A 111,782-nucleotide genomic window follows, 5' to 3' on the forward strand; every position below is an offset into this window, starting at 1 on the left:
GTGCATTTGTTGCCGCGCATTATAGGCCGTTAAATCTTTTTGTAAAGCACTTTTTCTAGTAACTTCAACAACTTACAGAAAAAGCCAGATTACAACGTACTAAGCAAATAATGGCGGAGAACGGGGGATTCGAACCCCCGACACCCTTTTGAGGTGTACTCCCTTAGCAGGGGAGCGCCTTCGGCCACTCGGCCAGCTCTCCGCAACACGGGGCGTATATTAACCAGCTTTCTCCCCGTTTGCAAACAAAAAAAACGATAAAAATTAATGGCTTGGTTCTTCGTCCTTCTCTTTCTTTATCCGCAGGTAAATTTCCTCACGGTGAACCGCCACTTCTTTGGGGGCGTTGACACCAATACGCACTTGATTACCTTTGACGCCGAGCACGGTCACAGTGATCTCGCCATCACCAATGATCAGGCTTTCTGCGCACCGACGAGTCAGAATCAGCATACCTATCTCCTCACGCATTACATTTTCAGGGACTACAGTCTGCAAAAAAAAGGGTGTCGGCCTACAACCTGGTCGGCTGCAGTCCTACACGCCTAAGTATTGACTAGCACGGGCAAAAGAACAGTTTTCTCCCGTGCCGATCAAAAACACAAAGGGCGCGGTCAGACCGCGCCCCTTTCAAACACTTATCACTCGCCCTGGCGGGCTGGAGCGTCAAGCTCGAACGCGGTGTGCAGCGCACGCACTGCCAGTTCCAGGTACTTCTCTTCGATCACTACCGAAACCTTGATTTCGGACGTGGAGATCATCTGGATGTTGATGCTTTCCTTGGCCAGGGCTTCAAACATGCGGCTGGCCACACCCGCGTGGGAGCGCATGCCGACACCCACGATCGAGACCTTGGCAATATTGGTATCACCGACCACTTCACGGGCACCGATCTCACGAGCGGTGTTTTCCAGCACCGTCTGAGCCGCCAGGTAGTCATTGCGGTGCACGGTGAAGGTGAAGTCGGTGGTGTTATCGTGCGAGACGTTCTGCACGATCATGTCGACTTCAATGTTCGCCGCACTGATTGGGCCGAGAATCTTGAAGGCCACGCCAGGATTGTCTGGCACGCCACGGATAGTCAGCTTGGCTTCATCGCGGTTAAAGGCGATGCCGGAAATGATCGGCTGTTCCATGGATTCCTCTTCATCAATAGTAATGAGGGTGCCCGGACCCTCCTGAAAGCTGTGCAACACGCGCAGCGGAACGTTGTACTTGCCAGCAAACTCGACCGCGCGGATCTGCAGCACCTTGGAACCGAGGCTGGCCATTTCCAGCATTTCTTCGAAGGTGATTTTGTCCAGACGCTGAGCCTTGGGTACCACACGTGGATCAGTGGTATAGACGCCATCTACGTCGGTATAGATCTGACACTCATCAGCCTTCAGGGCCGCTGCCAGCGCCACACCAGTAGTGTCGGAGCCGCCACGGCCCAGCGTGGTGATATTGCCGTGCTCGTCAACGCCCTGGAAACCGGCAACCACAACCACACGGCCGGCCTTCAGATCACCACGAATCTTCTGATCATCGATCTGCAGGATTCGCGCTTTGTTGTGAGCACTATCGGTAAGAATACGTACCTGGTTGCCGGTGTAGGACACCGCAGGAATACCACGCTTGATCAACGCCATGGCCAGCAACGCAATGGTCACTTGCTCGCCGGTGGAGACGATCACATCCAGCTCACGGGGAACCGGTTTAGCTTCGCCACTGATCTGCTTGGCCAGATCGATCAGGCGATTGGTTTCGCCACTCATCGCCGACAGCACAATCACCAGGTCATCGCCGGCTTCGCGGAACTTCTTCACCTTGTCGGCGACCTGCTCGATCCGCTCGACAGAGCCGACCGAAGTGCCTCCAAATTTCTGTACGATCAAAGCCATTTTCTAAGCCGCCTCAGCCCGTAAAGGGGCGCCCGTTAATCAATCAAACTGCACAGCGCATGGACCCGCCACTAGACGACGGGCCCGGCTCGGCGCCTTAAATACCCTGCTCGACAAATGGCACGGTCAGGGCCAGTGCCGCATCCAGCGCAGCAGCATCAACACCACCGCCTTGAGCCATGTCTGGACGACCACCACCCTTCCCGCCCACTGCCGCAGCGGCTTGTTTCATCAAATCACCGGCTTTGAGTTGGCCAGTCAGGTCCTTGGTTACACCTGCAACCAGTACGACCTTTTCCTCATGGACACTGCCGAGCAGGATCACTGCGCGGCCGAGTTTGTTTTTCAACTGATCCACCAGCGCCAACAGCGCCTTGCCGTCCTGGCCATCAAGACGCGCTGCCAGCACTTTCACGCCCTTGACGTCTGCCGCCTGGGCGGACAGATCGTCACCCGCAGCGCTGGCAGCCTTGGCCTGCAACTGCTCGATCTGCTTCTCCAGCAGACGATTGCGCTCCAGCACCGCCGACAGCTTGTCGATCAGGTTGTCGCGGCTGCCCTTGACCAGGGTCGCCGCTTCCTTGAGTTGTTCTTCCGCAGCGTTCAGGTACGCCAGGGCCGCAGCACCGGTGACCGCTTCAATACGCCGCACACCGGAAGCCACACCGCCTTCGCTGGTGATCTTCAGCAGGCCGATGTCGCCGGTACGGTTGGCGTGAATGCCACCGCACAGCTCCACCGAGAAATCACCGCCCATGCTCAGTACGCGCACGCTGTCGCCGTACTTCTCGCCGAACAGCGCCATGGCGCCCTTCTTCTTGGCGGTGTCGATGTCGGTTTCTTCGGTTTCCACCGCAGAGTTCTTGCGAATCTCGGCGTTTACGATGTCTTCTAGCGCCTTGATCTGCTCAGGCTTGATCGCTTCAAAGTGGCTGAAGTCGAAACGCAGACGCTGACTGTCCACCAGCGAGCCTTTCTGCTGTACGTGCTCGCCCAGTACCTGGCGCAGTGCAGCGTGCAGCAAGTGGGTGGCCGAATGGTTCAGCGAAGTGGCGTGACGCACGTCAGCATCGACCTGAGCATCAACCGCAGCCCCCACGATCAGACTGCCCGACGCCAGTACGCCGTGATGCAGGAACGCACCGCCGGTCTTGGTGGTGTCGCGCACATCAAAGCGCGCATTGCCGGCCTGCAGGTAACCGCAGTCACCGATCTGTCCGCCGGACTCGGCGTAGAACGGAGTCTGGTCGAGAACCACAACCCCCTCTTCGCCTTCATTCAGTACGTCGACCGATTGCCCTTCTTTATAGAGAGCGACCACTTTGGCCGAACCGCTGGTGGCGTGATAGCCGGTGAACTCGGTGGCCACATCGACCTTGACCAGGCTGTTGTAGTCCATGCCGAAAGAGCTGGCCGAACGGGCACGTACGCGTTGGGCTTCCATCTCGCGCTCGAAACCTTCCTCATCGAGGGTCAGGCTGCGCTCACGGGCGATGTCACCGGTCAGGTCCATGGGGAAACCGTAGGTGTCGTAGAGCTTGAACACCACGTCGCCCGGCACTACCGAGCCTTCGAGTGCCGCCAGATCCTGCTCGAGGATCTTCAGGCCCTGCTCCAGGGTCTTGGCGAACTGCTCTTCTTCAGCTTTCAGCACGCGCTCGATATGCGCCTGCTGGGATTTCAGCTCTGGGAAGGCTTCGCCCATTTCGGCCACCAGGGCCGCGACGATCTGGTAGAAGAAGCTGCCCTTGGCCCCCAGCTTGTTGCCGTGACGGCAAGCGCGACGAATGATCCGGCGCAGTACGTAGCCACGGCCTTCGTTGGATGGCAGTACGCCATCGGCAATCAGGAAGCCACAGGAACGGATGTGGTCAGCCACGACTTTAAGCGAGGCCTGGGCATCATTGGTGCAACCGATGGCCTTGGCCGCTGCGTCCAGCAGGCTCTGGAACAGGTCGATTTCATAGTTCGAATGCACATGCTGCAGCACCGCGCTGATCCGCTCCAGGCCCATGCCGGTATCCACCGACGGCGCTGGCAGCGGGTGCAGCACGCCATCGGCGGTGCGGTTGAACTGCATGAACACGTTGTTCCAGATTTCGATGTAACGGTCACCATCCTCTTCAGGCGAACCGGGTGGGCCGCCCCAGATATCGGCGCCGTGATCGTAGAAAATCTCGGTGCAAGGGCCGCAAGGGCCCGTATCGCCCATGGTCCAGAAGTTGTCGGAAGCGTAGGGCGCGCCCTTGTTGTCACCGATGCGCACCATGCGCTCGGCCGGCACCCCGACCTCTTTGGTCCAGATGTCGTAGGCCTCATCGTCGCTGGCGTAAACCGTGACCCAGAGCTTTTCCTTCGGCAGGTTCAGCCACTTGTCGGAGGTCAGGAAGGTCCAGGCGAACGTGATCGCATCACGCTTGAAGTAGTCGCCGAAGCTGAAGTTGCCCAGCATTTCGAAGAAGGTGTGGTGACGAGCGGTATAACCGACGTTTTCCAGGTCGTTGTGCTTGCCGCCGGCGCGGACGCACTTCTGGCTGCTCACAGCGCGGGTATAAGCGCGCTTTTCCTGGCCCAGGAAGCAATCCTTGAATTGGTTCATCCCCGCGTTGGTGAACAGCAGGGTTGGGTCGTTGCCTGGGATCAAGGAGCTGGAGGCTACACGGGTGTGGCCTTGCTCTTCGAAGAAGCGAAGGAAGGCTTCACGGATTTCTGCGCTTTTCATTAGGTTCTTCCACGGAGACTGCGGCCAAAGGCCTGTGCGCAACGTCAACAGACGAAACGACGGCAAAGGGCCGCATTATATCGGCGTTAATCACTTGGTACAGCGTGTTTGTACGATACAAACAGTCAATTGGACGGAGAACACTGTCAGTTACGGGAAAACTCGGCAAAAGTGCGCACCACTTGTTCGATTTGCCCGGAACTGACATCCATATGGGTCACCAGACGCAGCCGTGACGCGGCACTGAGACTGATCCCTCGCTCGGCGGCGAATGCCTTGAGGGCTTCGGCCCTATCCCCCATCTGCACATACACCATATTGGTCTGCACCGGCTCGACACTGAAGCCCGCCTGGCTCAGCCCCTGGGCCAGCAGCTGCGCATTGGCATGGTCATCCGCCAGACGCTGCACCTGATGCTCCAGGGCATACAGCCCCGCTGCCGCCAGCCCACCGGCCTGGCGCATGCCACCACCGACCATCTTGCGCAGGCGCCGCGCCTTGCCGATCAGTTCACGAGAGCCGCACAACACCGAGCCCACTGGCGCACCGAGTCCCTTGGACAGGCACACCGATACCGAATCGAAGTGTTCGGTGATCACCCGGGCATCCACCCCTAGCTTCACCGCCGCGTTATACAAGCGCGCACCATCCAAATGCAGGGCCAGCCCCCGCTCACGGGTAAAGGCCCGGGCCTGAGCCAGGTAAGCCAAGGGCAGCACCTTGCCCTGCATGGTGTTTTCCAGGGCCAGCAAGCGTGTGCGGGCAAAATGAAAGTCATCGGGCTTGATCGCGGCCGCCACCTGATCCAGGTCCAGGGAACCGTCGGCCTGGAGCTCCAGCGGCTGAGGCTGGATCGATCCCAGCACCGCGGCACCACCTCCTTCATATTTATAGGTGTGGGCCTGCTGGCCGACGATGTACTCATCGCCTCGCTCGCAGTGGGCCATCAAGGCCAGCAGATTGCTCATGGTGCCGGAAGGTACAAACAGTGCCGCGGCAAATCCCAGGCGTTGCGCCAGTTCCGCCTCCAACTGATTGACCGTCGGGTCTTCGCCGTAGACATCGTCTCCGGTACGGGCGCAAGCCATGGCCTCGAGCATGCCGGGAGTCGGCTGGGTCACGGTGTCACTACGAAGATCGATCACGCTCATCACATCTGGCTCCAACTACGAGGGACCGCAAGGTCCGCGCTGAACAGGGGGAATTCCCTTTCGAAACGAATTACTGCGGCCCCACGGCCGATTAATCAAGCAGCAACTGTAGAAAACCTTGTGCCACAGGGTGAAAAATCTGATGAACATTATCCAAAAGGCACAATGCTTCCCCGCCAAATCTGTGTTAAAAACTCACCGCCCGCGAAAAACTCACGGGCAATCGTTCTCAGGGCGGGGTGTAATTCCCCACCGGCGGTAATTGCGCGCAATGTGCATAGCCCGCGAGCGCTTGGCGATGCCCGTGGCAAATCCACAGGTGCCAACAAGGTCAGCAGACCCGGTGTGATTCCGGGGCCGACGGTCATAGTCCGGATGAAGAGAGAACGGGATTGGCGCCAAAGGGCCGCTGCCGGGTAGCTCGTGGGAAATCCACGGCCGTTCTGCGCGCACCCTTAAATCCCATTCGATTCATATACGCCCTGTTTTTCATACAAACAGGAGTCAGAACAGATGCAACCCACCGCAATCGATAGCAAAAGCAAACACCACCCCAACGAGCGCGTCGCCTTTATCCAGGCCTGCTGGCACAAGGAAATCGTCGATCAGAGCCGCCAGGGGTTCGTCGCGGAAATGCTCGCCCAGGGTTATCAGGAAAGCGATATCGACTTCTTCGAAGTCGGCGGCGCCTTCGAGATTCCTCTGCACGCCAAACTGCTGGCCAAGTCCGGTCGCTACACCGGGATCGTCGCTGCGGGGCTGGTGGTGGACGGCGGCATCTACCGCCATGAGTTCGTCGCCCAATCGGTGATCAGCGGCCTGATGCAGGTGCAGTTGGAAACCGAAGTGCCGGTATTCTCCGTGGTGCTGACCCCGCATCACTTCCACGCAGGCGAAGAGCATCAGAAGTTCTTCTTCGAGCACTTCGTGCACAAGGGCCAGGAAGCAGCAAAGACCTGTGCCGATACCCTGCAGAAAGTTCGCGCCCTGCGCCGCAATGAGCAGCGTGCGGTTGCCGTTTAAGCGATAAAAGCATCGCCGGTCACGCCGGCTCCTACAGGATCGTGTAGGAGCCGGCGTGCCGGCGAACCTCAGGCCAGGCCGTCAGCCGATGCCGGCACAATCAGAATCCCCGCACGCAGGCCGTTCTTGACCTTGGGGTTTGGAAAAATGATCCGCGCGCCCTCTTCCTCGATGACCCAACGGGTCTGGGCGATATCCTCGGCCAGCAGGTAACCCACTTCCAACTCGGAAAAGTTCTCGACGTCCGCCGGCAAATGCAGGTGGAAGCTGTCGCTGTGCTTGATGATTTCCCGCGCCACGCTGAACAGTTTCAAGCCATCGAGGGTGTCCTGTTCGGGCTCTGGCTCGGTGCCTTCGATGATGTGCTTGAGGCGGGTTTCCAGGCGCTCGACATTAACCCCCTGGTTCTGCCCGAACGGCCGTGCCTTGCCCAACTCCAGGGTGAAGGACTCGGCACCCAGCTGATCGTAGGTGTAGGCGCTGAAGACAATGGAAGGCTTGTTCTGCAGCAGCACCGCCTCCATGCCCGCCGCCCGCAGGCGCGCCAGTTCACGGCGCGAATGCTGGCGCCCATCCTTCCACGGATAGAGGGCAAACTGTTCGATCTTCGAGCCACGGATCGCCGTGTGCAGATCGTAGTGCAGGCGTTCGCGCCCCGGCAGGTTGAAGAAGCTCGCCGCCAGACGTTCCAGCTCGCAAGCCCGCAGGGCTTCGAAACCACTGCTCAATTCATGCCGGCCGTTGAACAGCCGGTTGACGTCCTGCTCGACGAATCGCTCGCCACGGCGCATGGCCTCGGGGTTGCCGAACAGGAACAGAATGCGTGCCCTGGGCTTCAAGTCGCCCCGGGCAATGTCATGCAACAAACGGTCGAGCAGCTCGATGGGGGCTGTCTCGTTGCCGTGGATACCGGCGGACAGCAACAGGTCCAGACCGTTATCCCGAGCTTCGGGCGGCCGTACTTCCAGGGCGCCCTCGCTCAGCCAGCGCATGCGCACGCCGTCGACAGTCAGTTGAGTCTTCTCTGCCGGCTCACGGCCGGCGAGGGTCAGTTCAAGCAGTTTGCCGAGGGCGAGCATAAAGCGGCTTCCTTAGTGAGCGTGACCGCAGTCAGGGCCATGCACGTGATCATCTTCACCAGCGTCGGCCGGTTCCATTTCCAGTTGCAGGCTGACCAGGTTGGTTGCCAGCGGACGCAGCAACAGGCTGGCGTATTCGGCATCGCCCTCTTCCACGTCCACGCCGATCAGCAATTGGCCACGGCCGTCCTGCTGGATCCACACTTCCTTGCCCTGCCACAGCACCGCGAAGCGGGTGCAGGAGGTTTGCAGTTGGGTGCCGTCGGTGTCTTCAAGGATCAGTTGCAGGGTATCGCTCATGGGGGTCGTTCTCATCTGGGGTGAAGCGGCGCGCCCGGGATCGCCGGGCGCGGGCTTTCAATTGATCTGGAAGGGATAAACCGCGCCCAGTTTAAGGATTTGCGTCAGTTCATCCAGTGCCGTCCGGCATTCAAGCAACAGCTGCGGGTCCGCCAGATCACTTTCACTGAGGCGGTCGCGGTAGTGCTTGCCGACCCATTGGGTCAGGGTGTCGTACAACGGCGCGGTCATGATAACCCCAGGATTGACTGCCGCCAGCTCGGTTTCATTCAGAGCCACTCGCAGACGCAGACAAGCCGGGCCACCGCCGTTCTGCATGCTCTGCTTGAGATCGAAAACCTTCACTTCGCGGATCAGGCCACCCGAGCTGGTGAGGCTTTGCAGGTACTGCCAGACTCGCTCGTTGCTGCGGCATTCTTCCGGCACGATCAGCAGCATCGAACCATCGGCACGGGACAGCAGTTGGCTGTTGAACAGGTAGGAGCGCACGGCATCTTCCACCGTCACCTGCGAGCGCGGCACACAAATCGACTGGAAGTTGCCGCCGCGCTTGCCCAGTTTGCCCTGCAGTTCGGCGAGCATCTTCTCGGTCTCGAGGAAGGCGTCCTCGTGATAGAACAGCACCTCGCCATTGCCCACGGCGATCACGTCGTTGTGGAACACGCCCTGGTCGATCACCGAGGGATTCTGCTGGGCATAGACCACACCCTCCTCGCTCAGGCCATGCAGACGCGCCACGGCTTGCGAGGCTTCCAGAGTCTGACGCGCCGGGTACTTCTGCGGCGCCGGGTAGCGGTTGTCGAACGCGCTGCGACCGAAGACGAAGAACTCGACACCGGCCTGACCGTAATCACGGCAGAAGCGAGTGTGGTTGGCCGCGCCTTCATCACCGAACTGCGCCACCGCCGGCAACGCAGCGTGATGGGCGAAGTGTTTCTGGTCGGCGAACATCGCCCCCAGCACGCGGCTGGTGGTCGGGTGCTCGATGCTGCGGTGGTATTTGCAGTTCAAGTTGGCGGCGGTGAAATGCACGCGGCCATCGGCAGTATCGGCACTCGGGCTGACGGTGGCGGCGTTGGCCACCCACATGCTCGATGCCGAGCAACTGGCGACCAGCAAGGGCATCGCCTGCTGGGCGGCTTGCTGGATGACTTGTGCATCAGTCCCGGCAAAACCCAGTTTGCGCAAGGCCGCAACATCAGGCCGCTCCTGCGGGGCGAGCACGCCTTGCTGGAAGCCCATTTCCATCAGCGCTTTCATTTTCGCCAGGCCCTGCAGCGCCGCTTCCTTGGGATTGGAGCCCTGCTGGCTGTTGCTCTGGGAGGCGACGTTGCCGTAGGACAAACCGCCGTAGTTATGGGTCGGCCCCACTAGACCGTCAAAATTGACTTCATAGGATTTCATCAGCGAGGCTCCACGAATCTGTTTGTTATAGGCATCGGTATCTACACAGGGCGCGCGTTTCGCGCTCGTTCGCCAGCCGGCCGGCTCCTACAGATCTGCAAGAGCCGGCTGGCCGGCGAAGAGACCATAAAGGCCTCTCGAATCAGGACAAGCGCACACCCGGCGTCAACGCGCTCGGCAGCACCAGGCTCGGGGTTTCCAGGGAAGCCACCGGATACGCGCAGTAATCCGCCGCGTAATAGGCACTGGCCCGATGGTTGCCCGAAGCCCCAACACCACCAAACGGCGCGCTGCTGGCGGCACCGGTCAACTGTTTGTTCCAGTTGACGATCCCGGCACGGCTCTGCAGCCAGAACTGCTGGTAACGCTCGGCAGAATCCGACAACAGACCGGCAGCCAGGCCGTACTGAGTGTTGTTGGCCTCGGCAATGGCCCCATCGAAATCAGCGTAGCGGATCACTTGCAGCAAAGGCCCGAACAGCTCTTCATCGGGACGCTCAGCCACTGCCGTCACATCCAGAATGCCTGGGGTCAGCAAGGCGGCCTGAGCCTGGGGCTGGGTCATTTCCAGCAAGGCCACGGCGCCATTGGCCAACAGTTGCTGCTGCGCATCCATCAGCGCGCGAGCGGCGCCCAGGGAAATCACCGAACCCATGAACGGCGCCGGCTGCTGGTCATACGCACCGACATCAATGCTTGCGCTGACCGCCACCAGGCGCGCCAGCAACGCATCCCCCCAGGCGCCTTGTGGCACCAGCAGGCGGCGGGCGCAAGTGCAGCGCTGGCCGGCCGAAATGAAGGCCGACTGGATGATGGTGTACACCGCCGCATCCAGATCAGCGACCTGATCCACCACCAGCGGGTTGTTGCCGCCCATTTCCAGCGCCAGGATCTTGTCCGGACGCCCGGCAAATTGCTGGTGCAGATGATTGCCGGTGCGGCTGGAACCGGTGAAGAACAAGCCATCGATACCCGGATTGGCAGCCAGGGCGATACCGGTTTCCCGGGCGCCTTGCAGCAGGTTGAGGACGCCTGCTGGCAAACCGGCTTCGATCCAGCACTGCACCGTCAGCTCGGCGACTTTCGGCGTCAGCTCGCTGGGTTTGAACAGCACGCTGTTGCCCGCCAGCAGCGCGGGAACGATGTGCCCGTTAGGCAAGTGCCCCGGGAAGTTGTAAGGGCCGAACACCGCCACCACGCCGTGGGGCTTGTGTCGCAGCACAGCGGTGGCGTCGCCCAAGGGGCCGCTCTTCTCGCCGGTGCGCTCGCGGTAGCTCTGCACCGAGATGGCGATCTTGTTGACCATGCTGGTGACTTCGGTGGCGGCTTCCCACAGCGGCTTGCCGGTTTCCTCACCGATGCAGCGGGCCAGTTCATCGGCCCGCGCCTTCAGGCTGGCGGCAAAGGCCTCGAGCACGCCGATGCGCTCTTCCAGAGAGCGCTTGGCCCAGGCCGGAAACGCCTGGCGGGCGGCCTGCACAGCGCTTTCCACTTGCGCGGCCGTGGCGCCGTTACCGGACCAGATAACCGCCTGGGTCACCGGATTGACCGAGGTGAAGGCTTCGCCCTGGCCGGCCAGCCATTGGCCTGCGATGTACAGCGTGCTCATTATTTCGACTCCCGAGAAGCAGACAGCGGAACCGCGCGGACCTGGTCGCCGGCGTTGAGTTGCAGGCGCTTGGCGGTCAGAGGATCAACCACCAGGGTGCCCGCGGCGAAGCGTGCAGGCGCCGCGGTGATGCGGCAGTCCTCGCGCTTGCGGTTGTGGATCAGGAACGGCGTGGCGTCGTCGCCCGGGGTGCCGATGGCCAGCACCAATGCCTGGCTGTCACGTACCGCGCGGATCTTGCTGGTCTCGCACTCCACCGCCGGGCCGGCGTCGAAGATGTCGACATAGCCCTGGTAGCTGAAACCTTCACTCTTGAGCATGGCCAGGGCCGGCTCGGTGTCGGTGTGGACCTTGCCGATCACGTTGCGTGCATCCTCGGACAGGAAGCAGGTGTACAGCGGAAACTTGGGCATCAGCTCGGCGATGAACGCCTTGTTGCCAACCCCGGTCAGGTAATCCGCCTGGCTGAACTCCATCTTGAAGAAGTGCCGGCCCAGGCTCTCCCAGAATGGCGAACGACCATTCTCATCGGACATGCCGCGCATCTCGGCAATGATCTTGTTGCCGAACAGTTGCGGGAATTCAGCGATGAACAGCATCCGCGCCTTGGCCAGCATGCGGCCATTGAGGCCGGTGCGGTAATCGGCGTGAAGGAACAGCGAGCACAGCTCGGAGTTGCCGGTCAGATCATTGGCCAGGAACAGCGTGGGGATCTCGCGGTAGATGTTCAGCTCTTGGGAGGCGCTGACCGTCAGGCCGACCCGGAAGTTGTACCAGGGCTCGCGCAAGCCGACGGCGCCAGCGATGGCGGAAATCCCCACCACCCGGCCATTGTCGTCTTCCAGTACGAACAGGTAGTCCGCATCGCCACGCTCGGCTTCGCCGCGAAAGGTCTTTTCCGCCCAGCCAACCCTGTGGGTCAGGCGCTCTTCGTTGGCCGGCAAGGTGGTGAGGCCGGTGCCGGTGCTGCGGGCCAGGTCGATCAGCGCGGGTAAATCGCTGCTGCGTACGGGACGAACGATCATGCTATCTCCTCAGACGCAGGCCGCTGATGGCCTGCGCGAAACTCGCTGCTTTCCAGGCATGCTTTCCAGGTAATGGAAGCAGGCTTTAAACCGCCACCAGACGCACGCTGGCACCTTCGCCGACGCCCAGGGCTTCGGCGGCTTGCAGATCCAGGGTGACCGGTTTGCCCGGGGCGTAATCCAGCTCCAGCAACACCGCGCGGTAATCCTGCAACTGACCGTTGGACACCAGGTACTGACGACCACCGCCCTTGAGCGCCTCGCCAATCTTCACTGGCACCACGCGGCTCTGGGCAATGGAGCGGATACCCGAAACCCGTGCATGCAAGGTCGGGCCGCCATCGAAAATGTCGATGTAGTGATCGGTTTCAAAACCTTCGCGCATCAGGATGTCAAAGGTGATCTGCGCCCGCGGATGCACCTGGCCCATGGCTTCCTGGGCGGCGTCCGGCAGCAGGGGCACGTAGATCGGGTAATGGGGCATCAGCTCGGCAAGGAAGGTCCGGCTCTTCAGGCCGCACAGGCGCTCGGCCTCAGCGTAGTTGAGGTCGAAGAAATTACGCCCGATGGCGTCCCAGAACGGCGAATCACCGTGCTCATCGCTGTAGCCGACGATCTCGGTCACCACCGAATCGGCGAAACGCTCCGGGTGGCTGGCAACGAACAGCAGGCGGCCCCGGGAGTTGAGTTCCGACCAGGGCGATCCCACCAGCTCCGGCACCACATAGAAACTGGTCAACAGACTGTTGCCGGTCAGGTCGTGGCACTGGGACAGGACGTGAATCTTGTTATGGATCTTCAGCTCGCGGGACGCATGGACGAAGGTTTCATTACGGAAGCTGTAGAACGGCTCGGAATAACCGGCGGACGCGACGATGGCCGAACACCCCACCAGCTTGCCGCTGTCGGTGTCTTCCAGGACGAAAAAGTAGCTTTCCTCGCCGTTGAAGCTCACTTCAGCAGCGAACGAAGCCTCGCTTGCAGCGATCTTGTCGCTCAAGCGGTCCACATCATCCGGCAAGGAGGTGACACCAATCGGGCTGTCTGCAGCCAGACGCTGTACCTCGCCCAGATCAGCCATTTGCGCGGGGCGCATCACCAGCATGGTGTCACTCCTTACTCTAAAACAGGTCGGAAACCGTCCGACTCAGGGAAAAAAATGCCGGGACAGCCCGGCACAGGAATTAGGCTCGACGCCGGCCACTAAAGCCGACGCCGAGAAGTACTGCTACCTGGATCAGGCTTGAGTCAGTTTCGCCACGGCACGCTCGAAGCGGTCCAGGCCGGCGTCGATATCGGCATCCTCGATCACCAGGCTCGGGGCAAAGCGCACCACGTCCGGACCTGCTTGCAGAATCATCAGGCCTTCTTTCTCGGCGGCGTTGAACACGTCCTTGGCCTTGCCTTTCCAGGCTTCGCTGAGCACGCAACCGAGCAACAGGCCCAGGCCGCGGACTTCAGTGAACAGGCCGTACTTCTCGCCGATCTGCAGCAGACGGGTCTTGAAGCGATCGTGCTTGGCCTTCACGCCATTGAGCACCTCGGGGGTGTTGATCACATCGATCACCGCCTCGGCCACGGCACACGCCAGCGGGTTGCCGCCGTAGGTGGTGCCGTGGGTGCCAACCACCAGGTGCTTGGCCAGCGCTTCGGTGGTCAGCATCGCCGCAATCGGGAAACCGCCGCCCAGGCTCTTGGCGCTGGTGAGGATGTCCGGGGTCACGCCGTAATACTGGTAGGCAAACAGCTCACCGCTGCGGCCCATGCCGGTTTGTACTTCGTCGAACACCAACAGCGCGTTGTGCTGATCGCACAGCTCGCGAGCGCCCTGCAGATAGGCCAGTTCGGCCGGCAGCACGCCGCCTTCGCCCTGGATCGGCTCCAGCACCACGGCGCAGGTCTTGTCGGAAACCGCGGCCTTCAGAGCAGCCAGGTCGTTGTACGGCACATGGGTGATGCCGGTGATTTTCGGACCGAAGCCATCGGAATACTTCGACTGGCCACCGACGTTCACAGTGAACAGGGTGCGCCCGTGGAAGCTGTTCAGCGCGGCGATGATTTCGTACTTCTCGGCACCGAAACGATCGTGAGCCACGCGACGGGCCAGCTTGAAGGCGGCCTCGTTGGCTTCTGCACCGGAGTTACAGAAGAACGCGCGCTCAGCGAAGGTGGCGTCGATCAGCTTATGGGCCAGACGCAGGGCCGGCTCGTTGGTGAACACGTTGGACACATGCCACAGTTTACTGGCCTGCTCGGTCAGAGCCCCCACCAGCGCCGGATGGGCGTGGCCCAGTACGTTGACCGCGATGCCGCCGGCGAAGTCGATCAGCTCCCGTCCCGACTGATCCCAGACTCGAGACCCCGCGCCGCGCACAGGAATGAAAGCCGCAGGTGCGTAGTTGGGAACCATCACCTGGTCGAAATCGGCGCGTTGCACCGGAGCTTGCTCAACGGACATCGGAGTCTCCTGAAGAGGAACACCCGCCTGAAACTGGCGAGCGATGGAGGGATTGTAAGGACAGTTTTGTGCCCGGCCTTGTCGCCAAGCGACAACTTCTTATAGCGCCAACCCAGGTTTTACGCGGGTTTATGGCAATGCGACAAATAGCGTCGCAAAGGCGCAGTTTAAACTGCGCAAGGCTCTAGCGGCAGATTCGCCGGGCAATTTGCCCAAGGTAATTACCCAGGTAGTTATCCAGGTTGCTATTCAGATAGTTACGTGGCGAGCGGACCCAAATCTCGAAAAGGTTATCGGCATTGCGACAACAAGGTGTCGAGCGGGATGTTGCGCGGTGAGCGGGTTGCCCGTGGGATTGGCCGGCAAGCCGACGCCTAACGGACGAGGTCAGCCGCGCTCGGCGGGTACGGAGGAGAGTTCGAACGGGCTGCTGCTGCGCCGTTGATTGCGATCTTCACGGGGAGTGGCGCCAAAGAAATTGCGGTAGGCACTGGAGAAGTGCGGACCGGAGGAGAAGCCGCAGGACAGGCCGATCTGAATGATCGACTTGCTGGTCTGCATCAGCATCTGTCGGGCCTTGTTCAGGCGCAGCTCCAGGTAATACTGGCTGGGCACCCGATTCAGGTATTGCTTGAAGATCCGCTCCAACTGACGTCGGGACACACAGACATGCTGGGCAATCTCGTCGGTGGTCAGCGGTTCTTCGATATTGGCCTCCATCAGCAGCACGGCCTGAGTCAGCTTCGGATGGCTGGAGCCCAGACGGTTCTGCAGCGGAATCCGCTGACGCTCGCCGCCCTCGCGGATGCGCTCCACCACCAGTTCTTCCGACACCGCACCGGCCAGCTCGGCACCGTGATCACGCGCCAGCACCGCCAGCAACAGATCCAGCACCGACATGCCGCCACAGGCCGTCAGGCGATCACGATCCCAATCGAACAGATGACTGGTGGCAATAACCTTGGGGAAGCGTTCGGCAAAATCGTCCTGCCAGCGCCAGTGCACCGCCGCCCGATAACCATCGAGCAGACCCAGTTGGGCCAGTGGGTAAACCCCGGCGGACAACCCCCCGATCACACAGCCGGCACGCACCAGCTGCTTGAGGGCGCTACTGAGGGTCGAACTCATCGGTGCCGGCGGCTCATCGGCCAGCAGGAACAACTTCTGACAACCTTCAAGCTTGCCCGCCCAAGGCTCCCCCGGCAGTTGCCAGGCGCCTTCGACTGGCGCTTCGGCCTGCAGGAATGCCAGCTCATAGACCACGTCCGGGTGCACCCGCTGGGCAACACGCAAGGCCTCCTCGGCCAGCGCCAGCGTCAAGGCTTTAGTGCTGGGCCAAATCAGGAAACCAATTCGATGGGCAGTCATGGCGGGCAATCCGAAACGAAAACAGTGTTAGAAACCAAGGGCGGCAGCACCAAGTTAGACCATCTGGCGCGCGGTGCGCAGCATGACCTAATTTGGTGCATAACGGCAGCTATTACTTGAGGCTGCCAGAGAGGAATTGTTGCAAACGTTCTGATTGCGGGTTCACCAGCACTTCCCGCGGGTTGCCGCTTTCTTCCACCACGCCTTTGTGCAGGAACACCAACTGGTTGGAGACTTCACGGGCAAAGCCCATCTCGTGAGTCACCACCACCATGGTCCGACCTTCCTGGGCCAGGGCCTGCATAACCTTCAACACGTCACCCACCAGCTCAGGGTCCAGGGCCGAGGTCGGCTCGTCGAACAGCATGACTTCCGGCTCCATGGCCAGAGCCCGGGCGATAGCCACGCGCTGCTGCTCACCGCCGGACATGTGCCCCGGGTAAGCATCCTTGCGGTGCGCCACACCCACCTTGGCCAGGTAATGCTCGGCCTTCTCGCGAGCCTCGGCCTTGGACACACCCAGCACATGCACCGGTGCTTCCATGATGTTTTCAATGGCGGTCATGTGCGACCACAGGTTGAAGTGCTGGAACACCATCGACAGGCGCGAACGCATGCGCTGCAACTGCTTGGGATCGGCGGCCTTCAGCGCGCCGTCCTTGTTGGCCACCAGCTTCAACTCTTCGTTGTTCAGCAGGATCTTGCCGGCATGGGGCTGCTCCAGCAGGTTGATGCAGCGCAAAAAGGTACTTTTGCCCGAGCCACTGGAGCCGATGATGCTGATCACATCGCCAGCTGCGGCCTTCAGGGACACACCCTTGAGCACTTCGTGACTGCCATAGCGCTTATGCAGGTCTTGGACTTCAAGTTTGTACATGCGGTCGGTTCTCACAAAAACAGTCAGTCGTTGAGCAAGCGCCCGTGACGCAGCGCTTCGCGCCCCGCCACCTTGGCCAGCCAGAAACCGGGTTGGGCATAACGCAGCCGCTCAACGGCGAACAACACGCCGCTGGTGCCAGCACACACCGTACTGACCCGATCGGATAGGGGATCAATCACTTCAAAAATCGGTTCGCCCACTTCTACCCAGCTACCGGCCGGACGCAGAAAGCTCACCACGCCGGGGTGCGGCGCATACAGCAATTCGGTGCCTTCAAACGGCATGGCTTCACAGGCTTCACGCCAGGGCGCCGGCCACTCACCGGCAATCAGCCCCTGCTCGGCGAGAAACGCCAGGATGCCAGCGGCATGCGCCTCGGCCTGAGGACGCCCGGTGTCGGCCTGACCGCCCAGTTCCAGAGTGGTGGCCAGGCAGGCCAGGGGGATCTGCGCCTCGGGAAACTGTTGCGACAGACGCAACCAAGGCAGCGAGCAGGCTTCATCGAACGAACTGCCACCGGAATCTTCCGCCAGCAACCCGACCCTCACATCCAGGTGCGCCGCCAGGGAGCGCCACTGCGGCCAATGCTGCGGCAAGGCGTACATATGCAGCGCCGCCTCGGTATCGCAATGCAGGTCCAGCACCACATCCGCCGTGCAGGCATGACTCAGGAGCACCCGCTGCATGCCCTGCAGCTGACTTGCAGCCGGTGGCAACTCGGACAGCACCTCGCTCATGGCCTGACGGATCAAGCGCACATTGGCGTGAGAATCATCCCCCAGGCGCCCTTCCAGGCGCTGGGCCACAGGCCCGCTCAACTCGACGAAGTCGCGGTTGAAGTTCTTGCCGCTGCCGGCCTCGAAACGCCCCTGGTGATTGCCTTGCAGCAACTGCCCCAACCCCAGCGGATTGGCCACTGGCACCAGTTCGATAACACCGTTGAGGGCACCCTCGGCTTCCAGTTCGGCCAGGCGCTTTTTCAGCTCCCAGGCGGTGCGCATGCCGGGCAACTCGTCGGCATGCAGACTGGCCTGGATATAGGCCTTGCGCTCGCCACTGCCGAAACGGAACACCGAGATGCTGCGTTCGCTGCCCAGGTGGCTCCAGGGCAATGGATGATCGATACGCTGCATATCAGTGCTTCCGCGGTGCCAGGTAGCGCAGCCAGCGGCCTTCGGCCAGCTTGAACAGGCGCACCAGGATGAACGTCAGGCACAGATAGAACACACCCGCAGTGATATAGGCCTCGAACGGCAGGTAGTACTGCGCGTTGACCGTGCGCGCCGCGCCGGTGATGTCGATCAGGGTCACGATGGAGGCCAGACTGGTGGTCTGCAGCATCATGATCACTTCGTTGCTGTACTGCGGCAGAGCCCGGCGCAGGGCCGATGGCAGGAGAATGCGGCGATACATCTTGTAGCGCGACATGCCCATGGCCTTGGCCGCTTCGATCTCACCGTTAGGCGTGGCCTTGAGGCTGCCGGCGATGATTTCTGCGGTGTAGGCGCTGGTGTTGACCGCAAAGGCCAGGCAGGCACAGAAGGTCGCGCTGGACAGCCAGGGCCAGAGGAAACTCTCACGCACCGCTTCAAACTGGGCCAGGCCGTAGTAGATCAGGAACAACTGCACCAGCATCGGCGTGCCACGGATTACATAGGTGTAGAGCCAGGCGCTCATGTTCACCAATGGCTGCTTGGACACCCGCATCAGCCCCAGGGGCAAGGCCACCAGCAAACCGAAGAACAGCGACAGTGCCAACAGCTTCAGAGTGGTCAGCAAGCCGCTGAAGTACAGCGGCAAGGCGTCATAGATGACGTTGTAGTCGAAGATCATAGATCAGCCGCCCTTACGCCTACCGAGTAGCGCTTCTCAAGGTGACGCAATGCCAGCAACGAAACACTGGTGATCACCAGGTACATGGCCGCCACTGCGAGGAAGAAGGTGAAAGGCTCGCGAGTGGCGTCTGCCGCCTGCTTGGCCTTGAACATCATGTCTTGCAGGCCCACCACCGAAATCAGCGCGGTAGCCTTGGTCAGCACCAGCCAGTTGTTGGTGAAGCCGGGAATCGCCAGGCGAATCATCTGCGGCACCATCACCCGGAAGAACACCTGGAAGCTGCTCATGCCGTAAGCCATGCCCGCTTCGGCCTGCCCCTTGGGAATCGCCATGAAGGCGCCACGGAACGTTTCCGACAGGTAGGCACCGAAGATAAAGCCCAGGGTGCCGATACCGGCGGCCAGCGGATTGAGGTCGATGTAATCGTCGTAGCCCAGCAGTGGCGCCACACGGTTCAGCAGGTCCTGGCCGCCGTAGAAGATCAGCAGGATCAGCACCAGATCGGGAATGCCACGGATCACCGTGGAATACAGATCGCCGAGCCAGGCCAGCCAGCGCACTGGCGAGAGGCGCAACGCGACCCCGATCAGACCCAGAACAATGGCCAGGGCCATGGACGACAAGGCGAGCTGAAGCGTCAGCCAAGCGCCATCGAGGATGACAGCCCCGTAGCCTTTCAACATGATTCAGGTCCTCGAAAATTGGGATGAAAAAATGGCGCAAACTTCAGAGATTCTGCTGCTTGCGCCATCTCGGACTGACTGTTTCGACGGTCTTACTTGCCGTAAATGTCGAAGTCGAAGTACTTGTCCTGGATTTGCTTGTACTTGCCATTCTCACGAATGGCAGCGATGGCGGCGTTGATCTTGTCCAGATCGGCCTTGTCACCCTTGCGTACAGCGATCCCTACGCCATCGCCGAAGTATTTGACGTCAGTGAAAGCCGGACCGACGAAGGCGAAGCCTTTGCCGGCGTCGGTTTTCAGGAAGCCGTCATTCAACAGCGTAGCGTCCGCCACGGTGCCGTCGAGGCGACCGGCCGCCACATCCAGGTAGATTTCGTTCTGCGAGCCGTAAGGCTTGATCTGTGCACCCAGCGGCGCCAGGACTTCACGAGCGAAACGCTCGTGGATCGAGCCACGCTGTACGCCGATATTCTTGCCTTTGAGCTCAGCCAGGCCATCGCTGACCTGGGTACCGGCCTTCATCACCAGACGGGCCGGAGTGTTGTAGTACTTGTTAGTGAAGTCCACGGACTTCTTGCGATCGTCAGTGATCGACATGGACGAGAGGATGGCGTCGATCTTGCGCACTTTCAGCGCCGGGATCAGGCCATCGAACTCTTGCTCGACCCATACGCACTTGACCTTCATCTCTTCGCACAGCGCATTGCCGATGTCGTAGTCGAAACCGACGATGCTGCCATCCGGCGCCTTGGAGGCAAACGGAGGGTAAGCCGCTTCGATACCAATTTTCAGCGGCTTTTCATCGGCGAAAGTCGGCAAGGACAGCACGGACAGTGCCAGGGCGCCAAGAAGCACGAGTTTCTTCATCTTAGAACTCCATCGGTAAAGGGCGAAAACGGCAGAGTGAGCGACAGCCCAATATGCGAATGGGTGAAACCTGAATTGCCGCGCTGCGTCCTGGGAACGCCGCAGAGGACTCACACACAGGCAGCGACGAGCGAGTGACCGGCATTCTAACGACAGGCTGGAAGCCGATATTTCCTCAATGCGACAACAAATTACAGAAGCATTGAGAATGCCGGGGCAGCACATTGACAGCTCTTCAAATCTATGCAAGAGCAAAAGACAGTAAACCGATCTATGTTGCAAATTGCGGGCCTATTATTCGCAAAGCCTTCTATTCCGGCAAGCGCAGCGTGATGACTTATTTTTTATAAGGGTATAAAAGGCCCCGAAATAGGGCCGGGCGTTTCCCATTGCCCCGAAAGTGAGCGCGGGGTTACATCTTCGGCAACGTCGGTAACATTCGTATGCGCTCGCCGGAAATATCCGATATTTATTCGCCCCTCTTCGCTGACAAGCCAACCCCCTGCAACAACCACGCAGCCCCGCAGCAATCAGCTTGCCGGCGCATCACACGGCCATAAAAAAGCCCCGCCCGGCACAAGGCCGGGCGGGGCTGGATGACTCGGAACCCGCCTCAGGCGACGTTCATGGTCTTGTGGGTATCAATCAGATGCTGCACCACACTTGGGTCGGCCAAGGTGGAGATATCGCCCAGACCGTCGTACTCGGCCGTGGCAATCTTGCGCAGGATTCGCCGCATGATCTTCCCGGAACGCGTTTTCGGCAGGCCCGGCGCCCATTGGATGACATCCGGCGAGGCGATCGGACCGATCTCCTTGCGCACCCAATTCTTCAGCTCCAGACGCAGGGCTTCGCTCGGTTCTTCGCCGCCATTGAGGGTCACATAGACATAGATGCCCTGGCCCTTGATGTCGTGAGGCACGCCCACCACCGCCGCTTCGGCAACTTTAGGGTGAGCGACCATGGCACTTTCGATCTCGGCGGTCCCCATGCGGTGCCCGGACACGTTGAGTACATCGTCCACGCGACCGGTGATCCAGTAGTAGCCGTCTTCATCGCGACGAGCGCCGTCACCAGTGAAGTACATGCCACGGAAGGTCTTGAAGTAGGTATCGACGAAACGATCATGATCGCGGTATAGGGTCCGCGCCTGGCCCGGCCAGGAGTCGAGGATCACCAGATTGCCCTCGGCCGCGCCTTCGATGATGTTGCCCAAGTTGTCTACCAGGGCCGGGACCACGCCGAAGAACGGACGTGCTGCAGAACCCGGCTTCAGGGCATGCGCCCCCGGCAGCGGGCTCATCAGGGTGGCGCCGGTTTCGGTCTGCCACCAGGTGTCGACAATCGGGCAACGGGATTGGCCGACGTTCTTGTAGTACCAATCCCAAGCTTCCGGGTTGATCGGCTCGCCCACCGACCCCAGCAGGCGCAGGCTGCTGCCGTCGGCGCCTTCGCAGGCGGCGGTGCCCGAAGCCATCATGGCGCGGATCGCGGTCGGAGCGGTGTAGAGGATATTGACCTTGTGCTTGTCGACGATCTTCGCCACCCGGGTCACGTCCGGGTAGTTGGGCACACCTTCGAACAGCACAGTGGTGGCGCCGTTGGCCAAGGGGCCATAGACAATATAGGTGTGGCCGGTGACCCAGCCGACGTCGGCGGTGCACCAGTAGACTTCGCCCGGACGGTAGTCGAACACCCGCTCATGGGTCAGCGACGCATAGAGCAAGTAACCGCCAGTGGTGTGCTGCACGCCCTTGGGCTTGCCGGTGGAGCCAGAGGTGTAAAGGATGAACAGCGCTTCTTCGGCACCCATCTCTTTCGGTGCACAGACGCTGCCGGCCACTTTCATCAGGTCTTCGTACCAGATGTCGCGGTGCTGGTTCCACTTGATGTCGCCACCGGTGCGCTTGCACACGATGACTTTCTGGATGCTGCTGGTTTCCGGATTGGTCAGGGCGTCGTCGACATTAGCCTTGAGCGGCACCTTCTTGCCCGCCCGGATGCCTTCGTCGGCAGTGATCACCACTTTCGAACGGCAGTCGATAATGCGACCGGCCAGCGCCTCAGGCGAGAAGCCACCGAACACCACCGAATGGATCGCGCCGATACGGGTACAGGCCAGCATGGCCACCACCGCTTCGGGGATCATCGGCATATAGATAGTCACCACGTCACCGCGGTGCACGTCCTGGCCGCGCAGGGCGTTGGCGAACTTGCAGACTTCTTCATGCAGTTCGCGGTAGGTGATGTTGCGGCTTTCGGAAGGATCGTCGCCTTCCCAAATGATCGCGATCTGATCGCCACGTTCGGCGAGATGGCGATCCAGACAGTTGTAGGAGACGTTCAAGGTGCCATCGGCGAACCACTTGATATCCACGTGGTGGTCGTCGAAGGAGGTCTGCTTCACCGTGGTAAAAGGCTTGATCCAGTCGAGACGCTTGGCCTGTTCGCGCCAGAAACCGTCCGGGTTCACGACCGACTGCTGGTACATGGCCTTGTAGGTCGCCTCGTCAGTCAGCGTATTGGCCAAAACCTCGGGACGAACGGGATACAGAGAAGCCGCACTCATCTTTCTTACCTCGGTGACATAGTTGTTTTTGTATGACCCCGTTGTAGCCGGGGGGCGCCTATAGAACCATTCGACGATGGTAGTAACAACCCCCTGCGAAATACCCTGATATTTGCCGCAACCCTTCAAGAACGCTGCTTACAGCGATATTCACCGCGGATAAAAATGTTCAAACAGACCTGCAGGCAGGCCTTTTTCGGGGATTGTTACAAAAACTGTCAAAGGTGTTTATCAAAAGTACGCCTATATGGCCGCCGGCCCCGGGCCTAAAATCCGTCTCGCCAAACAGGCAATCTGATTAACCAAGTTGCAGCCCCCACGAAGGCAGTTAATCAAACTTCTACTCAAGTTCCACACGCAGCCCCACAAAGGCTGCGTGACCCCACACGACCTTAGAAAGGTAAAACGCAAATGAAAGCTTTATTAGTTCTGGCCCTCAGCAGTCTGTGCGTTACCGCGATGGCTGATGAGATCCCGACTGATGTCGCCCAGCAGCAAGTACCGGTAGAGGAATACACTTACTCCACTGACCTGGATATCGCCAAAGTTATCTCCATGAGCGAAGTTCCAGAAGTATGCGAAGTTGTACCAGCGCGCATGGAATATGAAGACTCCCACGGTCAGCGGCATATTCTTCAATACCACGTAATGGGCAACGGTTGTTCTAACGGCTAATAGCCAAGTTCATTGCATAGACCTTGATGACTGCCGGCCGCAAGAAATCCCTCTTGCGGCAAAGATGCCCGACAACGACCCGCCCAAGGGCAGTGAAAGGCTTCACCTTGACGACGTGCGAGTACGGCAATCGCACGCACTTTTTGCTGCTGTGGTTGATGGCCTGCTCATGGCACTGCCAACGACCTTTTGAGCCTCTCGGCTGACGACTTCGACGAGGGCAATCCCGCCGACCTTGAAGACCTCTGCCAGGAGATTTTCAGCGACAAAACCGGACGATTCGAGTTGTGTTCAAAACCTGAAAAATGCTTGCAAAAACACAACATCTAGTAAAATTGGCTATTTTTTGGCCACTCGAGGATATTTTTTTCGAGCCTGAAAAAAAATCTTCAACGGCCAAAGCCTTGTAAACCCGCGCTTTGCTCTCAGTCCCCCTCCTTCTTGGGCCCGCCTGCGCCCATCGGTCGCCCCACGGCCCTGAAAATATCCTTATAATGCGTCCTCAAAACGGGCCCGCAACATTCCCTTACCGGATGAAAACGACCTGCTGAATCCCGCGCCGGAGCCGAGACCCTCAGTTCCGCCCGACAGCAGCTTCAAGGCACCCGAACACGTATTTCTGTTTATTGCCTGCGTTCACTGCTGCAACAAACGATTTCCAATGATTTAACGCGGCCAGTAGCGCCGTGTGAAAAGCCAACCCTTTTGTTTTCACACGGGCATCTGGCCCTCAAGCAGGAGACGACACGTCATGCTGAGCTGGGACGAATTCGACAAAGAAGAAGGCGAAGTTGCAGTCAAAGGCGCCAACGCCGGCCACGCTACCGAAGCCAACATGGACCGCCTCGACAGCGCCGGTGGTGCCGCCGCTCTTGAAGCACGCGCCGTGACTGCCAGCGACTCCGCTGCCGTGGCCCGCGCCAAGGCGTCCCTGGACCAGCTCGATATCGCCGAAGGCCTGGCTGAACTGGAAGGCTCTTCCGCTCGTGTCGCCGTTGACGAAAAGCGCATGATCAACTGCCGCGCCGACCTCAACCAGTTGGTACCGTTCAAGTACGACTGGGCCTGGCAGAAGTACCTCGACGGCTGCGCCAACCACTGGATGCCGCAAGAGGTCAACATGACCGCCGACATCGCCCTGTGGAAAAACCCGGAAGGCCTGACCGACGACGAGCGTCGCATCGTCATGCGCAACCTGGGCTTCTTCTCCACCGCCGACTCCCTGGTTGCCAACAACCTGGTATTGGCCGTGTACCGCCTGATCACCAACCCGGAATGCCGCCAGTACATCCTGCGCCAGGCGTTCGAAGAGGCGATCCACACCCACGCCTATCAGTACTGCATCGAATCGTTGGCCATGGATGAAGGCGAGATCTTCAACATGTACCACGAGATTCCTTCGGTCGCGAAGAAAGCTGCCTGGGGCCTGAAGTACACCCGTTCGATCTCCGATCCGAAGTTCGAAACCGGCACCGTCGACACCGACAAGGAATTGCTGCGCAACCTGATCGCCTACTACTGCGTTCTGGAAGGCATCTTCTTCTACTGCGGCTTCACCCAGATCCTGTCCATGGGCCGTCGCAACAAGATGACCGGTGTCGCCGAGCAGTTCCAATACATCCTGCGCGACGAATCCATGCACCTGAACTTCGGCATCGACGTGATCAACCAGATCAAGATCGAAAACCCGCACCTGTGGGATGCCGAGATGAAGGAAGAAGCCACCCAGATGATTCTCCAGGGCACCCAACTGGAAATCGAATACGCTCGCGATACCATGCCGCGCGGCGTACTGGGCATGAACGCGGCGATGATGGAGGACTACCTCAAGTTCATCGCCAACCGTCGCCTGTCGCAGATCGGTTTGAAGGAAGAGTACCCAGGTACCACCAACCCGTTCCCATGGATGAGCGAGATCATGGACTTGAAGAAAGAGAAGAACTTCTTCGAGACCCGCGTGATCGAGTATCAGACTGGCGGTGCATTGAGCTGGGATTGATTCCCGGCCGTAGGTCTTCACGCCCGTCTGAACTTTTTCAGATAAGTTTGAACCTACCAAACCTTAAAGACCAAAGCCATCTCAGTGAAAGCTGAGATGGCTTTTTTATCGCGGCAAGCTATGCAATGACTGTCGCCCCATATCGCGTGTGAATCACCAGGAGCTGGACGCCAGGTTCACCATTAGGTTCGACTACTGGGGCAACCTCATTTCCTACACTGGTAAGCTCATTGAGTTACCAAATCGGAGCTAGCTCACCAACTCAAAGGACTAGCCTTCGTGGCTTTTCACTTGGCCCAGGATTCTTTTCATCCAGATTGGCCTGACGCACCACAAACAAGCACAGAGCGCAGAACTAAGTAGAACCAATACTTAACAATGCGGCACCATACGTTCGCTCCCCTACGGCGCGACGGTTCATCAATGATTAACTTGAGTCTCATCAGATGAGCAGCTAAGGCAGCACGCATAACATATTGAATGTTTAGTAAGCATTAAGTGTTTGACGTCATCTCAATAAATTGACACTCAAACGATTCTGCCTGCGTGAAGTCAATGTGCTAAGGACAGGTCGTGGGCCATCGGCAGGGAGGCGCAGGGTTTTGAGTCACTTGCGGTCTATCACCGCTGCGATCCTACCAACACTCTGGACTGTAAAACATGCCTGTCAAGGCATGTAGCTATCGCTGCGGCAAGGCAGATTGCCATTACATAGCCGTAGCATTACGAAGGGAATCACCTCGCGCCGCTGAGAGCCCAAACATTCATCACATCAAACGCTCGATCACACAGCAGCTCCGCAGCGTTGCTACAGGCGTGCTCCAGCGTCATAGGCCCGGAAGTGATGGAAAACGCTGCGCAGATGCCGATCTCCCGCAGCTGCTGGTACCTGGTGAATTGCGTTCGTCTTTGCCCAGTAGGTTGACTGCTATGTCCGCATAAAAGCCCAGTGCCGAATCCAGTTCTCGGACCAGGGATGGCGCCGCCCCCTTCTCAGGGCCGAATACATGCGAGGCGCCTTTTTCGCCGATGAGCGGGTTGTCAACGTCACGTGCCACCTCAAACAGGACACCCTGCAGCCGTGAGTCCATGCCCGCCAGGTCGATGCTGGCCAACTGCTGATGAGCCAAGCCACCAGGCGGCAATTCGGCACCGGATTCGCAGAAGAACTGGACCCCAAGTGCCTGAAGCATCCCTCCCGCAACGTGGTGGGTTCAGGGTGAGGCGCCGGATTATGGCGCTGATTACGGCGCTCTCCGCGGCGTACACAGCCCTTACCTCATGGGTTTGTCGTAACCGGTGAGTGCCTCGAGTTCAATCGGTTACCTGGACTGACGTAAACCCCTTCGCCGTGCGCCGCCCGGTGCACGCGCGTCATCCTCATAGGGTCAACTAAGAATCACCGCGGGCGGGAGATCGCTAGGCCCATTCGTCTTGATATGGCAGCATCTACGCCAACCGGACTGAAGTAGTTTGCAACAACTCTCCAGCGCGGACATCACAGTTTCCCTGCATATTGCCAATTTCAAAAGAGTGATCACTTTGATGCCCTGGGTAAAACGTTCGCTTAGAATCCTCAGCTTGGTGCTGATTGCGGTAATCGCTTTGTGCTTCCACTTCTACTTGCCGCGCCATGAGGTCGTTCATGTGACTGGTGTCGAGGTGAAGCGCATGGATGCGGATGGCGTGATCAGTGCTGAAAATCCGGCTGATGGCCCAACCCGTGATGTATATTTCATCAACACTGTTTCTACCGACTCGAAACGTGAGGTGGCTGTCTATCGAAATGAAGATACAGGCTGGGGATTCCCGTGGTACTTCAAATTCGATAGCGCCGACCTGCAGGCGAAAGCTCAGGACTACTCGCGTGACGCAAACCAGCTCGCAGTCATCCGGTACTACGGCTGGCGTTTCCAGATATTCTCGATGTTCCCAAACATCACCGACATCAAAGCCACGACCAGCCGGGACGAACCGTTCCCACTCTTCAACGCTCTGTTCTTCGGCGTGCTGCTCATTCTAGTGCTTGCCATCACCCTGCTCGTCCGCCGGAAGCTTCGCGCCCGACATAGGCCAATGGTCCCGAACCAGTAGGCTTAACTTTCGCCGTTAACCCCCCCGGACGTTAAGCTGTGTGGGCACCGCCAGGACGCTGTCCTGGCTTCACAACCGCCGGACCTGACTTCTCAAGGACGCAGTATGCAAATCACACAGGGCCAGCGCCTGCCGCTGTCCAGCATAGGTATTTCTGACCACCTCACTGTTTCTGTCTCCATTCAGTCAAGCAATGTGATCGACGTAGCCTGTTTCGGGCTTGATCAGCAGTCCAAGCTGTCCGATGACCGCTTCATGGTGTTTTTCAACCAAACCACCGCCCCTGCTGATGCCATCCGGCTAATTGGACCAGGTCAGTTCGAGATCAACCTGAGCGCATTGCCGGCAACGATTGATCGATTGGTGTTCACCGCGGCGATCGACGGTTCGGGTGCCATGAAAGACATCTCATCCAGTCGCTTCGTTGTGAGTGGCCCTGGAGCGCCAAGCGCAGCGACGTGCGAATTTGCCGGGGGTACCTTCACCGTCGAGAAGGCGATCATGGTCGTCGACATTTACCGCAAGGGTGGCGAATGGCGCATGCTCGCAAACCTGCAGGGCTTCAAAGAAGGCTTGAGCGCGCTTGTGCGCCACTTCGGCGGTGAGGTGAGCGATGAGGCCCCAGCACCCGCTGCGCCGCCTCTTGTCCAGGCGTCGTTCTCTCTCGAGAAGAAGGTCGCAGCCCAAGCGCCAGCATTGCTCAGCCTGGCAAAGAAAGCTCAGATCAGCCTGGAGAAAAATAACCTCACCAAAGTGAGAGCGAAGCTGGCCTTCGTGCTCGATGTGAGTGGTTCTATGAATGGCCAGTACAGCCGAGGCAGAGTGCAAGAGGCCATGAACCGGCTGATGCCACTCGCCGTAGCCTTCGATGATGACGGCGAGCTGGATATGTTTGGGTTTGGGGCCAAACCAGTTCAGCTTTCGCCAGCGACTCTCTCCAACTACAGCGACTACATCGACACAGAGCAAGGTGGTTGGCGTAAGTGGGATGTGGGCCAACGCATCAACGACGAACCCAAAGCGATGCGCATGGTGATGGATTTCTATAACCGCTCGGGCGGGTCAGAACCGGTCTACATCATCTTCCTCAGCGACGGCGGCGTGCACAAGAACCGTGAGATCACCCAGCTGATGATGGAGGCTTCAGGCCGTCCGTTCTTCTGGCAATTTGTAGGCTTGGGCGGCCACGGCTACGGCATTCTGGAGCGACTTGATGATATGGCAGGCCGTGTTGTCGACAACTGCAGCTTCTTCGCCGTGGATGACCTCCATGATCTCACCGAAGACGCTCTGTACGACAAGCTTATGAAAGAGTTCCCGGGCTGGCTCAAAGAGGCCAAGGCTAAAGGGATCATCAGTTCGTAATTGCTGAAAGCTGCGGCACCACGGTGCCGCAGTTCCCTTCATCTCAGGCAATCAAGGTCAAACGGTTGGATTTCGCGGAACCTCGAAGCTCGGTCCAAGTCAACCCGCGCACCCAAGCTATTCAGGGCACCTACAGGATCTATGTGCTCAATTCGGGCAAAGTCCACAAGATCCAAGTCCTCCCGCCGCACGACAACAGACAAAATGTAGGGCTCCTCGAGGCGACCGGTCGCAGGGTCATTGCGTTGAACGTACCCTGACACCAGGCAGCGATTGATCGCCGGCAGGAGCGCGAACACCTCGCCAACGACTCTGAACAAAGAGCCATAACACAAACCCACAAAATCCCGTCGCATCTGGGCATCGCTCCGGGTTTTGAAGGAGAGTTTTCCATTCCCCTTTGCCTCGACTGTCCGCCGCGGAGTATCACCCTCGTCAGGCAGATCCACGTCCAAGGCAATGCCGGCTGCATCGCAAGTGAACTGATAGGCAACAATTGTTTCCTTGGGCCAGGCTATGCCGCTCAGCACGTAATCGAGCGCTTTCTCCATATGTGTGCGCACTGAATCCCTTCGCAGCCAGGCGGAAAATCTTCTCTGCCTCGGAGCGCTCACTGTCATGAGCGTCACGGGTTGCTTGCCACTCCGATAGATCCTGCTGATACACCTGCTCGTTGGTGAGGCGATCAGCCTCGAGCTTGCCAGACCCGAAGAGCCAATCAATGAGGCCAGGCTCAACTGACGTCGGCGCCGTCGGAATCGGCATCGAAAAAGGAGGTGGTAATGCCGGCAGACTCCCCCGGCCGGGGAGTGCCAACATGGACACCTAGGCAATCGGTGAGATATTGATTCAGCTTCTCAGCAGCCTTGGTCTTCACGTGCCTCGCGACTGCAGCAGAAATCGGGCTCCCAGTGTCATCGACAATGGACAGCGCTCCATCATCCTGCACGCTGATCCTAATCGGCCTTGAATAGTCTGATGAACCGGAGGAGCTGGACGCCGGCTGCCGGCCGCCATCTAACCGTTGGCGGTAGGACAAGCCCGTCCCGGGTGGGCCGGCATTCAGGAACGTACCGCTGCCCCCCATGGTCATGCTCAGCCCTCTCGGCCCGATTGACGCGCTGACGCCGTTGCACTCAGGTTCAGCCTAAAACCTGGCACGATCGTTATCCGCTTAGAGAAACGTTGGACCCATAGCCCTATCCTTGGCTCAAGATTTCCGAACTGGGGCGCTCTATCCACGAGTGATTACGCATACCTGGCGGCATTGCACGATGACACGGACGTGCGCCCCTCTGAGAACTATCGTTCAAGCACCTGGAAGCTCAATGAACTTGTCACCGCTCCACTGGAAGCGCTGAGGGTATGGCTGCGTTGGGCAGCAACGTGGATCCTCATCCCCCTGAACCAGCGCATCAATGAATATGGTGCGGCTGCCGATATCGCGCGCCTCACGAACGGCGCCACTGATCGCGGCATCGCCACCTTGAGCCTGCCAACCCTCTGGCGCATGGTAGAACGCAGAGAGCGTCTGGTAAGCCGTCTGTGAGCCACCTGAGCCTTCGATGGTATAGAGCACCGCGGCATCCAACTCACCGTCACCATTCAGATCCACCTGAATGATTTGGCGACCTTCCGGGTACTCTACACCGCCGTCGGTATCGAGCCCCGCGATGTAGGCATTGATTGCACCAGTCAGTTCAGGGAACGACTGTGCTGCAGCAGTCGAGTGAGCCTCCACCACCGAGGCTGAGGTAGCAACTGGGTTATTCAATTGCGGCTCGGCCGGACCTGTCGCCAGGGTATCAACACCGACATTCGGCTCCGGTTCACCTGAGCTGAAACCTCCCTTACCATTCAGGGCATCGGCGATCATCTGGTAACTCCGAAGTGCCTGATCGTCTGGCTTCAGTCCTGCCTTCTTAGCCCGAACAGAAAACTCCTTTTGGATATCGCTCAAAGCCCGGCCCATATCCTCCGGGTTGAAGGTCATCACAAACCCTTTTGGGGACATAGGTTGCGAATCACCGAGGAAAATTCGAGCGAAAATGTTCGGCCGCAAGTCCTCAAGCGCGTCGAGGCCGTCTTCTACAAACTCATCAGCGACATCCTGGTACAGCGACCACCCTTCATCTCCGAAGAGCTTCGTGATGTTTTCCTTTGCGGCGTCATTTTTGAAGTCAGTCAGTTCCAGAACTTTCTGGTTAAAATCCACCGTATCACTACGGCACCCGTACGTGTCGTTCCCAAAACAGTTCTGTCGTAGCTCATTAAGAGCCAGGGACAGACGTACATCATTTGCTGGCTGACCACAGCCGGCCAACATGGTGACCACAGCACTGGAAACCAAGATTCTTTTAATCACTGAAAACTCCGCAATCCATGCGCATCTTGTATGCGCGCAAAGCTAGATGCTCAAAACGAACCACCTGACAAAAAAAACCCCTGCCAAATAAGCAGGGGCTTTTACTACCGGCTCAAGTTAGCCGATGGCAACACCATGGGCTTCAGCCAACGGCTTCAGGCCGCCAGCGAAACCTTGGCCGATCGCCTTGAACTTGAACTCGTCGTTGTGACGGTACAGCTCACCGAAGATCATCGCGGTTTCAGTCGACGCATCTTCGCTCAGGTCGTAGCGCGCCAGCTCTTTGCCGTCCGCCTTGTTGACGACGCGGATGTAGGCGTTGCCAACTTGGCCGAAGCTCTGCTTGCGGCTTTCTGCATCGTGAATGGTGACCGCGAAGACCAGCTTTTTGACGTCTGCAGCCAGGTCGCTCAGCTTGACGTTGACCTGCTCGTCGTCGCCTTCACCCGCGCCGGAACGGTTGTCGCCCAGGTGTTCAACAGAACCGTCTTGCGAGGTTTTGTTGTTGTAGAAGATGAAGCTGGAGTCGTTCAGGACCTTGCCGTTTTCGCCGGTGATGAAGATCGAGGCATCGAGGTCGAACTCGGTGCCGTCAGTCACGCGAGGGTCCCAGCCCAAGCCTACGACTACTTCTGACAGGCCTGGTGCTTCTTTGGAAAGCGAGACGTTGGAACCCTTGGACAGAGAGACAGCCATTGGATAATCCCTTTTAAAATAGGTGGTTTGCTCGTTAGCAGCTTGTGCTGCTAACGAGGGAGCAAATATTAGAAGTTCATGCCATACGAGTTGGCGAGCGCCTTCAGACCGCCAGCATAGCCCTGGCCAACGGCGCGGAATTTCCACTCCCCGTTGTTACGGTACAGCTCAGCGAAGATCATCGCGGTTTCGGTCGATGCGTCTTCGGCCAGGTCGTAACGAACAACCTCGGCACCTGTTACGTCGTTGGCGATACGGATGAACGATCCGCCGACCTGACCAAAGTTCTGCTTGCGAGCATCGGCATCATGGATGGTAACGGTGAACGCGATTTTGTCGATGTCAGCTGGCACGCGGCTCAAGTCGACCTTCAGTACTTCGTCATCGCCTTCGCCAGCGCCGGTACGGTTGTCGCCGGCGTGCTCGATCGAGCCGTCTTGGCTTTTCAGCTGGTTGTAGAAGATGAAGTCTGCTTCACCGCGAACCTTGCCATTGGCAGCCAGCAGGAATGCACTGGCGTCGAGGTCGAACTCGGTGCCGTCGGTCGAACGCGGGTCCCAACCCAGGCCGACGATGATCTTGGTCAGCGACGGGTCAGTTTTGGTCAGGGACAGGTTGCCGCCTTTCTGCAGGGTCAAAGCCATTTCATAAACTCCTTGTTAGGGTACAAGTGATTCAGTTGGATTCTGCTTGAGTGTCTTCTTTTTCGGGAAAGATCACACTTGCAACGATGCCGATGACCAACACCACCATCACGATGAGGAGACTGGTGTTTGGATCGATCTTGAAGCCATGGTGGAACATATGGTCAGTGGCGTTGAGGCCCAGTTTTACCGCGATGAAGAACAGCAGCGCAATGACCGCTTTCTCCAGGTGCACCAGGTAGCGCTTCAGGGCCTCGAGAACGAAGTACATGGTACGCAGGCCCAGAATGGCGAACAGCATAGCGGAGTACACGATCAGAGGCTCACGGCTTACCGCGATCACCGCCGGCACGGAGTCGAAGGCAAACAGCACATCCGATACTTCCACCACTACCAAGCACAGGAACAGCGGGGTTGCAAACAAACCACCTTTGGCAGCCAGACTCATGCCTTTGTTCTCAGGCTTCAGCAGCTCGCCCTCAAGAACCTTGCGGCTAACGAAGAACTGGTTGCCGTGCAGCTTTGGCCATACCGGGAACAGTTTCTTGGCGAATCGATAGGCGATGTGCTTGGAGTAGTCTTCCTCCTCATCATCGTCACCGCCGCTACGGAGCATCATGACGGCGGTCCAGGCCACGATCAGTGCGAATACGATTTCCACCCAAGGTCCGAACGCCAGAAGGCCGGTACCGATCGCAACGAAAATGCCGCGGAAGACGATCGCGCCGATGATGCCCCAGTAGAGCACGCGGTGGCGCAGGCCATCAGGCACTTTGAACCAGGCAAAGATGGCCATGAACACGAACAGGTTGTCGACGCTGAGAACCTTCTCAAGGGCATAGCCGGTGACAAACAGACTGGCGACTTCAGGGCCGTGCTGAACGTACAAGAATCCTGCAAACGCGAGGGATATTGCAATCCAGAACACGGACCAGACAGACGCTTTTGCCAGCGAGACCGGCTTATCGCCGCGATGCGTAACCATGTCGAGCAGCAGAGCGCCTAGGGCGATGCCGACGAAAACCATCATCGTCAGCGGGGGGAAACCGATATGGGTAACTTCCACAGGTCAGTACCTTAAAGTTCGAACTCAGCTGGGGACAGACCCAGCTCCAGACAGATCAGACGGCAAGCCGCCTTTTCCTTTTCATCAAAGTCACCATCGGATGCGCCGACGGAGCAGGTAACGCGAACGAGAAGGCGTGCCGCCCCTTCGTTGTCTTTGATCCGGCCGATGACCCTCAACGCCTCGGCTTGACCGATCTGAGGGTCAAACTCGAATTTGCTCATCGCGTCGTTGAAGACTGCGAGTACGTCAGTCAGGCTGAACACCTTCAACTCGGGGGAGTTGTTGATGAAGCCGATCATCTTCTGCTTTTCTTCTGGACCAGCACCGTTGCTGGCCACAGCTACCATGGCGCAACCGTTGGCAGTGGCTTCCATGAACTTGCGATTCTTATGCTTACCGACCTCGGCAGTAAGAGTCTCGCGTGCTTGCGCACCTTTTGCTTTCAACCAACTGAGCATGTTCGTACCTCAAAAAAGGCGGAGCTTTAGGCCCCGCCAGGGGGGGGAATTACTTGGACCCTACGCTCCAGCGCATGCCCCAGCTGTAGGCCTTATCCATGGGCTCTTGGCTTCTATGGAAGTCAACCCTACGAGACACCTTAACGGCGCCGTTGTCGTTTTCAAGGAGAGCGATGGCGCAACAGCCTAGGCTTCCACCCTCCTCGTTCAACCGCACTTCAATCTCTGGCTGGCCAGGGATGAAGATGGTGACAACACCATCGGTCTGCCCCCAGTTCGGAGCCCCTCCGTAGATGAAGGCGTAAACAAGGATCCGCTTGATCTCGCCCCACTTCTTCCCATTGATGTGAATCCACTCGCCGCCAGAGACGGAACCAGTTCGGTCATCACCCATGAGTTGAATGTAGGGTTCGTCTTCAAGGTCGCCAAAGGCATTGCCCAATGCCTGGACTACGCCTTTGTGCCCATCCTGCAACTCAAACAAGCAACCGACGTCGAGGTCGATAGACTTGCTACGACTGAAGAAGCCGCCAGACTTTCCTTGGTTCCAGTTCAGGTTCACCCGAATCTCACCGAACCCGGCAGCTGTCTTCTCCAGGCTGATCGAGGAACGAGTCTTGTCGAGGGTCACCTTACTCAGGCTGATAGTCGACTTTGGAGCAGGGGCCGGTACTGGGGTAGGCGCTGGAGCCGGAGCCGGCGTAGCACTCGGAGCTGGCGTTGGAGTTGGGGCCGCAATGTCGACACCAAAGTGGGTTGCCAGTGGTGCAAGGCCACCGGCAAAGCCTTGAGCGACACAACGGAATTTCCACGCACCCTGGCGACGGTAGAATTCGCCAAGAATGAGCGCGGTTTCCTTCATCCCCGAAGTCGGGATCTGGGTCTCAATGCCATCAGACACAGTGACCACAAGCATGGGTACACGGTCGAAGCTGGCTTTGTTCTCGTAGATGGTAGCCGTCAGCGCGACCCTCTCGATAGCTGCGTCCAGCCGGCTGAGGTCAACGGTGAAGACGGCGCGGCCAGCAGCCGTGTCAACCAGCTGCACCGCCCCACCCAGTACACTGGGCTGGCCGTAAAAGCACATGTCATCATCGCCACGGACCTTACCCGTTGTGGTCAGTGCAAATGCAGACACATCAATGTCTGCACCGGGAATGGGCGAGTAACCCACCTCCACCCGCAGGCTCCCGGTCGCTACCGGTGCATTACCACCAGGGACCAAGGTTGTCATGCTCGCACCGCCTGAACTGCCAGGTTCACCAGATCATCAGCAGTACGGCCATGGGTTGTCTTACCGATAGCTTTGAACTCCCAGCCGCTAGCGTCGCGAGACAGGTTGGCCATGACCACACCAGTGTGCTCACCCTGGTCACTGAGGTTGAAACGCGCCAATTCCTGTTTATTGCCGTCATTGACGATGCGGCAGTACGCATTCTGGATGCGCGAGAAGTTCTGCCCAGTGAAACTGTTAGTGGTAAACACTAGGTGCTTAACCGATGCAGGAACGTTGCTCAGGTGTACGGTGATCGACTCATCATCACCCTCACCCTCACCAGTGCGGTTGTCACCAGAATGCTGGATCGAACCATCTTTGGATTTCAACTGGCGGAACCACACCAGGTCGACTGGTTTGAGGTCGCCATCCAGCATGATGCACGACGCGTCGAGGTCGATCTCACCACCGCCACCGAAAATCTTGCCGAAAAGACCAGTAGCTTTCACAGGATCCCAACCCAGACCCAGGGTTACCTTGGACAGACCCGAGCCCGCGGTCTTCTCCAGAGAAATGGACTGATTCTTCGAAAGGGTAAGTGCCATCGTTACGCTCCTTGTTGGTCATCGTGCTGTTGGGTGCCAGAGGAGGCACCTGTAACTGAATTTGTGGTCGCGACCGACGAATCGATTCGCGCACCAATTTTCTCGATCTTCATTCGACCTCGCTGCCAGCGCGGGTGGAAGTGCCGCCAGTGAGGCTCTTGTGCTGCAGCAAGCAGCTCTCGATCCCCGCGGGTGTCCCCCCAAGCTCGTAGCTTGTATTGGGCCAGCGGGCCATAAACAGCTTCCAGGCGAAGCACCTTTGTTTCGCAGCGGCAATTACTCCCGCTAAGCGCACCGGTGAGCTTACCTTCAACTACCTCGAGCTCGGTCCCAATCAAGCTGATGCCCAGCTCCTGAGCGAAAGGCATGAGCACTATCCGCGGAGAAGCTGAACAGATTGTTACCAGTGCACCGCTAGCAACTTCAGCCGCAACGGATTGGACGCCGGCCGGCCGCATGAGCCGTACCCAAAACGCCCTTCTGAATTCCGCAGCCTTCCGCTTTACCCAAGCCTCCTCAACACCGGTCAGGAAGGTAGCGACAAGCACAGCTTTAAGCTCGTCTCGACTCATTCCCTTGCCGAGGTAGCGAATGCATGCAGGAAGCATGCGGATCACCCGCGCGGAGAACTTCCGCTTACCGAACGCGAATAGCAGGAATGGGACGAAACTGTCGCGCCGCGTCAGGGTACCGTCGAAGTCAAATACCGACAGGACCTGGCCGGAGGCCGGGCCAGCTTCAATCATTACCTGGGTCATCGAACTGCCTCAGCTAGGCGAACTGGCTCCGCTATACGTGCTTCTGCGGGTTTCACACCGTGCCATTTCACCCGCTCAATGATGTTGATGGCCCAGTTGTAGTGTGTCGCTGGTTCAACCATCGCATCGTTGTGCTTGAAAACAGCAGGCGCAGAAGCATCGACGATGAGTTTGGCGCAGTTGTAGTCCTCAAGAGGAACCCGGTATCCGTCATGGATCTGCGCAATCTGAGTCGGGTGAATCGCTGTCTTACCAACCAACCCGTGGGCAATATCCAGTTCCAGTTCCTCAGCGAGTAGCTGAGGTGTTGCGAGTTGCTCGAAGACTGGGGCGGTAAGAGCAAAACCTTGAGCCCCGAGCACCCCACACAGCATCGGAATCACGTAACCCATGGGGGTCTGATACAACGTCGTGGCCGGGTTACGGCGCAGCCCCAGACAATTCATCAGATCGTTGCCACCGATGCGCAAAGCCAGGATTCGATCACCCAGCTCTGAGCGAAGCGCACAACCCAACTCACCCATGGCACCAGGGTTATATACGTCGTTGGTTTCCAGCGTGGGCATCAACAGCAGATCTGGATTGGGAACTGCACGAACCCACTCACCTAAGGTGGCAAGGGACAGCTTCGGCACTACAAACCCATGCGCTGCGGTAATCTCGGGCCATTCATTGAGTACAGCCGCCATCTTCGAGTCACGCGGTCGTACGAAAACCAGCGGACTTCTCGTAGAACGGCTCGCTCGTGGCCCGATAGCAGTCAAGATCGCCCGCAGTGACTGAAGTGCATGCTCAACATCGGTAGAGGCAACCGCATCCTCTAGGCAGATAACGAGCGAGCGAAGACCAGGCTGCTTATCAGCGCAAATCACCTCTACAATATCAGCTCGGGTTGCGGGCATGTAGAGCGTCGCGCCCAGGGCCCACGGGGAGATGCGGTCCATTAGCTCACCTCCCGGATGATGGTAACGGCACGGTATGGCCCCAAGTCTTCACCAGCTTCCTGTACCTGGATGCCAGCACGGTCGGTCAGATGAATCAGCAGTTGGACGTCTGCGTCGCTTCGGTTCCGCACCAGTACCTGATCTGGGACACGGCGCAGCACAGCGCGAGTCGCTTCGGCGATTCCAGGCTTGATGCGATTCAAATTGGTCACACCAAATCGCTCAGCAAGACGGCTGACGACGCCAAGTGCACCGTTCTGCAGGTTATCTGCCTCATCTGGTGTCCACGGCAGAGCCGGACTTACCTCGACGGCAGCGCGAGCTGCTTCGATCCGATCAATGAAAGCGCGGGTCACGTCGTGCTCTCGTAAGTGGTCGTATACGACGCAACCATGCAGCCCGCCATCACTCGGCCAGATCGAACGGGAAACCAAACCGGATACGGTCGCACCCAGAATACCGGATGGGATGATCCAGTCTTCAGCCGAGGCTGCGAGCCAGGCTCGGCCGCACGGATCTGCCAGTACGACCAATCGGGGGTCTTCAGGGAAACGGCTGTCACCTGCAAGGCTGCGCTTGATCTCACCGGAGATTGCGCCTTTGCCGGTCCACCCATCGACGAAAACGATGTTCTCAGCGCCGTGGGCAGCAATGATCGATTCGAGCGCAACCGTATCAATGCCTCGGTCGCGGACGATGCTGATGCCGTAGTGATGAGCGTCGCGGCCCAGGCCAATCAATGCTCGGCGCAATAGAACACCAAGCGGCAGCCCGGCGCGCACAAAGGACACGAGCGCAATTGTCGGACCCTGGTAGCGCTCTTTCAAGGCCAGAGCCAGGGATTGAACGTCCGCCGCCATGCGCAGGCCGTTCTGAGTCATGGCTCGCTCGAACAACTCCATGTGAGTCGCTGATGGCGCATCTTCCTGGCTGATCATTTCCGAATAGTGCTTTTGCTTGGACTGGATCAGCCGCTCCTTTTCCAGCACATCGGTCAGGCCGATGTTCACTGGCTGTAGCAGGAAACGAACATCCTCAGGCAAGTAGCTACCACTACCAACAGTCATCGAGGTCAGGATCGGGTTAAGCATGGATGCTATCCTCGACCAACGTGGCAAGCTGGCTCCGTGCCGGAGTCGACCAGAAATCGCAGAGGTTCATGTAGCCGAGATCGGTGATGCTGTCGCCGAAGCCGAGCACTGGACGCTCACCGTTCAACTCACGATCCTGCTTGAGGTAGTGCTCAACAGCGACGCGCTTGGACAGACCTGCAGGCAACAAGGCAAGGTTGTTGCCGTTGGAATGAGTGTGCATGCCTTCGATCAGGCCGGCTTCATGCAGCTTGTTGCGCACCCGTATCAGGTCTGCGTCTGAACCGTTGTTGTGCTTGACCACAACGTAGTGACGCTGATCCGCCTCCTCCACAACCCAGCCCCGAAGCGATACACCGTGCTCATCCCCGATGCGCAATGCCGCCTCACACAGCACGGGCAAGCGGTCCTGGAACTCCGAAAGAATTCCGTTCATCACGCCATGCCAGTCCATATTTACGGAGCGGTCAGGATTAAGAATCAGACCGCCGTGGGAGCAAATTGCAGCCCCAGTGAAATCCAGACGTACGCGGTTGAAAGCCTCGGCACTGCGCGCAGTTACGGGTATCACATCAGTCGTGGCCAGGAGCCATTCAAGGAACTGCTTCTGCACCTCGGTCTGGTAACCGCTCACTTCACCGGTAACGTCAAAGGAGGCCGGATAGCGCGAGGTACCCTCAGGCATCTTTCGAGCGGTTTGGAAAAGCGTGTCGTCCAGGTCGACCAGGGCCAGCGGGCGTTTATTGACCATCGACGATCACCTCCGCGTTCAAAGCCTCAATCAACGCAGACGGCACCGCCTGAGCCTCTGTCTCACTGCAGATCAGCACTCGATCGAACTGCCCGGGTGCGACGTTATAGAGGAAGTTGACGATGCCGAGACCGTAGTTGTCCGAGAAATTCAGCGCGTGCCCGATCGAATGACCAAGGGCAATTGGCGAGCGGGTAGTCGAGCCAAAGTGCACATCTGCGCCAGCGCGCTCAAGGCGCTCAGCCAGCAGGAATGGCTTCCAAACGAATTCTCCGGTGCCGAGGACAATGACCCTCTCACCTGGCTTGACAGCGATGTTGAGTCCCAAGGTATCTGCTACCCCGCAGGTTCCCAGTCGGCCCCAGTCGTTCTCGGGGTTCACAGCCCAATCCCCCACGGCCACGGTGCCGGTATCCGGCATTTCAGGAAGCGGAGCTTCAGGATCTTCGGTGAAGTTGTAAGCGCCACTCAGCAGGGATACCTGGACGGCCGCTTCGCCGATGCTGCTCGACACAGCGCCAGCAGACCAATCAGTTAGAACGCAAGTGACAACGCGCTCAATCTGATTGAGGCCTGCGTCCACGAGGGCGCGGTGGAGATTGATGAACGTGCGGCCGGTCGAGGCCTCATCGTCGACGAGCACCAGCGACTTGGCGCTACGCATCATTTCCGAAAGCTGAGGCTCGGACGGCTCATGAATCAAGTGAGCACTAGCGTGACTGTGCTCTTCTTCAAAACGAGCAAAGATCTGATCGCCCACCGGGTGGCGGGTGCTTACGATGTACATTGTGTCAGCTCGTGACTCGCTGAGGGCGCGATGAACACCGGCCCCCAGGCCGACGGCTGTCTCAGCCATACCGATAACCACGACAGGGCCTGGCAGGTCGGCTGGAATTTGTGCAGCCAAAGCTTTGTAGGACTGCTGCATCATTGATGGCTTGACGGGAATGTGCTTACCCAACACCCGAGAAACAAACAAAAATGCTCGTTTCGGATTGCGACGCTCAGCAAAACCAAAAAGCGACTCAGGCGAAATGGAAGCCTGATGCACATCAACTTCGAGCACGCCGCGCTTCAGGGTGGCGCTCAACTTTGTAGACACTTGATTCAATAAACTATGCTCCATGTTGGAGTTTCGCGGACGATAGTAGTGAACCTAACGTGCGCACTTTTAATTTCAATGGCATGCAGCATTTAATTTCGTGCTTCGATTTTCCAAAGCGACGGTTGAACACCCCTCGCTATATCGGTAGGTGTCTGCGCTGCATGAGAGTCATTGACTGTGATGTGGATATGGCATGCTTCTAAGAAGGCGCCGAGCAAATGGGACTTGACGGCAAAATTCATGTTCTGTGCATCTGGCACGGTTGAAGTAACCATGCCGACCACACTCCCCCGTGAGTCGAATAGTGGACTGCCACTTGACCCGGGCTGAATTGCTGCGGTGAACTGCAATAGGCTTGAATCGTTACGCAAGCCGAAAAGGGCTGAGACGCCGCCCTGGGTGACATGCGCACCACCGCCAGCAAATCCCGACATTGGGAAGCCAATCGCTGTCACGGAGTCGCCCAGGGAGCAGCCGCCGGTCGCCGAGAACTGGACAGGCTTCAATGGCGCACCATCTACTCGGAGCAATGCAATGTCATTTGAAGTGTCGACCATCACAGGTTCTGCTCGGTACCGGCCATTGAAGGAACTGATCTCGATCGAGGACATGCCCTCGATAACATGGGCGCAGGTCAGCAGGACGTTGCTGGACACAGCAAAGCCAGTGCCAGTCGCGGTTGTGGCACCGCCATTAGGGCGAGAGTCACCACTCCCGACATCTGGATGGTCAGGGTTGGCTTCGTCAATCTCCAGCCCGAGCCTGCGGCCAAACGCCGCCAGGCCATAGGCAGAGCCTTCTGCCATGGCCCGGAATTTCCATTGTTCAGCGCGGAAATAGAACTCGCCCAATACCAGCGCGCTCTCACCAAATGCGCCGGTATCCAGGTCGTATGTAATCGACTCATCCACCTTGAGCTTGAGGCCCCCAAGAGAGCTGACCGGCCCTAGGTTGGAATATCTGTAAACGATTAGGAGAACGCGATCACTGCCGGCAGGCAGGCTTCCGAGCTGAAGCGTGCAGCCGACCTGCTCCCGACTGCCACTCCACTGCATCCAAGCGGGCTGCTCAATATGAAAGAGCGCGGCAGCCCCCCTGGGGGATCGCTTGTCATCAACAGGGATCAGCGCGACAGCTGCGGTCGAGCCAAAAGCATTCTGTTGCGAAGACTCCAACGTCCACGATGCTTTTGGTGAAGAAAGTGCAACATTCGCGCCCGGCTTCAGCATGTCTCGCTCCCTGAGTAGACAGAAACGCCAATCGAAAATCTGGTCCACGCGATCCCAGAATGACGGTCATTCTATCACCCAGTTGGTGTCGTAACGGCAATAGTGATCGCCCGAATTCGCACCCCTTCATTCCAGGAGATCTCTGGCTCAGGGAGGCCAAGTCGGCGCGCAGCGAAGATACCCGCCAGGTTGACACCAGCTTCACGGGTGTAGCCAATACCACCTGAATAACGGGGGTTGATCTCAAGAAGCCTTGGCTTCCCATCGGCGCCATCGCGGGTTTGAACGTTGATGATGCCGTCACAGCCGAAATGCTGGGCCGCGGCAACAGCCAGATCGGTTGCCGGAGTGTCGCGCTCGAAAGTCTGGTGCGCTCCGGCTTTACGGCGACCAACGTAAGCCACAACCTTGCCACCTTCGCAAACCATATCTACCGAGCACTCGGGACCTGGGAGGTAAGGCATCACGAGCATCGGCTCTCGAACTAGTCCGGTAGCGTAAATTCGGTGGTAGGTCTCGAAGTCCACTTCTCGAGCATCTGGGTTCGAGAAGCACCGGAATGGGTCAACCCCTGCCTTGAACCGCCAGAAACCCTGGCCATAGATACCAACAACAGGCTTAATGCAAACCTCTGAAGTCGAACTCAGGTTGTCGTAGGCGGCGCGTAGCTGCTCTGGAGTCTCAACTGTGATAGCAGGAATGCAAGCCAACCCAGCGCGCTCAGCCTCGGCTGTGAAATTGGCCTTGTCGTCAACCAGCTCGAAGGTGCGAGAGTTCATCCCGCCGGTGACAAGCGTGATACCTGCGCGCTCGAAGTCAGCACGACGCTCTTCATATGCCCCACCAACGCGACCAACCAAAATCACCTTGATCGAGTTTTCGACTGCGGTGCGGAGCACCCAGTCAATACGCTCTTCACGGCCCTTGGGCTCATGGAAGCTTTCGTGAGCAAGCCCTGTGATCTCCGGCCGGTCCTCTCCATGGGAGGCGAATACGCGCACACGGGATGGGAGTGCCTCCAATACGCCCAAAATGATGTCGCGCTGAGAAGCCTGACCCTGTAGAAACCAGATCATTAAAACCACCCTGAATTAGTGCAATCGAATTTGGATCAAAGATCCGGACCTTGGGCGAGATGGTAACGGCTGAACCGACGGCTTCAAAAGGGCAGCATTATGGTCTCCGCCCCTGAAAAACGCTTCTAGTCGGCAGTAATTGTGCTACGAAAATTGTTGCGATTTATTAATAAGAATCGTCGGTAGAGATCCCTGCGGGCACGACGTCGAGAATGGCGCTTTTGACGCTTCCCGTCACCTGGGCACTTGCGTCGCTAATCCAGCTTTTTACAGTAGTACTGCTCCACACTTGGGGTGTTGAAACTCAGCTTATAGTCTGCGAAACACTGAACGACAGGCGCGTTTCTTTTTTGGCGACAAGAACTTACTGATAGACACCCATCTCCACTCTTTGTAGGTACGCTAAGGCGGCTAAGTCAGGGTGTCGGCCCCCATATAGGCCGCTTACCAGCAATTAGCGCCGCATTCTGTCAAACGGGGCATCCGAGTCGACGTAACGCATCGCCGACTGCACATCGCGCCATCCCACGTAATCCATCAGGGCCTTGACACTCCACTGATTAGCACTGACCCAAGTAGCAAAACCTCTGCGCAGTGAATGACCGCTGATGCCTTCTGCGTCCGGCCCGCTGCGCTGCAATATCCGCCGTAGGATTCGCGAGATACTGTAGCTATGTAACCTTCCCCAACGATCCACGTTACGCAGCAGAGGCCCTTCGCGTAAACAACTGCAGGCCAACCAGTCCCAAGATAGCGAATTCTTTTTCATGAAGATCAAGAGCGTCTTTCCCGGTAATCCGTGAAGAACCTTTTTATTGGCCACGCAAGTCCGCACCTGCTTCACCTACAAGGCCCGGCTCATTAAAGTGCGTGCAGGCTTCAAGACCTGCCGTTATAAAGTTCCCTCCCCCGCTTAAGGATCAAAGCGCTCATGAAATTCGATACCGCCTACTGCATCAGCCTCGACGAAAAGTTGTCGATCTATGACGTGCGGGATCTGAACTTCGATGAAACCCTGGTCTTCGACTCGACCAAGGAAAGCTTCCAGTGCCCCAACGATGACTGTCGCGCAGCGTTCGATGCCGCCAATCAACTGGGCACCTTCAATGCCAAGAACGTCAATTACATCCGCACTCCGCATTTCAAGAACCTGCCCAGCACTCTTCATATAGAAGGCTGCCCTTACGGGATCAGCAAAAGCCCCGGCAGCATCGAAGGGGCTGCAGTCGAGGATGATCGCGAGGAGCACTTCCCTTCGGAGCTGCTGCTGACCCGCCGCGAATACCTGCGCCGACCGGCCAACCCGACAGCAGCGCCGCAGACACCTGGAAATAACCCGCCAGTGACGCCCGCCAGCTTGCAAACGCCCCACGCCGGGCGCGATACAACCCCGGACAAGACCAGCGTCTTCGCTCACCCGGTGGAATGCTTCGTGTCGAATATCGACGACAAGGAACTGCTCAAGCGCATGCCGTTGAAGATCGGCGAGCACACAGCGTCCTACGCCTCGTTCTTCAAGAAGATCGAGTACCTGCTGGATAACAAGGGGCTGATCTACTGGGGCAAGATCAAGGAAATCAAGGACTACACCCAGAGCTTTCGCATCGACTTCGAGCACAAGGTCTGGTTCAAGGAAGAGGGAGAAGCCAAGAAGAAGCCTTATTCAGTCAACGTCTACCTGAGCAAGAAACTGGTCGACAACTACCGCAAGCGCAAAGCCTTCCTTGAAGAGATAAAGAACGCCATCGACAGCCAGCGTGAGTTGTACTGCTTCTTCTATGGCGTCACCCCGACACTCAAGCAGGTGCCGAGCAAGAAAAACCCCGAAGCGACCTTCGGGGTGTTCAGCGCCAATATCGAGAACCTGGACCATTTCGTGATTCGCGAGGCACCGGGCCTGGAAGCAAAATAGCCCCCTACGGTTTCACCGCTTGGGCAACTCCAGGGCCACGGCCCCTGGATGCTTCCTGACCACCGCCCCTGCCAGCCGTCGGCTGTGCATTGGATCAACCCGTTGAACATGGAAGCTCCCTTGTATGAAAAAGCCGAAAGCACGGTCAGCCAAGCCAGAGCCAGCATTCAGCAGCGGGCAATTATGGATCTGCGGACAAGGACAATCGAGCCACCAAGCGTGACGCCCCTAGCCCTTCACACACATGCTGAACAGCACCAGCAACAACAGACCGATATACACCCTTGCATGTACACGGTCGGGAATTCTGCCAATCCAGGAAGTGGCCAGGCGGATGCCCAGCAACGAGCCGAGGGTCAGTACCGAGAACGCCAGCAGGTCGACATAACCGACAAACCAGGGGCCGAGATCGAACGAGCTGAAACGGGCCAGGGCCATGTAGGTGACCGTTCCCGCTAACGCCACAGGCACGCTCAGAGGATTGGCCATTGCGGTGGCCTGGGTCATGGACAGACCGCAACGGCGCAATAGGGGTACCGTCATGACACTGCCGCCTACGCCGAGAAAGGTGGCGACAACACCTATTCCTACACCGCCAAAGAGCGTTTCGCGGGCTCCAAGAAGACGCGCCTCCTGCCCTTGGGACGGTTCAAGAAAACCACGTCGCAGCAGGCAGTCAGCAACGGTGATTCCCAGGTAGGCGATAAAGGCATAGCGAAGCACTTCGCCACTGACCCACATGGCCGCTGCCGCACCCAAGATAGCCCCCAGCCCTATATAGCCCCCCAGCGGCCACAGGTAGTGGCGAACAAGATTGCCCGCCTGATGGTGTCGACGGCTAGCGGCCAGGGCATTGACGATCATCACGCAAGTCGAGGTAGCCACCGCGACATGCATCGCCGACTGCCCTGCCGCCGAGTCCGCCCCCTGGCTGCCCAGCAGCATCCAGTACAGCAGCGGCACCACTACAAATCCGCCGCCAAAGCCGAACAGCACGGCGCTGATACCCGTCATGCAACCAAAAAGTGCCAGCAGTAGATAGAACATCGGACCACGCTCGTCTTTGCACAAGAGCTGGACGATAGAGCTTCAGCGCTTGGCCGACTTCAGCAAGTCAGCCAATAATATTTGCGTTTACGCCAAACACGGAACGACTCGGCATGCGCAATATCTCCATCGATCAACTGGATCAGACACCGCGTGCGGTACTGGCCATCGGCACCGACTACGCCGACGGCCAACGCCTGCCTCGTCACCGTCATCGGCGGGCACAACTGCTGTATGGCGCTACCGGAGTCATGCAGGTGGGCACCGATCAGGGCAACTGGGTAGTGCCACCGCAACATGCGGTGTGGATTCCACCCGGGGTGGAACATGAGGTGCTGATGCTCGGGGTCAGTACCCGCAGCCTGTATATCGAACCTGCCGCGGCGCCCCTGGATAACAGCGGCTGTCGAGTCGTCAGCGTCTCACCGCTGTTGCGCCAACTGCTCCTGGAGGCCGTAGAGATTCCCCTGCAATACGATCAGGGCGGGCGTGACGGATTGCTGGTCGACCTGCTGCTGCATGAACTGCGACGCAGCACGGCACTACCGCTGCATATCCCTCTGCCGGCTGATGGCCCGCTACTGGAGTTGTGCCAGGCCTTTCTCGGGCATCCCGATATTCACCAATCCCCGGAGCACTGGGCGGATCGGTTGCACGTCAGCCTGCGCACGTTTAACCGCGTCTTCCGTCAGCAAACGGGTATGAGCTTCATTCAATGGCGACAACGAACCTGCGTGATCCTGGCCCTGGCGCGGTTGGCAGCCGCGGAGTCCGTGACACGCATCGCCCTGGATTTCGGCTATGACAGCCCCGGGGCATTCTCCACCATGTTCCGCCGGGTGCTGGGGCGGTCCCCCAGTACCTACCTGAACAGGACGGACCCGAGCCCGGGAAAAACCTTGTGACCAAAGGCGCAGGCAGAGAGCAAAAATCAGTTTGATCCGGGAATTAAACAACTGTACAAATAAACAGTACCAAGCCAACTTCCAGCCTAACCTCCCGGAGAAAACCATGGCCTCTCTAGCGATGAAAATCACCCTGGAACGTATCGCCCTCTATCAATTCACTCCGCAGCACTGTGCCCAGGCCCGTGACATGCTGGATTGGGATATGGATCAACTGTCCCGTGAATCCGCAGTCTCGGTGCAAGCTATCCAGCGCTTCGAAGCCGGCTACGAGGTGCGTGACGTGACCCGCCTGGCACTGGCGTTCTGCCTTGAAGCTCAAGGGTTGGTGTTCTTTCCCGGCTTCGCTCCGGGCCGCGGCATGAATATCAAGGGCGCGACTCCCAACCCCATGGAACGCCCTGACTACGCAATGATCGAGTGATCCAGTGCCTTGAGCAGTTGCCCGCACAAGTCCGGCACTGAAAGCCGGGTCGAATCCAGGCGAACGAGCGGACAGTCGAGGTTTTTGATCCAGCTTTCATGGCGCCGCAGACTGCGGGTTCCGTGGCCACCCTCGTCGTAGCCGGCGGCCCAGGCGAGAAAAGTCTGGGTCGCGACGTAGCGTTCGCCCCCCTCGAAAATCTGCTCGCCGTAGCGCTGAAATTCACGGGCACGCAAGCGCTGCAAGCGAACCTCAGGGTCCAATTGCACGAAGACCGCCAGAGTGAAACTGGGGATCAGCACATCTCCCCAACCACAAAGGGAGCCGGACAGGACCCAGTCCGGCTCCGTCAACACCTGGGTTTGCAACATATGGATACGTGCGTCACGGGGACGCCGGCAACTAAAAGGCTTGGCGCCGGGTTGCCAGAAAAAATCATCGGAATCGAAGTGTTTGCAGCACAAGCGCTCGGCCAGGGCCCGACCCAAAGTTGTAGTCCCGGAACCGGATGCGCCGAAGATATGAATTCTGTAGGCCATGACACTGCTCCCTCAGAGCGGACATCCAACAAGTTTCACAGCCTCGGCCTGTCTTTGCCGACCTGCCACACATGGGTCAGGACAGGATTACGCAGACTCGACAGCCGCCTGTTCCGAGGCACCCTCCACCTCCAGCCACCAGGCTCCGCCCCGCTGAGGTTGTGCGAGGTTGAAGGCTTCACCCATCTGCGGCGTAGTGATAGTGATGTTGCGCTCCCAAGCCAGGGCCAGGATACGGTCGAAGGGCTCATGCCAGGCATGCATGGCCAGGTCAAAGGTGCCGTTATGGATCGGCAGCAACCAGCGACCTTGCAGGTCGATGTGAGCTTGCAGGGTTTGCTCCGGCTGCATGTGTACATGGGGCCATTCGACGTTGTAGGCACCGGTTTCCATCAGCGTCAGGTCAAAGGGCCCGTATTGCTGGCCAATGCGCTTGAAGCCGTCGAAGTAACCGGTATCGCCGCTGAAGAAGATCCGCGTCGCTGCGTCGATCATCACCCAGGACGCCCACAAGGTGTGATTGCCATCGAACAACCCGCGACCGGAAAAGTGCTGCGACGGCGTAGCGATAAAGCGGATGCCCTCGACTTCGCAGCCCTGCCACCAATCCAGCTGCCGGACCTTGGCCGCTGGTACCCCCCATTTGATGAGGGTGTCTCCCACTCCCAGCGGGGTGAGAAAGTGCCGGGTCTTGCCTGCCAGGGCCAGTACTGTCTGGTGGTCCAGGTGATCGTAATGGTCATGGGAGAGGATCACCGCCTCGATCTCGGGCAGCGCCTCCAGACTGATGGGGGGCTGGTGAAAACGCTTCGGACCAGCCCATTGCACCGGGGATGCACGTTCGGCAAACACCGGGTCAGTGATCCAGAACTTGTCGCGCATCTTCAACAGCACCGTGGAGTGCCCAAGACGAAACACACTGTGATTGGGAGCCGCCTGCAGTTGCTCACGGGTCAGCGGCTGGACGGGTATGGCACCGGCCGGACGGGTATTGCGCGGTTTGTGGAACAGCATGTTCCAGAAAATCTGCAGGGTTTTACCGAAACCGGCGCGACGTACCGGAGCATGGTTACGAAAGGCGCCCTGCTCCTGGCGGGAAGTTTCCTGGCGGGGAGCGCGGGTGACGCTGGACGAAACAGTGGCCATGATTGAAATGACTCCATTGGAACGCGGCAGGTTCCGACGTTGTTCTGCGGGACGATCTACTGGCCAAGGCACGCAAGCATCAGCCGCCAATCATCGTTTTCAAGAAAAGCTACACTACACAGTGTAGTTTCTGCATTGCAACAGAATTAAGACGAAGTAGACTGCCGACTGATTTCTACGCCGACCCTGACCGAACCCGACTTATGACAGCTCCGAAGCGCCTCACCGACCTTAAACGCGACGCCATCATCCAGGCGGCGATCAGCGAATTCCGCGCCAGCGGTTTCGAGATCACCAGCATGGACAAGATTGCCGCGACAGCCGGGGTTTCCAAGCGCACGGTGTACAACCACTTCCCCAGCAAGGAAGAGTTGTTCGCCGAAATTCTGCATAAGCTCTGGAACAGCACCAGCGCCCAATCGGAAGTCAGCTACCGCAGCGACCAGCCATTGCGCGAGCAGTTGCAAAACGTTCTGCGCGCCAAGCTGCAACTGCTGGCCGACAACAACTTCCTCGACCTGGCCCGAGTCGCCATCGCCGCAACCATTCACTCCCCCGAGCGGGCACAGAACATGGTGGAACGACTCGGCGAACGGGAAGAAGGCCTGACCCTGTGGATCCGCGGGGCCCTGGCTGATGGCCGCCTCAAGCCCCTGGACCCGGAGTTCGCCGCGCAACAGATGCACGGGCTGATCAAGAGTTTTGCCTTCTGGCCGCAGATCACCATGGGCCAGCCGCCCCTGACAGCAGACATGCAGACCCGGGTCATCGAATCGGCACTGGACATGTTCCTGGCCCACTACCAAGCATGAGCCAGCTTGCGCTCCCGTCGTGCAACGTTCCCGGCCACTGTTAAATGGCTTCGAAGGACACTGATTATTCCCACTGGAATAAATGACAATATTCACCAGACTGATCCGATAAACGGCCAAGCCGCAAAAAACACCACAAAGTGTTTCAGTACAGAATCCGGTGCACGAATTTATGGAAAACCAACGCGGCAAGGGGCTGTCATTTGCCCAGCGCATCTATTGGCCAAGGATCATCGGCCTGAGTATCGGCGGCATCAGTGTCCTGGCTGCAATTTACCCCCTGGCCCCGCCTGACTGGGTATGGGCCCTACTGCTGTTCAATGGCCTGATCTGGCCCCATCTGGCGTATCAGCTCTCGACCCGTTCTGGTTTTCCCTACCGGGCAGAACGCCGCAACCTCTTGTATGACTCGCTGCTGGGGGGATTCTGGGCGGCAACCATGCAATTCAATCCCCTGCCGGCAGTCACCATCCTCTCGATGATGTGCATGAACAATGTCGCCGCAGGTGGCTTGCGCCTGTTCATTCGTGGCGGCCTGGCCCAATGTGCAGGGATACTGCTGTCCTGGGCGCTGTTCGGGGCCGCCTTCAGTACCCAGATCAGCCCGCTGCAAATCTATGCCTGCCTGCCCATGCTGACCCTCTACCCCCTCGCAGTGGGCATGGTCTGCTATCGACTGGCGATCAAACTGTCCGAACACAAGCGTGCCCTCAGCGCCCTGAGCCGCACCGACAGCCTCACTGGCCTGCTCAACCACGGCTCGTGGAAAGACCTGTTGCACATCAAGTTCCACAAGTGCCAGCAACAGCAGATGGAAGCCAGCATCGCCCTGATCGACATCGACCACTTCAAAGCGATCAACGACACCTACGGGCATATTGTCGGCGATACGGTGCTGCGCCATTTGAGCAATGAACTGCGGCGCAACCTGCGCCATGACGATCTCGCCGGCCGCTACGGTGGCGACGAGTTCTGCGTGATCCTGCCACGCATGAGCCGGCAACAGGCCCTGGATGTAATGGAGCGCCTGCGCCAGGTGTTCAACCAGTACCAGCATCCAGAGGTACAGGAGCTGAAAGTCAGCCTGAGTATCGGTCTGGCGGCTTTCGACTCAAGTTTCCCCGACCCTGCCAGCTGGCTCGATGCGGCGGACAAGGCCCTGTATCTGGCCAAGAACAACGGGCGCAACCGCACCGCCAGCAATGACAGCGAAGCCCATTTCTCGCACGCGCAGATGGCATAAAAACCGTTAAAACTTGTACAAAAAGGAAGTAAAAAATACTTTTGTATAAGTTTATTTGGATTTTTCTTCGTGGTTGACATCATAATGCCGCCACTTTGCAGCAGCGGATAACGCCTTCGGCACCGCTGCCAGCAAAGTCATCCAACCCAACTAAATCGATTCGCAGCCGTTACGTCTCCTCTTGATGCGGCCAGCGACGTTCGCCCGAAATGTCGCCCGCTTCACCGCTGCGAAATTATCTGTCAGTCATGGAACGCTGACATTGAGCAGATAATGCCGATCGCCGGGGAGCTTTCGGCATACCGGCGCACTCCATAGGGATCGACGCGACGTTTCTCCCACAGAGCACCTGCCAACATGCTATTCAACCGTCACAACAAGACCATCGATTCCCTGAACCAGACCATCGTCGAACAATCCCGTCTGCTGGAGGCCATCGACCGCTCCATGGCGGTGATCGAGTTTGACCTCCAGGGCACGGTGCTCCGAGCCAACGACAATTTCCTGAAGACCCTGGGCTATCGGCAAGACCAGGTGATCGGCCAGTCTCACCGACTGTTCTGCCTCCCGGAATACGCTCGCAGCGCCGATTACCAGCAATTGTGGACCCGCCTGAAAAACGGCCAGTTCGAGTCCGGCACCTTTGAGCGGGTAGGCGCCACCGGCCAGAGCCTGTGGCTGGAGGCCAGCTACAACCCGATCCGCGATGCCTCCGGTACGGTGTACAAAGTGGTCAAATACGCCCTTGACGTCACCGCCAGGGTGCAAGAGGAAGTCGAGGCCCGGAACAAACTGGAGGCCATCGACCGGGCCATGGCGGTCATCGAGTTCAACCTGGACGGCAGCATCATCGGTGCCAACGCCAACTTCCTCAGCCGCATGGGCTACAGCCTGGCCCAGATCCAGGGCAAGCATCACCGGATGTTCTGCAAACCCGAGCTGGTCAACAGCAGCGCCTACCAGGACTTCTGGAATCGCCTGAACAGGGGGGAGTTCTTCAACGGCCGCTTCGAGCGGGTCGACAAGCACGGGCGCACGCTGTGGCTGGAAGCCAACTACAACCCGGTCTATGACGCCAGCGGACGCCTGTGCAAGGTGGTCAAGTACGCCGCCGACGTGACTCAGCAGGTGGAGAAGCACGAGCAGGATGCCCAGAGTGCGAGCCAGGCTTATCACATCTCGGTGCAGACCCGGAAAGTCGCCGAACAAGGAACAGAAGTGATCCAGCAGGCGGCCAGCGAAATGCGCCAGATCGCCCATAACATCGAGGACTCTTCCTCGCTGATTGCCCACCTCGGCGAACGTTCCGAGCAGATCACCGCCATCGTCAACACCATTCGCGCGATTGCCGATCAGACCAACCTGCTAGCCCTCAACGCGGCCATCGAAGCCGCCCGTGCCGGGGAGCAGGGACGAGGTTTTGCCGTGGTGGCCGACGAAGTCCGGCAACTGGCGGCGCGCACCAGCGGCTCGACGGCGGAAATCTCCAGCATGATCGACATGATCCAGAACGAAACGCAGCAAGCGATCAAGAGCATGGACGGCACTCGTGAACGAGCCGCCAAGGGCGTGCAACTGGCGGATCAGGCCGGGACGGTGATCCTGCAGATTCGCGATGGCGCCAGTGACGCGGTACAAGCCGTCAGCATGTTCGCCAACGAACGCAACGTGCTCTGAGGGTGGTTTTCCCGGCGTCGATAACGACGTCGGGCCTGGCCTTGGGGCTACCCCACCCTTGAGCCTTGCTCATGGCCAGCGCAGATGGCGCGCCAGTTCATCGAACAGGGTCACCACCGAACGCAGGGCCCGGCAATCCGGACGGGTCAGCAGCCACAGCGCGGTGTCATGACCCAGAGGTTCACTCAACGCCTCCAGACCACCAGCGCCCATGAGAAAATCCGGCAAGGCTGCAACGCCCAGGCCGGCCCTTACCAGTTCGCTCACCGCGAGCATGCTGTTGCAGCGGTAGCTGGGCTGCACACCCGGCCAGCGCTGACGGCGCCAGGCCACGGTGGGATGGTCGGGGAGAAAATCATCCGGGGCGATCCAGGCCACCTTCGACAGGTCGCTGCAATCCACCCGTAGCTTGTACTCCGGGCTCGCGCACAGCCGATACGACACCGCCCCCAGGCAGCGCCCCACCAGATGTTCCGGCGGTGTCGCGGTCAGACGCAGGGCAATGTCCGCATCACGCCGGTTGAGGTTGGCGAAGTCATTGGACGTACAGAGTTCGATCACCAGCGCCGGGTAGTTCGGCATGAATTGCGCCAGGGCCGGCAGCAGCAGACCTTGCAACACCGAATCGGTGCAGGTCAGGCGCACTGTGCCGCTGATCACCTCTCCTCCCTGGGCCACGCCGATCCGCGCGGCCTCCAGGGCCTGCTCCGCCTGTTCGGCCTGCTGTGCCAGAGCCTGGGCCAGGCTGGTGGGCAGATAGCCGGCGCGGCTCTTGTCGAACAGTTGCTGCCCGAGCCCGGCCTCCAGCCGGCGCACGGCACGAAACACCGTGGAAACATCCACCTTGAGCAGGGCCGCGGCGCGAGCCAGGGAGCCGCCACGGACCAGGGCGAGAATCAGTGACAGGTCGGGATAGTCCAGCTGATAGTGCACGGCTGCATTGATCACTTGGGCAAACGCCAATATTGATTGCGTGATCGCCAATCTATAGTGGCTCCAGGCAGTCGACAAGTCAGAGAGGCCACATGCACACAGCCCGATCTAGCGCCACCATCCGCATCGCCCTGGTGGGGGATTACGACCCACAGATCACTGCACACCAGGCCATTCCCCTGGCCCTGGAACGCGCCGCGACCGATAGCGGGGTCAGGGTGGACTACCAGTGGCTGGCCACGCCGGGACTGATCCACGAGCAACAGCTCAAAGGCTTCGACGGAATCTGGTGCGTGCCTGGCGGTCCCTACCGCCACATCGACGGTGCCCTCTTGGCGATACGCGTCGCCCGGGAACAGCAACGGCCCTTCCTCGGCACCTGCGGCGGCTTTCAGCACGCAGTGCTGGAATATGCCCGCAACGTACTGGGCTGGAACGACGCCGAGCACGGCGAGATCAACCCCCATGCCCAGCGCGCGGTGCTCACTCCCTTGAGCTGCGCCCTGGTGGAAGCCCGCGACCGAATCCAGCTGCACAGCGGCAGCCGGATCGCCCAGGCCTACGGCACCCAGAGCATCGAGGAAGGTTATCGCTGCCGCTATGGGGTCAATCCGGACTTTGCCGGCCCCTTGCTCAGCGGCACCCTGCGCCCTGCTGGCCACGACAGTGACGGCGACTTGCGCGCCGTGGAACTGGACGGCCATCCGTTCTTCGTCGCCACACTGTTCCAGCCCGAGCGCGCGGCCCTCCAAGGCCGCACACCGCCCCTGGTCACAGCCCTGCTCAATGCCTGCCTGGAGGCACAAGGATGATCGGCCAGACGCCCGCCCCGCCCTATTACGCAGTGATCTTCAGTTCCCAGCGCCGCCAAACCGATCCCGCCTATGACCAGGCGGCCGAACACATGGTCGAGCTGGCTCGCCAACAACCGGGATTCCTTGGGGTCGAATCGGCCCGGGGCGAGGATGGCTTCGGCATTACCGTGTCCTACTGGAGCTGCGAGGCAGCGATCCTGGCCTGGAAACAACAGGCCGAACACCGCGCCATCCGCGAGCGTGGTCGCAACGACTGGTACCGCTACTTTCATACCCGGGTGAGCAAGGTGGAGCGGGCCTACAGCTTCGGCATTTGAAGCAAGGCCCTGAACCGCTCCGGATGCGGTTCAGGTCAAGCGCGGGTCATCCCTGGGCGGTCGACAGCAGGCTGCGCACCGCCTGGATTTCCGGTAGATCGCTGCGACGCATGTAGACCCGCAGCGGTTCGCTGATGTTGATCCGGTCGTCGATGTTCTGATCCAGCAGCAACTGGATCTGCTCGCGCTTGAGGCTCATGGCCTGATCGGACACCGGCGCCCAGACAAATTCATGGGCCGGCACTATGGCGTCATCCGCCACATCCATGCCGAAGGAGTCTTCGCTGAAACGCACGATGTAGCGACCGGTCTTGCGATTGAAGCCGACAAAGCCCTTGAGCTGATCGGCAGCCTGGCAGATGAGTTCGGAGGTGATGCTCATGGTAAACCTCACTGTAAGTCCCATGGGACGGGTGATCGATGGTCTACACGCGAGGCAAGGAAGGAGCTGTTTTCGGGCTTCCCTCTGATGGGGAAACTGCAGCGCCCAAGAGTACTGCAAAGCACCGGAAAAAACCGCGAAAGATGCGTATGAGAAGGATTTATGTCGCTCTGGAGATAGCACAAGCGTCATTGAGTTGCTAAAAGATATTTCCTTGTACTTGCCTCCACGAAAGGATTTCGAGCATGCCAGCGACCTTCCCCCCTTGTGCCCTGATGTTGGCCCTGATGCTCGGTTGCGGCCTGGCCCAAGCCACTGAACAGCCTGATCCGAATGCACTTGCCGCTCGCCAGGGCATTCCGCACCCGGCAGTGATCGCCCACCGTGGAGCCTCTTTCGATGCCCCCGAGTCCACCGCAACGTCCTACAGGTTGGCCCGGGACCTGGGTGCCGACTACCTGGAGATGGACCTGCAGCGCAGCAAGGATGGTGTGCTCTTCGCCCTGCACGACAACAACCTGCAACGTACCACCGACGTGGCGCAGAAATTCCCCGAACGCAAGGACAGCCCGGCCAACGCCTTCACCATGGCCGAACTGAAAACCCTCGACGCCGGCAGCTGGTTCAACCAGGCCCATCCAGACCGCGCCCGTCCGGGTTTCGTCGGCCTGAAGATCCTCACCCTGGACGAGATCATCGACATCGCCCTGGGCAATCCACAGCACAAACCCGGGCTCTACATCGAGACCAAGGAGCCCCAGCTGTTCCCCGGCATCGAGCACGATCTCAAGGAAAAACTCCAGGACCGCGGCTGGCTGAGCCCGGCGGGCTCCAAGCTGGCGAAAAGCGAACTGGCCGTGGGCCAGGGCAAAGGCAAGGTCGTGCTACAGACCTTCGACAAACACAGCCTGGAGCTGCTGCACAAGGCAATGCCCAAGGTGCCGAAAGTCCTGTTGCTGTGGGTGGCTCCCGGCAGCATCGAGCCAGCCTCCGGGCAGACATTCGCCAGCAGCGGCGAGACCAACAAAGCCGCTTTTTATGCCAAACAGCAACCCAAGGACCAGGCCGAGTTCAAGCGCTGGGTCGACTTCGCCAAGACCCAGGGTGCCATCGGCACCGGTCCCTCGGCAGCACTGACGGCTGGCGGCGATCAGAGCTATGCGGATCTGGTGCAACCCTGGATGAATCAGTACACCCACGACCAGGGCCTGCTGGTGCACGTCTACACCGTCGATGAACCGGTGGACTTCAAGAAGGTCATGGCGGCCGGGGTCGATGGCATCTTCACCAACCGCAGCGCCGAGCTGCTCAAGTATTTCAAGCGACCGGCCAGCGCCAGCGTGGCCCAACTGCTGGAGGCCAGCGGTTACTGAATGTCCGCCTCACACTGGAGCGGCGAACTCTGGCTGGGCCATGACTTTGGTCTGATCCATGGGGCGATGGGGCGCACCACGCCCCATGCCCACTACGCCCATCAACTGATCATTGCCCCCGAACAGCCGGTCACCGTGGAACTGGACGGAGTCCGACTCAGTGGCCACTTCCTGCTGATCCAGGCGCTGCGTCGCCACGCCATTATCCAGGCCCCCGACCGGGCCTTCACGGTCTTCGCCGAGCCACTGCGAATCACGGCGCAGGACCTGCAGCTCAGCGTCAGCCGTGTCGAGCCATCACTGCCCGGCCTGGAAGCGGCGCTGCGCAGTTGTCCGCGCCAGCCCATTGCCGACCGTCGCGTGGCACGGGCGCTGCTGGCCCTGGACGCTGCCCTGGAGGGCAAGGTGGCAGCGACGCAACTGGCAGCCCAGGCCCATCTGTCCCTGAGCCAGCTGGAACGGCTGTTCGCCCGTGATGTCGGCCTGCCCGTACGGCGCCTGGTGCTGTGGCGACGGCTGCGCCTGGCCATGGCCCTGTTGCTGGAGGGGCAGGCCATGGCCCTGGCGGCCCATGGCGCCGGGTTCGCCGACACCGCGCACTTCTCCCGGACCTTGAAGGCGCTGTTCGGCGTCACCGCCGGCCAGGCCCTGAAAACCCTCAGGCCCCGCCTGCTGGATTGACCGGGCGCCGCAACGCCTCGGGCACCTTGGGCTCGGCGGCATAGTGTTGGGCCTTGAATGGCTCCAACAACTGCGGCCAGTAATCCACCGGATAGTCCGGACGGCTTCCGATGCCCAGGTCGCCCTGGCGCATCGCGTAGTCATGCCGATAGAACTCGGTTCCCAACAGCCAGTCCCATACATTGAAGAACAGACCGAAATTCACATCACCGGCACGGCCGTACTTCATATGGTGAAAGCGATGCACCGGCGCCCAGGCAAACACCAGGCGCAGCAATCCCAGACGCATATCGACATTGGAATGCTGCAACAGCAATTGAATGGCAATGGCCAGGGCCAGCAACTGTGCCACCGGCAGCGGAATGCCCAGCACCAACAACGGCAGCAACCCCGCCGTCGCTTCCAGCAGTTGGTGCAGGGGATGCTTGAGCAAACCGTTGAAACCGTACATGCGCAGCACACTGTGGTGCACCGCATGCAGGCGCCAGAGCCAGGCCCAGCGATGGCTGGCGTAATGAGCCAGGGTGATCCCGCAATCGGCGATCACGATCGCCAGCAGCAATTGGCCCCAGAGCGGCCAGTCCCGAGGCCACAGGCCGTCATGGGCCAGCAGCGCCACCAGTCCCGGCAATGCGAGCAGGCCCAGGGCATTCAGGCCCTCATTGACCAGAGCATGCAGACTGTCCCGCAGGCGGTCACCCTGGGAGCGATTCCATGCCGGCTCATAAGGCAGGACCCACTCCACCAGGAAAGACACCAGGAGCGCGGCCGCAAACAACACCAGCAACCCGCTCGCAGACGCCTGTGCCGCACTCATCCAGCACAATGCGCCACCGATGAATCCACCAAAGAACAAGGGGGCATACAACCACGCAAGCCATCGTTTCATTCACTGAGTCTCCTAGAAGGGAGACACCAGCTTGGGCCCCGCACCAGCCCCCTGGCTTGAACAAACGGCGCAACCACTGACCTGAATTAAGGGTGAGTTAAGTTGCACTGGCTAACCTGTGTCCATCGAAACCCATCACCCCAAGGAATCAACCCATGACCAAGTTCTCCGCTCTGTTCGCCGCTGCCGCCCTGACCCTGACCGCCGGCCTGGCCCAGGCCGATGTCCGTCCGGACCTGATCCCGGGCCTGCTCAAATCCGGCGCCATCATGGACCTGGAAAAACTCAACCAGGCAGCCTTGGCCCAGCACCCGGGCACCACCGCCGCCAGCATCACCGACACCGAGCTGGAGCAGACCGCTACAGGCGCCTACGTCTACCAGGTGGAACTGCGTGACAGCAAAGGCATCGAGTGGGACGTGGACCTGGACGCCAAGACCGGCAAGGTCCTGAGCAACAAGCAAGACAAGTAAGCCCCCGCACACAGCACAAGGCCGCGCCCCGTTACCGGAGCGCGGCCTTGTGCTTTTGGGCCCGCGTACAGGGTGAGCGGTATCAGGCGCCGAGACGCGCCGTGACTTCGTTCAACTGTCCCGACAGACCATGCAGGTTGCGGCTCGCCGCTTCGGTGCGCTGGACGTTATCGAGGTTGGTACTGGCAATCGAAGTGATCTCGGTCAGGTTGCGCGAGATGTCTTCGGCCACCGATGTCTGCTCCTCGGCGGCGGTGGCGATCTGCCGATTCATGTCGCGGATCGCTTCCACCGCTTCGGTGATGCGCTCCAGCATTGCACCGGCCTCGGTCACCTGCTGCACACTCTGCTCGCTGCGCGACTGACCGCTCTCGATGGCCTGGGCCGCATCCACCGCACCGATCTGCACGCTCTGGATGATCTGATTGATCTCGATGATGGACGCCGCAGTACGCTGGGCCAGGCTGCGCACCTCATCGGCGACCACGGCAAACCCACGCCCCGCCTCACCGGCCCGGGCCGCTTCGATGGCGGCGTTGAGCGCCAGCAGGTTGGTCTGCTCGGCGATCCCCTGGATCACTTCCAGGACCTTGCCGATACGCCCGCTGTCAGCCTCCAGGCGGCGGATCACCGTGGCGGTGTTAGCGATCTCGCCACGCATCTGGGTGATGCTGTGGATCGTGCTCTGCATCACTTGCTCGCCCTGCTGCGCCGACTGGTCGGCATCATCTGCGGCGCGGGCAGCATCGGCAGCGTGGCGCGCCACTTCCTGGGCAGTGGCGGACATCTCGTTCATCGCCGTCGCCACCTGATCGGTGCGGTTGAACTGCTCGTTGGTGCCCTGGGACATGAGGGTAGCAATGGAATTGAGCTCGCCGCTGGAACTGTCCAGGTCCGCGGCACTGCGCTGCAGGCTGCTGAAAGTCTGGGCCAGGAAGTCACGCAGGGTGTTGGCGGCGGCGGCCAGCCTGCCCAGTTCGTCCTGACGATCGCTGGCCACCCGGTCGGCGAACTGGCCACGGCTGAGCTGGGCGACGTAGTCGATCAACTGGCGGATCGGCTGCACCAGGCTGCGGTTCACCAGCCACAGGCTGAGCAGGCCGATCAGCAAACCGGAAACCAGCATCACCAGGATGCCCAGCCACACCGTACGATCAGCCGCCGAGCTGATGTCCCGGGACTGCTGGTCACTGTGCTTGCGCAGCTCGGTCACCAACTCGCTCATCTGTTCGCTGGTGGCACGGTCCACGCCCTTGACCGCCGCGTCACCGGCACTCGGATCGGCGCCTGCGGCCACATAGGCGTCACGGCCCCTCTGATAGGCCGCCCCCAGCGCACGGTGCTCCTCGGCCAGACGCTGCACCCGGCTCTTGAAGCCCGAGTCCAGGCCAGGCTTCTGGGCCAACTGGCCGAGGATGTTCTGCACATCCCGCTGACGATCTTCGAACTGCTGCCAGTACTTGTTCAGCTCCTGGGGCTGCTTGCCCCGCAGCAACACGTTCTTCCACTCCTGCACCTGGCTCTTGAACTGCAGGTTGGCCTCGTCGATCAGCTGCGAACTGCGCAGCGGACCTTCGATCAGCTCGCGGTAGCTCTGCACGCCACCGGACAGCAAGTGAAAACACGCCAGGGCGATCAACAACACCGCAAACAGGCTACCGCTCAGCAGGGCAAGAATTTGCGCTCTCAGGGATTTTTGCAAAAACATCGAGAAGATCTCATGGCAGGGATGGAGCAAGCCACTAAAGGCATGCGTAGGTCCGAACTTCCCTGTCAGGAGCATTCGAGGAAAATCGAATGCGCATTGCATGTGAGCGTGATCGGCATCCGCGATCCATTCTTGAGCGCTGCCGACCACTGGTATGGCAACGCGGACTGTGCACTTTGAAACGTCACAAAACTGTCAAAAAGCCTTGCCATGATGAGGCCCAAGTGAACCTGTAAAGCCCGCGCCAGGCACTGTCCCTCCTGCGAGACCCCATGAACCACAGCATCGACCAGAGTCACCGCGATTCCGATCTGTTTGGCCTGCTCTACGGTTTCAACTTTCGGCCCGGCGAACGGGGTCATGAACTGGACTCAGCCAAGGCCCTGCAAGCCCTGCAACAGCCGCACAACGACGACCAATTCCTCTGGTTGCACCTGAACCTGGCCCACGCCGCCTGCGAGCGCTGGATGAAAGCCCACCTGCAATTGCCCGAGGAGTTCTTCGAAGCCCTGCACGAAGGCTCGCGCTCGACTCGCATCGAACACGTGGACTCGGCGCTGCTGGCGGTGGTCAACGATGTGGTATTCAACTTCAGCAGCATGGTGTCCTCGGACATTTCCACCCTGTGGGTCTGCGTGCGCAGCAACCTGATCATCAGCGCCCGCCTGCAGCCCCTGCATTCGGTGGACAAGCTGCGCTCCTCGGTCAAGGCCGGGGAGCGCTTTCGCTCGCCCCTGGAACTGCTGGTGCACCTGCTGCGCGACCAGGGCGAAGTGCTGACCCAGATCGTGCGCAAGACCAGCCTCAGCGTCGACCAGATCGAAGACCAGTTGCTAGGGTCTGTTCCCGTTTGGTGACGAGCCGCGTTGCTGGGCCAAACGGTGCGAGGCAAGGCGCGGGATGCCGCCAATGGTTGTTCCCTTGGCAAATCCCGCAACGCAGCCTCGCACCGTTTGGCACGCAACCCGAAGGGACGGGGCCCACTGGGCACAGGGCGGCGTTGCTCGGAGCTTATTTGGAACGACCAAACCGCGCTCCTCGCGCCTTGCCCTGTGCCCAGTGGGCCGCCGTCGCGGCCTGTCACCAAACGGGAACAGACCCTCGCGTCCCGAGTCTCCAGCAACCGTGCCGAACTGGGGGCCATGCGCCGGGTACTGGTGCGCCTGCAACGCCTGCTGGCCCTGGAGCCGGGTTCCCTGCTGCGCCTGCTCAATCGGCCGCCGCAATGGCTGCAGAAGGAAGACGTCAAGGAACTGCGCAAGTCCACCGAAGAGTTCGCCCTGATCATCAACGACCTCACCGCCCTCGGCGAACGGATCAAACTGCTGCAGGAAGAGATCGCCGCCAACCTCAATGAACAGACCAACCGCACCCTGTTCACCCTGACCGTGGTCACGGTACTGGCTCTGCCGATCAACATCATCGCCGGCTTCTTCGGCATGAATGTCGGCGGTATTCCCTTTTCCGGCGACCCAGAGGGCTTCTGGATCCTGGTGGCGCTGGTGGCCACCTTCACCGTGATCGCCGGGCGCTGGGCCTTCCGCAAGCGCCAGGACTACTGACCTCACCTTGTAGGAGCCGGCTTGCCGGCTCCTACAAGGTGAGCGGGATAACGGGATGGCCACGCGGGCTTGATTTGATCAACGGAACGGCTCAATCACCTAAACCATGACCTGAGGCAGTCTCCCTGTAACATTTGGCAACGATCATGGACACCATTCCTTTCCAGCAACAGGATTGTCCAGCAATGGCCACCCCGTCCCTGACTGCCGCCTCCTCCAGCCTCGATCGCCAACCGCAACTGGATAAAAAACCCGGCCCCTTCACCCTGGTGGTGTTTTTCGCGGTGCTGGCCATGGGCTTGCTGTTCACCGCCTACAGCCTGGTGCACGACATGCACGAACTGGGCACCACGGTCACCACCTGGACGCCCTTCCTGCTGCTGGGCGTGGCCCTGCTGATCGCCCTGGGCTTCGAATTCGTCAACGGCTTCCATGACACCGCCAACGCCGTGGCCACCGTGATCTACACCCACTCGCTGCCGCCGCAGTTCGCGGTGGTCTGGTCCGGTCTGTTCAACTTCCTCGGGGTGCTGCTGTCCAGCGGCGCGGTGGCGTTCGGCATCATCGCCCTGTTGCCGGTGGAGTTGATCCTGCAGGTGGGCTCCTCGGCCGGCTTTGCGATGATCTTTGCCCTGTTGATTGCCGCCATCCTGTGGAACCTCGGCACTTGGTGGCTGGGGTTGCCGGCCTCGTCCTCCCACACCCTGATCGGCTCGATCATCGGCGTCGGTGTGGCCAACGCGCTGATGCACGGCCGTGACGGCACCAGCGGCGTGGACTGGAGCCAGGCCACCAAGGTCGGCTACGCCCTGTTGTTCTCGCCATTGATCGGTTTCGTGTTTGCCGCCCTGCTGCTGTTGGCCCTGCGCCTGTTCGTCAAGAATCGCGCGCTGTACAAGGCGCCCAAGGGCGACGCCCCGCCGCCGTGGTGGATTCGCGGCTTGCTGATCCTGACCTGTACCGGGGTGTCCTTCGCCCACGGCTCCAACGATGGCCAGAAAGGCATGGGCCTGATCATGCTGATCCTGGTGGGCACCCTGCCCATGGCCTATGCCCTGAACCGCACCATGCCCGCCGACCAGTCACTGCAATTTGCCGCGGTGGCCGAAGTCACCCAGCAAGCCCTGGTGAAAAGCGCCCCGCAAGCGGCCCCCGCCGATCCTCGCGCGGTGCTTTCGGACTACATGCGCAGCAAGGAGGCAACGCCTGAACTGATCCCTGCCCTGGCGGCCCTGACCGGTGCCATCGGCGCCGAGGTCAAGGGCTACGGCTCGCTGGCCAAGGTGCCCGCCGAAGCCATGAGCAACGTACGCAACGACATGTACCTGACCAGCGAAACCATCCGCCTGATGGACAAGAACCAAGTGGGTCACTTCGATCAGGACACCCGGGACAAGCTGCAACTGTTCAAACAGCAGATCGACAACGCCACGCGCTTTATCCCGTTGTGGGTGAAGATCGCCGTGGCCATCGCCCTCGGCCTGGGCACCATGGTGGGCTGGAAGCGCATCGTGGTGACCGTCGGCGAGAAGATCGGCAAGACCCACCTGACCTATGCCCAGGGCGCCTCGGCGGAGACCGTGGCCATGCTGACCATCGGCGCGGCGGACATGTTCGGCCTGCCGGTATCCACCACTCACGTCCTGTCCTCGGGGGTGGCCGGGACCATGGTGGCCAATGGCGGCGGGTTGCAGATGCGCACCATCCGCAACCTGGCCATGGCCTGGGTCCTGACCTTGCCGGCGGCGATCCTGCTGTCGGGCAGCCTGTACTGGCTGTTCACCCAACTGTTCTGAGCCGCCGCTGGCCCCGCCCCGTCAGCCGGCGGCGGGCACGCGGCTGTGCAAACGACTGGCCAGCCCGGCCTGCAAGGCAAACGCCAGGACCCCGGTCAGTGGTGCCGAAAAACTGGCCCAGCCACCCCCCGCCCACATCAGCATCAGGCCCAGGGCCGTGCCGCCGAACCAGGCCGTCAGCCCCACCGGGTTGAAGGCCGCCACGCGCTCAATCGCCGCCACGTCGGTACGCCCCAGCAGAATCTGCGCCAGGGCCACGCCGACCCAGGCCACCACGAAGATCCCCTGATAGGCCAGGGCCTTGAGCAGGTAGGCGAACACATCCGCCAGCATCAGGCCGTAGACGATGATCCCCACGGCCACCGCCCACATCAGGTAGGAACCGCGCAGGCCGAAGCGGCCGAAGAACGCCTGCATGTTCAAGGTCGCCAGGTAGTAGTTGGCGGTGTTGATCCGGGTTTGCGTGGCCCAGACGAACAACAGCCCCCACAGCCCCATCAATTGCAGTATCGCCATCACCACCGAGACTTCGTTGAGCGCACCGTCATGGGGAATGCTGCTCACCAGATAGATCCCTGCCGCACCGTTGAGCAAGAACGTCACCGCGTAGAACGGCATGCCGAAGTTCCAGCGACCGTGATAGCCGGCGTCTTCGGGCTTGCCGAAGCGCGCGTAGTCGAAGGTGAACAGCATCAGGATCCACACCCCCATGTAGGCCACGAAGCAATCCCACCAGCCTGTGCTACTGGGATTGGCCGGACCGAAATCCAGCCATTGCGGCTGGTAGCCATAACGGCTGATGGACAGGCCCACGGCGAACAGCAAGCCCCCCAGGTACACCGGCAACAGCACGCCGTTGAGCTTGTCCAGCCAGTGCTGCACGCTGCCCAGGATCAACGGCACGCTGTACAGCACCACCACCAGCGCCGCCAGCGGGTACAGCAGTTGCGGGTACAGGTGGTTGAGCGCCACGGCGATCACCGAACCCTCGAACACCGCGTAGTAGATGGCCGTGGAGAAGAAGATCAGGGTCGCCAGGCAAGCCCCGGTGCTGCCGAACAACAACCGTGAAAACAGCGCCACCGAGAGCCCGCTGCGCATGGCGAAGCGGCTGAGGACACTGTTCACCAGGCCATAGCTGAGCACCGACAGGAGCATGCCGATCAAGGCATTGCGGGTGCCGTAGGACAGGGCCAGGGAAGCGCCGACGACGATGTAGAACATCGCGCTGCACACCGCCCACCAGGCCATGGTCAGGGACAGTCGGCCCATGCGTGCATCGCTGGGAAGGGCCACATTGGCCGGGGTCTGCCCGGTTTGATTCGCTTGCGATAAAGCTGCCATGTGCGTGAACTCCAGAACCGATCAAGGGTTGAAGCGCGGGCAGCCGTCACCGCACCGAAGTGCGGCGTTGGCCTACCTTTTGGCATGGCCCGCGCGATGCGGCGGGCAGAATCAGGAAGGAAACAGTTTGCTCAGACAGCTGAGCTTTTTCTTGTAGGAACGCCGGGCCTCCAGCGCTTCTTCGAGGGTCACCGCGACAAAGCGGGCCTTCTGGTTGGGCTGCATCTGGCCGATCAGGTCAAGGTCGGCGCTGATCACTGTGCCGATCATGGCGTAGCCGCCACCGGACACCGCGTCCCGGTGCAGGACGATGGGTTCCAGCCCCGCCGGCACCTGGATCGAACCGATGGGGTAGCAACTGTCGACGATGTTCGACGGATCGGAACCGGCGCCGAACGGCTGCTCCCGGGGCTGGAAGCTCAAGGCGCTGCCGCCCTTGAAGCGATAGCCGATGCGGTCCGCCTCCGAGCCGACGGTCCAGGGTTCGGCGAAGAAGCTGGCCTTGGCCGCGTCGCTCAAGCGTTCGTAGTACAGGCCCGGCACCACCCGCAGGGTGATCTCACCACCCAGGGATTGACGCAGCGCCATGGGCAAGCTGGCACCGGGACGGCTCTTGCCACTGGCGACGCCCACCGGCAGCTCATCCCCGGCCGCCAGGCGCCGGCCCTGGAAACCACCCAGGGCGCCCAGGGCGTAGGTCGAACGACTGCCCAGCACCAGCGGCACATCGATGCTACCGGCCACCGCCAGATAGGCCCGGGCCCCGGCCTTGGGAAAGTCGAAGCGCAGCACTTGCCCGGCCTTGACCGCAAAAGCGGTGTCCAGGTGCATGTCCACACCATCGAGTTTGGGCGTCATGTGCGCGCCGCAAACCGCCACCAGCGCATCGGCGCTGAACTCAAGCTCCGGCCCGAGCAGCGTGCACTCCAGCCCGGCCGCGCCTGCCGGGTTGCCCACCAACTGGTTGGCCGCGCTCAGGGCGTACTGGTCCAGGGCCCCGGACGGCGGAATCCCCAGGTGATAGAAACCTTCACGCCCCAAGTCCTGCACCGATGTGGCCAGGCCCGGTTTGATGACCTTGATCATGCCAGCACCTCCTGCAGCGACTTGGGATAGCCGACCGGGTCGGCGAGAAAGGCATCCAGGGAAAACTCCACCTCGCGGATACGCAGGTCGAAGCGCCCGGCCTCGACTTCGGCCACCGCCTGGTCATAAGCCTCATGATCGATGGGCTTGAACTGCACGATGTCCCCCGGACGGAAGAACACCATGTGCGCCTTGAGGTAGGCCAGTTGCTGCTGCGGGTCGTAGATGGGGGCCGGGGTGACGCCGAACATCTGGTAGCCGCCGGCGCCGCGCACCGAGTAGATGCAGCCGAAACAGCCGCCGTGGCCCAGGGTCAGTTTTGGCGTATCGGTGCGTGGTCGCAGGTACTTGGGCACCTGCAACTGCCGTTCACGTTCGACCATCTGGAACATGAACGGCAACCCGGCGACGAAGCCCACCATGGAGACAAACCAGGGCGCACCGCTGTGGGCGGCGATGAACGCCTCGACGTCCGCCAGGCCATTGATCCGCGCCGCGTACTCAAGATCGGTGGCGCTGGGGTCCTGGTGCCGGTCGCGAAAGCGCATCAGGGTTTCGTGGGTCCAGGGATCGTTGTAGAGCACCGGGATCTCGATGATCCGAGTGTGCAGGCTGCGCTCGGCCACCGCCCCGGCCTCGGCCTGCTGCACCGCCTCCAGCAGAACCTGCGGAGCGATACGATCCGGGTCGAAACGAATCTGGAACGAGGCATTGGCCAGGCACACATCCAGCACCCCATCCAACTCCAGGCGCTCCACGGCACGGGTCACCGCCATGCCCTTGAAGAAGGCTTCCAGGGACATGCTGTCGCTGACTTCGGCGAACAGGTGCTCGTCGGCACCAAAGCTGTAGCGGATCGGCTGACTCATGCGACACCTCCGGCGCGGCGCTCGGCCAGCCAAGTTTCCAGGGTTCCGGTGTGAAAATCGGCCTGCTGCAACCAGGGTTCGGCCAGCAGTTCACGGTGCAGCGCCAAGGTGCTGGCCATGCCGGTCAAGGTGGTGTGTTCCACGGCCAGCCGCGCCCGGGCCAGGGCCTCGCCACGGTCACGCCCGTGGACGATCAGCTTGGCCAGCAGCGAGTCGTAATAAGGCGGCACAGCATAGCCCGGGTACAAGTGACTATCGACCCGCACCCCCGCCCCTTGCGGCCAGATCAGTTGCTCGACCTTGCCCGGACTGGGAAAGAAATCCCGCGCCGGGTCTTCGGCATTCAGGCGCATCTGCAAGGCCGCGCCATTGAGCTGGATATCGCTCTGGCGCAACCCCAGGGGCTCGCCCCCGGCGATGCGCAACATGGCCTGGACCAGATCGATGCCGGTGATCAGCTCGCTGATGGGGTGCTCCACCTGAATCCGCGTGTTCATCTCGATAAAGAAGAACTCGCCAGTGCTGTCGTCATAGAGGTATTCCAGCGTGCCAGCACCTTGGTAACCCAAGGCTTCGGTGAGGCGCACGGCGCTGCTGCACAACTGCTCACGCTGCTCGGCACTGAGCACCGGCGACGGCGCTTCTTCGAAGATCTTCTGCCGCCGCCGTTGCAGCGAACACTCGCGTTCGAACAGGTGCACCGCGTGTTGCCCATCGCCCAGCACCTGGACTTCGATGTGCCGCGCACGGCCAATGAAACGCTCCAGGTACAGCGCACCATTGCCGAAAGCCGTCTGGGCTTCGCGTTGCGCCCGAGGGAACTCCTCGGCCAATTGCGCCGCATCCTGAGCCAGGCGAATCCCGCGCCCGCCACCGCCGGCACTGGCCTTGATCAACAGCGGAAAGCCCACGCTTTCAGCGGCCTTGCGCGCGGCGTCCAGGTCGAAGAGCTCACCTGGAGAGCCGGGCACCACGGGCACTCCCGCCGCCTGCGCCGTACGCCGGGCTTCGGCCTTGTCGCCCATGCGGCGGATGGTTTCAGCGCTGGGACCGACGAAGATCGCCCCAGCCTGGACCACCGCCTCGGCAAAATCGGCATTCTCGGAAAGAAAGCCATAGCCCGGATGTACCGCATTGGCACCGCTGGCCTGCAAGGCACCGAGCAGGGCCTGGACGTTCAGGTAGCTCTTGTCGGCCCGCGCCGGGCCGATGATCTGCACTTCATCGGCCATACGTGCAGCCATGGAGTCAGCATCCGCCTCACTGCAGGCGGCAACGGTGGGAATCCCCAAGGCTTTCGCCGCACGGATGATGCGCACGGCGATCTCGCCGCGGTTGGCCACCAGCAACTTCTTGATTGCTTGAGTCATGCCCAGGCCCTCACTGTTCGAGCGTCGCGACGACCTGACCCGGCTCCACCGGATCACCGTCTTCCACCACAAAGGCGCTGACTTGACCCGCGCTCCCGGCGGTCAGTTCGGAAAACTGCTTCATGACTTCGATCAGGCCGATCACGGTATCGGCGCTGACGCTGTCGCCGACCTCGACGAAAGGCGCCGACTCGGGGGTGGCCTTGCGATAGAAAGTGCCCGGCAAGGGGGTGATAACACTGTATTCGGCCATGTCTGTTCCTTTTGGAATAGTTGTAGAAAGGCAGGCAAAAAATCAAAACCAGATGAAACCCGCGTCTGTGCGCGGTGCTTCGTGTCAATGCGCCTCAGCGCGGTGCACGCACCTCGATGCCGGCCTGATCCAGCGCCGTGCGGGTGGCCTCCACCAGATCCAGGGCGCCGGGGGTGTCGCTGTGCAGGCAGATGGAATCGAACTCGATGGCCAGGTCCTCGCCTTCAACCGTACGTACCAGGCCGGTCTGGCAGGCGCGCAGCACCTTGGCGGCGACGGCGGCCGGGTCCAGGGCGCGTACCTGGCGGGTGAAGACGATGGAGCCGCTGAGGTCGTAATCGCGGTCGGCGTAGAACTCGCGGATCACCGGCTGACCCAGCTCCTGGGCGACGTGCCAGATCACCGAATTGGGCATGCAATACAGCAGCAGCTCGGGCTCCAGCTTGCGCAGGTTTTGCACCAGCAGCCGTGCAGCCTCTTCATCCCGGGCCAAGTGCATGTAAAGCGCACCGTGGGGCTTGATGTGTTGCAACTTCACGCCTTGCACCCGGGCCATTTCCCGCAGGGCGCCGAGCTGATAAAGCATGTCGTCCACCAGCTCCTGGGCCGGTGCGTTGATGTGCCGGCGGCCGAAGCCCACCAGGTCGCGGAACCCCGGATGCGCGCCGATAGCCACACCCAGGCGCTTGGCCTGTTCGATGGTGCGGCGCATGGTGCCGGGGTCGCCGGCGTGAAAGCCGGTGGCGATATTGGCCGAGCTGATAAAGCCCATGAGCTCGTTGTCGACGCCGTCGCCAATGGTCCAGGGGCCGAAGCTTTCGCCCATGTCCGAATTGAAATCCACTGCCTGCATCACTGTTGCTCCAACTCTTGTGACTTCGTGCAGTGAAAATTAGAGCGGCCTTGACCCCTTGGGAAGATCTATTATCAGATAGAGCATCTTCTGAAAAACAGATAAAGCTCTGCTAGGAGTCGGCAGGCGGTGATCCACGTATCGGCGAAGACCGGCGCGAGATGGCTTTGGCCGGCAAGTCGGCTCCTACAGAAGTGATGGGGAATGGAACATGTCGTTGACCTTGCGCCAGGTGCGCTACTTCGTGGCGACCGCAGAGATCGGGCAGATCTCCCAGGCGGCGATCCACTTGAATATCTCCCAATCGGCGGTGACCACGGCGATCAAGGAGCTTGAAGCCATGCTCGCCGTGCAGTTGTTCGTGCGCTCGGCCCAGGGCATGAACCTGACCGACGCCGGGCGGCATTTTCTCAACCGCGCCTATGTGATCTTGCGCAGTGTCGAGGATGCGCTGAACAGCCCGTTGCCGGACTACCGGGCCAGCGGCGTGCTGCACCTGGCGGCCAGCTACACGGTGATCGGCTACTTCCTGCCGCACCACCTGCAACGCCTGGAGCACTGGCACCCGGACGTCACCATCGAACTCCACGAGCAGGAGCGCCAGGCCATCGAGCAAGGGTTGCTGGAGGGCCGTTTCGACATGGCGGTGGTGCTCACCGCCAACCTGACCCACCCGGACATCGTCTCGGAAACCCTGTTCAACTCCGAGCGCCGGCTATGGCTGCCGGCCCACCATCGGCTCTGCGAACGAGCCAGCGTCAGCCTGGCGGACGTGGCCCAGGAACCGTTCATCCTGCTCACCGTCGACGAAGCCGAGCAGAGTGCCATGCGCTACTGGGAACAGGCCGGCCAGCAGCCCAATGTACGGGTGCGCACCAGTTCGGTGGAGGCGGTGCGCAGCATGGTGGCCAACGGTAGCGGCGTGGCGATTCTTTCGGACCTGGTGCATCGACCCTGGTCCCTGGAGGGCAAGCGCATCGAGACCCTGAGCCTGAGCGACGCAGTGACCCCGATGAGCGTAGGCCTGGCCTGGCACCGCGAACGGACCTTCACCCCGGCGATGCAGGCCTTGCGCGACTACTTCCACGACGCCTTCCTCGCGCCCCAGCAACTCAGCGCCCGGCGCTGAACACCTTGCTTGGCGATCTCTTGCCGAACCTCCAGCGGCCTCAAGATCCACGCGTCTCCTACGGAGCCGTTCGCAGCCTGCGGCAGCGGCTACAGGGCTGATTCAGGGGCAGGTCCAGCGTTGTGCGGTGCTGGCGATCTGTGCGGCCAACTGGGCAATGGCCTGTTGATGAGCCTGCACCAGGCTGCTCAGTTCAACACCCGCCGGCTGGCGGATCTGGCTGCTGCAGGTCAGGCTGCGGGCCGGGCCGCCCTCGCCCCGCAAGCGCAGGCTCCAGACCACATCGATCAGCGCGTAACGCCCCGGCAGGGATTCGAAACGCCGTACATCGGTCTGCAACGACAGCACCGGGAGCCCGGGCTGCTTGGGCAAGCCTTCAAGGTTGCGGGTGCCGAGCTTGTGCTCCATCTGGCTGGCCAGGGCGTCGTGGAACTCATCCACCAAAGGCGCGCTCCAGCGCTGGGTTTCCAGGATCGCCAGGGTGCCGCTGTCCTGGCGCACCACCAGTTGCGGCTGATCCACCTGGACCGGGATGCGCACCGTGGACATCTCGAACTGCAGATTCGCGTTGCGGGCCGCAGCGCTGCCTTCAGTCACCGGCGGCATCAGGGTGTAGTAACGGGTCGGCGCAGAGCTGCAAGCGGCAAGTCCCAGGGTCAGGCTCAACAACAAGGCGATTTTTTTCATGGCTGGGCTTCCGGTGCGGATTCGCGGACAGAGGAGGATGGCGACTGGTAGGCATCCGGTTGGTTGTCTTTGAGACGACCGCGAATCAACGCTTCAGGATGACGACCGAGGAAGTCGCTGAGCACCCGTACCGAACGCGCGGTGCGCTGCACTTCCTCCATGGCCTGGCTGAGTTTCTGTCGCTGCGGCGAATCCTCGGAGAAGCTCTCGTTGGCGCTGGCCAGGGTCTTCTTCGACTGCTCCAGGGTGTCGCGCATCTGCGGCAGCACTTGGCCGTTGACCTGTTTCAGGGTCTTCTGCATCTCCGCCAGGCTGCCATCGAGGTTGGCGGCGATGGAGTCGATCGGCAGCTTGCTGATCTTGTCCACCACGGCCTGCAGTTGTTCCTGCAACTTGTCCATGCTGCCCGGGATGGTGGGGATCTCCAGCGGCCGTGCGGCGGGGTTGTAGGCCACCGGCTTGGCATTGGCGACAAAATCCAGGGAGATGTACAGCTGGCCGGTTAGCAGGTTGCCGCTGCGGGGTTGGGCCCGCAGGCCGTTCTTGACGAAGGCGCCGATCAGTTGCGCGGAGCGGGCGTCGTCTTCGCCGCCGGTCTGCTTCACCAGTTTTTCATGGGCCTTGCCCAGGCGCTCGGGATAGATCACCGCCCCTACCAGGGTCGGGAAATACTTGCGCTGTTCGTCGTAGTCCAGGTCCATGGACACCACCTTGCCGATGTTCACCCCGAGGAACTCCACCGGGGCATTCAGCGACAGGCCGCGCAGGGCCTGGTCAAAGCGCATGCGGATGTAATACGGCGCGCCGTCCGGCGGAGCCAGCGCCGTATCCTGATCGCCGAACAGGGTGTATTCGGCATTCTCCTCGGCCGGCTTGGCGTTGGGGCTGTACTTGGGTTCGACGAAGGCGATGCCGCCAGCAAGGATCGAGGACACCGACTCGGTGTTGACCTTCAAGCCGTTGGCGCCCAGGGTCACATCCACACCGCTGGCGTTCCAGAATCGGCTGTCGGTGGTGACGTACTTATCATTGGGCGCGTTGACGAAGATCTTCACGTCCACCCCCTTGCCGCTGTTGGCCAACTGATAGGACACCACCTGCCCCACTTCGATGCGCCGGTAGTAGACCGGCGAACCGATGTCCAGGGAGCCCAGGTCGTCGGTGTGCAGGGTGAAGCGCTTGCCCTTCTGCCCGTAGGTAATGAGCGGCGGGGTTTCCAGGCCCTTGAAGCTGTTCTTGCGCTTCTCCGACTTGCCGGCATCGGCGCCGATAAAGGCCCCGGAGAGCAAGGTATCGACCCCGGAAACGCCGTTGGCGCCAATGCGCGGACGCACCACCCAGAACATCGAGTCGTCGGCGGTGAACGGTTCGGCGGACTGATCCAGCTCGACCTTGGCCAGCACCTTGCGGCGATCGTCGCTCAAGGCGATGGAGGTCACCTTGCCGATCACCACGTTCTTGTACTTGACCTGGGTCTTGTTGGCTTCCAGGCCCTCGGCAGTCTGGAAACTGATGGTGATTTCCGGCCCGGCCGACAGCGAGTTGTGGACCACCATCGACAGCCCCACCAAGGCCGCGACAATGGGCACCAACCACACCAGCGAGACATTGAAACGCCGCGTACGCAGCGCCGGAGCGCCGGGAGCCGGCTGGGAACCTGCCGCCTTGGAACCTGGATGATCAGACATCTTCAACCTCTACATCCCAGATAAGCCGGGGATCGAAACTCATGGCCGCCAACATCGTCAGCACCACCACCAAACCAAAAAACAGAATGCCCATCCGCGGATCGATGGAACTCAGGGCCCGAAACTGCACCAGGGCCGCCACCAGGGCCACCACCAGCACATCGAGCATCGACCAATAGCCGATCACCTCGATAAAACGGTACAGCCTGGCACGCTCGCGCTGGGCCCAGAGGCTGCGGCGCTGGCAGGTCACCAGCAAGGTGCCAAGGACAAAGAACTTGATGCAGGGCACCACCACGCTGGCGATGAAGATCAACAGGGCGATGTCCCAGGAGCCGTGTCTCCAGAACTCCACCACGCCGCTCATGATGGTGTTTTCACTGGCGCTGCCAAAAATACTGGTGTGCATCACCGGCAGCAGGTTGGCCGGAATATAGAAGATCAGGCTGGCCACGAGAAAGGCCCAGGTCCGCGCCAGGCTGTTGGGCTTGCGCGCATGGACCACGGAGTCGCATCGGGGGCACTGGTGCTCGGATTGCTCGCAGACCTGGCCGCAGGTGTGGCAGAGCATCAGTTGATAGTCCCGGGCGTAAGGGGGCGTATTCATCAGTAGCGACCCTCCAGGTCATCCCACAGATAGCGGATGTCCTTGCCGGAAATCAGGATGATCAGCACCGTCAGCATGGCCAGGGCCCAGAGCCCGAGGCCGGGGTGCACATCGAGCATGCCAGCGAGCTTGACGATGGCCACCAGAATGCCCAGCAGGCACACCTCCAGCATGCTCCACGGCCGCAGGTGCTCCAGAGCCCGCATGCAGGCCTTGAAGCCTGGCGCGGCGCGATCGAAATTGGCGAACCCCAGCACCCAGCACAGCAGCATGATCTGCAGGCACGGCGCCAGAATGATGGTCAGGCCGGTGATCGCCGCAATCAGGCTGATGCGGCCCTGGGCCAGGGCTTCTACCGATTGCCAGAGCGTGGCTTCGTTACTCAGGCCTTCGAGGCTGATCTTGATCACCGGAAACAAATTGGCGAAGACGAACAACAACCCGGCGGTAATCGACAAGGCGAACAGCTGCTGCACGTTCATGTAGCGGGCACGGGCCAGCAACGCGCCACAGCGCGAGCACTGAGCGGCCTGGCCTTTGCCGAGCGGCACGGATTCGTACAGCGAATCGCAGTGCTCGCAGATGATCCAGTTGCGGGAAATAGTCATGGTCTTCAGATAGTCGGGAGGGCTGCTGGTTCAGTGACGGCCTCCAGCGGACGCACATTTTCAGAAAAACCCGAGGACGGTGTCCAGTTCTGTCTGAAATCAGCTCGCAGACCTCTACGCCATAATAGGCCCCCCGTGGGTTTTCGCCGGCCGAAACCGGCGACTATCACAAAGGCCTGCGGCTCAATGAGCCAGACGCTGTTGCAACCACTTGTCCCGCAGTACGTCGTAGGCCCAGTGGTAGAGGTAGGTGTAGGGCAGAAAGAACAACAGCACGCCGATATCGAGGATGAACGCCTGCAACAGGCTGACATTCAACCACCAGGCAATCAGCGGTACCCCCATCGCCACCAGACCGCCTTCGAACAGCAGGGCATGCAGGACCCGGGTCCAACCATTGCGTGCAAGTTGCAGGCGCTTGAGCAGACGATCGAACAGACCGTTGAACACCACGTTCCAGATCAGCGCCAAGAGGCCGATGCCGATGGTCACCAGGCCCATGTCAGCCATGGGTTTATCCATGATCCAGGACAGCAGCGGCGTGCAGATCAGCACGGCCAGCAGCTCAAAACCTACAGCCTGGAAAATACGTTCGGTAAGGGATTTGTGCAGGCTCATTGCCGTGCTCCTTGAGTGAATGTGTTGGCGATCTTCCAGGATCAGGTCGATACTTCATAATCAATAACCATCGATCAAGGCGATAGTTCATGGCCTCACACGAAGTGCTGCTGGCGTTCGTCCAGGCAGCGACCCAGGGTTCCTTTTCCGCCGCCGCCCGCAAGCTGGGCAAGAGCCAGTCCACCATCAGCGCCGCGGTGGCCAGCCTGGAAATCGACCTCAATGTGCAATTGTTCGATCGGGCCAGCCGCAAGCCCGGCCTGACCCCCGCCGGGCAGGTGATGCTGCAGCACGCGGAGGAAATCCTCGCGGCCACCAGCCGCCTGGAAATGGCCGCCAGCCAACTGTCCCAGGGAGTCGAGGCGAAACTTACCGTTGCCCTGTCCGACACCTATCAGTCGGATCGCTTTGAAAGCTGCCTGAGCGCCTTCGAGCAGCGTTACCCAGACCTGGAACTGGAATGCCTGATTGCCGAATGCGAAGACCTGATTGCCCTGGTGCAAAGTGGCCGGGCGCACATCGCCTTTGCCGAGATGCAGGCCGATTACCCGGCGGACCTGGATCACCAGACCCTGGATGAACAGGGTGAAATGTCCCTGTACGTCTCCCGCAAGCATCCGCTGGCTCGGCTCGAGCACGTCGATCAGGAAGCCCTGCGCCAGCACCGGGAGCTGCGCCTGGCGACGGTGCTCAACCCCTACGACAGCCGTCCCCAGGGACGGGTCTGGTCGGCGCCCAGCTACCTGATGCTGCTGGAAATGGCCCAGGGCGGTTTTGGCTGGGCGCCGTTGCCGAGATGGCTGGTAGAAGGCTTTGGCGCCGGCAAATTGCAGGAACTGAACGTACGCGGCTGGCCGCGCAAGGTGGTGGTGGATGCCCTCTGGTCGCGCCTGCACCCGCCCGGGCCGGCCGGGAGCTGGCTATTGGGGCGGATGCTGGAGTGAGGCAGCTCGGGTATCCGCCCCTGTAGAGCGCGCCCTGTAAAGCTACGCAGAGCTGGAGACCAGTTGGGCCAGGCGCGCTTCGAGAAAACGCCGTTCCGGGGCTTGCCGGGTCAGGGCCAAGGCTCTTTGATAGGACTCCCGCGCCGCCTCGACTCGCCCCAACTGCCGGCAGAAGTCGGCACGGGCAGCGTGGATCAGGTGGTAATCCTGCAAATCGCCGCGCTGCAGGATGGCCTCCACCTGCTCCAGGCCGGCCGCGGGGCCGTCACGCTTGGCCAGGGCCACGGCACGGTTGAGCTCGATCACCGGCGAAGGCTGCAGCCGCAGCAACACCTCATACAGGCCGACGATCTGCGGCCAATCGGTCTGTTCGGCACTGGGAGCCTCGGCATGCACCGCGGCAATCGCCGCCTGCAGGCAATAGGCTCCGCCGCGTCCGCTGCGCAATCCGCGCTCCACCAGGGCACAACCTTCGTCCATCAAGGCCCGCTGCCACAGGGAACGATCCTGCTCATCCAGCAGGATCAACTCGCCCGTGCTGGAGAGTCGCGCCCCACGTCGCGACTCGTGCAACAGCATCAGGGCCAGCAGGCCCAATACCTCCGCTTCCGGTAACAGCTCCAGCAGCAGGCGCCCCAGGCGTATCGCTTCACGGGTCAGGTCCTCACGGGTCAACTCGGCCCCCATGGACGCCGAATAGCCTTCGTTGAACACCAGGTAGATCACTCGCAAGACACTGTCCAGGCGCTCGGGCAACTCGTCCAGCGTCGGCACCTGATAGGGAATTCCGGCGTCGCGGATCTTCGCCTTGGCCCGCACGATACGCTGGGCGATGGTGGCCGGAGAGACAAGAAAGGCCCGGGCGATTTCCTCGGTGCTCAGGTCGCAGATTTCCCGCAGGGTCAGTGGCACCTGGGCGTCTGCCGCCAGCGCCGGGTGGCAACAGGTGAAGATCAACCGCAGGCGATCGTCTTGCACGTCCTCACCGTCCCAGTCGTGCTGTTCCAGGTGCTCCAGCTGGCTGACCAGCGCCGCCTGGGAAGCGGCGAAGCGCGCCCGCCGGCGCAAGGCATCGATGGCCTTGAAGCGTCCAACGGACACCAGCCAGGCCCGAGGATTGTCCGGGACGCCGTCCTTTTGCCAACGCTCCACGGCGACAAAGAAGGCCTCGTGCAAGGCCTCTTCAGCCAGGTCGAAATCCCCCAGCAGGCGGATCAGGGTGGCGAGAATGCGCCGCGATTGCTCGCGGTAGACCCGCGCCACCAGGACCTGCACGGCCTCACCGGATTGACCCGGCATCAGTCCGCCATGCCTTGGGTCACCAGGGTCACGAGACGCTCCAGGCTCTCTCCCCACCCCTGGTGAAATCCCATGGCTTCATGGGCTTGCCGATCGGCTTCGCTCCAATGCATGGCGCGGGCGGTGTAGAGCGTCTTGCCGTCCTGCTCCTCGAAGGTCACTTCAGCGGTCATGAACGGCTTGCCCGAAGGAATCCAGCCCGGCACATAGGCATCGGTGAACACCAGGCGCGACGGCGCGTGGATCTCCAGGAACACCCCCATGGTCGGGTATTCGGCACCGTCCGCAGCCCGCATCAACGTGCGAAACTGGCCACCGACCCACAGATCCATTTCACACTCCGGGGTGGTCATGCCGTGCGGCCCCCACCATTGCGCCAGCAACGCCGGCTCGGTCCAGGCGCGAAACACCCTGGCCCGCGGCGCATCGATCAAGCGGCTGATGGACAGTTCATGCTCGGCGGCCTGGCGGCCGACTGTTGAAAAGGTCATTGGCAAACTCCTGCTTATGCTTGTTATCAGGGATTGAGTTCACGCACAGGACGCACTTCGACACTGCCGACCCGGGCCGCCGGAATGTTCCCCGCCACCTGGATCGCTTCATTCAAATCCCTGGCCTCGATCAGGTAGAAACCGGCCAGTTGCTCCTTGGTTTCGGCGAACGGACCATCAGTGATGGAGAGCTTGCCGCCACGCATGCGCACCGTGGTGGCGGTCTGTATCGATTGCAACGCCTCGGCGGCAAGCATCCGTCCGCTGCCCTGGACCGACTCGGCATAGGCCTGGCACTCGGCGTCCTTGGGGCTCTCGGGCAGGCTGTGCAACAACTGTTCATCGCTGTAGACCAGACAGAGGTATTTCATGGGTGTCTCCGGGTTCGGGCTGATCAACTATGGTTGCTGTTTTGTTCTTTGGCGAACCGCCCGCTCATCAAGGTTGCAGATCGAACTGAGTGGTCCCGGTCTGCATGTCGAACGGCGCCGACCAGTGTTCATGCACCACTTGCCACTGCCCGTCGCGCAGCTCATAGGCGGCGCTCACCCGCATCCAGCAGGCCTTGGTCTGCCCTTGGGCATCGGTGCCCCCGCAATGGGCCAGCCAATGGGCGAACGCCAGCGCCTCGGCGGCCCGCACCTGCAGCTGGTGGAACTCGAAGATGCCCGGCCCCGGGCACTCCTGCATGCAGGCTTGCCAATGTTCACGGTAGGCCGCCTTGCCCGAATACTGCAGGGCGCCAACGGCGTCGAAAGAGACGATGTCATCGGCGTAAAAACTGACGATACGCTCGATGTCCCTGGCGACCACCGCCTGCTGCCAATGGCCGATCAGGCTGCGGATCTGTGCTTCGCTGGTTGGGTTGTGCATGGCAAAACTCCTCAAGAGTGGAATCAACCGGCACCGGGCAGCCCCTGCAAGAGCGCACTTGAATGCTCGGTACACCCTTAGTCGTCTGGCCAGCCAGACAATCGACAACCTCGATAAAAAATTTTACCGCTCGGGCAAAATCGCTAGAATCCGCCCCCTTCCCTCCCCTGGACAGTCCCGCCAGTGACCACTCGTCTCGTGCCTTATGAACAGCTCGACAGCCATCAGCGTGCCCAACTGCTGAGCCTTGAAGTACGGCCTGAACAGAGAGCGTTTTCCGGGGATATCCATGGCGCGCTGTACACCTTGGGCAATGCACCGGCTGGCGCCATCAAGGGCTTTGCCCTGCTCAGCGACGAACGGCCGGTGGCGTTCCTGCTGCTCAAGCACGCGCCTTGCCTGCCGGCCTGGGCCGAGGCCGACCACGCCACCCTGCACGCCCTGCAAGTGGACCTGCCGTTCCAGGGCCAGGGACTGGGCACCGCCTGCCTGCAAGCCCTGCCCGGCGCCGCGCTCCAGGAGTGGCCGCAGCTCAAGGGCCTGATGCTGGCGGTGGATGCCGACAACCAGGCCGCACTCCAGCTCTATCTCAAGCTGGGCTGGGTCGAGAATGGCCAGGCCTGCAAAGGCCGGATGGGTTATGAACGCAGGATGGTCCTGGCGTTTTGAGTTCAGCACTTCAACTCAAGGGCACTCCTGCTTAGCAGCCCCCTGAAAAGCCCCTACGCCGGCGCCCCTTGTGCATCAGGGGCATGCCTGGGACTTACAACCCCCGCACCATCTCATGCCAGGCCATGCCGCCGTGGTCCGACGCCGACGCCTTGACATAGACGAAGCCAAAGCGCTCGTAGAGCGGCACATGGCGTTCCTTGCACATCAGGTGGATGCGCGCCTTGCCCAGCTCGGTCATGCGCGCAATGAAGGCTTGCAACAGTTGCCGGGACAGACCCTGGCCCTGGAAATCCGGATGCACCACCACCGACATGATCACCACTTCGGAACCGGCCGGGTCGTGACCGATCAGTTCCTTGAAGGCTTCGTCGGCCATCTGCACCTCGAAGGTGGCACCGGAGTTGATGAAGCCGGCCACTGCGCCCTCCACTTCGGCGACGATAAAGCCCTCGGGCCAGGTAGCGATGCGGGTAGCGATCTTTTCCCGAGTCGCGGCTTCGTCGCCTTCGTAGGCCAGGGTCTCGATGGCAAAGCAAGCATCCAGGTCGGTGGGCAGGACGGTACGGATCAGTGGGGTCGAAGCAGTCATGGGCGGCAACCTGAAGACGGTGAAGGGTGGCCGATTCTAGCAAGAGTGGCGTTATGGGGAGCCTTGCGTATGCAGGGCATAGGGATAGTCGGGGCCGCCGTAAAGCTTTCATATAAACCCTGGCAAGGGCGGCGCCCAGGGATTATCTATCTGATCCCCGACACCTCCTGGCCGGCCCCATCAAGCCGGTCCTGCCGCGTCTTGCCCACAGGACTTTCCCCATGAGCAACATCCAGATCGGCCTTCTTGTGCTGTTCAGCATCACCGCCTTCGGCTGCATCACCTTGTACATCGATTTTGTACATGAGCGGCGTCGCGGCAAAAAAGCCCTGAGCGGCGCCACCAGGCAGGATCAGAGCCCCACCAGGCGATAACCCACCTGCAACTCGGTGATCAGGTGCTGGGGCTGAGCCGGATCAGCCTCCAGCTTCTGCCGCAGATGGGCCATGTGCACCCGCAAGTAATGGGCGCGGTCGACATAGTCCAGGCCCCAGACCTCCAGCAGCAGTTGGCGATGGGTCAGGACCCGGCTCTGGCCGCGGATCAGGGCGCAGAGCAGACGGTATTCGATGGGTGTCAGGTGCACCAACTGCCCTTCGCGGCGCACCTCATGGGTGGCCAGGTCGACCTCGATGGCACCGAAGGCCACCTTGCTGGTGGCCGCCACCGCGCCGCTCTGGCCGTGGCGCCGCAGTTGCGCACGAATGCGCGCCAGCAACTCCGGCACCCCGAAGGGTTTGACCAGATAATCATCAGCGCCGGCATCCAGGGCGGCGACTTTCTCGTCTTCGCGGTCCCTGGCCGACAGCACCAGGATCGGCACCGCCAGCCAGCCGCGCAGCTCGCTGATCAATTGCTTGCCATCGCCATCCGGCAGGCCCAGGTCGACGATCACCAGATCCGGCTGGCGGCTGGCGGCATGGATCAGGGCGCGCTTGACGCTGTCGGCCTCGAACACCTGGAAACCTTCGTCCTCCAGGGCAATGCCGACAAAACGGCGGATGTTGGCTTCGTCCTCGACAATCAGGATGCGTGGGTTGCTCATAGGGCTTCCATGGATGGCGGTTGTCCCGCCGGCAAGGTGATGACAAAACTCAGCCCGGCGTCGGCGTGAGGCTGGGCCTCGATACGCCCGCCATGGGCCTCGACAATCCGTTTGGCCAGGGCCAGCCCCAGGCCGATCCCGGCCACCGCGGACTCCTGCTGGCCACGGCTGAAGGCCTCGAACAGGCTGTCCGGGGAACTGCCCTTGGGACAGCCGGGGCCGGAGTCGCTGACCTGCAGGATGATCTGCTGGTCCACCTGGCGGGCCGTGATCTGCACCAGGGTGCCGGCAGGGGTGTACTTGGCGGCGTTGTCCAGCAGGTTCACCAGCACCCGTTCCAGCAGCAGTGCATCCACCTCCACCAGAGGCAGATGGGGCGCCATGGTCACCCGCAGTTCATGTCTGGCCAGGGGCTCGCGCAACTGGCGCAGGGCGCTGCCGACAATCTCCTCCAGGGAATTCCACTGACGCTTGAGGCGCACCCCGCGCTCCTGCATGCGCGCCATGTCCAACAGGTTCTCGATCAGGCGCTGCATCGACGTGGCTTGATCATGGATGCCATGCAACAGCTCGGGCAGCGGGCCACTGGGGGCATGGGGCAACGCGGCATCGGCGGCCCCGATGATGGTGGTCAGCGGAGTGCGCAAGTCATGGGAAATAGCGGCGAGCAAAGTGTTGCGCATGCGTTCGCCTTCCATCTGCACCACGGTGCTCTGCGCCACTTCGACGTAATGCACCCGCTCCAGGGCGATTGCCAGCTGGCTCATGCAGGCCTCCAGCAGGCGCTGCTCCTCGGGTTCGTTGAGGCGTTCGGCGTCCGCCAGCTCCAGCACCAGCACCCCGCGCACGCGCATCGGCGCCTTGAGCGGCAGGTAGCAGCCCTTGGCCGCCGCCAGGGTGTCGGTGCCGCTGCCTGCCGGCTGGTCGTGGTCATAGGCCCACTGGGCAATGCTTTCATCAATCGCCAGGGTATTGGCATTCAAGGCTCGCACGCGATTGTCCGCATCCGGCAGCGCCAATCCGACCCGGGCCTCGAACACCCCGCTGAAGGTGCGCAGAGCCACGGCGCAGATCTGCTCCTCGGTCAGTGCCGCCGACAACTCCCGAGCCAGCCCGGCCAGGGAGGTGGCGCGGCGCTCGCCTTCGGCGGCAGTGCGGGCCTGGTGGCGCAGCCGCGCGGTGAGCTGGCCGGTGATCAGGGCAATGCCAAGCATCAAGGCGAAGGTGAAGAAATACTGGGTGTCGTTGACGGTGAACGACAACACCGGCTGGACGAAGAAGAAGTCGAAACACAGCACCGCCAGCATGGCCGCCCAGACACCCGGCCCCCGCCCGAAACGCAAGGCCACCAGAACCACAGTGAGCAGGAACAACATCACCACGTTGGCCGGGTCGAACACCTTCAGCAGCAGCGCCGCCACTGCAGTGGCGGCAAAACAGGCCAGGCTGGCCCACAGATAGGCCGGCGCTCGGCTCGGGGTCAAACCGGCCTCTGGCTTGTCCGCAGCGGCCGGGCGCCGGCTCAAGGGCCCGTTGGCGATCACGATCTGATCGATTTCCGGATGCTGGCGGCTGATGCGATCACTCACCGACTGATGCCAGAACTGCCAGACCTTGCGCGGGTAATGGCCCAGCACCAGGCGATTGGCATTGTGCTCGCGGGCACAGGCCACCAGCGCCTCGGCCACGTCCAGGCCGGGCAGGGTCGCGGTCTCGGCGCCGAACTCGGCGGCCAGGGCCAGGGTCTTCATCGCTGCTGCATAACGGCTGGCACCGTGGCCACGACGTTGCGCCGAGGCCACGTGCACGACGATCCAGTCGGCTTCGAGTTTCTGCGCCAGGCGCGCGGCCTCGCGCACCAGGCGTTCGTCCGCCGGGTCGCCGGCGATCCCCACCAGCAAGCGCTCCCGGGCCGGCCACAGGGCATTGATCGAGCGCTCGCGGCGATAGTCGCGCATTTGCGCATCGACCCGGTCGGCGGTGCGGCGCAGGGTCAGCTCGCGCAGGGCCAACAGGTTGCCCTTGCGGAAAAAATTGCGTGAAGCGCGCTCGGCCTGGGGCCCCATGTAGACCTTGCCGTCCTTGAGGCGACGCAGCAGGTCGTCCGGTGGCAGGTCGATCACCAGCACTTCGTGGGCCTCATCGAACAGGTGATCAGGCACCGTCTCGCGTACGCGGATGCCGATGATGCCGCTGACGATGTCGTTGAGGCTTTCCAGGTGCTGGACGTTGAGGGTGGTCCAGACATCGATCCCGGCCCGCAGCAGTTCTTCCACATCCTGCCAGCGTTTGGGATGCCGGGAACCGGGGACGTTGCTGTGGGCCAACTCGTCCACCAGCAACACCGAAGGACGTCGCGCCAGGGCCGCGTCCAGGTCGAATTCGGGCAAGGCATAGTCGCGGTGCATCAGGCTGTGACGCTCCAGCACCTCCAGGCCTTGCAGCAGCTCGGCGGTTTCCCGCCGGCCGTGGGTTTCCACCACCCCGGCCACCACGTCGCGGCCCAGGGCCACTTCATTGCGGGCGGCGGTGAGCATGGCGCAGGTCTTGCCGACCCCGGCGTTGGAACCGAAATAGATCCGCAGCTTGCCGCGCTGGGCGGCTTGTTCGTCCTGTTGCAGCTTTTCCAGCAGCGCATCGGGATCGGGGCGCCCGTCGCGGGGCGCAGGACTTGCATCAAGCACAGTCATGAGCTTCCTTAAATGAACAATGCGGCGCCCCCAGGGAGCGCCGCATTGCCTGTCCTTGCGTCAAACCAGGCCAAGCCCGGCCAGCAGCATGTCAATCAGCTTGATCCCGGCAAAGGGTACCAGCACCCCGCCCAGTCCGTAGATCAGCAGGTTGCGGTTAAGCAAGGCCGCAGCGCCGATGGACCGATACTTCACCCCCTTGAGCGCCAGGGGGATGAGGAACACGATGATCAGCGCGTTGAAGATCACCGCACTGAGAATCGCCGAGTTCGGGCTGGTCAGTTGCATCACGTTCAACGCGCCCAATTGCGGGTAAGTGGCGACGAACGCGGCCGGTACGATAGCAAAATACTTGGCCACGTCGTTGGCCACGCTGAAGGTAGTCAGGGCGCCGCGGGTCATGAGCATCTGCTTGCCGACTTCCACCACCTCGATCAGCTTGGTCGGGTTGCTGTCCAGGTCGACCATGTTGCCGGCTTCCTTTGCCGCCTGGGTGCCGCTGTTCATCGCCACCGCGACGTCGGCCTGGGCCAGGGCCGGGGCGTCGTTGGTGCCGTCGCCGGTCATGGCCACCAGCTTGCCCTTGGCCTGGTAGTCGCGGATCAGTTGCAGCTTGTCCTCGGGACGGGCCTCGGCGAGGAAATCATCGACCCCGGCCTCCACGGCAATCGCCGCCGCTGTCAGGCGGTTGTCGCCGGTGATCATCACGGTCTTGATGCCCATGCGCCGCAGTTCGGCAAAGCGCTCCTTCATCCCGCCCTTGACCACGTCCTTGAGTTCCACCACGCCCAGGGCCTGGGCGCCGTCGCTGACCACCAGCGGCGTGCTGCCGCGCCGGGAGACTTCGTCGACCTTGGCCTGCAAGGCCGGCGGGAAGCTGCCACCCAGGGCTTCGATGTGCCGGCGAATGGCATCGGCCGCACCCTTGCGGATGCTGCGCCCCTCCGGCAGGTCGACGCCGCTCATGCGGGTCTGCGCGCTGAACTGCACGAAGCTGGCGCCCAGGGCCTCGATGTCGCGGCCACGGATGTCGAACTTCTGCTTGGCCAGCACCACGATACTGCGGCCTTCCGGGGTTTCGTCCGCCAGGGAGGCCAGTTGCGCGGCGTCCGCCAGTTCGCTGTCCTTGATTCCCGGGGCCGGCAGGAAGGCGCTGGCCTGACGGTTGCCCAGGGTGATGGTGCCGGTCTTGTCCAGCAGCAGCACGTCGACGTCACCAGCGGCTTCCACAGCGCGCCCGGAAGTGGCAATGACATTGGCCGACATCATCCGGCTCATACCCGCCACGCCGATGGCCGAGAGCAGGCCGCCGATGGTGGTGGGAATCAGGCACACCAGCAACGCCACCATCACCGTGGCGCTGATCACGCTGCCGGTGCCGCTCATGGCCACGGCGAAGATCGAGTACGGGCTCAGGGTCACGATCACCAGCAGGAACAGCAGGGTCAGCCCCACCAGGAGAATGGTCAGGGCCACCTCGTTGGGGGTCTTCTGGCGCTTGGCCGATTCCACCATGGAGATCATGCGGTCCAGGAACGACTCACCGGGGTTGACGCTGATGCGCACCACCAGCCAGTCGGACAGCACCTTGGTGCCGCCGGTGACCGAGGAGAAGTCGCCCCCGGCCTCGCGGATCACCGGCGCCGATTCACCGGTAATGGCGCTCTCGTCCACCGTGGCCACGCCTTCGATGACCTCGCCATCCAAAGGCACCAGGTCGCCGGCTTCGATCAGCACCACCATGTCCTTGCGCAGCTCGCTGGCAGCCATGGGCAACCAGGCAGCGCCATGCTTGGGCTGCTGCAACAGCTTGGCCAGGGTCTGGCGCTTCATGCCCTTGAGGCTCGCGGCCTGGGCCCGGCTGCGGCCCTCGGCCAGGGCTTCGGCGAAGTTGGCAAACAGCACGGTGAACCACAGCCACAGGGTGATGCTGAGGATGAAGCCGCTGGAGGCCTCGCCTTCACCGCCCAGGGACTGGAACCACAGCAGGGTGGTGAGAATGCTGCCCAGGTAGACCACGAACATCACCGGGTTCTTCCACTGCGCCTGAGGCAGCAGCTTCTTCACCGCATCCAGGCACGCCGTGAACAGCAGCCCACGGTCGAACAACGCTATACGAGGGTTATTACTCATGATCGGTATCTCTTACTCACTGACCGCAAGGGGCGAGGCATGCACGGGTGCCAGGGCATCCAGCGCGAGATTGAGTTGCAGCACATTGACCCGGGGCTCGCCCAGCAGGCCGAAGGTGCGGCTTTCGCTGTGGTCCTGCAGCAGCGCCTGCAGATCGGCCAGCGGCAGGTTGCGCAGGCGGGCCACCCGGTTCAATTGCAGCTGGGCGTTGGCCAGGGAGATGTGCGGGTCCAGGCCGGAAGCCGAAGCGGTCACCGCGTCCACCGGTACCTGCATGTCCGCCGCCAGGCCGTTGAGCTGGCGATAGGCGCTGACCCGCGCGGCCACGCTGTCCACCAGTTTCTGGTTGGTGGGGCCCAGGTTGCTGGCACCACTGGCCCCGGCGTTGTAGGGCTGGGGCACGCTCTTGCTCGGGTCCAGCGGATCGCTGCCCAGGGTCATGCTCGGGCGGCCCTGGAAATACTCCGGGCGACTGAAGGACTGACCGATCAGTGCCGAGCCCACCACCACCCCGTCACGCTGCACCAGGCTGCCCTGGGCCTGAAACGGGAACAGCAGGTTGGCCAGCACGGTGGTCGCCAGCGGATAGGCCAGCCCGGTCAGCAGCATGAAGAACACCGCCGCCACCAGCACCGGGCGCAACAGGCCCTTGAACAGCACCGCAGTGGTGCCTTGGGTTTGCATTTGCGTCGTCATCACAACCCCTTACTTGTAAGTCTGGCCGGCCAGCAACTGCAGTTGCTCCACCAGCGGGCCGAGCGCGAGGGCCGGCAGGAAAGTCAGGCCACCGACCACCAGCACCACGAACACCACCAGGAACATGAACAGCGGCGTGGCAGTGGGAATGGTGCCGGCACCGGCCGGGATGTTCTTTTTCGCCGCCAGGGAACCGGCCACGGCCAGCATCGGCAGCATGGTGAAGAAGCGCCCCATGAGCATCGCCAGACCGATGGTGGTGTTGAAGAACGGCGTGTTGGCATTGAGCCCGGCAAACGCCGAACCGTTGTTGGCGGTACCCGAGGCGTAGGCGTAGAGCACCTCGCTGAAACCATGGGGGCCAAGGTTGTTGAGGCTGTTCATGGTGTCCGGCCACAACGCTGCCAGGGCGGTGAAACCGAGGATGCAGATCGGGTGCGCGAGCACCGAGAGCATCACCAGCTTGATCTCCCGGGCCTCGATCTTCTTGCCGAGGAATTCCGGGCTGCGGCCGATCATCATGCCCACCAGGAACACCGTCAGCAGGGCGTACTGGATCAGGTTGATAAAGCCCACGCCGTCACCGCCAAACACGCAGTTGAGCATCATCTGCGCCAGGGGCACGAAACCGCCCATGGGGGTCAGCGAGTCATGCATGGCGTTCACCGAACCGGTGGTGGCGCCCGTGGTGGTGGTGACGAACAGCGCGGTGTCGGCGATGCCGAAGCGCAGCTCCTTGCCTTCCATGTTGCCGCCACTCTGGGTTGCCGACAGTTGCTGGTCGGCACCGACCTGGGTCAGCAGCGGATTACCGCCCTGCTCCGCGGTGAAGACAATGGCCAGGAAGCCGACGAACATCACCAGGAAAGTGCCGAAGAACACCCAGCCCTGACGCCGCCGCAGCAGCATGCTGCCGAAGGCGTAGGTCAGCGCCGAAGGGATCAGCAACATGCTGAGGATGTGCAGGACGTTGGTCAGCGGGGTCGGGTTCTCGAACGGGTGGGCGGCGTTCATGCTGAAGAAGCCGCCACCGTTGGTGCCGATGTGCTTGATCGACTCAAGGCTGGCCACGGCGCCGACGATCAACTGCTGCTGGGCGCCTTCCAGGGTGGTGGCCAGGGCCTGGGAGTTGAGGGTCTGGGGCATGCCCTGCCAGACATAGACCAGGGCCATGACCAGGCACAAAGGCAGCATCACCCGGTACAGGGTGCGGGTGAAGTCGACCCAGTAGTTGCCGATATCCGCCGAGCTGGAACGGCTCAGGCCACGAATGAAACCGGCCGCTGCCACCACACCGGCGGTGGAGCCGACGAACATCAGGAAGGTGATCACCGCCATCTGGCTGAAGTTCGACAGGCTGCTTTCACCTGAGTACGCCTGCCAGTTGGTGTTGGTGATAAAGGACGCGGTGGTGTTGAACGCCAGGTCCGGGGTCTGCGCCGCCAGCCCCAGGGGGTTGAGGGGCATGACGGCTTGCAGGCGCAGCACCAGGTAGCCCAGGAGCATCATCGCCGCGTTGGACAGCAATAGCGCCGAGCCATAGCGGGCCCAGCCCATGGTTTCGCCGGGGTCGATCCCCAGCAGGCGGTAGGTGGCCCGCTCGGGCAAGGCGTGGCCGCGGCCGCTGAAGACCCGGGCCAGCCATTTGCCCATGAGTACGGCGAGCCCGGTCATTACCCCGAGGATCACCGCGTATTCCAGCACAGTACTCAACATGTCGATGCTCCGTTCAAATCTTGCCCATGGCGACGATGACCAGGGCCGTCAGTACAAAGAACCCCAGGGACAGGCCCACGAAGATCAGGTCGTACATGGCTGGTTTCCTTTCTCGAGAATGCCCGGACGGGCGAATGAAAATGCCGGGGTAGCGTTGGGTGCGGTCATCAGAATTTCTCGGCACGGATCAGCGCGTAACCCAGGTAGACAAACAGCAGCACGGCGCAAAAACCGCTGGCGCCGTAGATGAATTCCAGTGTCAGCAAGGTTTTTCCCCTTAATCCATTGAGGCGGCGCCGCAACCGCAGACAGCGGCCCGGGGCGCAACCGGTCAGGCACCCGGCAACGGGCACCGGCAGGGAGTCGGGAACGAGCCGTCCGCCGCTCTCCTCTGCGCCACGCAGGTTAGGTGAGGGCGTATCAAGGTCGGACACTGATTGCGGGGGACGGTATTAAGACGGCGTATAGATTGCGGCCAAGGCCGGGGGAATCGGGGGCCGGCCAGCGCCCCCGAGGAGATCATTCACTTTTCAGCGGTAGCCAGACCTCCACCACGCCGCTGCCGGTATCGGGGTTGAAATCGGCGCTGTAGCGCTCGAACTCCGGGGCATCGGCCGCCTCGCGACCGGACTGGGGCAGCCAGGTCTTCCAGATGTAGTTGAAGGTCTGTGGCAGTTCCTGCAAGGAGCCACCGTGCTCGAACACCGCATAGTTCTGCGGCTGCACCTCGATCCAGCGATAGCGCTCGGGCAAATCGTCGAGCTTGCTGATCTCGACTCCGGCCAGGTATTCGAAGCCACCCTGGCCATCGGGGTTGCAACAGATGCCGTAGGTCACCTCATCCACTTGCCCCGGCACCTTGCCGATGTGGGGGATGAAGCGCTCCCAGAGCTGGCCGATGTCCTGGCTGGCGCCAGGGGTAAACCGCTCGCTGAAGCCGGCAATCAGCAGAAAACGCTCTCTTTCGAAGCGCGGTTCTGGACCTGCGCCCTGTTTTTGCTCATCCATGAATGCCACTCCTGCCGCAGAAAAGATGGGTACGGCAGCAAGTATAGAAGCCAATCGCCAGGGCCAGGATCAGAGCGCCGGAAGGTCGACCACCCCGGCGCCGACGATGAACTCCTGATAACCGGATAGGATCACGTACACCGCGAAATAGCAGAAGATCGCCGCAGATGCCAGGTAGGAGTAGCGCAACAGCTTGTCGCCCAGCAACTTGCCGCCCTGGGTCGCGGCCAGGCACAGGCCCATGGTCCAGACCAGCCCGGCGCAAAAGAAGCCGGCCAGGAACAACCCGGAGTCGGCAATCGTGCCGCCACCGGATCGAGCAATCAGGGTGCCCCCCACGGCGGCAAACCAGAGGATCGCGCTGGGGGAAGACATGGCCAGGAAGATCCCGCGCAGGAACTCCTTGCGCGGCGAACCGCGGTCCGCCTCCCCCGCCGTGGCCAGCAGCGCACTGTGATGAATGGCGGCGTAGATCATCTTTGCCGCGAAATACACCAGCAGCGCCGAACCGCCGATCCACAGCACCCAACGCACAGTTTCGTACTGCAACAGCACGGTCATCCCGGCCAGGGCCAAGAGCGCGTAGATCAGGTCACCCACGCAAGTCCCGAGGCCCAGGCAGAAGCCCTGGAAATAGCCGCGCTGCATGGCCAGGGTGATCATCGCGATATTGGCCACGCCGATGTCCAGGCACAGCGAAAGGCTCAGCAAAAAGCCGCTGGTAAACTCCATCATCCATCCCGTTTGACGCTGTTGTTCGAAGAGCTGCCGAGCGGCATCAGATCCGCCCGAACGAATCAGGCACAGGCCGGGCGCCGTCCTTGCAGGCAAAAAGCGTGCACGTTATAGCGGCAAACCCGCCAGCCGGGCAAACCGCCGGCAGCGCAAAAATATTTTTCCGCTGCTCTGGACAAGCCCGCGCCAGCGCCTTTATCGTCTGCCCCCGCAGGCCACCGCAGTGGCCAACGTCGCTCGGACGGTTCCGGGCGCTTACGTCTTTTCGAGGCAACAATGGCCGAACAAGGTTCGCCGCGCCGCTTTGCGCGCATCGATCGTCTCCCCCCTTACGTTTTCAACATCACTGCCGAGCTGAAGATGGCTGCGCGTCGGCGCGGCGAAGACATCATCGACTTGAGCATGGGCAACCCCGACGGCGCGACTCCGCCGCACATCGTCGAAAAGCTGGTGACCGTTGCCCAGCGTGAGGACACCCACGGCTACTCCACCTCCAAAGGCATTCCACGGCTGCGCCGGGCGATTTCCCGCTGGTACAAGGATCGCTACGAGGTCGATATCGACCCGGAAAGCGAAGCCATCGTCACCATCGGTTCCAAGGAAGGCCTGGCGCACCTGATGCTGGCCACTCTGGACCAGGGCGATACGGTGCTGGTGCCCAACCCCAGCTACCCGATCCACATCTACGGCGCGGTGATCGCCGGCGCCCAGGTGCGCTCGGTGCCACTGGTGCCCGGAGTGGACTTCTTCGCCGAGCTGGAGCGGGCCATTCGCGGTTCGATCCCCAAGCCGAAAATGATGATCCTGGGCTTCCCCTCCAACCCCACCGCGCAGTGCGTGGAGCTGGATTTCTTCGAGCGGGTGATCGCCCTGGCCAAGCAGTACGACGTGCTGGTGATCCACGACCTGGCTTACGCCGACATCGTCTACGACGGCTGGAAAGCCCCGTCGATCATGCAGGTGCCCGGGGCCAAGGACATCGCGGTGGAGTTCTTCACCCTGTCCAAGAGCTACAACATGGCCGGCTGGCGCATCGGCTTCATGGTCGGCAACCCGGAGCTGGTCAACGCCCTGGCGCGGATCAAGAGCTACCACGACTACGGCACCTTCACCCCGCTGCAGGTAGCAGCAATCGCGGCACTTGAAGGCGACCAGCAGTGCGTCAAGGACATTGCCGAGCAATACCGGCAACGGCGCAATGTGCTGGTCAAGGGCCTGCACGAGCTGGGCTGGATGGTGGAGAACCCCAAGGCCTCGATGTACGTCTGGGCCAAGATTCCCGAAGCCTATGCGCACCTGGGCTCCCTGGAATTCGCCAAGAAGCTGCTGGCCGAGGCCAAGGTCTGCGTGTCGCCGGGGGTGGGTTTCGGTGAGTACGGCGACGATCATGTGCGCTTCGCCCTGATCGAAAACCAGGACCGGATTCGCCAGGCGGTGCGCGGCATTCGCGGGATGTTCCGCGCCGACGCCCTGGTGCAGAAAAGCTGAGACTCCTTCAGCCACAAAAAAACCGCAGCGATGCGGTTTTTTTGTGCCTGCACTGTAGCCGCTGCCGCAGGCTGCGAACGAGTGCGTAGCACTCGCGGCGATTCAGAAGCCTATCAAGGGCTGACGGCAGATCACCGGGCAAGGCCCTTCGGACCTTTGCCCAGCCTCGCCACAGGCTCGACAGCGGCTACAGGGGGCAGCCCCGCCGTTTAAACCACCAACGACAACAACAGGATGAAGATCAGGCCCACCACCGAGAGGATGGTTTCCATCGCCGTCCAGGTCTTGAAGGTCTCGGCCACGGTCATGTTGAAGTACTGCTTGACCAGCCAGAAGCCCGCGTCGTTGACGTGAGACAGGATCAAGGAGCCGGCACCGGTGGCCAGCACCAGCAGTTCGCGGTTGACCCCGGGGATCATCCCCACCACCGGCACCACGATGCCCGCGCCCGTGATGGTGGCCACGGTGGCCGAACCGGTGGCGATACGAATCACCGCCGCCACCAGCCAGGCCAGGAGGATCGGCGAGATCTGCGCATTGACCGCCATGTGGCCGATCACATCACCCACGCCGCTGGTCACCAGCATCTGCTTGAAACCACCGCCGGCACCAATGATCAGGATGATCGCCGCGGTAGGCGCCAGGCTGGCGTCGAGCAGACCGAGGATCTGCTTGGAGCCGATGCCCTGCTTGTAGCCAAAGGTGTAGAGCGACAGCAGCAGGGCCAGCAGCAAGGCACTGATCGGGTGGCCGATCATGTCCATCCAGATGCGGAAGAAATGCCCGTCCGGCAGCGCCACGTCGGCGAAGGTCTTGAGCAGCATCAGGAACACCGGCAGCAGTACAGTCAGCAAGGTCACGCTGAAGCTGGGCAGATTCTGCGAGGTGTTTTCACGGGCCAGCTGGTCCACCAGCTCCTGGGACGGGTGGCCCGGGATGTATTTGGCGATGAAGGTGCCGTAGATCGGACCGGCAATGATGGCCGTCGGCAGAGCAACGATCAGGCCGTAGAGAATGGTCTTGCCAATGTCGGCACCAAACACGCCGATGGCCAGCAGCGGCCCCGGATGCGGCGGCACCAGGCCGTGCACCGCCGACAGGCCAGCCAGCAGTGGAATGCCGATCTTGATCAGCGACACCCCGGTGCGTCGGGCGACGATGAACACCAGCGGGATCAGCAGCACGAAGCCGATCTCGAAGAACAGCGGGATGCCCACCAGGAACGCGGCGAACATCATCGCCCACTGCACCCGCTCCTTGCCGAACGAACGGATCAGGGTCTGGGCAATCTGATCGGCGCCGCCGGACTCGGCCATCATTTTTCCGAGCATGGTGCCCAGGGCCAGGATGATGCCGACAAAACCGAGCACGCCACCAAAACCGTCCTGGAACGCCTTGATGATCTTGTCTACCGGCATGCCCGAGGTCAGGCCGAGGAACCCCGCGGCAATGGTCAGAGCAATAAAGGGATGCAGCTTGAATCGGGTGATCAAGACGATCAGGCCGATGATAGTGACCACTGCATCAACCAGCAGATAGGTCTCTTGGGACATGCCAAACATGGGATTGCCTCCGGTTTGTTGTTTTTATTTAAGCGTTAAAAACAAGGGCCGAGTGGGATAGCGCTACCTATTTCGAGCCAGCACTTAATGTGAAGGTTCAAGGCCATGCTCCAGCCACCATTGGTTGGCCAGTTCGGCCAGGCGCTGGACGCTCAGGGTGCTGGCATCCAGGGCCAGGGTGAGCGGCTCCCCCACGGGGGATTCGAGGGTGGCGAACTGACTGTCGATCAGGGTCGAAGGCATGAAATGCCCTGGCCGGTGTGCCACGCGATCGGCGGCCACTGCCGGTGTCAGTTCGAGGAAGATAAAGCCCAGGCCGGGGGTCGCTGCGCGCAGGCGTTCACGGTATTTGCGCTTCAAGGCCGAGCAGGTCAGTACCGGACGCTGACCGGCGGCCAGGGTCCGACGCAATTCATCGCAGAGGCTGTCGAGCCAGCCGGCACGGTCGTCGTCGTCGAGGGGAATGCCGGCGCTCATCTTGGCGATATTGGCGGCAGGGTGGAACGTATCGCCTTCAATGGCCGTGGCGCCGCTGCGTTGGCACAGCGCCTGGCTGACGCTGGATTTGCCACAGCCGGCAACACCCATGATGACCAGGGCGGTAATAGATTGACTCATGTAACACCTCAGCGCGCAGACAGCGCTACCTTCGCTAGTTCTAGTTCTAGTACAAAAACAGTGTCTGCCGACGCCTTCTTGTCATTTTTGTGGGTTGCCGCGTATATAGTCCGCCAAACCAAAGAGTGAGGGTCAGGCACACCTCGCTCACGCATTGCAGCTGTTTCAGGACAGCGCTACCTTAGTGACTTGAATTTTGTTTGGCAAGCCGTCTGATGACCCCTCATAAAAACGATAAAAGCTCCCGTACCACGGGGCGCCCTACCCTCAACGAAGTGGCGCGACTGGCCGGCGTCAGTCCGATCACCGCCTCCCGGGCCCTGCGCGGCGTCAGCAGCGTGGCCACCGAGCTGGTGGAAAAGGTGCAGAAGGCCGCGCAGGAGCTGAACTACGTGGTCAACTCCGCCGCCCGTGCCCTGGCCTCGGCCCAGAGCCAGTCGGTGGTGGTACTGGTGCCGTCGCTGTCCAACCTGCTGTTCATCGAAACCCTGGAAGCCATTCATCAGGTCCTGCGGCCCAAGGGCTTCGAAGTGCTGATCGGCAACTACCACTACTCCCGGGACGAAGAAGAAAACCTGCTGCGCAACTACATGACCTACCAGCCCCGGGGTCTGTTGCTGACCGGTTTTGACCGTACCGAAAGCGCCCGGCGGATGATCGAGGCCAACAACATCCCCTGCGTCTACATGATGGACCTGGACCCCGGCGCCGGGCTCAACTGCGTGGGCTTCTCCCAGTTGAACGCGGGCGAGACTGCCGCCCAGCACCTGATTTCCCGTGGTCGCAAGCACCTGGCCTACGTCGGCGCACAACTGGATCAACGCACTCTGCTGCGGGGCGAAGGTTTCCGTCGCGCCCTGCAAGAGGCCGGGCTATACAACCCCGATCTGGAACTGCTGACCCCACGCCCATCCTCCGTGGGCCTGGGCGGCGAACTGTTCCTGCAACTGATGCAGAGCCAGCCACAAGTCGACGCCATCTTCTTCGGCAACGACGACCTGGCCCAGGGCGCACTGCTGGAAGCCATGCGCTGCGGGATCAAGGTTCCGGAGCAAGTGGCGGTGCTGGGTTTCAACGACCTGCCCTCCTCGGAACACATGGTGCCGCGCCTGAGCAGTATCAGCACCCCAAGGGAAGCCATCGGCCGCCGTGCAGCCGAGCAGATGCTGACCCTGCTGGCCGGCAATAGCGTGGCCGAGCCCGTGGTGGACATGGGCTTCGAGCTGCGGGTGCGGGAAAGCACCTGAGGTGTTTCAGGGCTGCAGGCTCAGGACACTGAGCAGCAGCCCGAACCCCACCAGCACCACACCAAATACCTGATCGATACGGCGCTTGTATCCCAGCAATCGACTGGCAATGGCCGGTGCCGAGAAAAACAGCGCCACCGCCACGAACCACAACACGTGAGCCAGGACAATGATCCCCCCGTAGCCGATCTGCACCGGCAATGCCGTGCCCGGCTGGATCACCTGCATAAACAGGCTGAGAACGAAAATCATCGTCTTGGGGTTCAGCGCATTGGTCAGAAAGCCGCTGCGCAGAGCCGCCCATGACGAAGTCTCGACATTCGCCGCCCCCTCCTCGTGCGGCCCCTGGTCCGAGCCGCGCAACAGCTTGATCCCCAGATAGATCAGATAAAGCGCCCCGGCAATCTTCAGCGCGGTGAACCACAGCAGCGACTGCTGCAACAGCACCCCCACCCCCAGCAGGCTGTAGCCGATATGCAGCATGACCCCGAGCCCGATACCCAGGGCAGTGAACACACCGTGGCGGCGCGAGAGCATCAGGCTATTGCGCGTTACCAAGGCAAAATCGGCTCCGGGGCTGAGTACAGCAAGAATGGTAATGGTGATTACGACTAACAGTTCAGTCACGTTACATACGCCTTGGTTATAGAATCAGGCGCTACTGTATGGGGATCGGCACGGGGACAGCCAACGATGAAAACTGACACTCTCAGTGATAAAAACTCACAGACATTGCGCCGACGCCTGCCGCCCCTCGGCGCCTTGCGCTGCTTCGAAGCAGCGGCACGCCTGGAAAGCTTCACCCAGGCCGGCGCCGCCCTGCACCTGACCCACGGCGCCATCAGCCGCGCCGTGCGCGCCCTGGAAGAAGATCTGGGCACGACGCTGTTCGAACGCCGCAGCCACCGGGTATTTCTGACGCCGGCCGGAGCCGAACTGCTGCACAGCGTGACCCAGGCCCTGGACCTGATCGAGAACACCGCCAGCCGCCTGCGGGCACCGGACCCCGAGGCGCCACTGGTGCTGTCCTGCGAACCGACCCTGCTGATGCGCTGGCTGATTCCACGCCTGCCGGCGTTCCAGGCCGCTCACCCGGAAATATCGATCCAATTGCTGGCCGGCGGCGGGCCTTTCTCGTTCAACGCCGGCATCGACCTGGCGATCCGCCGCAACGATTTCGCCTGGAGCGATGAAACTCAGGCCCACTGGCTGTTCGACGAAGCCATTGGCCCCGTGTGCCGGCCGGACAAACAGGCTGACTGGACCCCTTCGCCAAACGGCCAGCCGACCCTGGCGGAACACGCTCCGCGCCTGCACAGTGCCACCAGGCCACAAGCCTGGGAGCAGTGGCTGCAACAGCGGCAGCTGCCTGCTCCCCCGCCTCTCCAGGAGCAAGTCTTCGAGCATTTCTACTTCAGCCTGCAAGCGGCGGTGGCGGGACTCGGGCTGGCCATCGCCCCCTGGCAACTGGTGCGCGATGATCTGGCTGGAGGGTTGCTTTGCGCCCCTTTCGACTTCGTCGCCGACGGCAGCGCTTATTACCTGTTATCCGCCCAGGCGATCAGCGACGCATCGGCGGCCGGTCATTTGCTGCGCTGGTTGCGCGAACAGGCACTGGGCTAAACCCCGGGGGCGGGCAGCGGCCCCAGCGCTGGATCTTCGCCACTGAGCAACTGCACCAGGGCCAGGGCGCCCTTCTGCAGCGGCCGGTTCTTCAGCCACACCGCATGCACAGGCAAAGACAAGCCGTTGTCGAGGTTCTTGAACTTCAGCCTCTGCAGGCGCCCTGCCGCCAGCAGCGGCTGGATCACCGACAAGGGGAAATTGCCCCAGCCGATGCCGGCTTCCACCATGTGCAGGGCCATGGCCAGGCTGTCGGTGCGCCACAGCGACTCGCCCACCAAGGGCCGCGTATCGCTGATGGGCAAGTCGCGGCTGGCCACCACGACCTGGCGGAACCGGATCAGCTCCTCCAGGTACAACGAGCCATCGCTGGCCACAAACACCGGATGTCGCGGCGAAATACAGGCAATCACCCGCTCACTGCCGATGTACTGGAAATACTCCAGGGCATTCACGCTCAAGCCGGCAAAGGCCACGCCCACACTCACCCGCCCACTGTGCAGCAGTTGCAGCACATCATCCTGGGGGGCACTGAGCACCTCCACCTCCAGCAGCGGATAGCGCTCGGCAATCAGCTTGATGGCAGCCAGCACTCGCTGCTTGTCGATGTCATCCACCACGGCGATCGACAGCTTGCTCTCCAGGCCCAGGGACAGCTCGATGGCGTGCACCTGCAACTGCTTGAGCTGGTCGGCGATCAACCGCGCATGGGGTGCCAGGGACAGGGCCAGGGGCGTCGGCACCGGCTCGCGATGGCGGCGATCGAACAGGGCGTAACCCAGTTCAGCCTCAAGGTTGGCAATACCCATGCTGACCGCCGAGGGCACCTTGCCCAGGGAGCGGGCCGCCGCAGAAAAGGAACCGCGCTCGAGCACGGCGAGAAACAACTGGATGCTGTCACTGGAGAAATTCATGGAGGGCAACCTATCAATAAAACTGAAAGCTTCCGACTTTTTCTGTCATCGCTATTGAAGCTACCTTTCGCGCCCTGCGCCAGTCCAGCCCTGGCCATTGCCATTCAATACCGAGGAATTTCCATGCAAGGCGTGAAACGCAAACTGGTCTACGTATCCCTGTTCGAGGTGTTCGGCATGACGTTCTCGGCCCTCGGCCTGGCCCTGCTGTCCGGCACGTCCCCCAGCAGCACCGGGCCGCTGGCCGTGGTCATCACCAGCATCGCGGTGACCTGGAACTTCATCTACACCACCCTGTTCGAGCGCTGGGAAAGCCGCCAGCCGTCGCGCACCCGCACCGTCAAGCGGCGCATCGCCCATGCCGTGGGCTTCCAGTTGACCCTGATCGTGTTCCTGATCCCGCTCATCGCCTGGTGGATGAACATCAGCCTGGTGCAGGCCTTCCTCCTGGACCTGGCGCTGATCCTGTTCATACCCTGCTACACCTTCGCCTTCAACTGGCTGTTCGACCGGGTCTTCGGTCTGCCGGCTTCGGCCCTGCCCGATCCGGCCTGAAGCTGGGCAAAACACCCCTGGAGGCAATTTGGCCGTCGCCGAGAACCTAGCTCGCTGATAGATTCCCATGGCCAACCTGTGCCACGAACAAGGAAGCGTCATGGGAACCTCCTGCAGAATTCTCGGTAAAGCCTCGTCCATCAACGTCAGGAAAGTCTTGTGGACCTGTGAAGAGCTGGACCTTTCCTACCAGCAGGAAGATTGGGGCAGCGGCTTCCAGTCGACCCACAGTCCCGAATTTCTCGCCCTCAACCCCAACGCCCAGGTCCCGGTGCTGATCGATGATGCCGGGGCCCTGTGGGAGTCCAACAGCATCTGCCGGTACCTGGCCAACCTGCACCCCGGCAGCGGCCTGCTGCCCATCGCCCCGCGAGCCCGGGCCCTGGTGGAACAGTGGATGGACTGGCAGGCCACCGAACTCAATCCGGCCTGGAGCTACGCCTTCATGGGCCTGGTGCGCCAGCATCCGGATTGCCAGGACAGCCGGCGCATCGGCGCCAGCCTGCTGGCCTGGAACGGCAAGATGGCGATCCTTGAACGGCAGCTTGAGAGCACCGGGAACTATGTTCTCGGTGAAGACTTCAGCCTGGCGGATATCGTCCTTGGCCTCTCGGTCAATCGCTGGAAGATGACCCCGATGGAACACCCGGACTTCCCCGCCGTGGCCGCCTACTACGAACGCCTCAGCCTGCGTCCGGGCTTTGTCCTGCATGGACGTAACGGCACGCCCTAGCCTGCCCCTTCTCAGCCCACCGGAGATTCGACATGGATGGACTCAACGTACTACTGACCGGCGCCTGCGGCAGGATCGGCAAAGTGTTTTTCCAGGGCTCCCAGGAGCGCCATCGCTTCACCCTCACCGACCGCGTCGAGCCGTACTTCGACATCCCGGCGCCCCACCGTTTCGTGCGCCTGGACCTTGATGACCCGCAAGCCATCAGCCGCCTGCTGCCGGGGATCGACGTCATCGTGCACCTGGCCGGCATCCCCCACGCCACTGCCGGCTTCGACGAACTGCTGCCCAACAACATCCTCGCCACCACCTACCTGTTCGAGGCCGCAGTGAACGCCGGTTGCCGGCGCCTGGTGTTCGCCAGCAGCGCCCAGACCATCGAAGGCTACCCGGTGGACCGGCAGATCACCCCGGGCATGCCGGTGATGCCGGCCAACCTCTACGGTGTGAGCAAATGTTATGGCGAAGCCCTGTGTGCCTTTTATGCAGCCCGGCGCGGGCTGTCCTGCATCGCCCTGCGCATCGGGGCGTTCGAGGACCCGCAACACCACGAACTGACCACCACCCGCGACCTGAGCGCCTGGCTCAGCCCTCGGGACGCTGTGCAACTGCTGCAGCGAGCGGTAGAAACCCCCGGGGTGCAGTTCCTGATCGGCCATGGCATATCCAACAACCGCTTCAAGCGCCTGGACCTAAGCGAAACCACCAAGATCCTGGGGTACGAGCCTGTGGACGATGCCTTCCAGGAGCATTTCGGCATTCCCATCACTTACTGAGACGCTGATCGCCGCCCCTCGGCAAACAGGCGGGCGGCAATTGCCAGGAAGCGGCAAGACTTGTCCGCTTACTGGCCACCCGCCGAGAACAATTGCCCTAACCCCCTGATATTCAATGACTAAAGTATCGGCATGGAACTTGCTAAAACTTCAGCCTAGTTCTCTCACACAGGTTCCCGATCATGTTGGTCAACGCCCAGAAATCCGTTTCGGTGCAGCCCACCTCGCGCACCGATATGGACCCGACCACCGCTGCCGCCAGCGCGCTGTACAGCGGCATGCTGCAGCAGGCCCAGAACTCCGTGACTGTGCCGACGTCCCAGTCCAGCCTGCAAGGCAATACCGTGGACGACAACGTCAATGCAGCGTTCGCCAAGACCCGTGTCCTGCTCCAGGCCACGCCGCCCGCCACCAGCACTCCACAGGCCACCAGCGCCACGGAAACCGGTGCCCTGAGCGAGTTCAAGGACTACATGAGCAAGACGCCCGAACAGCGTCTGCGCGACAGCATCCTCAAGGATATGGGGCTGACCGAAGAAGACCTGAGGAACCTACCGCCTGAACGGCAACTGACGATCAACCAGGAAATCGCCCAGCGCCTGCAAGACAAGATGCAGTTGGCCAAGGAAGAGAAAGAGGCCAAGGACAGCGCCAAGCCGATCGACGAGAAGTTCCTCGCTGCGTTGTAACAGCGCCAACAAAAAGGGTTCCCTGCATGGGAACCCTTTTTTGTATCCGAAGGAAAAGCGCGGCTACAGCTGCAAGGTCGAATTGAACTGGCTGATGGCATCCACCACATGCCTTGAGCCCTGCTGAATCTCCAGGATCACCTCCCCCGCCTCATTGGCCAGCTCGACCCCCAGTCCAGTACGACTCAGGCTCGACTGCATGCTGGTGACCGCGCTCATGGACAGGTCGTGGTTCTTGCGCACCACCTCGACGATCTCCACCGTCGCCTGGCTGGTGCGTGCCGCCAGGCTGCGTACCTCGTCCGCCACCACCGCGAACCCCCGTCCATGCTCACCGGCCCGGGCCGCCTCGATGGCCGCATTAAGCGCCAACAGGTTGGTCTGGTCGGCAATCCCGCGAATGGTCTGGACTATGCTGCCGATGATCTCCGATTGTTTGCTGACCGCATCAATGCTGCGGGCGGCTTCGTTCAGGTCGTGGGAAATCTGCTGAATGATCCCCACCGTCTGTTGCACCACCTCCGAGCCCTTCTGGGCGCAGGCATCATTCTGCACCGAGGTGCTGTGGGCCGATTCGGCGGCAGATTGCAGGGTGGTCACTTGCTGGGTGATATCGCTGGCGAACTTGACCACCTTGTACAAGCGCCCCTTGGTGTCGAACAGCGGGTTGTAGGAAGCCTCGAGGAACACGGTCTGGCCGTACTTGTTTTCCCGCTCGAAACGGTGGGAATGGTATTCACCACGGTTCAACGAGGCCCAGAACTGCTTGTACTCGGCAGACTCGGCTTCAGAGCGATGACAGAACATGCTGTGGTGCTGACCGAGTATTTCATTCAGGGAGTACTGCATGGTCTTGAGGAAGTTGTCGTTAGCGGCAACTATCTTGCCATCCGGGGTGAATTCGATGATTGCCATGGAGCGGCCAATGGCGTTCAACAGACTCTGGTTTTCATGTTCCAGATGGATGCGCTCGGAGATGTCCGAAGCCACCTTGATCACACTCTTGACCTGACGCTCGGCATCGAACACCGGCATGTAGCTGGCTTCGAGCCAGATCTCCTGGCCGCGCTTGTTCAGCCGCAGGAAGGTGCCGCTGACAGGTTCACCGCGGCCCAGATCACGCCACAACTTGGCGTACTCCTCACTGCGGTAGAACGCTTCCTCGCAGAAGATCCGGTGATGCTTGCCTCGTATCTCCTCCGCGGAATAGCCCATGGCCTTGCAAAAGTTTTCGTTGGCGTCGAGCACGATGCCATCGGGAGAGAACTCGATCATCGCCATGGAATGGCTGATCGCCGCCAACTTGGCATTGGCCTCGGTCAACGCACAATTAAAGCGCTCGATCTCTAGAAGATCTGCCTTGTGATGTAGGTTAAACATGGTTGTATCACCTTCAACGCTGTCTTTTGATTGACGGAAGTTTCTAGTCTTTCAACTGATCCACCACAACGTTCCATTAACAGGGCAAGCGCCTCTCTCCATATGAGAAAGGAAGTGTCAGGTGACAAATGATGTTTAATCGGAGAGTCCATGTTGCAACGCTCTTATCAAGCCATCCTTTTCTTGATGACCCGCTGTCGGGTCGGACCTAACAAAGAAAAGAAATTCCATCTAATTAATTACTCCTGATCCTGCGGTGCCTCTAAATGCGCACTCTCGTCTTTATTCATGAAGTCAATTTCGTGCCCGGATGAACATTCCACAAACAGCCGTTATAAGGCTGAAACATCACGAGACAGTGGTTGAAAAAGCGACCGATACGCTTTTTCACAATTAAGCATAGACAGACGCCGACTCTATGCAAGGTCACCAGTCATTCTGTTTTCACAACTTGTAAATGCCTCTCAAGCCTTTGCGAAAAGTCTCAATCAAGGCATAAACATGACTCGCCAGGAACCGCCCGCCGACTAGGCCCGAGCGAGCATCTGCACAAAGGCCTGAACCAGTCCGTTCGACTCCTGCCCCGGCGCCGCCACCAGGGCGAACTGGCGCTCGATCGCGCAACTCAAAGGCAGCACCCGCAATCCCTGGCGCTGTTCAGGCAAGGTGCTCTCGGGCACCAGGGTCACCCCCAAACGTTCACGCACCAGGCTGAATGCGCTCTTCCACTCGCGCACTTCGATCCGCACATCCGCCAACGACACTCCAGCTTCAAGCGCCAGGCTGCGGGCATTCACCGAGCAGCCGCCAGTGGCCAGGATAAAAGGCTGCGCCAGCAAGGCTTCAAGTTCGATGGTCGGGGCCTGCCAGGGGTGATCCTGGGGCAGCACGGCCACCCACGAATCGACACCCAGCAACCACGAACGACGCTCGGGAGGCGGATTCAGTACCACTCCCAGATCCACCAGTTGCGCCTCCAGCAGGGCTTCGACCTCATCGTCGCTGACCTCCAACTGCACCACCTCGATCCCCGGGTACAGTTGCTTGAAACGTCGCAGCACCGGTGGCAGGAAGCTCGCCAGGACCATGGGAAAGCCCGCCAGGCGCAAACTGCCCTGGAGGATGCCCCGGGCCGTGTCCACTTGTCGGCGAACCTGGGCCAGGGCTCCGAGCATCACCCGGGCCTGCTCCAGCACCTGTAGACCGATTGCCGTGGGCAAAGCCTGGCGGCTTTCCCGAATGAACAGTTGCACGCCCAGCATGTCTTCCATCTGGGCCAAGGCCTGACTGGCCCCGGACTGGGTCATGCCCACCTGTTCGGCGGCCCGGGTGATGGTGCCGCACTCGGCGATTGCCACCAGCAAGCGCCAATGCATCAGGTTCATCATGGCAGTAGCTTTCCTTATGGCCATTTTCTGAAAGATTAATTTTACCCATGCCAGTGCTGCCCCGACACTGGCTCGAACATCAACCAGAGACCTGCCGATGAAACTCTACTACGCCCCTCAAGCCTGCTCCCTGGCCTCCCATATCGTGCTGCGGGAACTGCAACTGCCGTTCGACGCCATCCGCGTCGACAATCGCAGCAAGCGCACCGCCGACGGCCAGGATTTCCTCACCCTCAACCCCAAGGGCTACGTGGCCGCCCTGCAGCTGGACAACGGCGAAGTGCTCACCGAAGGCCCGGCGATCCTGCAATACCTGGCAGACCTCAAGCCCGAGGCCGGATTGGCGGCGGCCAATGGCAGCTGGCAACGGGTAAGGCTGCAGGAAACCCTGAACTTCATCACCAGCGAAGTTCACGGGATCATGGGTTGGCTGTTCAACCCAGGGCTCGATGACAGTGTGAAGGAGGTGTTCCGGCAGAAGCTGTTCAAACGCTTTGCCCTGTTGGAGCAGACCCTGGAGCGCCAGGATTATCTGCAAGGCGGACAGTTCGGCATCGCCGATGCCTATCTGTTCACCGTGCTGCGCTGGACTGCGCTGTTTGCCATTGATCTGGGAGCCTGGCCGGCACTGGCGAAGTTCCAGGCCCGGGTCGAGCAGCGGCCGGCGGTGCGGGAGGCATTGGCGGTGGAGCTGGCGTAGGTTCGAAACAGCAAATGGAGAAATCGCGCTGAACAGGCAGAACCCGCGCCTGCCTTTTTAGCAGGGATAAAACGAAGCCCGCGTTGCGGGCTTCGTCAAATTGATCAATGGCCGAAGATGTTCACTTCGGTTTTCTTGGCCTTTTTCTCGGCGCGCTTCTCGTCAGCGCTCTTTGCCGGTTTCTTCTTGGCATTTTTCTTGGCGTTCATACCTTTGGACATGATCTTTACTCCACTGCTGCGGGATAGGACTCAGGTATAGCACCTATAGCGACCGGGGGTTCCTTTATAATCCGCCGCTCCCTGTTGCAATCCCGGAAAGTCATGTCCAGCCTCCAGATCTGCCTCCTTGCCGAGGCCGCGCGTCCCTTGCTGAACAAGTTCTATCGCCAGCACCAATCGCCCATGCGGGCCTCGTCCGCAGGCCAGCTCTGGGTGGCCAGGAACGAGGGGATCGTCGCCGGAATGAGCCTGACCCCGGTGGCCCAGGGACATTGGCTGACGGGTTTGTTCGTTGCCCCCGACCACCGCGGCCAGGGGCTGGCCGGACAGTTGGTGGAGCGGGCGCTGATGCAGGTCGAAGGGCCAGTCTGGCTGTTCTGTCACCCGGACCTGGAAACTTTGTATCAGCGCATGAGTTTTTCCACCGCGACCCGATTACCCCAGCCCCTGGCCGAAAGGCTGGCTCGCTATCAACGCAGCAAGCCGCTGCTGGCCATGGGGACCGACAGCGTTTGCCTGGGTCCCTAGGCTTGGGCGTTACGCGTCAGCGTTGGGATCGAGGTCGGGAAACAGCACCTCGGTGAAACCGAACTTGCTGAAATCACTGATCCGCGACGGGTACAGCCGCCCGATCAAGTGATCGCACTCATGCTGCACCACCCGGGCATGAAAGCCCGAGGCCACACGCACGATAGGCTCGCCCTTGGGGCTGAAACCTTCATAGCGAATGTGCTGGTAGCGCTGCACCGCGCCCCGCAGCCCCGGCACCGAGAGACAACCTTCCCAGCCCTCTTCCAGTTGCGGACTCAAGGGCGTGATCAAGGGATTGATGAGGATGGTCTGAGGCACTGCCTCCGCCTCCGGATAACGTTCGCTGTGCTCAAAGCCGAAGATCACCAGTTGCAGATCGACACCGATCTGCGGTGCTGCCAGGCCAACGCCACCGACACTTTCCATGGTTTGGAACATATCGTCGATCAGTTGCCACAGCTCGGGGCTGTCGAACATCTCGGGCGCCACCGGGGGCGCAATACGCAGCAGGCGTTCATCGCCCATTTTGAGGATTTCACGGATCATGTTCAGGCTTCGTCAGTGGTCGGATGGCGCGAGTGATCCCGGCCCAGTCCCGATACGTGTTGTTTATCGCCGGGCCCGTCAAAGTCCTTTTCGCCAGGTTCCTTGCCTTCGGCCGACATGTGTTCGATCACCGCGTTCATCTCCGCCCCCAGCAACAGCACTGCAGCAGAGATGTAGAAGTACAGCAGCAACACGATGATCGCGCCGATACTGCCATACATGGCGTTGTAGTTAGCGAAGGTTTTCACGTAGTAGGCAAAGCCCAGGGACGCGACAATCCAGACCACCACCGCCAGCACCGAGCCCGGCGTGATGAAGCGAAACTTCTGCTTCACATCGGGCATCACGTAGTACATCAAGGCCACGGCCACCATCATCAGCAGCACGATCACCGGCCAGCGCAGGATGGTCCACAGGGTGACGATGAACTCTTCCAGGCCCACCTGCCCAGCCAGCCAGGTCATCACCTGGGGCCCCAGTACCATCAGGGCTGCCGCGGCCAGGAGCATGCCGGCAATGCCCACGGTATAGAACACCGACAGCGGAAAGCGCTTCCAGATCGGCCGGCCCTCGACCACATCGTAGGCTGCGTTCATTGCGCTCATCATCAGGCGCACGCCTGCCGAGGCGGTCCACAGGGCGATGACGATACCCACGGAGAGCAATCCGCCCTTGGACTGTTGCAGTTGATCGATCACCGGATTCACCTGCTCCAGGGCCTGGGGCGGCAGCACCAATTCCGATTGCAGGCGCAGCCAGGTAAAGAAGTCCGGCAGATGCAGGAAACCGATCAGGGCAATGAGAAACAGGATGAAGGGGAACAGCGAGAACAGCATCTGGTAGGCCAGCGCCGAGGCATAGGTGGACATCTCGTCCGCGATGAATTCATTGACCGTGCGGATCAGCACACGGTGCAGGGGCAAACCTTTGAGGTCCGGAAAAATCATAGCGTCTCCTTTCGCCGCAAAAAGGTTGAAGTCGATGGCGACTCAGGGGGCGTTTTCTACAACAAATTAGCCTAGTTGGCGAACCGCAACCATTCGCACGGGCTGATTACGGGTCCTCGACGGTAACGCACACATGAAAACGGCCATCCGAGGATGGCCGCTGCGGTGCATCATCGAAGGCCTCGTACTCAGGCCTTGTCGATGGTCTTTTTCACTGCATCCTTGGTCTTGCCAAGGGCTTGCTGGGCTTCGCCTTTCTTCTCCTGCAACTTGCCCTCTGCCTGCAGTTTGGGGTTGTCGGTGGCCTTGCCGACACCCTGCTTGACGTTGCCGATGGCTTCGTTGGCCAGACCTTTTGCCTTATCTGCTGTGCTGCCCATGGTATTTCTCCGTAGAACATTCATTGATCAAACAAAGAGGATTTGCGTCGTTACCCAAGGTTGACTCGTGGCCGTTACGCAGAGTTTCAATTATTTTTCGTCAGGCATTTCATCGCAGGCCCGAGGTTGCCCTTTATGTTTGTCGGGCAACCCGGGAGAATGCTCGACCTGTTCAGGCCAAGCACTGAAGATCCAATCCCCGTAGGAATGTTATGAAACTCGATAAAAAGCAGGCCATTGCCCGTAGAAACCAGGAACTGGGCGGTGCGGTGCTGGGCGTCAACAACTGCCATTTCGCGGAACTGAACCGCAATCGCAATATCTGGTGGTTCGATATCCTGGTGACCCGTCTGGCCATTGGTCAGTACGAATGGGTGCACCTGCTGCTGCACACCCCGGACACCAACCAGTTGCTGCACCTGAAAGTGCCGACCGTGTTCCTGCGGGAAAAGATGGAAGGCCTGGTGATCCGCAATGAAGGCAAGCGCAAGGCCGCCCTGAGCCTGGAGTTGAGTGCCGACAAGGACTCCTTCCTCAAGGACGTGCGCCCGGCCGGCACCGGCGTGAGCTTTGCCCAGTTCCAGCAGTAAGCCGGCACAAGTTACGAACCCATGAAAAAGCCCCGCACTGGCGGGGCTTTTTTGTGGACGCTGCGGCTTACTTCTTCACGCCGAGCTTCTTCAACTCTTCGTCACGCAGTTCACGGCGCAGGATCTTGCCGACGTTGGTGGTCGGCAGCGCATCGCGGAACTCCACGGCCTTGGGCACCTTGTAGCCGGTGACATTGGCGCGCATGTGTTCCATCACCTGCTCCTTGGTCAGGGTCACGCCTGGCTTGGCGACGATGAAGATCTTGATGATCTCGCCAGACTTCTCGTCCGGTACGCCGATCGCTGCGCACTGCAGGACCCCCGGCAGGGAAGCCAGGACGTCTTCCAGTTCGTTGGGGTACACGTTGAAACCCGAGACCAGGATCATGTCCTTCTTGCGGTCGACGATGCGGATATATCCGTCCGGCTGAATCACGGCGATGTCACCGGTCTTCAACCAGCCGTCGCTGAGGACTTCGTCAGTAGCGTCCTGACGCTGCCAGTAGCCCTTCATCACCTGCGGGCCCTTCACGCACAGTTCACCCACTTCCCCGAGGGGCAGTTCGTCGCCCGCGTCGTTGATCACCCGACACAAGGTCGAAGGCACTGGAATGCCGATGGTGCCGATCTGGATGTTCTGGATCGGGTTGACCGTGGCCACCGGACTGGTCTCGGTCATACCGTAGCCTTCACAGATCGAGCAATTGGTGACCGACTTCCAACGCTCGGCGGCCGCCAGTTGCAGGGCCATGCCCCCGGACAGCGTGACTTTGAGCGCGGAAAAATCCAGTTTGCGGAACGCTTCGTTGTTGCACAGGGCAACGAACAGGGTGTTGAGACCGACAAAACCGCTGAACTTCCACTTCGACAGTTCCTTGACCATCGCCGGCAGATCCCGCGGGTTACTGATCAGGATGTTGTGGTTGCCCATGAGCATGATGGCCATGCAATGGAAGGTGAACGCATAGATGTGGTACAGCGGCAGCGGAGTGATGAGGATCTCGCAACCTTCATTGAGGTTGGAGCCCATCAGCGCCTTGCACTGCAGCATGTTGGCCACCAGATTGCGATGGGTCAGCATCGCCCCCTTGGCCACGCCGGTGGTACCGCCGGTGTATTGCAGTACCGCCACGTCGCCGCTGGCAGGGTTGGCTTCCTGTACTGGCTGGCCGTGGCCCTTGCTCAACACCTCATTGAACTTGACGGCCTGGGGCAAGTGATAAGCCGGCACCATCTTCTTCACGTACTTGACCACACTGTTGATCAGCACACGCTTGAAGGTGGGCAAAAGGTCCGCCACTTCGGTGATGATCACGTGCTTGACCGAGGTTTTGGGGACCACGGTCTCTGCCAGGTGGGCCATGTTGGCCAGGCAAACCAGAGCCTTGGCTCCAGAGTCGTTGAACTGGTGCTCCATCTCCCGCGCGGTGTACAGCGGGTTGGTGTTGACCACGATCAGGCCGGCGCGAATAGCACCGAACACCGCAATCGGGTATTGCAACAGGTTGGGCAACTGCAGGGCGATTCGATCGCCAGGCTGCAAATCGGTATGCTGCTGCAGGTACGCGGCGAAGGCCCCAGACAGTTCGTACAGTTCACCGTAAGTGATTGTCTTGCCGAGGTTGCTAAAGGCCGGTTTGTTAGCAAAACGTTGGCAGGACTGCTTCAACACCGCCTGAATATTCGGATACTCGTCAGGATTGATATCGGCAGCAATCCCAGCTGGGTACTTATCCTTCCAAAAGTCTTCGATCATGGAAGCCCACTCCTCAGCAACGCGAATTCATCACCGCATTTGATGCGATTATTATTTGTCTGTGTTTTTTATTGGTGTCTATTGTTGGTGAGTCTGGCTTTTACTTAGGCCGAGAAGTCACAAAGCGCGCCGAGAGTAGCAGCTTTGGAAAAGGCCGCCTAGAGCCAAAAAAGGCCTCAATAGTCACATTTATGACTCAAGACATTCTAATAGTCATTTTTAGAGTAAAAATTCTACAACCTTGAATTCCGCTCTGGCACGGGGCTTTGCGCCCCCAGAATGCATCGCGGGCAAGCCCGTTGAGCCAACAGGCTTGCCCGCGATGGAAAAAGCCAGGGATCAGGCGATGTCGCGCAGCTCGCGACGCAGGATCTTGCCCACAGGCGTCATCGGCAGAGACTCACGCAGCACGATGTGCTTGGGCACTTTGTACCCCGTGAAATTCTCCTTGCAGTAGGCCTTGAGCTCTTCAAGGCTGACCCCCGCTTCACGAGGCACCACAAACAGCTTCACCGCCTCGCCGGAACGCTCGTCCGGAACCCCGATCACCGCGCAGTTGGCGACCTTGGGGTGAGCCATGACCACATCTTCGATCTCGTTGGGGTAAACGTTGAAACCCGAGACGATGATCATGTCCTTCTTACGATCAACGATGCGCACGAAACCATCGGGATCGATCACTGCAATATCGCCGGACTTGAACCAACCCTCGGCATCCAGTACTTCGGCCGTGGCTTCCGGCTTGTTCCAGTAGCCCTTCATGATCTGTGGTCCCTTGATGCACAGCTCGCCACGCTCGCCCAGCGGCAGCTCGGTGCCCTGGTCATCGATGACCTTCAAGGTGGTGCCCGGCACTGGCAGACCAACCGTACCCAACCGCGAGCGGTCGCCATAAGGGTTGGTGCAGGCCACCGGCGAGGTTTCGGTGAGGCCATAACCTTCGGTGATCCGGCAGCCGGTGAGTTTCTGCCAGCGCTCAGCCGTGGCCTTGACCAGGGCCGTGCCACCGGAGTTGGTCAGCTTGAGGTTGGAAAAATCCAGGTTCTTGAATTCCGGGTGATCCATCAGGGCCACGAACAGCGTGTTGAGCCCCAGCAAGGCGGAAAAACGCCAGTTCTTCAGTTCCTTGATAAAGGCGCCGATATCCCGCGGATTGCTGATCAGCACGTTGTGGTTGCCCGTGACCATCATGCACATGCAGTTCGCGGTGAAGGCATAGATGTGGTACAGCGGCAGCGGCGCGATCATCACTTCCTGCCCTTCACGCCACTGGCTATGACCGTCGGGCCCGTGCTGACCGAGGCAGGCCCGGGCTTGCTGCATGTTGGCCACCAGGTTGCCGTGGGTCAGCATCGCGCCCTTGGCCAGGCCGGTGGTACCGCCGGTGTACTGCAACACGGCAACATCATCGAGCCCCACCTGCAGCGGCTTGATCCCCTGGCCACGCCCCAGGCGCAGGGCACTCTTGAAGGAAATGGCCTGGGGCAGGTGATAGGCCGGGACCATCTTCTTGACCTTGTCCACCACCAGGTTGACCAACCAGCCCTTGGCGGTGGGCATCAGGTCGCCCATCTTGGCCTCGATCAGGAACTGGATATCGGTATCCCCCAAAACTTCCTGGACCTTCTGCCCGAAGACATTCAGGTAGACCAGGGCCCGGGCTCCTGAATCCTTGAACTGATGACGCATCTCCCTGGCGGTGTACAGCGGATTGGTGTTGACCACCACCAGACCGGCCCGCAGCGCACCGAAGACCGCGATCGGGTACTGCAGGACGTTGGGCATCTGCACCGCAATACGATCCCCCGGAACCAGATCGGTATGGCTTTGCAGATAACCGGCAAAGGCCGCGCTGTAGCGTTCCAGCTCGGCGTAGGTGAGGGTCACCCCCATATTGCTGAAGGCCGGGCGATCAGCAAATTTCTTGCAGGAACGCTCAAACACCTCGATCACCGACTTGAAGGCCCCCAGGTCAATCTCGTTAGGGACGCCGGCGGGGCGCTTATCATTCCAGAAATCAGGTTGCATTATTCTTGTCCTCTCATTACCTGAACGGTCCGGGCCGCCTCTGTAACGCTGTCAGCGGCGGGGCTCCTCGGACGTTAGCAGCTATGGTGAATCAGGCAAATATGCGCAAGTGTGTCATTAATTTTATGAATCTTGCTTCCAACAGGCGTGCGCATCAGACGCACACGCGGCGATACGCTATAAAGTGCAGCGTCTTCGTGCAAAGGAATCGCCATGACCCACGACACGTTCTGGTTGACCACGAGTGATCACCAACGCCTCTTCGTCAACCTGTGGCTGCCCGAGCGCCCGCTCAAGGCACTCATCCTGCTGTCCCACGGCATGGCCGAGCACAGCGGGCGTTATGCTCGCCTGGCCGAGGCCCTGTGCGCCGAGGGTTATGGAATCTATGCCCCGGATCAACGCGGCCACGGTAAAAGCGCGGAACACGGGGTACTCGGCCACTATGCAGACCAGGGTGGCTGGAACAAGGTCGTCGGCGACCTGGCCAGCCTCAACCAGCACATCGGCCAGCAACACCCCGGCACGCCCATCGTGCTGTTGGGCCACAGCATGGGCAGCTACATCGCCCAGGCCTACCTGCAACATCACAGCGCCAGCCTACACGGGGCGATTCTCAGCGGCTCGAACTTCCAGCCAGTGGCCCTGTACCGCGCCGCCAGCCTGATCGCGCGGTTCGAACGCTGGCGCCAGGGCGGCCAGGGACGCAGCGCACTGATCGAGTGGCTGTCGTTCGGCTCCTTCAACAAGGCCTTCAAGCCCAATCGCACCGCCTTCGACTGGCTCAGCCGCGACCCGGCCGAAGTCGACAAGTACGTGAACGACCCGCTGTGTGGCTATCGCTGCACCAACCAGCTGTGGATCGACCTGCTCGGTGGCCTGCAGCAAATCAGCAAGATTTCCAACCTGGCGCAGATCGATCCCGGCCTGCCGTTGTTGGTCATGGGAGGAGAATGTGATCCGGTGAGCGATGGCAAGCGTCTCAAGGATCTGGCCAACGCATTGCGCGAGGCCGGCAGCCAGTGCCTGCAACTCAATATCTACCCGCAGGCACGTCATGAGCTGTTCAACGAAAGCAACCGTGATCAAGTGACCCACGACGTACTGGCCTGGCTGGACCAAGCGCTGCAACACCGCCGGCCTCCACGGTCGGAGTAAGCGACGGCGCGGCCAGTGCGCTCATTTACCTGTCAGAGGATTTCAGCAACATGACCCAGGTTACCAACACCCCTTACGAAGCCCTGGAAGTCGGTCAGACCGCCCAGTACAGCAAGACCGTCGAGGAGCGTGACATCCAGCTGTTCGCCGCCATGTCCGGCGATCACAACCCGGTGCACCTGGATCCCGAGTTCGCCGCCGCCACCATGTTCAAGGAGCGCATTGCCCACGGCATGTTCAGCGGCGCCCTGATCAGCGCCGCCGTGGCCTGCGAATTGCCTGGGCCGGGCACCATCTACATCGGCCAGCAGATGAG

Annotated in this window: 111 protein-coding genes, 1 tRNA gene, 6 pseudogenes and 1 riboswitch (1 of these 119 only partly in view); of the genes and pseudogenes, 35 read left to right on the forward strand and 83 right to left on the reverse strand. The window is 60.8% G+C overall.

Annotation, left to right across the window (positions count from 1 at the left end; translation table 11 throughout):
- Positions 1 to 111: 111 nt before the first annotated feature.
- The 5 genes from PQT43_RS07335 to ltaE all read right to left on the reverse strand — a co-directional run bounded on the left by PQT43_RS07335 (position 112) and on the right by ltaE (position 5,756).
- Positions 112 to 202 (reverse strand) — tRNA-Ser (locus tag PQT43_RS07335).
- A gap of 62 nt (positions 203 to 264) precedes the next feature.
- A complete protein-coding gene (gene csrA / locus PQT43_RS07340; RefSeq protein WP_002554426.1) occupies positions 265 to 453 on the reverse strand; it encodes a carbon storage regulator CsrA in 189 nt (62 codons plus the stop codon).
- Between the two features lie 188 nt (positions 454 to 641).
- Positions 642 to 1,883, reverse strand: coding sequence for an aspartate kinase (locus PQT43_RS07345; RefSeq protein ID WP_102860691.1), 1,242 nt, complete (start codon positions 1,881 to 1,883; stop codon positions 642 to 644).
- A 97-nt stretch (positions 1,884 to 1,980) separates the two neighbouring features.
- Complete coding sequence (gene alaS / locus PQT43_RS07350) at positions 1,981 to 4,605, reverse strand: alanine--tRNA ligase (protein WP_272753653.1); 2,625 nt, start codon at positions 4,603 to 4,605, stop codon at positions 1,981 to 1,983.
- A gap of 146 nt (positions 4,606 to 4,751) precedes the next feature.
- A complete protein-coding gene (ltaE, locus tag PQT43_RS07355; protein WP_272753654.1) occupies positions 4,752 to 5,756 on the reverse strand; it encodes a low-specificity L-threonine aldolase in 1,005 nt (334 codons plus the stop codon).
- A gap of 221 nt (positions 5,757 to 5,977) precedes the next feature.
- Positions 5,978 to 6,148, forward strand: a riboswitch (FMN riboswitch).
- Positions 6,149 to 6,269: 121 nt separating this feature from the next.
- Between ltaE and PQT43_RS07360 the strand changes: the two genes are divergently transcribed.
- Entirely contained in the window at positions 6,270 to 6,779 is a 510-nt protein-coding gene (locus tag PQT43_RS07360; RefSeq protein WP_102880592.1) for a 6,7-dimethyl-8-ribityllumazine synthase, read from the forward strand.
- 68 nt (positions 6,780 to 6,847) lie between these two features.
- Here PQT43_RS07360 and astE read toward each other — a convergent pair whose 3' ends face one another.
- The 14 genes from astE to acs all read right to left on the reverse strand — a co-directional run bounded on the left by astE (position 6,848) and on the right by acs (position 22,859).
- Complete coding sequence (gene astE, locus PQT43_RS07365) at positions 6,848 to 7,858, reverse strand: succinylglutamate desuccinylase (protein ID WP_102860687.1); 1,011 nt, start codon at positions 7,856 to 7,858, stop codon at positions 6,848 to 6,850.
- Between the two features lie 12 nt (positions 7,859 to 7,870).
- Entirely contained in the window at positions 7,871 to 8,158 is a 288-nt protein-coding gene (locus tag PQT43_RS07370; RefSeq protein WP_102860686.1) for a topoisomerase II, read from the reverse strand.
- Between the two features lie 57 nt (positions 8,159 to 8,215).
- Positions 8,216 to 9,562 (reverse strand): N-succinylarginine dihydrolase, encoded by a 1,347-nt coding sequence (astB, locus tag PQT43_RS07375; RefSeq protein WP_102860685.1) that lies wholly within the window; start codon positions 9,560 to 9,562, stop codon positions 8,216 to 8,218.
- A gap of 142 nt (positions 9,563 to 9,704) precedes the next feature.
- Positions 9,705 to 11,174: a succinylglutamate-semialdehyde dehydrogenase gene (gene astD / locus PQT43_RS07380; protein ID WP_180988438.1), complete on the reverse strand. Its 1,470-nt coding sequence runs from the start codon at positions 11,172 to 11,174 to the stop codon at positions 9,705 to 9,707.
- Positions 11,171 to 12,196, reverse strand: coding sequence for an arginine N-succinyltransferase (gene astA / locus PQT43_RS07385; protein WP_016968175.1), 1,026 nt, complete (start codon positions 12,194 to 12,196; stop codon positions 11,171 to 11,173). The genes astD and astA overlap by 4 nt, the downstream gene beginning before the upstream one ends.
- An 85-nt stretch (positions 12,197 to 12,281) precedes the next feature.
- The gene (gene aruF / locus PQT43_RS07390) at positions 12,282 to 13,301 is read right to left on the reverse strand and encodes an arginine/ornithine succinyltransferase subunit alpha (protein ID WP_102860683.1); all 1,020 of its coding nucleotides are present in this window, start codon (positions 13,299 to 13,301) and stop codon (positions 12,282 to 12,284) included.
- Positions 13,302 to 13,433: 132 nt separating this feature from the next.
- Positions 13,434 to 14,654 (reverse strand): aspartate aminotransferase family protein, encoded by a 1,221-nt coding sequence (locus PQT43_RS07395; protein ID WP_265073604.1) that lies wholly within the window; start codon positions 14,652 to 14,654, stop codon positions 13,434 to 13,436.
- A 387-nt stretch (positions 14,655 to 15,041) separates the two neighbouring features.
- Positions 15,042 to 16,022: a transcriptional regulator ArgR gene (gene argR, locus PQT43_RS07400; protein ID WP_102860681.1), complete on the reverse strand. Its 981-nt coding sequence runs from the start codon at positions 16,020 to 16,022 to the stop codon at positions 15,042 to 15,044.
- A 112-nt stretch (positions 16,023 to 16,134) separates the two neighbouring features.
- Entirely contained in the window at positions 16,135 to 16,899 is a 765-nt protein-coding gene (locus PQT43_RS07405; protein ID WP_011062773.1) for an ABC transporter ATP-binding protein, read from the reverse strand.
- 23 nt (positions 16,900 to 16,922) lie between these two features.
- Positions 16,923 to 18,035, reverse strand: coding sequence for a succinylglutamate desuccinylase/aspartoacylase family protein (locus PQT43_RS07410; protein WP_272753655.1), 1,113 nt, complete (start codon positions 18,033 to 18,035; stop codon positions 16,923 to 16,925).
- A 1-nt stretch (position 18,036) separates the two neighbouring features.
- Positions 18,037 to 18,735, reverse strand: coding sequence for an ABC transporter permease (locus tag PQT43_RS07415; protein ID WP_102860679.1), 699 nt, complete (start codon positions 18,733 to 18,735; stop codon positions 18,037 to 18,039).
- Positions 18,732 to 19,421 (reverse strand): ABC transporter permease, encoded by a 690-nt coding sequence (locus tag PQT43_RS07420; protein ID WP_016968104.1) that lies wholly within the window; start codon positions 19,419 to 19,421, stop codon positions 18,732 to 18,734. Before PQT43_RS07420 ends, PQT43_RS07415 begins: the two co-directional genes overlap by 4 nt.
- A 92-nt stretch (positions 19,422 to 19,513) precedes the next feature.
- Entirely contained in the window at positions 19,514 to 20,290 is a 777-nt protein-coding gene (locus PQT43_RS07425) for an ABC transporter substrate-binding protein (protein WP_102860678.1), read from the reverse strand.
- A 613-nt stretch (positions 20,291 to 20,903) separates the two neighbouring features.
- On the reverse strand, positions 20,904 to 22,859 hold the full coding sequence (gene acs / locus PQT43_RS07430) for an acetate--CoA ligase (RefSeq protein WP_016968106.1): 1,956 nt from the start codon (positions 22,857 to 22,859) through the stop codon (positions 20,904 to 20,906).
- A 411-nt stretch (positions 22,860 to 23,270) separates the two neighbouring features.
- Between acs and PQT43_RS07435 the strand changes: the two genes are divergently transcribed.
- Both PQT43_RS07435 and PQT43_RS07440 read left to right on the forward strand, forming a co-directional pair.
- Positions 23,271 to 23,534 carry a DUF2790 domain-containing protein gene (locus tag PQT43_RS07435; protein ID WP_253084681.1) on the forward strand — a complete coding sequence of 88 codons (264 nt, stop codon included), beginning with the start codon at positions 23,271 to 23,273 and terminating at the stop codon, positions 23,532 to 23,534.
- Positions 23,535 to 24,285: 751 nt separating this feature from the next.
- Positions 24,286 to 25,533, forward strand: a complete 1,248-nt coding sequence (locus tag PQT43_RS07440) for a ribonucleotide-diphosphate reductase subunit beta (protein WP_011062780.1) — start codon at positions 24,286 to 24,288, stop codon at positions 25,531 to 25,533.
- An 827-nt stretch (positions 25,534 to 26,360) separates the two neighbouring features.
- Here the strand turns inward: PQT43_RS07440 and PQT43_RS07445 are convergent.
- On the reverse strand, positions 26,361 to 26,726 hold the full coding sequence (locus PQT43_RS07445; protein WP_267268758.1) for a glycerate kinase: 366 nt from the start codon (positions 26,724 to 26,726) through the stop codon (positions 26,361 to 26,363).
- 352 nt (positions 26,727 to 27,078) lie between these two features.
- Between PQT43_RS07445 and PQT43_RS07450 the strand changes: the two genes are divergently transcribed.
- Positions 27,079 to 27,627 carry a DUF1523 family protein gene (locus PQT43_RS07450; RefSeq protein ID WP_253084740.1) on the forward strand — a complete coding sequence of 183 codons (549 nt, stop codon included), beginning with the start codon at positions 27,079 to 27,081 and terminating at the stop codon, positions 27,625 to 27,627.
- Between the two features lie 105 nt (positions 27,628 to 27,732).
- Positions 27,733 to 28,992, forward strand: coding sequence for a VWA domain-containing protein (locus PQT43_RS07455; protein WP_253084679.1), 1,260 nt, complete (start codon positions 27,733 to 27,735; stop codon positions 28,990 to 28,992).
- Between the two features lie 38 nt (positions 28,993 to 29,030).
- On the opposite strand, the gene PQT43_RS07460 is transcribed toward PQT43_RS07455, so the two are convergent.
- From PQT43_RS07460 to PQT43_RS31340, 17 genes are all read right to left on the reverse strand, one after another.
- Positions 29,031 to 29,543 carry a hypothetical protein gene (locus PQT43_RS07460; protein ID WP_253084678.1) on the reverse strand — a complete coding sequence of 171 codons (513 nt, stop codon included), beginning with the start codon at positions 29,541 to 29,543 and terminating at the stop codon, positions 29,031 to 29,033.
- Between the two features lie 182 nt (positions 29,544 to 29,725).
- The gene (locus tag PQT43_RS07465) at positions 29,726 to 30,085 is read right to left on the reverse strand and encodes a hypothetical protein (protein ID WP_317250080.1); all 360 of its coding nucleotides are present in this window, start codon (positions 30,083 to 30,085) and stop codon (positions 29,726 to 29,728) included.
- Between the two features lie 216 nt (positions 30,086 to 30,301).
- Positions 30,302 to 31,357, reverse strand: a complete 1,056-nt coding sequence (locus PQT43_RS07470) for a hypothetical protein (protein WP_253084677.1) — start codon at positions 31,355 to 31,357, stop codon at positions 30,302 to 30,304.
- A 117-nt stretch (positions 31,358 to 31,474) separates the two neighbouring features.
- Positions 31,475 to 32,053, reverse strand: coding sequence for a TerD family protein (locus PQT43_RS07475; RefSeq protein ID WP_253084676.1), 579 nt, complete (start codon positions 32,051 to 32,053; stop codon positions 31,475 to 31,477).
- A 68-nt stretch (positions 32,054 to 32,121) separates the two neighbouring features.
- Positions 32,122 to 32,697 (reverse strand): TerD family protein, encoded by a 576-nt coding sequence (locus PQT43_RS07480; RefSeq protein WP_253084675.1) that lies wholly within the window; start codon positions 32,695 to 32,697, stop codon positions 32,122 to 32,124.
- A gap of 31 nt (positions 32,698 to 32,728) precedes the next feature.
- Positions 32,729 to 33,763 (reverse strand): TerC/Alx family metal homeostasis membrane protein, encoded by a 1,035-nt coding sequence (locus tag PQT43_RS07485; RefSeq protein ID WP_253084674.1) that lies wholly within the window; start codon positions 33,761 to 33,763, stop codon positions 32,729 to 32,731.
- An 11-nt stretch (positions 33,764 to 33,774) separates the two neighbouring features.
- Positions 33,775 to 34,224 carry a tellurite resistance TerB family protein gene (locus tag PQT43_RS07490; protein WP_253084673.1) on the reverse strand — a complete coding sequence of 150 codons (450 nt, stop codon included), beginning with the start codon at positions 34,222 to 34,224 and terminating at the stop codon, positions 33,775 to 33,777.
- Between the two features lie 49 nt (positions 34,225 to 34,273).
- Positions 34,274 to 35,458, reverse strand: coding sequence for a TerD family protein (locus PQT43_RS07495; protein WP_253084672.1), 1,185 nt, complete (start codon positions 35,456 to 35,458; stop codon positions 34,274 to 34,276).
- A complete protein-coding gene (locus PQT43_RS07500; RefSeq protein ID WP_253084671.1) occupies positions 35,455 to 36,045 on the reverse strand; it encodes a TerD family protein in 591 nt (196 codons plus the stop codon). Before PQT43_RS07500 ends, PQT43_RS07495 begins: the two co-directional genes overlap by 4 nt.
- Before the next feature lie 2 nt (positions 36,046 to 36,047).
- Positions 36,048 to 36,803, reverse strand: a complete 756-nt coding sequence (locus tag PQT43_RS07505; RefSeq protein WP_253084670.1) for an HAD-IB family hydrolase — start codon at positions 36,801 to 36,803, stop codon at positions 36,048 to 36,050.
- The gene (locus PQT43_RS07510; RefSeq protein ID WP_221811180.1) at positions 36,800 to 37,747 is read right to left on the reverse strand and encodes an HpcH/HpaI aldolase/citrate lyase family protein; all 948 of its coding nucleotides are present in this window, start codon (positions 37,745 to 37,747) and stop codon (positions 36,800 to 36,802) included. Before PQT43_RS07510 ends, PQT43_RS07505 begins: the two co-directional genes overlap by 4 nt.
- Positions 37,747 to 38,838: a cysteine protease StiP domain-containing protein gene (locus PQT43_RS07515; protein WP_272753656.1), complete on the reverse strand. Its 1,092-nt coding sequence runs from the start codon at positions 38,836 to 38,838 to the stop codon at positions 37,747 to 37,749. Before PQT43_RS07515 ends, PQT43_RS07510 begins: the two co-directional genes overlap by 1 nt.
- On the reverse strand, positions 38,831 to 39,589 hold the full coding sequence (locus PQT43_RS07520; RefSeq protein WP_253084667.1) for a trehalose phosphatase: 759 nt from the start codon (positions 39,587 to 39,589) through the stop codon (positions 38,831 to 38,833). The genes PQT43_RS07515 and PQT43_RS07520 overlap by 8 nt, the downstream gene beginning before the upstream one ends.
- Positions 39,579 to 40,700 carry a phosphoribosyltransferase domain-containing protein gene (locus tag PQT43_RS07525; protein ID WP_416375928.1) on the reverse strand — a complete coding sequence of 374 codons (1,122 nt, stop codon included), beginning with the start codon at positions 40,698 to 40,700 and terminating at the stop codon, positions 39,579 to 39,581. The genes PQT43_RS07520 and PQT43_RS07525 overlap by 11 nt, the downstream gene beginning before the upstream one ends.
- A gap of 83 nt (positions 40,701 to 40,783) precedes the next feature.
- Positions 40,784 to 41,923: a trypsin-like peptidase domain-containing protein gene (locus PQT43_RS07530; RefSeq protein WP_253084665.1), complete on the reverse strand. Its 1,140-nt coding sequence runs from the start codon at positions 41,921 to 41,923 to the stop codon at positions 40,784 to 40,786.
- A gap of 74 nt (positions 41,924 to 41,997) precedes the next feature.
- Positions 41,998 to 42,999 (reverse strand): ATP-grasp domain-containing protein, encoded by a 1,002-nt coding sequence (locus tag PQT43_RS07535; RefSeq protein ID WP_253084664.1) that lies wholly within the window; start codon positions 42,997 to 42,999, stop codon positions 41,998 to 42,000.
- 454 nt (positions 43,000 to 43,453) lie between these two features.
- On the reverse strand, positions 43,454 to 43,768 hold the full coding sequence (locus PQT43_RS31340) for a tyrosine-type recombinase/integrase (RefSeq protein ID WP_375106964.1): 315 nt from the start codon (positions 43,766 to 43,768) through the stop codon (positions 43,454 to 43,456).
- Positions 43,769 to 43,930: 162 nt separating this feature from the next.
- Here PQT43_RS31340 and PQT43_RS07540 point away from each other — a divergent pair, with 162 nt between their 5' ends.
- The gene (locus PQT43_RS07540; protein WP_123394121.1) at positions 43,931 to 44,911 is read left to right on the forward strand and encodes a hypothetical protein; all 981 of its coding nucleotides are present in this window, start codon (positions 43,931 to 43,933) and stop codon (positions 44,909 to 44,911) included.
- 228 nt (positions 44,912 to 45,139) lie between these two features.
- Here the strand turns inward: PQT43_RS07540 and PQT43_RS07545 are convergent, their stop codons facing one another.
- Entirely contained in the window at positions 45,140 to 45,958 is an 819-nt protein-coding gene (locus tag PQT43_RS07545; protein WP_267268763.1) for a sulfite exporter TauE/SafE family protein, read from the reverse strand.
- Positions 45,959 to 46,071: 113 nt separating this feature from the next.
- On the opposite strand from PQT43_RS07545, the gene PQT43_RS07550 reads away from it, so the two are divergent.
- The gene (locus PQT43_RS07550) at positions 46,072 to 46,863 is read left to right on the forward strand and encodes an AraC family transcriptional regulator (protein ID WP_267268764.1); all 792 of its coding nucleotides are present in this window, start codon (positions 46,072 to 46,074) and stop codon (positions 46,861 to 46,863) included.
- A 106-nt stretch (positions 46,864 to 46,969) separates the two neighbouring features.
- Complete coding sequence (locus PQT43_RS07555) at positions 46,970 to 47,287, forward strand: transcriptional regulator (protein ID WP_102860674.1); 318 nt, start codon at positions 46,970 to 46,972, stop codon at positions 47,285 to 47,287.
- Here the strand turns inward: PQT43_RS07555 and PQT43_RS07560 are convergent.
- Both PQT43_RS07560 and PQT43_RS07565 read right to left on the reverse strand, forming a co-directional pair.
- Entirely contained in the window at positions 47,269 to 47,826 is a 558-nt protein-coding gene (locus tag PQT43_RS07560; RefSeq protein WP_102880600.1) for an AAA family ATPase, read from the reverse strand. The genes PQT43_RS07555 and PQT43_RS07560 overlap by 19 nt on opposite strands.
- Before the next feature lie 87 nt (positions 47,827 to 47,913).
- Complete coding sequence (locus PQT43_RS07565; RefSeq protein WP_110594772.1) at positions 47,914 to 48,972, reverse strand: MBL fold metallo-hydrolase; 1,059 nt, start codon at positions 48,970 to 48,972, stop codon at positions 47,914 to 47,916.
- A 203-nt stretch (positions 48,973 to 49,175) separates the two neighbouring features.
- On the opposite strand from PQT43_RS07565, the gene PQT43_RS07570 reads away from it, so the two are divergent.
- The 4 genes and pseudogenes from PQT43_RS07570 to PQT43_RS31350 all read left to right on the forward strand — a co-directional run.
- The gene (locus PQT43_RS07570; RefSeq protein WP_102860671.1) at positions 49,176 to 49,784 is read left to right on the forward strand and encodes a TetR/AcrR family transcriptional regulator; all 609 of its coding nucleotides are present in this window, start codon (positions 49,176 to 49,178) and stop codon (positions 49,782 to 49,784) included.
- A gap of 172 nt (positions 49,785 to 49,956) precedes the next feature.
- Entirely contained in the window at positions 49,957 to 51,027 is a 1,071-nt protein-coding gene (locus PQT43_RS07575) for a diguanylate cyclase (protein WP_267268766.1), read from the forward strand.
- Positions 51,028 to 51,384: 357 nt separating this feature from the next.
- Positions 51,385 to 52,158 (forward strand): annotated as a pseudogene (locus tag PQT43_RS31345) (PAS domain-containing protein); the annotation flags it as partial.
- 105 nt (positions 52,159 to 52,263) lie between these two features.
- Positions 52,264 to 52,704: pseudogene (locus PQT43_RS31350) on the forward strand (methyl-accepting chemotaxis protein); the annotation flags it as partial.
- A 69-nt stretch (positions 52,705 to 52,773) separates the two neighbouring features.
- On the opposite strand, the gene PQT43_RS07585 reads toward PQT43_RS31350, so the two are convergent.
- Positions 52,774 to 53,688 (reverse strand): LysR family transcriptional regulator, encoded by a 915-nt coding sequence (locus PQT43_RS07585; RefSeq protein ID WP_170001956.1) that lies wholly within the window; start codon positions 53,686 to 53,688, stop codon positions 52,774 to 52,776.
- Positions 53,689 to 53,729: 41 nt separating this feature from the next.
- Between PQT43_RS07585 and PQT43_RS07590 the strand changes: the two genes are divergently transcribed.
- Together PQT43_RS07590 and PQT43_RS07595 are read left to right on the forward strand one after the other, a co-directional pair.
- Entirely contained in the window at positions 53,730 to 54,449 is a 720-nt protein-coding gene (locus PQT43_RS07590) for a CTP synthase C-terminal region-related (seleno)protein (protein ID WP_272753657.1), read from the forward strand.
- Positions 54,446 to 54,769: an antibiotic biosynthesis monooxygenase family protein gene (locus PQT43_RS07595; RefSeq protein ID WP_110594782.1), complete on the forward strand. Its 324-nt coding sequence runs from the start codon at positions 54,446 to 54,448 to the stop codon at positions 54,767 to 54,769. Before PQT43_RS07590 ends, PQT43_RS07595 begins: the two co-directional genes overlap by 4 nt.
- A gap of 46 nt (positions 54,770 to 54,815) precedes the next feature.
- On the opposite strand, the gene PQT43_RS07600 is transcribed toward PQT43_RS07595, so the two are convergent.
- Positions 54,816 to 55,151, reverse strand: a complete 336-nt coding sequence (locus PQT43_RS07600; RefSeq protein ID WP_102880608.1) for a DUF2025 family protein — start codon at positions 55,149 to 55,151, stop codon at positions 54,816 to 54,818.
- Positions 55,152 to 55,396: 245 nt separating this feature from the next.
- Here PQT43_RS07600 and PQT43_RS07605 point away from each other — a divergent pair, with 245 nt between their 5' ends.
- Positions 55,397 to 56,524 (forward strand): glycerophosphodiester phosphodiesterase, encoded by a 1,128-nt coding sequence (locus PQT43_RS07605; RefSeq protein ID WP_272753658.1) that lies wholly within the window; start codon positions 55,397 to 55,399, stop codon positions 56,522 to 56,524.
- A complete protein-coding gene (locus PQT43_RS07610) occupies positions 56,525 to 57,205 on the forward strand; it encodes a helix-turn-helix domain-containing protein (RefSeq protein ID WP_102880610.1) in 681 nt (226 codons plus the stop codon).
- Here the strand turns inward: PQT43_RS07610 and PQT43_RS07615 are convergent.
- Positions 57,183 to 58,094 (reverse strand): sterol desaturase family protein, encoded by a 912-nt coding sequence (locus tag PQT43_RS07615; RefSeq protein WP_102880611.1) that lies wholly within the window; start codon positions 58,092 to 58,094, stop codon positions 57,183 to 57,185. The two genes, PQT43_RS07610 and PQT43_RS07615, sit on opposite strands and share 23 nt — an antisense overlap.
- Before the next feature lie 155 nt (positions 58,095 to 58,249).
- Here PQT43_RS07615 and PQT43_RS07620 point away from each other — a divergent pair, with 155 nt between their 5' ends.
- The gene (locus PQT43_RS07620) at positions 58,250 to 58,567 is read left to right on the forward strand and encodes a PepSY domain-containing protein (protein ID WP_011062798.1); all 318 of its coding nucleotides are present in this window, start codon (positions 58,250 to 58,252) and stop codon (positions 58,565 to 58,567) included.
- 82 nt (positions 58,568 to 58,649) lie between these two features.
- Here PQT43_RS07620 and PQT43_RS31355 read toward each other — a convergent pair whose 3' ends face one another.
- Positions 58,650 to 59,417, reverse strand: a complete 768-nt coding sequence (locus PQT43_RS31355) for a methyl-accepting chemotaxis protein (protein WP_372820561.1) — start codon at positions 59,415 to 59,417, stop codon at positions 58,650 to 58,652.
- A gap of 165 nt (positions 59,418 to 59,582) precedes the next feature.
- Positions 59,583 to 60,377 (reverse strand): annotated as a pseudogene (locus tag PQT43_RS31360) (methyl-accepting chemotaxis protein); the annotation flags it as partial.
- 170 nt (positions 60,378 to 60,547) lie between these two features.
- On the opposite strand from PQT43_RS31360, the pseudogene PQT43_RS07630 reads away from it, so the two are divergent.
- The 3 genes and pseudogenes from PQT43_RS07630 to PQT43_RS07640 all read left to right on the forward strand — a co-directional run.
- Positions 60,548 to 61,108: pseudogene (locus tag PQT43_RS07630) on the forward strand (CorA family divalent cation transporter); the annotation flags it as partial.
- A gap of 267 nt (positions 61,109 to 61,375) precedes the next feature.
- Positions 61,376 to 61,837 (forward strand): annotated as a pseudogene (locus tag PQT43_RS07635) (CorA family divalent cation transporter); the annotation flags it as partial.
- Positions 61,838 to 62,022: 185 nt separating this feature from the next.
- Entirely contained in the window at positions 62,023 to 63,633 is a 1,611-nt protein-coding gene (locus PQT43_RS07640; protein ID WP_102880614.1) for an inorganic phosphate transporter, read from the forward strand.
- A gap of 21 nt (positions 63,634 to 63,654) precedes the next feature.
- On the opposite strand, the gene PQT43_RS07645 is transcribed toward PQT43_RS07640, so the two are convergent.
- The 6 genes from PQT43_RS07645 to PQT43_RS07670 form a co-directional block, all read right to left on the reverse strand.
- Positions 63,655 to 64,977 carry a purine-cytosine permease family protein gene (locus tag PQT43_RS07645; RefSeq protein ID WP_272753659.1) on the reverse strand — a complete coding sequence of 441 codons (1,323 nt, stop codon included), beginning with the start codon at positions 64,975 to 64,977 and terminating at the stop codon, positions 63,655 to 63,657.
- A gap of 111 nt (positions 64,978 to 65,088) precedes the next feature.
- Entirely contained in the window at positions 65,089 to 66,063 is a 975-nt protein-coding gene (locus PQT43_RS07650; protein WP_272753660.1) for a biotin-dependent carboxyltransferase family protein, read from the reverse strand.
- Positions 66,060 to 66,932, reverse strand: a complete 873-nt coding sequence (locus tag PQT43_RS07655) for a 5-oxoprolinase subunit B family protein (protein WP_272753661.1) — start codon at positions 66,930 to 66,932, stop codon at positions 66,060 to 66,062. The genes PQT43_RS07650 and PQT43_RS07655 overlap by 4 nt, the downstream gene beginning before the upstream one ends.
- Complete coding sequence (locus PQT43_RS07660) at positions 66,929 to 68,302, reverse strand: acetyl-CoA carboxylase biotin carboxylase subunit (protein WP_272753663.1); 1,374 nt, start codon at positions 68,300 to 68,302, stop codon at positions 66,929 to 66,931. Before PQT43_RS07660 ends, PQT43_RS07655 begins: the two co-directional genes overlap by 4 nt.
- 10 nt (positions 68,303 to 68,312) lie before the next feature.
- The gene (locus PQT43_RS07665; protein WP_102880618.1) at positions 68,313 to 68,555 is read right to left on the reverse strand and encodes an acetyl-CoA carboxylase; all 243 of its coding nucleotides are present in this window, start codon (positions 68,553 to 68,555) and stop codon (positions 68,313 to 68,315) included.
- A gap of 94 nt (positions 68,556 to 68,649) precedes the next feature.
- On the reverse strand, positions 68,650 to 69,408 hold the full coding sequence (locus PQT43_RS07670; protein ID WP_102860653.1) for a 5-oxoprolinase subunit PxpA: 759 nt from the start codon (positions 69,406 to 69,408) through the stop codon (positions 68,650 to 68,652).
- 211 nt (positions 69,409 to 69,619) lie between these two features.
- On the opposite strand from PQT43_RS07670, the gene PQT43_RS07675 reads away from it, so the two are divergent.
- On the forward strand, positions 69,620 to 70,537 hold the full coding sequence (locus PQT43_RS07675) for a LysR family transcriptional regulator (RefSeq protein WP_102860652.1): 918 nt from the start codon (positions 69,620 to 69,622) through the stop codon (positions 70,535 to 70,537).
- A 102-nt stretch (positions 70,538 to 70,639) separates the two neighbouring features.
- Here the strand turns inward: PQT43_RS07675 and PQT43_RS07680 are convergent, their stop codons facing one another.
- The 5 genes from PQT43_RS07680 to PQT43_RS07700 all read right to left on the reverse strand — a co-directional run bounded on the left by PQT43_RS07680 (position 70,640) and on the right by PQT43_RS07700 (position 74,745).
- Positions 70,640 to 71,224, reverse strand: coding sequence for a PqiC family protein (locus PQT43_RS07680; RefSeq protein WP_102860651.1), 585 nt, complete (start codon positions 71,222 to 71,224; stop codon positions 70,640 to 70,642).
- Complete coding sequence (locus PQT43_RS07685; protein ID WP_102860650.1) at positions 71,221 to 72,912, reverse strand: PqiB family protein; 1,692 nt, start codon at positions 72,910 to 72,912, stop codon at positions 71,221 to 71,223. Before PQT43_RS07685 ends, PQT43_RS07680 begins: the two co-directional genes overlap by 4 nt.
- Positions 72,905 to 73,519 (reverse strand): paraquat-inducible protein A, encoded by a 615-nt coding sequence (locus tag PQT43_RS07690; RefSeq protein ID WP_110651437.1) that lies wholly within the window; start codon positions 73,517 to 73,519, stop codon positions 72,905 to 72,907. The genes PQT43_RS07685 and PQT43_RS07690 overlap by 8 nt, the downstream gene beginning before the upstream one ends.
- Positions 73,519 to 74,127, reverse strand: coding sequence for a paraquat-inducible protein A (locus tag PQT43_RS07695; RefSeq protein WP_102880621.1), 609 nt, complete (start codon positions 74,125 to 74,127; stop codon positions 73,519 to 73,521). Before PQT43_RS07695 ends, PQT43_RS07690 begins: the two co-directional genes overlap by 1 nt.
- A gap of 183 nt (positions 74,128 to 74,310) precedes the next feature.
- Entirely contained in the window at positions 74,311 to 74,745 is a 435-nt protein-coding gene (locus tag PQT43_RS07700; protein ID WP_102880622.1) for a multidrug/biocide efflux PACE transporter, read from the reverse strand.
- Between the two features lie 89 nt (positions 74,746 to 74,834).
- On the opposite strand from PQT43_RS07700, the gene PQT43_RS07705 reads away from it, so the two are divergent.
- On the forward strand, positions 74,835 to 75,689 hold the full coding sequence (locus PQT43_RS07705) for a LysR family transcriptional regulator (RefSeq protein ID WP_267268769.1): 855 nt from the start codon (positions 74,835 to 74,837) through the stop codon (positions 75,687 to 75,689).
- 42 nt (positions 75,690 to 75,731) lie between these two features.
- Here PQT43_RS07705 and PQT43_RS07710 read toward each other — a convergent pair whose 3' ends face one another.
- The 4 genes from PQT43_RS07710 to PQT43_RS07725 all read right to left on the reverse strand — a co-directional run bounded on the left by PQT43_RS07710 (position 75,732) and on the right by PQT43_RS07725 (position 78,352).
- Positions 75,732 to 76,988, reverse strand: coding sequence for an RNA polymerase sigma factor (locus tag PQT43_RS07710; RefSeq protein WP_102880624.1), 1,257 nt, complete (start codon positions 76,986 to 76,988; stop codon positions 75,732 to 75,734).
- Positions 76,988 to 77,479, reverse strand: a complete 492-nt coding sequence (locus tag PQT43_RS07715; protein ID WP_102880625.1) for an SRPBCC family protein — start codon at positions 77,477 to 77,479, stop codon at positions 76,988 to 76,990. Before PQT43_RS07715 ends, PQT43_RS07710 begins: the two co-directional genes overlap by 1 nt.
- A gap of 26 nt (positions 77,480 to 77,505) precedes the next feature.
- Entirely contained in the window at positions 77,506 to 77,850 is a 345-nt protein-coding gene (locus PQT43_RS07720) for a YciI family protein (protein WP_102860643.1), read from the reverse strand.
- 67 nt (positions 77,851 to 77,917) lie between these two features.
- On the reverse strand, positions 77,918 to 78,352 hold the full coding sequence (locus tag PQT43_RS07725; protein WP_267268770.1) for a YybH family protein: 435 nt from the start codon (positions 78,350 to 78,352) through the stop codon (positions 77,918 to 77,920).
- A gap of 183 nt (positions 78,353 to 78,535) precedes the next feature.
- Between PQT43_RS07725 and PQT43_RS07730 the strand changes: the two genes are divergently transcribed.
- Positions 78,536 to 79,021 carry a GNAT family N-acetyltransferase gene (locus tag PQT43_RS07730; RefSeq protein ID WP_272753666.1) on the forward strand — a complete coding sequence of 162 codons (486 nt, stop codon included), beginning with the start codon at positions 78,536 to 78,538 and terminating at the stop codon, positions 79,019 to 79,021.
- Between the two features lie 94 nt (positions 79,022 to 79,115).
- Here the strand turns inward: PQT43_RS07730 and PQT43_RS07735 are convergent, their stop codons facing one another.
- The 11 genes from PQT43_RS07735 to PQT43_RS07785 form a co-directional block, all read right to left on the reverse strand.
- A complete protein-coding gene (locus tag PQT43_RS07735; RefSeq protein ID WP_102860640.1) occupies positions 79,116 to 79,613 on the reverse strand; it encodes a GNAT family N-acetyltransferase in 498 nt (165 codons plus the stop codon).
- Between the two features lie 146 nt (positions 79,614 to 79,759).
- On the reverse strand, positions 79,760 to 79,918 hold the full coding sequence (locus PQT43_RS07740) for a hypothetical protein (RefSeq protein ID WP_272753667.1): 159 nt from the start codon (positions 79,916 to 79,918) through the stop codon (positions 79,760 to 79,762).
- A gap of 47 nt (positions 79,919 to 79,965) precedes the next feature.
- Positions 79,966 to 80,658: a response regulator gene (locus tag PQT43_RS07745; protein WP_102860639.1), complete on the reverse strand. Its 693-nt coding sequence runs from the start codon at positions 80,656 to 80,658 to the stop codon at positions 79,966 to 79,968.
- A complete protein-coding gene (locus tag PQT43_RS07750; protein ID WP_110594799.1) occupies positions 80,655 to 83,348 on the reverse strand; it encodes a sensor histidine kinase in 2,694 nt (897 codons plus the stop codon). Before PQT43_RS07750 ends, PQT43_RS07745 begins: the two co-directional genes overlap by 4 nt.
- Positions 83,349 to 83,408: 60 nt before the next feature.
- Positions 83,409 to 85,481: a potassium-transporting ATPase subunit KdpB gene (kdpB, locus tag PQT43_RS07755; protein ID WP_102880630.1), complete on the reverse strand. Its 2,073-nt coding sequence runs from the start codon at positions 85,479 to 85,481 to the stop codon at positions 83,409 to 83,411.
- Between the two features lie 12 nt (positions 85,482 to 85,493).
- Complete coding sequence (gene kdpC / locus PQT43_RS07760; RefSeq protein ID WP_110651434.1) at positions 85,494 to 86,177, reverse strand: K(+)-transporting ATPase subunit C; 684 nt, start codon at positions 86,175 to 86,177, stop codon at positions 85,494 to 85,496.
- Positions 86,178 to 86,186: 9 nt separating this feature from the next.
- Complete coding sequence (kdpA, locus tag PQT43_RS07765; protein ID WP_267268772.1) at positions 86,187 to 87,893, reverse strand: potassium-transporting ATPase subunit KdpA; 1,707 nt, start codon at positions 87,891 to 87,893, stop codon at positions 86,187 to 86,189.
- A gap of 13 nt (positions 87,894 to 87,906) precedes the next feature.
- Positions 87,907 to 88,077 (reverse strand): hypothetical protein, encoded by a 171-nt coding sequence (locus PQT43_RS07770; RefSeq protein WP_162884082.1) that lies wholly within the window; start codon positions 88,075 to 88,077, stop codon positions 87,907 to 87,909.
- Positions 88,061 to 88,159: a K(+)-transporting ATPase subunit F gene (gene kdpF, locus PQT43_RS07775; protein ID WP_016968152.1), complete on the reverse strand. Its 99-nt coding sequence runs from the start codon at positions 88,157 to 88,159 to the stop codon at positions 88,061 to 88,063. The genes PQT43_RS07770 and kdpF overlap by 17 nt, the downstream gene beginning before the upstream one ends.
- Positions 88,160 to 88,412: 253 nt before the next feature.
- Positions 88,413 to 88,901 (reverse strand): GyrI-like domain-containing protein, encoded by a 489-nt coding sequence (locus tag PQT43_RS07780; RefSeq protein ID WP_123394108.1) that lies wholly within the window; start codon positions 88,899 to 88,901, stop codon positions 88,413 to 88,415.
- A 69-nt stretch (positions 88,902 to 88,970) separates the two neighbouring features.
- Positions 88,971 to 89,633 carry a LysE family translocator gene (locus tag PQT43_RS07785; RefSeq protein WP_110594805.1) on the reverse strand — a complete coding sequence of 221 codons (663 nt, stop codon included), beginning with the start codon at positions 89,631 to 89,633 and terminating at the stop codon, positions 88,971 to 88,973.
- A gap of 279 nt (positions 89,634 to 89,912) precedes the next feature.
- Here PQT43_RS07785 and alaC point away from each other — a divergent pair, with 279 nt between their 5' ends.
- Complete coding sequence (gene alaC, locus PQT43_RS07790; RefSeq protein ID WP_102880635.1) at positions 89,913 to 91,124, forward strand: alanine transaminase; 1,212 nt, start codon at positions 89,913 to 89,915, stop codon at positions 91,122 to 91,124.
- Between the two features lie 209 nt (positions 91,125 to 91,333).
- On the opposite strand, the gene PQT43_RS07795 is transcribed toward alaC, so the two are convergent.
- Positions 91,334 to 92,686: a GntP family permease gene (locus tag PQT43_RS07795; RefSeq protein ID WP_047305702.1), complete on the reverse strand. Its 1,353-nt coding sequence runs from the start codon at positions 92,684 to 92,686 to the stop codon at positions 91,334 to 91,336.
- 84 nt (positions 92,687 to 92,770) lie between these two features.
- Complete coding sequence (locus PQT43_RS07800; RefSeq protein WP_102860632.1) at positions 92,771 to 93,304, reverse strand: gluconokinase; 534 nt, start codon at positions 93,302 to 93,304, stop codon at positions 92,771 to 92,773.
- Positions 93,305 to 93,519: 215 nt separating this feature from the next.
- On the opposite strand from PQT43_RS07800, the gene PQT43_RS07805 reads away from it, so the two are divergent.
- Positions 93,520 to 94,551 (forward strand): LacI family DNA-binding transcriptional regulator, encoded by a 1,032-nt coding sequence (locus PQT43_RS07805; protein ID WP_102880636.1) that lies wholly within the window; start codon positions 93,520 to 93,522, stop codon positions 94,549 to 94,551.
- A 6-nt stretch (positions 94,552 to 94,557) separates the two neighbouring features.
- On the opposite strand, the gene PQT43_RS07810 is transcribed toward PQT43_RS07805, so the two are convergent.
- Positions 94,558 to 95,178, reverse strand: a complete 621-nt coding sequence (locus PQT43_RS07810) for a LysE family transporter (RefSeq protein WP_102880637.1) — start codon at positions 95,176 to 95,178, stop codon at positions 94,558 to 94,560.
- Between the two features lie 66 nt (positions 95,179 to 95,244).
- Between PQT43_RS07810 and PQT43_RS07815 the strand changes: the two genes are divergently transcribed.
- Entirely contained in the window at positions 95,245 to 96,174 is a 930-nt protein-coding gene (locus PQT43_RS07815; protein ID WP_110594809.1) for a LysR family transcriptional regulator, read from the forward strand.
- On the opposite strand, the gene PQT43_RS07820 is transcribed toward PQT43_RS07815, so the two are convergent.
- On the reverse strand, positions 96,171 to 97,088 hold the full coding sequence (locus tag PQT43_RS07820; protein WP_110594811.1) for a LysR family transcriptional regulator: 918 nt from the start codon (positions 97,086 to 97,088) through the stop codon (positions 96,171 to 96,173). The genes PQT43_RS07815 and PQT43_RS07820 overlap by 4 nt on opposite strands.
- A gap of 123 nt (positions 97,089 to 97,211) precedes the next feature.
- On the opposite strand from PQT43_RS07820, the gene PQT43_RS07825 reads away from it, so the two are divergent.
- The 4 genes from PQT43_RS07825 (at position 97,212) to PQT43_RS07840 (ending at position 99,841) form a co-directional block, all read left to right on the forward strand.
- Positions 97,212 to 97,643 (forward strand): PACE efflux transporter, encoded by a 432-nt coding sequence (locus tag PQT43_RS07825; RefSeq protein WP_102860627.1) that lies wholly within the window; start codon positions 97,212 to 97,214, stop codon positions 97,641 to 97,643.
- A gap of 100 nt (positions 97,644 to 97,743) precedes the next feature.
- Entirely contained in the window at positions 97,744 to 98,376 is a 633-nt protein-coding gene (locus PQT43_RS07830) for a glutathione S-transferase family protein (protein WP_110651431.1), read from the forward strand.
- Positions 98,377 to 98,408: 32 nt separating this feature from the next.
- Positions 98,409 to 99,152 carry an NAD-dependent epimerase/dehydratase family protein gene (locus PQT43_RS07835; RefSeq protein WP_272753669.1) on the forward strand — a complete coding sequence of 248 codons (744 nt, stop codon included), beginning with the start codon at positions 98,409 to 98,411 and terminating at the stop codon, positions 99,150 to 99,152.
- 182 nt (positions 99,153 to 99,334) lie between these two features.
- Positions 99,335 to 99,841 (forward strand): hypothetical protein, encoded by a 507-nt coding sequence (locus PQT43_RS07840; protein ID WP_102880641.1) that lies wholly within the window; start codon positions 99,335 to 99,337, stop codon positions 99,839 to 99,841.
- A gap of 63 nt (positions 99,842 to 99,904) precedes the next feature.
- Here PQT43_RS07840 and PQT43_RS31365 read toward each other — a convergent pair whose 3' ends face one another.
- The 3 genes and pseudogenes from PQT43_RS31365 to PQT43_RS07850 all read right to left on the reverse strand — a co-directional run bounded on the left by PQT43_RS31365 (position 99,905) and on the right by PQT43_RS07850 (position 102,609).
- Entirely contained in the window at positions 99,905 to 100,441 is a 537-nt protein-coding gene (locus tag PQT43_RS31365) for a methyl-accepting chemotaxis protein (protein WP_258010334.1), read from the reverse strand.
- Between the two features lie 3 nt (positions 100,442 to 100,444).
- Positions 100,445 to 101,221, reverse strand: a pseudogene (locus tag PQT43_RS31370) (PAS domain-containing protein); the annotation flags it as partial.
- A gap of 527 nt (positions 101,222 to 101,748) precedes the next feature.
- Positions 101,749 to 102,609: a LysR family transcriptional regulator gene (locus tag PQT43_RS07850; protein WP_110594814.1), complete on the reverse strand. Its 861-nt coding sequence runs from the start codon at positions 102,607 to 102,609 to the stop codon at positions 101,749 to 101,751.
- Positions 102,610 to 102,706: 97 nt separating this feature from the next.
- On the opposite strand from PQT43_RS07850, the gene gstA reads away from it, so the two are divergent.
- Both gstA and PQT43_RS07860 read left to right on the forward strand, forming a co-directional pair.
- Positions 102,707 to 103,309 carry a glutathione transferase GstA gene (gstA, locus tag PQT43_RS07855; RefSeq protein WP_102880644.1) on the forward strand — a complete coding sequence of 201 codons (603 nt, stop codon included), beginning with the start codon at positions 102,707 to 102,709 and terminating at the stop codon, positions 103,307 to 103,309.
- Positions 103,310 to 103,632: 323 nt separating this feature from the next.
- On the forward strand, positions 103,633 to 104,058 hold the full coding sequence (locus tag PQT43_RS07860) for a GNAT family N-acetyltransferase (protein WP_267268776.1): 426 nt from the start codon (positions 103,633 to 103,635) through the stop codon (positions 104,056 to 104,058).
- Between the two features lie 9 nt (positions 104,059 to 104,067).
- Here PQT43_RS07860 and def read toward each other — a convergent pair whose 3' ends face one another.
- From def to PQT43_RS07875, 3 genes are all read right to left on the reverse strand, one after another.
- A complete protein-coding gene (gene def, locus PQT43_RS07865; RefSeq protein WP_102860619.1) occupies positions 104,068 to 104,607 on the reverse strand; it encodes a peptide deformylase in 540 nt (179 codons plus the stop codon).
- Between the two features lie 2 nt (positions 104,608 to 104,609).
- Positions 104,610 to 105,554, reverse strand: a complete 945-nt coding sequence (locus PQT43_RS07870) for a YihY/virulence factor BrkB family protein (protein WP_102860618.1) — start codon at positions 105,552 to 105,554, stop codon at positions 104,610 to 104,612.
- 188 nt (positions 105,555 to 105,742) lie between these two features.
- A complete protein-coding gene (locus tag PQT43_RS07875; RefSeq protein WP_110594819.1) occupies positions 105,743 to 105,934 on the reverse strand; it encodes a CsbD family protein in 192 nt (63 codons plus the stop codon).
- Between the two features lie 212 nt (positions 105,935 to 106,146).
- Between PQT43_RS07875 and PQT43_RS07880 the strand changes: the two genes are divergently transcribed.
- Positions 106,147 to 106,524: a hypothetical protein gene (locus PQT43_RS07880; RefSeq protein WP_115580736.1), complete on the forward strand. Its 378-nt coding sequence runs from the start codon at positions 106,147 to 106,149 to the stop codon at positions 106,522 to 106,524.
- Between the two features lie 67 nt (positions 106,525 to 106,591).
- On the opposite strand, the gene fadD1 is transcribed toward PQT43_RS07880, so the two are convergent.
- Together fadD1 and fadD2 are read right to left on the reverse strand one after the other, a co-directional pair.
- Positions 106,592 to 108,280, reverse strand: coding sequence for a long-chain-fatty-acid--CoA ligase FadD1 (fadD1, locus tag PQT43_RS07885; RefSeq protein WP_253084650.1), 1,689 nt, complete (start codon positions 108,278 to 108,280; stop codon positions 106,592 to 106,594).
- Positions 108,281 to 108,619: 339 nt separating this feature from the next.
- Complete coding sequence (gene fadD2 / locus PQT43_RS07890; RefSeq protein WP_265073621.1) at positions 108,620 to 110,308, reverse strand: long-chain-fatty-acid--CoA ligase FadD2; 1,689 nt, start codon at positions 110,306 to 110,308, stop codon at positions 108,620 to 108,622.
- 213 nt (positions 110,309 to 110,521) lie between these two features.
- On the opposite strand from fadD2, the gene PQT43_RS07895 reads away from it, so the two are divergent.
- Positions 110,522 to 111,466 (forward strand): alpha/beta hydrolase, encoded by a 945-nt coding sequence (locus tag PQT43_RS07895; RefSeq protein ID WP_110594823.1) that lies wholly within the window; start codon positions 110,522 to 110,524, stop codon positions 111,464 to 111,466.
- 50 nt (positions 111,467 to 111,516) lie between these two features.
- Positions 111,517 to 111,782 carry the 5' portion of a MaoC family dehydratase gene (locus PQT43_RS07900; RefSeq protein ID WP_011062855.1) on the forward strand. It continues 205 nt past the right edge of the window, so the window shows 266 of its 471 coding nt (coding positions 1–266); it begins with the start codon at positions 111,517 to 111,519; the stop codon falls past the right edge of the window.

Source organism: Pseudomonas sp. BLCC-B112, assembly GCF_028550695.1.
In the GTDB taxonomy this organism is placed as follows: domain Bacteria; phylum Pseudomonadota; class Gammaproteobacteria; order Pseudomonadales; family Pseudomonadaceae; genus Aquipseudomonas; species Aquipseudomonas danubii.

Coding starts and splice junctions, on each gene's coding strand:
- csrA (WP_002554426.1), bottom strand. CDS start 453: ATGCTGATTCTGACTCGTCGGTGCGCAGAAAGCCTGATCATTGGTGAT.
- PQT43_RS07345 (WP_102860691.1), bottom strand. CDS start 1,883: ATGGCTTTGATCGTACAGAAATTTGGAGGCACTTCGGTCGGCTCTGTC.
- alaS (WP_272753653.1), bottom strand. CDS start 4,605: ATGAAAAGCGCAGAAATCCGTGAAGCCTTCCTTCGCTTCTTCGAAGAG.
- ltaE (WP_272753654.1), bottom strand. CDS start 5,756: ATGAGCGTGATCGATCTTCGTAGTGACACCGTGACCCAGCCGACTCCC.
- PQT43_RS07360 (WP_102880592.1), top strand. CDS start 6,270: ATGCAACCCACCGCAATCGATAGCAAAAGCAAACACCACCCCAACGAG.
- astE (WP_102860687.1), bottom strand. CDS start 7,858: ATGCTCGCCCTCGGCAAACTGCTTGAACTGACCCTCGCCGGCCGTGAG.
- PQT43_RS07370 (WP_102860686.1), bottom strand. CDS start 8,158: ATGAGCGATACCCTGCAACTGATCCTTGAAGACACCGACGGCACCCAA.
- astB (WP_102860685.1), bottom strand. CDS start 9,562: ATGAAATCCTATGAAGTCAATTTTGACGGTCTAGTGGGGCCGACCCAT.
- astA (WP_016968175.1), bottom strand. CDS start 12,196: ATGATCGTTCGTCCCGTACGCAGCAGCGATTTACCCGCGCTGATCGAC.
- aruF (WP_102860683.1), bottom strand. CDS start 13,301: ATGCTGGTGATGCGCCCCGCGCAAATGGCTGATCTGGGCGAGGTACAG.
- PQT43_RS07395 (WP_265073604.1), bottom strand. CDS start 14,654: ATGTCCGTTGAGCAAGCTCCGGTGCAACGCGCCGATTTCGACCAGGTG.
- argR (WP_102860681.1), bottom strand. CDS start 16,022: ATGACTGCCCATCGAATTGGTTTCCTGATTTGGCCCAGCACTAAAGCC.
- PQT43_RS07405 (WP_011062773.1), bottom strand. CDS start 16,899: ATGTACAAACTTGAAGTCCAAGACCTGCATAAGCGCTATGGCAGTCAC.
- PQT43_RS07410 (WP_272753655.1), bottom strand. CDS start 18,035: ATGCAGCGTATCGATCATCCATTGCCCTGGAGCCACCTGGGCAGCGAA.
- PQT43_RS07415 (WP_102860679.1), bottom strand. CDS start 18,735: ATGATCTTCGACTACAACGTCATCTATGACGCCTTGCCGCTGTACTTC.
- PQT43_RS07420 (WP_016968104.1), bottom strand. CDS start 19,421: ATGTTGAAAGGCTACGGGGCTGTCATCCTCGATGGCGCTTGGCTGACG.
- PQT43_RS07425 (WP_102860678.1), bottom strand. CDS start 20,290: ATGAAGAAACTCGTGCTTCTTGGCGCCCTGGCACTGTCCGTGCTGTCC.
- acs (WP_016968106.1), bottom strand. CDS start 22,859: ATGAGTGCGGCTTCTCTGTATCCCGTTCGTCCCGAGGTTTTGGCCAAT.
- PQT43_RS07435 (WP_253084681.1), top strand. CDS start 23,271: ATGAAAGCTTTATTAGTTCTGGCCCTCAGCAGTCTGTGCGTTACCGCG.
- PQT43_RS07440 (WP_011062780.1), top strand. CDS start 24,286: ATGCTGAGCTGGGACGAATTCGACAAAGAAGAAGGCGAAGTTGCAGTC.
- PQT43_RS07445 (WP_267268758.1), bottom strand. CDS start 26,726: ATGCTTCAGGCACTTGGGGTCCAGTTCTTCTGCGAATCCGGTGCCGAA.
- PQT43_RS07450 (WP_253084740.1), top strand. CDS start 27,079: ATGCCCTGGGTAAAACGTTCGCTTAGAATCCTCAGCTTGGTGCTGATT.
- PQT43_RS07455 (WP_253084679.1), top strand. CDS start 27,733: ATGCAAATCACACAGGGCCAGCGCCTGCCGCTGTCCAGCATAGGTATT.
- PQT43_RS07460 (WP_253084678.1), bottom strand. CDS start 29,543: ATGGAGAAAGCGCTCGATTACGTGCTGAGCGGCATAGCCTGGCCCAAG.
- PQT43_RS07465 (WP_317250080.1), bottom strand. CDS start 30,085: ATGACCATGGGGGGCAGCGGTACGTTCCTGAATGCCGGCCCACCCGGG.
- PQT43_RS07475 (WP_253084676.1), bottom strand. CDS start 32,053: ATGGCTGTCTCTCTGTCCAAGGGTTCCAACGTCTCGCTTTCCAAAGAA.
- PQT43_RS07480 (WP_253084675.1), bottom strand. CDS start 32,697: ATGGCTTTGACCCTGCAGAAAGGCGGCAACCTGTCCCTGACCAAAACT.
- PQT43_RS07490 (WP_253084673.1), bottom strand. CDS start 34,224: ATGCTCAGTTGGTTGAAAGCAAAAGGTGCGCAAGCACGCGAGACTCTT.
- PQT43_RS07495 (WP_253084672.1), bottom strand. CDS start 35,458: ATGACAACCTTGGTCCCTGGTGGTAATGCACCGGTAGCGACCGGGAGC.
- PQT43_RS07500 (WP_253084671.1), bottom strand. CDS start 36,045: ATGGCACTTACCCTTTCGAAGAATCAGTCCATTTCTCTGGAGAAGACC.
- PQT43_RS07505 (WP_253084670.1), bottom strand. CDS start 36,803: ATGACCCAGGTAATGATTGAAGCTGGCCCGGCCTCCGGCCAGGTCCTG.
- PQT43_RS07510 (WP_221811180.1), bottom strand. CDS start 37,747: ATGGACCGCATCTCCCCGTGGGCCCTGGGCGCGACGCTCTACATGCCC.
- PQT43_RS07515 (WP_272753656.1), bottom strand. CDS start 38,838: ATGCTTAACCCGATCCTGACCTCGATGACTGTTGGTAGTGGTAGCTAC.
- PQT43_RS07520 (WP_253084667.1), bottom strand. CDS start 39,589: ATGGTCAATAAACGCCCGCTGGCCCTGGTCGACCTGGACGACACGCTT.
- PQT43_RS07530 (WP_253084665.1), bottom strand. CDS start 41,923: ATGCTGAAGCCGGGCGCGAATGTTGCACTTTCTTCACCAAAAGCATCG.
- PQT43_RS07535 (WP_253084664.1), bottom strand. CDS start 42,999: ATGATCTGGTTTCTACAGGGTCAGGCTTCTCAGCGCGACATCATTTTG.
- PQT43_RS31340 (WP_375106964.1), bottom strand. CDS start 43,768: ATGAAAAAGAATTCGCTATCTTGGGACTGGTTGGCCTGCAGTTGTTTA.
- PQT43_RS07540 (WP_123394121.1), top strand. CDS start 43,931: ATGAAATTCGATACCGCCTACTGCATCAGCCTCGACGAAAAGTTGTCG.
- PQT43_RS07545 (WP_267268763.1), bottom strand. CDS start 45,958: ATGTTCTATCTACTGCTGGCACTTTTTGGTTGCATGACGGGTATCAGC.
- PQT43_RS07550 (WP_267268764.1), top strand. CDS start 46,072: ATGCGCAATATCTCCATCGATCAACTGGATCAGACACCGCGTGCGGTA.
- PQT43_RS07555 (WP_102860674.1), top strand. CDS start 46,970: ATGGCCTCTCTAGCGATGAAAATCACCCTGGAACGTATCGCCCTCTAT.
- PQT43_RS07560 (WP_102880600.1), bottom strand. CDS start 47,826: ATGGCCTACAGAATTCATATCTTCGGCGCATCCGGTTCCGGGACTACA.
- PQT43_RS07565 (WP_110594772.1), bottom strand. CDS start 48,972: ATGGCCACTGTTTCGTCCAGCGTCACCCGCGCTCCCCGCCAGGAAACT.
- PQT43_RS07570 (WP_102860671.1), top strand. CDS start 49,176: ATGACAGCTCCGAAGCGCCTCACCGACCTTAAACGCGACGCCATCATC.
- PQT43_RS07575 (WP_267268766.1), top strand. CDS start 49,957: ATGGAAAACCAACGCGGCAAGGGGCTGTCATTTGCCCAGCGCATCTAT.
- PQT43_RS07590 (WP_272753657.1), top strand. CDS start 53,730: ATGCACACAGCCCGATCTAGCGCCACCATCCGCATCGCCCTGGTGGGG.
- PQT43_RS07595 (WP_110594782.1), top strand. CDS start 54,446: ATGATCGGCCAGACGCCCGCCCCGCCCTATTACGCAGTGATCTTCAGT.
- PQT43_RS07600 (WP_102880608.1), bottom strand. CDS start 55,151: ATGAGCATCACCTCCGAACTCATCTGCCAGGCTGCCGATCAGCTCAAG.
- PQT43_RS07605 (WP_272753658.1), top strand. CDS start 55,397: ATGCCAGCGACCTTCCCCCCTTGTGCCCTGATGTTGGCCCTGATGCTC.
- PQT43_RS07610 (WP_102880610.1), top strand. CDS start 56,525: ATGTCCGCCTCACACTGGAGCGGCGAACTCTGGCTGGGCCATGACTTT.
- PQT43_RS07615 (WP_102880611.1), bottom strand. CDS start 58,094: ATGAAACGATGGCTTGCGTGGTTGTATGCCCCCTTGTTCTTTGGTGGA.
- PQT43_RS07620 (WP_011062798.1), top strand. CDS start 58,250: ATGACCAAGTTCTCCGCTCTGTTCGCCGCTGCCGCCCTGACCCTGACC.
- PQT43_RS31355 (WP_372820561.1), bottom strand. CDS start 59,417: ATGTCCCAGGGCACCAACGAGCAGTTCAACCGCACCGATCAGGTGGCG.
- PQT43_RS07640 (WP_102880614.1), top strand. CDS start 62,023: ATGGCCACCCCGTCCCTGACTGCCGCCTCCTCCAGCCTCGATCGCCAA.
- PQT43_RS07645 (WP_272753659.1), bottom strand. CDS start 64,977: ATGGCAGCTTTATCGCAAGCGAATCAAACCGGGCAGACCCCGGCCAAT.
- PQT43_RS07650 (WP_272753660.1), bottom strand. CDS start 66,063: ATGATCAAGGTCATCAAACCGGGCCTGGCCACATCGGTGCAGGACTTG.
- PQT43_RS07655 (WP_272753661.1), bottom strand. CDS start 66,932: ATGAGTCAGCCGATCCGCTACAGCTTTGGTGCCGACGAGCACCTGTTC.
- PQT43_RS07660 (WP_272753663.1), bottom strand. CDS start 68,302: ATGACTCAAGCAATCAAGAAGTTGCTGGTGGCCAACCGCGGCGAGATC.
- PQT43_RS07665 (WP_102880618.1), bottom strand. CDS start 68,555: ATGGCCGAATACAGTGTTATCACCCCCTTGCCGGGCACTTTCTATCGC.
- PQT43_RS07670 (WP_102860653.1), bottom strand. CDS start 69,408: ATGCAGGCAGTGGATTTCAATTCGGACATGGGCGAAAGCTTCGGCCCC.
- PQT43_RS07675 (WP_102860652.1), top strand. CDS start 69,620: ATGTCGTTGACCTTGCGCCAGGTGCGCTACTTCGTGGCGACCGCAGAG.
- PQT43_RS07680 (WP_102860651.1), bottom strand. CDS start 71,224: ATGAAAAAAATCGCCTTGTTGTTGAGCCTGACCCTGGGACTTGCCGCT.
- PQT43_RS07685 (WP_102860650.1), bottom strand. CDS start 72,912: ATGTCTGATCATCCAGGTTCCAAGGCGGCAGGTTCCCAGCCGGCTCCC.
- PQT43_RS07690 (WP_110651437.1), bottom strand. CDS start 73,519: ATGAATACGCCCCCTTACGCCCGGGACTATCAACTGATGCTCTGCCAC.
- PQT43_RS07695 (WP_102880621.1), bottom strand. CDS start 74,127: ATGACTATTTCCCGCAACTGGATCATCTGCGAGCACTGCGATTCGCTG.
- PQT43_RS07700 (WP_102880622.1), bottom strand. CDS start 74,745: ATGAGCCTGCACAAATCCCTTACCGAACGTATTTTCCAGGCTGTAGGT.
- PQT43_RS07705 (WP_267268769.1), top strand. CDS start 74,835: ATGGCCTCACACGAAGTGCTGCTGGCGTTCGTCCAGGCAGCGACCCAG.
- PQT43_RS07710 (WP_102880624.1), bottom strand. CDS start 76,988: ATGCCGGGTCAATCCGGTGAGGCCGTGCAGGTCCTGGTGGCGCGGGTC.
- PQT43_RS07715 (WP_102880625.1), bottom strand. CDS start 77,479: ATGACCTTTTCAACAGTCGGCCGCCAGGCCGCCGAGCATGAACTGTCC.
- PQT43_RS07720 (WP_102860643.1), bottom strand. CDS start 77,850: ATGAAATACCTCTGTCTGGTCTACAGCGATGAACAGTTGTTGCACAGC.
- PQT43_RS07725 (WP_267268770.1), bottom strand. CDS start 78,352: ATGCACAACCCAACCAGCGAAGCACAGATCCGCAGCCTGATCGGCCAT.
- PQT43_RS07735 (WP_102860640.1), bottom strand. CDS start 79,613: ATGACTGCTTCGACCCCACTGATCCGTACCGTCCTGCCCACCGACCTG.
- PQT43_RS07740 (WP_272753667.1), bottom strand. CDS start 79,918: ATGTACAAAATCGATGTACAAGGTGATGCAGCCGAAGGCGGTGATGCT.
- PQT43_RS07745 (WP_102860639.1), bottom strand. CDS start 80,658: ATGAGCAACCCACGCATCCTGATTGTCGAGGACGAAGCCAACATCCGC.
- PQT43_RS07750 (WP_110594799.1), bottom strand. CDS start 83,348: ATGACTGTGCTTGATGCAAGTCCTGCGCCCCGCGACGGGCGCCCCGAT.
- kdpB (WP_102880630.1), bottom strand. CDS start 85,481: ATGAGTAATAACCCTCGTATAGCGTTGTTCGACCGTGGGCTGCTGTTC.
- kdpC (WP_110651434.1), bottom strand. CDS start 86,177: ATGACGACGCAAATGCAAACCCAAGGCACCACTGCGGTGCTGTTCAAG.
- kdpA (WP_267268772.1), bottom strand. CDS start 87,893: ATGTTGAGTACTGTGCTGGAATACGCGGTGATCCTCGGGGTAATGACC.
- PQT43_RS07780 (WP_123394108.1), bottom strand. CDS start 88,901: ATGGATGAGCAAAAACAGGGCGCAGGTCCAGAACCGCGCTTCGAAAGA.
- PQT43_RS07785 (WP_110594805.1), bottom strand. CDS start 89,633: ATGGAGTTTACCAGCGGCTTTTTGCTGAGCCTTTCGCTGTGCCTGGAC.
- alaC (WP_102880635.1), top strand. CDS start 89,913: ATGGCCGAACAAGGTTCGCCGCGCCGCTTTGCGCGCATCGATCGTCTC.
- PQT43_RS07795 (WP_047305702.1), bottom strand. CDS start 92,686: ATGTTTGGCATGTCCCAAGAGACCTATCTGCTGGTTGATGCAGTGGTC.
- PQT43_RS07800 (WP_102860632.1), bottom strand. CDS start 93,304: ATGAGTCAATCTATTACCGCCCTGGTCATCATGGGTGTTGCCGGCTGT.
- PQT43_RS07805 (WP_102880636.1), top strand. CDS start 93,520: ATGACCCCTCATAAAAACGATAAAAGCTCCCGTACCACGGGGCGCCCT.
- PQT43_RS07815 (WP_110594809.1), top strand. CDS start 95,245: ATGAAAACTGACACTCTCAGTGATAAAAACTCACAGACATTGCGCCGA.
- PQT43_RS07820 (WP_110594811.1), bottom strand. CDS start 97,088: ATGAATTTCTCCAGTGACAGCATCCAGTTGTTTCTCGCCGTGCTCGAG.
- PQT43_RS07825 (WP_102860627.1), top strand. CDS start 97,212: ATGCAAGGCGTGAAACGCAAACTGGTCTACGTATCCCTGTTCGAGGTG.
- PQT43_RS07830 (WP_110651431.1), top strand. CDS start 97,744: ATGGGAACCTCCTGCAGAATTCTCGGTAAAGCCTCGTCCATCAACGTC.
- PQT43_RS07835 (WP_272753669.1), top strand. CDS start 98,409: ATGGATGGACTCAACGTACTACTGACCGGCGCCTGCGGCAGGATCGGC.
- PQT43_RS07840 (WP_102880641.1), top strand. CDS start 99,335: ATGTTGGTCAACGCCCAGAAATCCGTTTCGGTGCAGCCCACCTCGCGC.
- PQT43_RS07850 (WP_110594814.1), bottom strand. CDS start 102,609: ATGATGAACCTGATGCATTGGCGCTTGCTGGTGGCAATCGCCGAGTGC.
- gstA (WP_102880644.1), top strand. CDS start 102,707: ATGAAACTCTACTACGCCCCTCAAGCCTGCTCCCTGGCCTCCCATATC.
- PQT43_RS07860 (WP_267268776.1), top strand. CDS start 103,633: ATGTCCAGCCTCCAGATCTGCCTCCTTGCCGAGGCCGCGCGTCCCTTG.
- def (WP_102860619.1), bottom strand. CDS start 104,607: ATGATCCGTGAAATCCTCAAAATGGGCGATGAACGCCTGCTGCGTATT.
- PQT43_RS07870 (WP_102860618.1), bottom strand. CDS start 105,554: ATGATTTTTCCGGACCTCAAAGGTTTGCCCCTGCACCGTGTGCTGATC.
- PQT43_RS07875 (WP_110594819.1), bottom strand. CDS start 105,934: ATGGGCAGCACAGCAGATAAGGCAAAAGGTCTGGCCAACGAAGCCATC.
- PQT43_RS07880 (WP_115580736.1), top strand. CDS start 106,147: ATGAAACTCGATAAAAAGCAGGCCATTGCCCGTAGAAACCAGGAACTG.
- fadD1 (WP_253084650.1), bottom strand. CDS start 108,280: ATGATCGAAGACTTTTGGAAGGATAAGTACCCAGCTGGGATTGCTGCC.
- fadD2 (WP_265073621.1), bottom strand. CDS start 110,308: ATGCAACCTGATTTCTGGAATGATAAGCGCCCCGCCGGCGTCCCTAAC.
- PQT43_RS07895 (WP_110594823.1), top strand. CDS start 110,522: ATGACCCACGACACGTTCTGGTTGACCACGAGTGATCACCAACGCCTC.